Below are 90,407 nucleotides of genomic sequence, written 5' to 3'. Positions count from 1 at the left end.
GGTGGGGGGGCGGGGGGCGCGGGGGGGGGGGCGGGCGGGGGGGGGGCGGGGGGCGGCGCGGGGGGGGGGGGGGGGGGGGGGGGGGGGGGGGGGGGCCCGCCGCCCCCCCCCCCCCCCCCCCCGTCCGGGGGCCTTGCAAAGATAGTGATTGGCCACTAACTTTGGTCCCATGGCGAGGTCGAGCATCCGGATGAGTGCGGAGGAGCGGCGCGAGAGCGTCGTCCGGGCCGCGATGATCGAGTTCGCCCGGGGCGGCTACCGCGGCACCTCCACCGAGGCGATCGCCCGCCGGGTGGGCGTCTCGCAGCCGTACCTGTTCCGGCTGTTCCCGGGCAAGCAGGCCATCTTCGAGGCGGCCGCCGAGCGCTGCGTCGAGGAGACCTGGCGGGTCTTCGACGAGGCGTCGGCCGGGCTGACCGGCGAGGCCGCCGCCGACGCGATGTCCGAGGCGTACCTGGGCCTGGTCGAGGACCGGGACCAGCTGATGATGCAGATGCAGCTCTACGTCTCGGTGTTCGCGGCCAGGGCGGTCGGCGAGGAGGAGATCGGGGAGAGCGCCCGGCGGCTGTGGGAGGACCTGTTCGACCGGGTCAGGATCCGGATCGGCGGTGACATGAAGGACGCCACGAGCTTCTTCGCGCACGGGATGCTGATCAACACGCTGGTGGCGCTGGGCTACCCGTCGGACCACCGGCTCTGGACCGGCTTCGACGGGTGCGAAGGGGCGGAGTAGGCGGGCCGCGCGGTGGTGTCCGTGCGGCCTCTTTTCGGCCCCGCAAAGTTATTGATCAATAACTATCTAGAGGAATCTGGGGGAACGTCATGACGGAGAAATCGGCCTTCGGCCGAGCCGCGGTCTGGACCTTGGTGATCGTCAGCGCGGCGAGCTTCATGGCCGCCCTGGACAACCTGGTGGTCACCACCGCACTGCCGTCGATCCGCGAGGAACTCGGCGGCGGCCTGTCCGACCTCGAATGGACGGTCAGCGCCTACACCCTGAGCTTCGCCGTGCTGCTGATGTTCGGCGCCGCCCTCGGCGACCGCTTCGGCCGCCGCCGGATCTTCCTGGCCGGCCTGACGGTCTTCACCGCCGGCTCCGCCGCGGCCGCGCTCTCGCCGGGCATCGGCGAGCTGATCGCCGCCCGGGCCGTCCAGGGCGTCGGAGCCGCGGTGATGATGCCGCTCACCCTCACTCTGCTCACCGCCGCCGTGCCCGAGGCCAGGCGGGGGCTGGCCTTCGGCATCTGGTCGGGTGTCAGCGGCCTCGCCGTCGCCGCCGGGCCGCTGATCGGCGGCTCGCTCACCGAGCACTTCTCCTGGCAGTGGATCTTCTGGGTGAACGTCCCGGTCGGCCTCGTCCTGCTGCCGCTGGCCTTCCTGCGGCTCGGCGAGAGCCGCGGCGCCGTTCGGGCCCTGGACGGCCCCGGAACCGTGCTGGTCAGCCTGGGGATGTTCGGGATCGTGCTCGGCCTGATCCGCGGCAACCCGGACGGCTGGACCAGTCCGCTGGTCCTCGGCGCCCTGATCGGCGGCGCCGTCCTGCTGGCCGCCTTCGTCCGGTACGAGCAGCGCGTCGCCGCCCACCCGATGCTGCCGATGCGGCTGTTCCGCAGCCGCGCCTTCTCGGCCGTCAACGCCGCCAGCCTGCTGATGTACCTCGGGATGTTCGGCTCGATCTTCCTGATCAGCCAGTACCTCCAGGGCGTCGGCGGCTACAGCCCGCAGGAGGCCGGTATCCGGATGCTGCCGTGGACGGCGATGCCGCTGCTGGTCTCGCCGGTCGCGGGCATCGTCTCCGACCGGATCGGCGGCCGGCCGATCGTGGTCGCCGGACTGGCGCTCCAGGCCGCCGGGCTGGCGATGTTCGCCCTCGTCGTCGACGGGAGCACCGGGTACGACTACCCCGCCCAGATCCCCGCCATCGTGGTCTGCGGGATCGGCATGTCCCTCTACTTCGGCCCGACCGCCCAGCTGGTGATGGCGAGCGTCCGACCGCAGGAACAGGGGATCGCCTCCGGCGCCAACAACTCCCTGCGCGAAGTCGGCGGGGCGCTCGGGGTCGCCGTGCTCTCGGCGGTGTTCTCGGCGCAGGGCGGCTACCAGTCGGCGCGGGCCTTCACGGACGGACTGGTGCCCGCGCTGTACGTCGGCGCGGCCGCCGTCGCGGTCGGGGCGCTCGCCGCGGTGTTCATCCCGCGCCGGGGCCGGGCCGGGGCCGCGACGGCCGCGACGGCCGCGGGGCAGCCGGCGCCGGACCGGGCCGAAGCCGCCCGAGTCTGAGCCCGCGGGGGAAGGGCGGCCGGAGGGGCCGTCCTTCCCCCCGTACGCTGGTGGGCGTGCTGGTAGAAAACGACGCCCCCCTCGCCCCGCTGACCACGCTCCGGCTCGGCGGCCCGGCCCGCCGCCTGGTCACCGCCCACACCGACGACGACGTGATCGCCGCCGTCCGCGAGGCCGACGCGGCCGGGGAGCCGCTGCTGGTCCTCGGCGGCGGCTCCAACCTGGTGATCGGCGACGACGGCTTCCCCGGCACCGTGCTGCGGATCGCCACCGAGGGCTTCGTCCTGGACGGCACGGCGCTGGAGGTCGCGGCCGGCGAGACCTGGTCCGAGGTGGTCCGGCGGACGGTGCTGGACCACGACCTGGCGGGCATCGAGTTCCTGGCCGGCATCCCCGGCTCGGCCGGCGCGACCCCGGTGCAGAACGTGGGCGCGTACGGCCAGGAGGTCGCACAGTCGATCACCGAGGTGGTCGCCTACGACCGCAGCGCCGACGAGGTGGTCACGCTCTCGAACGCCGAGTGCGCGTTCTCCTACCGGCACAGCCGCTTCAAGGCCGAGCCGGAGCGTTACGTGGTGCTGCGGGTGCGCTTCCGCCTGGAGGACGACGGCGGGCTCTCCACCCCCGTCCGCTACGCCGAGACGGCCCGGCACCTGGGCGTCGAGCAGGGCGAGCGGGTGCCGGTCAGCACGGCCTGGAACGCCGTACTGCGGCTGCGCGCCGGCAAGGGCATGGTGCTGGACCCCGTGGACCACGACACCTGGTCGGCGGGCTCCTTCTTCACCAACCCGGTGCTCACGGCCGCGCAGTACGAGTCCTTCCGCACCCGCCCGGGCACCGAGAACGCCCCCGCCTACCCCGCGCCGGAGGGCTGCACCAAGACCTCGGCGGCCTGGCTGATCGACCGGGCCGGCTTCGCCAAGGGCTACGGCAGCGGCCCGGCGACGCTCTCCACCAAGCACACCCTGGCGCTCACCAACCGCGGCTCGGCCACCGCCGAGGACCTGCTGGCGCTGGCCCGGGAGATCCGGGACGGGGTCCGCGAGGCCTTCGGGGTGGAGCTGGTGAACGAGCCGGTGATGGTGGGCGTCGCGCTCTAGGCGCTCGCGCTCGTGCCGGCGCTCGCCGCGGCTGTGGCGGTGGCGTCCGCGGTCGCGTCCGCCGGGGCGTGGCCGTCCACCAGCCAGGCGTCGATGTCCGCCAGCAGCTCCTTGCGGACCGCCTCCGGCGCGACCGAGCCGCGCACCGACTGCCGTGCCAGCTCGGCGAGTTCGGCGTCGTCGAAGCCCAGGACGTCCCGGACCAGCTCGTACTGGTCGGCCAGCCGGCTGCCGAACAGCAGCGGGTCGTCGGCGCCCAGCGCCAGCGGCACCCCGGCGTCGAAGAGCCTGCGCAGCGGGACCTCCTCGGGCTGCTCGTAGACACCGAGCGAGACGTTGGACGACGGGCAGACCTCGCAGGTGACCTGGCGGTCCGCCAGCCGCTGCATCAGCCGCTGGTCCTCGGCGGCCCGCACGCCGTGGCCGATCCGGGTGGCGCCCAGGTCGTCCAGGCAGTCCCGGACGGACTCCGGGCCGGCCAGCTCGCCGCCGTGCGGAGCGGCCAGCAGCCCGCCGTTGCGGGCGATCGCGAAGGCCCGGTCGAAGTCCCGGGCGAGGCCCCGGCGCTCGTCGTTGGAGAGGCCGAAGCCGACCACCCCGTGGTCGGCGTAGCGGACGGCGAGCCGGGCCAGGGTCCGGGCGTCCATCGGGGACTTCATCCGGTTGGCCGCGACCAGCACCCGGATGCCCACCCCGGTGGCCGCGGCGGCGTGCTTCACCGCGTCCAGGATCAGCTCCAGCGCGGGGATCAGGCCGCCCAGCCGGGGCGCGTAGGAGGTCGGGTCGACCTGGATCTCCAGCCAGCGGGAGCCGTCCCGGCGCTCGTCCTCGGCGGTCTCCAGGACCAGCCGGCGGATGTCCTCCTCGTCCCGCAGGACGGAGCGGGCGGTGTCGTACAGGCGCTGGAAGCGGAACCAGCCGCGTTCGTCGGTGGCCCGCAGGCTCGGCGGCTCGCCGGAACTGAGCGCCTCCGGCAGGCGGACGCCGTGCTTGTCGGCCAGCTCCAGCAGGGTGGCGGGGCGCATCGAGCCGGTGAAGTGCAGGTGCAGGTGGGCCTTCGGGAGGCCCCTGACGTCTCGCGGGTTCAACAGGCGTTCCATTCGCCGATACTGCCGTATCCGGACCCCAAACGGGAACCGCCCTCCTGCCATCCCCCCAAGGGGTGAAAAGAGGGCGGTTCCCCGGTGGGACCGGTGCGACGGACCGGCGTCAGTCGCGGGCCTCGCCGAGCAGCTTCTGGACCCGGCTGACGCCCTCGACCAGGTCGGCGTCCCCGAGCGCGTAGGAGAGCCGCAGGTACCCGGGGGTGCCGAAGGCCTCACCCGGGACGACGGCGACCTCGGCCTCGTCCAGGATCAGGGTCGCCAGCTCGCCCGAGGTCTGCGGGCGCCTGCCGCGGATCTCCTTGCCCAGCAGGCCCTTCACCGACGGGTAGACGTAGAAGGCGCCCTCGGGTTCGGGGCAGAGGACGCCCTCGATCTCGTTGAGCATCCGCACGATGGTGCGGCGGCGGCGGTCGAAGGCCTCGCGCATCTCGGCGACGGCGTCCAGGTCGCCGGCGACGGCGGCCAGGGCAGCGCGCTGGGCCACGTTGGAGACGTTCGAGGTGGCGTGCGACTGCAGGTTGGTCGCGGCCTTGACGACGTCCTTCGGGCCGATCACCCAGCCGACCCGCCAGCCGGTCATCGCGTAGGTCTTGGCGACGCCGTTGACCACGATGCACTTGTCGGCCAGCTCGGGCAGCAGGGCCGGCAGCGAGGTGAAGGTGGCGTCGCCGTACACCAGGTGCTCGTAGATCTCGTCGGTGAGCACCCACAGGCCGTGCTCCAGCGCCCAGCGGCCGATCGCCTCCGCCTCGGCCTCGGTGTACACCGCGCCGGTCGGGTTGGACGGCGAGACGAAGAGCACCACCTTGGTGTTCTCGGTGCGGGCGGCCTCCAGCTGCTCGACCGAGACCTTGTACCCGGTGGTCTCGTCCGAGACGACCTCCACCGGGACGCCGCCGGCCAGCTGGACGGACTCCGGGTAGGTGGTCCAGTACGGCGCCGGGATGATGACCTCGTCGCCCGGGTCCAGGATCGCGGCGAAGGCCTCGTAGATCGCCTGCTTGCCGCCGTTGGTGACCAGCACCTGGGAGGCGTCCACCTGGTAGCCGGAGTCGCGCAGCGTCTTGGCGGCGATCGCGGTCTTCAGCTCGGGCAGGCCACCCGCCGGGGTGTAACGGTGGTTCTTCGGGTCGCGGCAGGCTTCGACGGCCGCGTCGACGATGTAGTCCGGCGTCGGGAAGTCGGGCTCGCCGGCGCCGAAGCCGATGACCGGGCGGCCGGCGGCCTTGAGGGCCTTGGCCTTGGCGTCCACGGCGAGGGTCGCGGACTCGGCGATCGCGCCGATCCGGGCGGAGACCCGGCGGTCGGCGGGGCGGAGGGACTGGTCGGGCTGCGGGGTGGAAGCGCTCATGCCTGCATCGTCGCAGAACCGGGACGGACCGGGCATCGAGGTTCCAGGATCCGTACGGTCCCGTCCGCATCCCGGCGCCGGGCGATCCGCCGGTGGCCACCCCGGCGGACCGGACATCCGCCGGAGGAGGGGCGCTTCCGGAAGAAGAGGTTCGACCAAACGCCCCCCGACCACGTACACTCGCTGCTCGACGGCCCGCCGAAAAAGAACCGGAGCTTTCGCCGCTGTACAGACAGCGGGGGGAGATGCGGTAGGTTGGTCGCCACCGGAGCCGCGAGGCGCCGTAGGGCAATAGCTCAATTGGTAGAGCACCGGTCTCCAAAACCGGCGGTTGGGGGTTCGAGTCCCTCTTGCCCTGCTGCTTGAACCGTTTTCAGCCCGTTCGCTCCACAGAGCGAGCGGGCTTGATGCGGAGATGGCACCGATCAGCACCGCTACGCCGGCCGGTCGTGCCCCATCGGGTGCGCGGCGAAGTTCGGCAGGACCCGGATTCAGGTGAGGACGAGTGACGGAGACCACGGGCTCCACCGCAACGCCTGAGAGCGGCAACCCCGAGGGTGCCGACGGCGCTGCCGAGACCACGCCCGTCGAGGGCGGCAAGAAGTCCGGCAAGCGCGGCAACCGCGACAAGAAGTCCGGCAAGCGGGCCAAGAAGGGCCTGTTCGCGCGGATGGGCCTCTTCTACCGCCAGATCATCGCGGAGCTGCGCAAGGTCGTCTGGCCGACCCGGAGCGAGCTCACCAACTACACCGCCGTCGTGGTCACCTTCGTCGTGGTCATGATGGCCCTGGTGGCGGGTCTGGACTACGGCTTCTCCAAGCTGAGCCTCCTGATCTTCGGCTGACGCAGCCGACCACCTTCGGAACAGCCTCCCGACCCGGGCCGATCTTCGGTCCGGGTCGAGCTGTCGGTGGCGCACGTACGCGCCGTTACCGTGGACTCGGTACTGTTGAAGTCTCCGAGACCTCTCCGGGCACCCGCGTCAGCGGCAGCGTGCCGGGGCCGGTTCCGGAGCGCGCCACCTTCACCATCTCCAGGAAAGAAGCAGCCACCGTGTCTGAGTCCCCCCTGTACGACGCCGACGAGGCCGTCCGCGAGGCGGATGTCGCCGCCGAGCTGGACGCGGCCGAGCTGGCTGACGACGCCGACTCCGCCGAGCAGATCGTCGACGCCGCGGACAGCGACGAGGACGAGGCCGAGGCGTACGACGAGGCCGAGGTCGGCGAGCCCGCCGAGGAGGCCGCGCTGCACGTGGAGGGCGACGTCGAGGCCGCCGCCGAGGAGGCTGGGACCGAGGAGGCCGAGGAGTCCGCCGCCGAGGACGAGGCTGACACCGAGGTTGACGCCGAGGTCGAGGCCGAGGAGCCCGCCGCCGAGGTCGACCCGGTCGCCAAGTTCCGCGAGGACCTGCGCTTCATGCCGGGCGAGTGGTACGTGATCCACACCTACGCCGGCTACGAGAACCGGGTGAAGCAGAACCTGGAGCAGCGCGCCGTCTCGCTGAACGTCGAGGAGTACATCTTCCAGGCCGAGGTGCCGCAGGAGGAGGTCGTCCAGATCAAGAACGGCGACCGCAAGACCATCCGCCAGAACAAGCTCCCCGGCTACGTGCTGGTGCGCATGGACCTCACCCCGGAGTCCTGGGGCGTCGTGCGCAACACCCCGGGTGTCACCGGCTTCGTCGGCAACGCCTACGACCCGTACCCGCTGACGCTGGACGAGGTCGTCAAGATGCTCGCCCCGGACGTCGAGCGCCAGGCGGCCAAGGACGCCGGCAAGCCCTCGCCGATCAAGCCCAGCGAGATCCAGGTGCTGGACTTCGAGGTCGGCGACTCGGTCACCGTCACCGACGGCCCGTTCGCGACGCTGCAGGCGACCATCAACGAGATCAACCCGGACTCGAAGAAGGTCAAGGGCCTGGTCGAGATCTTCGGCCGGGAGACCCCGGTCGAGCTCTCCTTCGACCAGATCCAGAAGAACTAGCCACACGGTCTTCGGATCCGGGGCGGGGCCTGGGGGCCCTGCCCCGGATCCGTTTTGGTCCAGGGGCGCGGACACGTTAGCCTGGTTCGATGTGTGTGTCGGCGGCCGGGTGTCGCCCCGGTTCCGCACACACCAGCAATCACCTCTCGGAAGGACCCGGAGAGACATGCCTCCCAAGAAGAAGAAGGTCACGGGGCTTATCAAGCTCCAGATCAACGCCGGTGCGGCCAACCCGGCGCCGCCGGTCGGCCCCGCGCTGGGCCAGCACGGCGTCAACATCATGGAGTTCTGCAAGGCCTACAACGCTGCGACCGAGTCGCAGCGCGGCATGATCGTGCCGGTGGAGATCACGGTCTACGAGGACCGTTCCTTCACCTTCATCACGAAGACGCCGCCGGCCGCGCGCCTCATCCTGAAGGCCGCCGGCGTCGACAAGGGCTCCAGCGAGCCGCACAAGACCAAGGTCGCGAAGCTCACCAGCGCCCAGGTCCGCGACATCGCCACCACGAAGATGCCCGACCTGAACGCCAACGACCTGGACGCCGCGGCGAAGATCATCGCCGGCACCGCCCGGTCGATGGGCATCACCGTCGAGGGCTGATCCCCCCGTCCCGTCAGGGACAAACCGGCTCAGCCGTCCCCTGTGGTAGGGCCTGCGCAGGCCCGTGACACCACAACTCCAATCACCATTCAGGAGCAGCAGTGAAGCGCAGCAAGGCTCTGAAGGCCGCGGACGCTCAGGTCGACCGCGAGCGCCTTTACGCCCCCCTCGAGGCCGTCCGCCTCGCCAAGGCGACCAGCACCACCAAGTTCGACGGCACCGTCGAGGTCGCCATGCGTCTGGGCGTCGACCCGCGCAAGGCCGACCAGATGGTCCGCAGCACCGTGATCCTCCCGCACGGCACCGGTAAGACCGCTCGGGTCCTGGTCTTCGCGACCGGTGACCGTGCCGAGGCCGCGCGTGCTGCGGGCGCCGACATCGTCGGCTCCGACGAGCTGATCGACGAGGTCGCGAAGGGCCGTCTGGACTTCGACGCCGTCGTCGCCACCCCGGACCTCATGGGCAAGGTCGGCCGCCTCGGCCGCGTCCTCGGCCCCCGTGGTCTGATGCCGAACCCGAAGACCGGCACCGTGACCCCCGACGTCGCCAAGGCTGTCAACGACATCAAGGGCGGCAAGATCGAGTTCCGCGTCGACAAGCACTCGAACCTGCACTTCATCATCGGTAAGGCCTCCTTCACCGACGAGCAGCTGGTCGAGAACTACGCCGCCGCGCTGGACGAGGTGCTCCGCGCCAAGCCGTCCGCCGCCAAGGGCCGCTACATCAAGAAGACCGCCCTGTCGACCACCATGGGCCCCGGCATCCTGGTGGACCCGAACCGCATCCGCAACCTCCTCGTCGAGGAGGACCCGGCCGCGGTCTGAGCCCCAGCGCTCTAGAGCAGTCCGTACGACGGGCCCGCCCCCCCTTCACCGGGGGTGCGGGCCCGTCGTCGTCCCCGGGGCCGGGCGGCGGCTCGAACGGTTGCCGGATCGGGACCTGGGCGGATGGGAACGGCTGCACTGGACGTCGTACGCTCTGCCGGTCAGATCATGTGAAGACCGTGACCGCCGGAGTGTGCCGTGCCGCCCGCCCCCCGCGCCGCCGCCCTGGTGGCAGCCCTGCTGCTGACCGGCACCGCCACCGGCTGCAGCCTGCTGGCCGCCCCGGACACCCGCACCCCCGGCAACCCCGCACCCGTACCGCCCAAGCAGGTGGTGCTGAAGGCCGCGCAGGCACTGGACGACGCCGGCGGCGCCCGGATCGAGGTGGTCCAGGAGGGCCCGGCGGGCCGGCGCACCGCGAGCGGCAGGCTGGTCTGGGGGCCCTCCGACGAGGCCGCGCTGACCGTCACCGACGAGACGGGCCCCGCCAGCCTGGCCCTGAAGGACGGCGCGATCGACCTCGCGTACCAGGGCGGCGCGGTCAAGCACGCCGAACGCACCGCCGCCGAGTCGATCGACCCGGCGGCGGGCCCGAGTCCGGACGGCTACGCGGGCGGCTGGATGACCGCCCTGGTGACCGACCCCGGCAGCCGGGCGTACGCGATCGCACAGACCGTCAAACTCGTCTCGCTCGGCGGCGAACAGCTGGCCGGGATGACCGTCGCGCACTACCAGGGCTCCGCGACGGCGGACGAATTCTTCGGCACGGACCAGGAGTTGAGCCCGCAGCGGCGGTCCGCGACGGTCAAGTGGTACCGGCAGCGCGGAGTGGCGGCGATCGGCTTCGACGTCTGGGTCGGGCCCGGCGCGCGGTTGTTGAGGCTGCGGGAGACGGCCCCGGGCAGTGCCGGAACCACCGTGACCACCACGGATGTCCCCTCCTCCGGGACGGACGACGCGACGCCTGCCGCAGGAGGCTGACGGCAGGGGGATATCCGGTGCGTGAGGGCACTGGCGATCCGTTAGAGTCCGGCTGGGAAATGCCTGGAAGAACCGAAAATCGGCTCTTCCCAGGATCGAATCGGATCTCACGGGGGTACCTTCATGCGCGCTGTGCGCCTCGCCTCGGCCGTCGCCACGGCCGCCGTCCTGCTCGGTGCGGTCACCGCATGCGGCAACAGCAAGGGCGGCAACGACGCCAAGAGCAGCGACACCAAGGGCAGCGACGCCAAGGGCGGCGACCCGATCGCGGCGGCGCTGACCGGGGATCCGAAGGCGGCCCTGAGCGCTGCCGCGCTGGTCATGCAGAAGGCCGGGAACGGCAAGGTCGACATGGTCAGCCCGGACGACGCCAAGGGCGGCGGCACCGGCGGAGCCGACTGGAAGGACCCGGCCAAGGTGTCCGTGGACCTGGTCGGCGACATGGAGGGCAAGAAGCTCAAGATCCGGCTGGTCGGACCGGACGTCTACCTCGGCGGCGACGACACGTCGGCCGCGGCCCTCGGCGGCAAGCACTGGGTCAAGCTGCCCGCCTCCAACGACGCCGGCGACGGCTTCCGGGCGGGGGGCCAGATGCTCAACCCGGTCGCCGTGCTGACCGTCGCGGCCCAGAGCGGCAAGCTGTCGAAGGTCGGCCAGGAGAGCCTGGCCGGCGCCCAGACCACCCACTTCCAGGCCGTCGAGGACACCTCCGTCCTGGTGGCCGGGATGTCGGCGCTCCCGGCGGACCAGCGCCAGGCCGTCCAGAAGACGCTGGAGGAGGACGGCAAGACCCTCACCTTCGACTTCTGGCTGAACGGCAAGCAGGAGCTCGTCCAGTACCAGGAGTACGGCGACTCGAACGGCGCGAAGGCCGCCATCACCGTCAAGTACTCCGACCTCGGCAAGGCCGCCGCGATCACGGCGCCCGCCGCCACCGACCTCGGCAGCGAGGCCGACCTCCTCAAGCTGCTCGGCTGACCCGGCCGGCCCCCGGCTCGGCCGACCGGTGGATCCGGCCGGTCCGGCACGGCCCGATGAGGGGGCTGCCACCGGCCGGGCCGGTGACGAGTGGCATGGTGGCCGGACGAAGGGCTGCCGGCGGGCGGGGGCCGTGAGGGAGGGGACGGACGTGGCGGGACGGCAGCGGTTGGCGGCAGTGGCCGTCGTCGTCCTGCTGGCGAGCGGGCTGAGCGGGTGCGGCGGTGCGGACGACCCGTCCGCCACGCCGTCCGGCAGCCCGACCCCGTCCAGCGCCCCGGCCACCAGTGCCTTCCCGACCGGCCCGGCCAAGCCGACCGACCGCTCCCCGCACGGGGTGCTGCTCTCCGCCGAGCTGGCCATGCAGACCGCCCGCCGGGCCAAGGTCAGCTACCGGCTCGGCGGGAACGCCGGATCCGGCCCGCTGTTCTGGCAGCCCAAGACGGCGCTGCAGATCAAGCGCTCCACCCCGGCCGAGGCCGAGCAGCTGATCGTCGTGGACACCGTCGCCTACCAGGGCGGCGACGCCGCCACCGCGGCCCGCCAGGGCGGCAGGCACTGGGAGCGCTTCACCGTCCCGCCGGACCCGGACGGCCACCGGGAGGTCCCGTACGCGGGGCTGATCGACCTGCTGAACCCGGTCGAGGCACTGGCCGCCGCCACCGCGGACGGCGCGGACGCCCAGTTCGTCGCCGAGGAGAAGTACGAGGACTCGACCGTCGAGCACTACCGGGTCACCACCACCGCCGAGAAGTACGCGGCCGCGCAGACCCAGCTGACCCAGGCCCGCCGGGACGGACTGCGGGCCGCGCTCGCGCCCGGCGGCTCGCTCTCGCTCACCCTGGACCTCTGGCTCAACGACAAGGACCAGCTGGTCCGGCTCCAGCGCACCGGCAACGGGGACAGCGGCCGCGCGGACGACTCGGTGCTCTACACCGACCTCGCCGGGGCCCTGCTCTCGGCGCAGGCGCCGCCCGAGACGGACACCGCGGACACCGGCGTCCGGACGGTCTCCCCGCTGGCCCGCTGAGCCGCGCCGCACCGGCCGGGGTTGCTCCGTCCGAGGGCGATTTGCACCTGGCGAACCGCTCCGGCTACTGTGGCGGAAGCCAAAGACCGCTGGTTGTCGCCGCGCCCCCGTCAGGGAGCCGGTGGCCGAAGGATCTGCGATTCGTCGCAGGCAGCCCGCGCAGGTGTGTCTGGAGCTTCGATTTCCGGGTCCGCGTTCGCGCGGAAGCCCGTCGAGGTCGTTCCGAGCCCCGTGCGCCTGCGCACCGGGGCTCATTGCGTTTTCGCAGGAGCTTTCCTTCCCTCCAGCCGGTCCGCGGCGACACTGGTCGACTTTCGTGGTCGGCCTGACTTCGACATCACGGAAGGAGGCGTAAGCCTATGGCCAGGCCCGACAAGGCTGCTGCCGTTGCCGAGATCACGGACAAGTTCCGTGGCTCCTCCGCGGCGCTGCTGACCGAGTACCGCGGTCTCTCGGTGAAGCAGGTCAAGACCCTGCGTCGCTCGCTCGGCGACAACGCCGAGTACGCCGTGGTGAAGAACACGCTGACCAAGATCGCGGCCAATGAGGTCGGGATCACGGAGCTCGACGACCTGTTCAGTGGTCCGACGGCTGTCGCCTTCGTCACCGGTGACCCGGTGGAGTCGGCGAAGGCTCTGCGTGACTTCGCCAAGGAGAACCCCGCTCTCATCATCAAGGGCGGTGTCCTTGACGGTAAGGCGCTGTCCGCCGATGAGATCAAGAAGCTCGCGGACCTCGAGTCCCGCGAGGTGCTGCTCGCCAAGCTGGCGGGTGCCCTGAAGGCCAAGCAGTCCCAGGCTGCCGCGCTCTTCCAGGCCCTGCCGTCGAAGCTCGTCCGCACTGTGGACGCGCTGCGCGACAAGGTCGAGCAGGGCGGTGCCGGTACGCCGGCTCCCGCCGCCGAGGACGCTGCCGCCGAGTAGTTCGGCAGGCTCACGCCTCGCTGCGGGCCCGCGCCCGCCAAACCCGTACATACGGCACCACCTGCCGATTTAGTGGAAGGACGCCATCATGGCGAAGCTGACCCAGGACGAGCTGCTCGCGCAGTTCGAGGAGCTCACCCTCATCGAGCTCGCCGCCTTCGTGAAGGCCTTCGAGGAGAAGTTCGACGTCACCGCCGCCGCGCCGGTCGCCGTCGCCGCCGCCGGTGTCCCCGGTGCTGCCGCTGAGGCCGTCGAGGAGCAGGACGAGTTCGACGTCATCCTCGAGGGTGCCGGCGACAAGAAGATCCAGGTCATCAAGGAGGTGCGCACCCTGACCTCCCTCGGCCTGAAGGAGGCCAAGGACCTCGTTGACACCGCTGGTGCCAAGGTCCTGGAGAAGGTTGCCAAGGACGTTGCCGAGAAGGCCAAGGCCGCCCTCGAGGGTGCCGGCGCCAAGGTCACCGTCAAGTGATCATGCGCCCCCTCTGAGGGGGCGTGCGGCCGGGCCGATCACCCTTGCGGGTGGTCGGCCCGGCCTTTTCGCGTTCCCGGGGCGCCCGGGCGGTGCCCGGCTCCGTTCCGCCGTCCGGGTCGGCGGGGGCCACCGGTGTGGCCGATAGCCCACTCGGCACCGTCGGTGTCGGGGGGTATGGTGATCACCGTCGTCGGCACGGTCCCCACCACGGCTTCTGTAACGCCGGTGGGGTTCGGACCGATAGACGGGTCGAGGTCCGCGCCGTCGGCGGGCCCTTGACGAACCAGGCGCGGCGCGCGATTCTCAAGGCGCGAGTCCGCCCGGTTGGTTCGCCGCTGGATGCATAACCAGTGGCCGGGCGGGAAATGACTCCACGTGGGTCAGAGCAGTACACCGGTGGGCGTCCGCGCTCACCGGCTACCGGGAGGAGTCTCCGATTCGGTCTCCGAATCAGAGCTGGACAGCAGTGTGGCCATTGGCTACACTGTCCCTTTGCGCTGCCTGTTAGCTGCTCCGTGACTCGTCGCCCGGAGTTTGCGTTGCCCTGAAGGGGTCTGGCATCGCCTCCGCAAAGCGGCTCTGACCTGGGGTTCCGACCCCGGCAGAGGCCAGTGGCGAGGGAGGCGGGACCAAGCCCATGCAGGCCCGGCTGGTACGCGCGTAGTGAGCTCCGAGCCCTCGGAAGGACCCCCCTCTTGGCCGCGCCGCGCAACGCCTCGAACAATTCCGCCGCATCCACCGCCCCTCTCCGCGTCTCCTTCGCGAAGATCAAGGAGCCCCTCGAGGTCCCCAACCTCCTGGCCCTGCAGACCGAGAGCTTTGACTGGCTGCTCGGCAATGCGGCCTGGAAGTCCCGGGTCGAGGCGGCGTTGGAGAACGGTCTGGACGTCCCCACCAAGTCCGGTCTGGAGGAGATCTTCGAGGAGATCTCGCCGATCGAGGACTTCAGTGGGTCGATGTCCCTGACCTTCCGCGACCACCGTTTCGAGCCGCCGAAGAACTCGATTGACGAGTGCAAGGACCGTGACTTCACGTACGCGGCCCCGCTCTTCGTCACGGCCGAGTTCACCAACAACGAGACCGGTGAGATCAAGTCTCAGACGGTCTTCATGGGCGATTTCCCGCTCATGACCCACAAGGGCACGTTCGTGATCAACGGCACCGAGCGTGTCGTCGTGTCGCAGCTCGTCCGCTCCCCGGGCGTGTACTTCGACTCCACCCTGGACAAGGTGTCCGACAAGGACATCTACTCCTGCAAGGTCATCCCCTCGCGGGGTGCCTGGCTGGAGATGGAGATCGACAAGCGCGACATGGTCGGCGTCCGCATCGACCGCAAGCGCAAGCAGTCCGTCACCGTGCTGCTCAAGGCGCTCGGCTGGACCAACGAGATGATTCTCGAGGAGTTCGGCGAGTACGAGTCGATGCGCAACACCCTGGAGAAGGACCACACCCAGGGCCAGGACGACGCGCTCCTGGACATCTACCGCAAGCTGCGTCCGGGCGAGCCGCCGACCCGCGAGGCCGCGCAGACGCTTCTGGAGAACCTGTACTTCAACCCGAAGCGCTACGACCTCGCCAAGGTCGGCCGGTACAAGGTCAACCGCAAGCTGGGCAACGCCGAGTCGCTGGACTCCGGCGTGCTCACCGAGCCCGACATCATCGGTGCGATCAAGTACCTGGTGAAGCTGCACGCCGGCGAGACCGACTGGCAGGACGGGACCGGCCGCGACATCGTGGTCGAGGTCGACGACATCGACCACTTCGGCAACCGCCGCCTGCGCAACGTGGGCGAGCTCATCCAGAACCAGGTCCGTACGGGTCTCGCCCGTATGGAGCGGGTCGTGCGTGAGCGCATGACCACCCAGGACGTCGAGGCGATCACGCCGCAGACCCTGATCAACATCCGGCCGGTCGTCGCCTCCATCAAGGAGTTCTTCGGCACCAGCCAGCTGTCGCAGTTCATGGACCAGACGAACCCGCTGTCGGGCCTGACCCACAAGCGTCGTCTGTCCGCGCTCGGCCCCGGCGGTCTCTCCCGTGAGCGCGCCGGCTTCGAGGTCCGTGACGTGCACCCCTCGCACTACGGCCGCATGTGTCCGATCGAGACCCCGGAAGGCCCGAACATCGGTCTGATCGGGTCGCTGGCCTCGTACGGCCGGGTCAACGCCTTCGGCTTCATCGAGACCCCGTACCGCAAGGTCGTCGACGGTGTCGTCACCGAGAAGGTGGACTACCTCACCGCCGACGAGGAGGACCGCTACGTCATCGCCCAGGCGAACGCGCCGCTGACCGCGGACCTGCACTTCGCCGAGCCGCGCGTCCTGGTCCGCCGCCGTGGTGGCGAGATCGACTACATCCCCGGCAGCGAGATCGACTACATGGACGTCTCGCCGCGCCAGATGGTGTCGGTCGCGACCGCCATGATCCCGTTCCTCGAGCACGACGACGCCAACCGCGCGCTCATGGGCTCCAACATGATGCGCCAGGCGGTGCCGCTGCTGAAGAGCGAGGCTCCGCTGGTCGGCACCGGCATGGAGTACCGCTGCGCCGTCGACGCCGCGGACGTCATCACCGCCGAGAAGGCCGGTGTCGTCCAGGAGGTCTCGGCCGACTACGTCACCGTGGCCAACGACGACGGCACGTACACCACGTACCGCGCCGCCAAGTTCACCCGCTCCAACCAGGGCACCGCCTTCAACCAGAAGGTGCTCGTGGACGAGGGCGCCCGGGTCGAGGTCAACCAGGTGCTGGCCGACGGCCCGTGCACCGACGAGGGCGAGATGGCCCTCGGCAAGAACCTGCTCGTGGCGTTCATGTCGTGGGAGGGTCACAACTACGAGGACGCGATCATCCTGTCGCAGCGCCTCGTGCAGGACGACGTCCTCTCCTCGATCCACATCGAGGAGCACGAGGTCGACGCCCGTGACACCAAGCTCGGCCCCGAGGAGATCACCCGGGACATCCCGAACGTCTCCGAGGAGGTCCTCGCCGACCTCGACGAGCGCGGCATCATCCGCATCGGTGCCGACGTCGTCACCGGCGACATCCTGGTCGGCAAGGTCACCCCGAAGGGCGAGACCGAGCTGACCCCGGAGGAGCGCCTGCTCCGCGCGATCTTCGGCGAGAAGGCCCGTGAGGTCCGCGACACCTCGCTGAAGGTGCCGCACGGTGAGTCCGGCAAGGTCATCGGCGTGCGCGTCTTCGACCGCGAGGAGGGGGACGAGCTCCCCCCGGGCGTGAACCAGCTGGTCCGCGTCTACGTCGCCCAGAAGCGCAAGATCACCAACGGTGACAAGCTCGCCGGCCGCCACGGCAACAAGGGCGTCATCTCGAAGATCCTGCCGGTCGAGGACATGCCGTTCCTGGAGGACGGCACCCCGGTCGACATCATCCTCAACCCGCTGGGTGTCCCGTCCCGAATGAACCCGGGGCAGGTCCTGGAGATCCACCTCGGGTGGCTCGCCAAGCAGGGCTGGGACGTCTCCGGCCTCGCCGACGAGTGGGCCCAGCGCCTGCAGGCGATCGGCGCCGACACCGTCCAGGGCGGCACCAACCTCGCCACCCCGGTCTTCGACGGCGCCCGCGAGGACGAGATCACCGGCCTGCTGGACAACACCACCCTCACCCGTGACGGTGAGCGCCTGGTGAACTCCACCGGCAAGGCCCGGCTGTTCGACGGCCGCTCCGGCGAGCCGTTCCCGATGCCGGTCTCGGTCGGCTACATGTACATCCTCAAGCTGCACCACCTGGTCGACGACAAGCTGCACGCCCGTTCGACCGGCCCGTACTCGATGATCACCCAGCAGCCGCTCGGTGGTAAGGCGCAGTTCGGTGGTCAGCGCTTCGGTGAGATGGAGGTGTGGGCCCTTGAGGCGTACGGCGCGGCCTACGCGCTGCAGGAGCTGCTCACCATCAAGTCCGACGACGTCCTCGGCCGGGTGAAGGTCTACGAGGCCATCGTCAAGGGCGAGAACATCCCCGAGCCCGGCATTCCCGAGTCCTTCAAGGTGCTCATCAAGGAAATGCAGTCGCTTTGCCTCAACGTGGAGGTGCTGTCCTCGGACGGCCAGTCCATCGAGATGCGGGACTCCGACGAGGACGTGTTCCGCGCGGCCGAGGAGCTCGGCATCGACCTGTCCCGGCGCGAGCCCAGCAGCGTCGAAGAGGTCTGACGGAGGCCGGGCCGGCTGCCCGCGGCAGCCGGCCCGCCCCCAGGCCCCCCTCAGACCACATGAACGACTCTCGACTTACGAAAGAGGGCTTGACGACCAGTGCTTGACGTCAACTTCTTCGACGAGCTCCGCATCGGCCTGGCCACCGCCGACGACATCCGCCAGTGGTCGCACGGCGAGGTCAAGAAGCCGGAGACCATCAACTACCGCACCCTGAAGCCCGAAAAGGACGGCCTCTTCTGCGAGAAGATCTTCGGCCCGACCCGGGACTGGGAGTGCTACTGCGGTAAGTACAAGCGCGTCCGCTTCAAGGGCATCATCTGTGAGCGCTGCGGCGTCGAGGTGACCCGCGCCAAGGTGCGCCGCGAGCGGATGGGCCACATCGAGCTGGCCGCCCCGGTCACCCACATCTGGTACTTCAAGGGTGTCCCGTCCCGCCTGGGCTACCTGCTGGACCTGGCGCCGAAGGACCTCGAGAAGGTCATCTACTTCGCCGCCTACATGATCACCTGGGTCGACGACGAGCGCCGCCAGCGCGACCTGCCGTCCCTGGAGGCGCACGTCTCGGTCGAGCGCCAGCAGATCGAGAACCGCCGCGACTCCGACCTCGAAGCCCGTGCCAAGAAGGCCGAGACCGACCTGGCCGAGCTGGAGGCCGAGGGCGCCAAGGCCGACGTGCGCCGCAAGGTGCGCGAGGGCGCCGAGCGCGAGATGAAGCAGCTGCGCGACCGCGCGCAGCGCGAGCTCGACCGCCTCGACGAGGTGTGGGCCCGCTTCAAGAACCTCAAGGTCCAGGACCTCGAGGGCGACGAGCTGCTCTACCGCGAGCTGCGCGACCGCTTCGGCACCTACTTCTCCGGCTCGATGGGCGCCGCGGCCCTCAAGGACCGCCTGGAGACCTTCGACCTGGCGGAGGAGTCCGAGCGCCTGCGCGAGATCATCCGCACCGGCAAGGGCCAGAAGAAGACCCGGGCGCTCAAGCGCCTCAAGGTCGTCTCCGCGTTCCTGCAGACCACCAACAAGCCCAACGGCATGGTGCTGGACTGCGTCCCGGTCATCCCGCCGGACCTGCGTCCGATGGTGCAGCTGGACGGTGGCCGCTTCGCGACCTCCGACCTGAACGACCTGTACCGCCGCGTCATCAACCGCAACAACCGCCTGAAGCGCCTGCTCGACCTCGGTGCCCCCGAGATCATCGTGAACAACGAGAAGCGGATGCTCCAGGAGGCCGTCGACGCGCTGTTCGACAACGGCCGCCGCGGCCGTCCGGTCACCGGCCCGGGCAACCGCCCGCTGAAGTCCCTCAGCGACATGCTGAAGGGCAAGCAGGGTCGTTTCCGCCAGAACCTGCTCGGCAAGCGAGTCGACTACTCGGCCCGTTCGGTCATCGTCGTCGGCCCGCAGCTCAAGCTGCACCAGTGCGGTCTGCCGAAGGCCATGGCGCTGGAGCTCTTCAAGCCGTTCGTGATGAAGCGCCTGGTCGACCTGAACCACGCGCAGAACATCAAGTCGGCCAAGCGCATGGTCGAGCGTGCCCGCCCGGTCGTGTGGGACGTCCTCGAAGAGGTCATCGCCGAGCACCCGGTCCTGCTGAACCGTGCGCCCACCCTGCACCGCCTCGGCATCCAGGCCTTCGAGCCGCAGCTGGTCGAGGGCAAGGCCATCCAGATCCACCCGCTCGTCTGCACCGCGTTCAACGCGGACTTCGACGGTGACCAGATGGCCGTCCACCTGCCGCTCTCCGCGGAGGCGCAGGCCGAGGCCCGCATCCTGATGCTGTCCTCGAACAACATCCTGAAGCCGGCCGACGGTCGCCCCGTCACCATGCCGACCCAGGACATGGTGCTCGGTCTGTTCTTCCTCACCTCGGACCGCGACAACGTGAAGGGCGCCGGCCGCACCTTCTCGTCGACCGCCGAGGCGATCATGGCCTTCGACGCCCGCGAGCTGGACGTCCAGGCCCCGATCGAGCTGCGCCTGCAGGCCGGCACCGTCCCGCCGCGCGGCTGGACCGCTCCGGTGGACGAGGACGGCCAGCCGAGCTGGTTCGACGGCGAGCCCTTCCGCCTGACCACCACCCTCGGCCGCGCGCTCTTCAACGAGCTGCTGCCCGAGGACTACCCGTTCGTCGACTACGAGGTGGGCAAGAAGCAGCTCTCCGCGATCGTCAACGACCTGGCGGAGCGCTACCCCAAGGTCGTCGTCGCGGCGACCCTGGACAACCTGAAGGCGGCCGGCTTCCACTGGTCGACCCGTTCGGGTGTCACCGTCTCGATCTCCGACGTCGTCGTCCCGCCGAGCAAGCCCCAGATCCTCGAGGGCTACGAGGCGAAGGCGGAGAAGGTCCAGCGTCAGTACGAGCGCGGCCTGATCACCAACGACGAGCGCAAGCAGGAGCTCATCGGCATCTGGACCCAGGCGACCAACGAGGTCGCCGAGGCCATGAACGCGAACTTCCCGAAGACCAACCCCATCTTCATGATGGTCGACTCGGGTGCTCGTGGAAACATGATGCAGATGCGTCAGATCGCCGGTATGCGTGGTCTGGTGTCCAACGCCAAGAACGAGACGATTCCCCGTCCCATCAAGGCGTCGTTCCGTGAGGGCCTCACCGTTCTCGAGTACTTCATCTCGACCCACGGTGCCCGTAAGGGTCTGGCCGACACCGCGCTGCGCACCGCCGACTCCGGCTACCTCACCCGTCGACTGGTCGACGTCTCCCAGGACGTCATCATCCGCGAGGAGGACTGCGGCACCGAGCGCGGCCTGAAGCTGGCGATCGGCTCCGTGGGCGCCGACGGCGTGCTGCGCAAGACGGACGACGTCGAGACCAGCGTGTACGCCCGCATGCTCGCCGAAGACATCACCATCGACGGCAAGCTGCTGGCCACCGCGAACACCGACCTCGGTGACGTGCTGATCAACGAGCTGATCCGCCACGGCATCAGCGAGGTCAAGACCCGCTCGATCCTGACCTGTGAGTCGGCCGTCGGCACCTGCGCCATGTGCTACGGGCGCTCCCTGGCCACCGGCAAGCTGGTCGACATCGGTGAGGCGGTCGGCATCATCGCCGCCCAGTCCATCGGTGAGCCCGGTACCCAGCTGACCATGCGTACCTTCCACACCGGTGGTGTGGCCGGTGACGACATCACCCAGGGTCTGCCGCGTGTCGTCGAGCTCTTCGAGGCCCGCACCCCCAAGGGTGTGGCCCCGATCTCGGAGGCGCAGGGCCGCGTCCGCATCGAGGACACCGAGAAGACCCGCAAGCTGGTCGTCACGCCGGACGACGGCACCGACGAGATCGCCTACCCGGTCTCGAAGCGTGTGAAGCTGCTCGTCAGCGAGGGCGAGGCGGTCGAGGTCGGCCAGAAGCTGACCATGGGTGCCACCAACCCGCACGACGTGCTGCGGATCATGGGCCAGCGTGCCGTCCAGATCCACCTGGTCGCCGAGGTCCAGAAGGTCTACAACTCGCAGGGCGTGTCGATCCACGACAAGCACATCGAGATCATCATCCGGCAGATGCTCCGCCGCGTGACGATCATCGAGTCGGGCGACGCCGAGCTGCTCCCGGGCGAGCTCGTCGAGCGCGGCCGCTTCGAGACCGAGAACCGTCGGGTGGTCTCCGAGGGCGGTCACCCCGCCTCCGGCCGTCCGCAGCTGATGGGTATCACCAAGGCCTCGCTGGCCACCGAGTCCTGGCTGTCGGCCGCCTCCTTCCAGGAGACGACCCGGGTGCTCACCGACGCGGCGATCCACGCCAAGTCGGACCCGCTGCTGGGCCTCAAGGAGAACGTCATCCTCGGCAAGCTCATCCCGGCCGGTACGGGTCTGCCCCGCTACCGCAACATCCGGGTCGAGCCGACCGAGGAGGCCAAGGCCGCGATGTACTCGGCCGTCGGCTACGACGACTACGACCTGTCGCCCTTCGGCTCCGGCTCCGGCCAGGCGGTTCCGCTGGACGACTACGACTACGGCCCGTACACCGGCTGAGTCCCCCTCCTCGCCCGCCCGCGGGCAGGAGTGGCTTAGGTCACCGATCGCAGGGCGGTCACCCTTCACGGGGTGGCCGCCCTGCGGCGTTTCCGGCGTTTCCGGCATTTCCGGTGTTCTCGGCGTCCGGTCCGGGGCCGCCGGGAACCGGGATCGGAAACCGGTTAGGTCATTCGGCCGGTATCGCGTAAGCTCGTGTTTACCGACGCGGGGTGGAGCAGCTCGGTAGCTCGCTGGGCTCATAACCCAGAGGTCGCAGGTTCAAATCCTGTCCCCGCTACTGAATCGAAGGGCCCGGAGGCATCAAGCCTCCGGGCCCTTCGGCATTCCCCGGTCCCTCCCCCCTGCGGGGGAGTGGCGGGAACCGCTCCGGTGAGGGAGGTGTGGGACGGCGCCACCGCGGGAGGCTTCCGGTGTCGGGACGGCGGGGCTTGCGAAGGGGGCCGGGAATGAAGCGGGTACTGGGCGCGGCGGCGATCACGGCGGGGGTGCTGGCCGGGATGGCGGGCTGTCTGCCGGTCGGGGACGACCAGCAGCACCGGACGGTCGGCTACGGGGTGGCAGAGCCGGTCAGGGAACTGGTCGTCGAGGGGAAGAACGGCGGGGTGGTGGTCACCGGCGTCGGCGACACCGTGCAGGTGGTCGAGAACCAGAACTACCGCGGGGACGCCCCGAAGAGCACGCACGAGGTCAAGGACGGCGTGCTCCGGCTGACGTACGAGTGCGACCGGTGCGGCATCGGGTACACCGTGCAGGTGCCCGCCCGGACCAAGGTGCGGGTGAAGCAGGGCAACGGCGGCATCAAGCTGACCGGTCTGGCCGCCGACGCGGAGGCCGAGGTGCAGAACGGCGGGGTCGAGGCCAACGGGCTGACCTCCCCGCAGGTGAAGCTGACCGCGGTGAACGGCGGGGTGCGGGCCAAGTTCGCCGGCGCGCCGTCGAAGGTCGAAGCCGCGACGACGAACGGCGGCGTGTGGCTGAAGGTGCCGGGCGGCGAGGCGTACGCGGTGGACGCGCAGGCGTCGGTCGGCGGCGTGGACGTGAACGTCCCCTCGCAGCCGGCCGCGGCGCGCAGCATCACCGCGCGGGCCGTGACCGGTGGCGTGACGGTCACCGGTGCCTGACCGGGCCGTTCCGGAGGTGCTGCCGGTAGGGCATGATCTCCTCCACGGGGACGGCGTCCCCGGCTACGGGGGAGGCAGCGGGGTGGAGCGTGCGGCGGGCGGGCCGGGCCGGCCGGGGGGACCGAGTCCGTACCTGCCGGACTCGCTGTTGGCGGCGACGGCGGCCGGGGTCGCCCTGTGGTCGGTGTACCAGGACGGGACGGCCCGGCCGTGGTGGGTGTACCTGCTCGCGGCGGCGACGGCGCTGCCGCTGCCCTGGCGGCGCCTGCGGCCGCTGACGGTGCTGGCGCTGGCGACGGCGCCGTCGCTGGTGATCTCGGTCGTGGCGCATTCGGCGAACCCCCAGGTGCCGCTGTCCGGGGTGGTGGCCCTGTACACGGTGGCCGAGCGGGCCTCGGAGCGGGCGCGGTGGAGCGTCCTGGCGGTCGTGGTGGCCGGCAACGTCCTCGGCACCCACTCGCCGAACGGCGCGCTGTTCAGCCTGGTCACCTCCGTCGGCACCTTCGTGTTCGGCTCGTTGGTGCGCGCCCAGCGGCAACTGGCCCGGGTGCAGGCGGAGCGGGCCCGGGAGGCCGGCGAACGGGCGGCCAGCGACGCGGCGCGGGCGGTCGCCGAGGAGCGCGCCCGGATCGCCCGGGAGATGCACGACATCCTGGCGCACGCCGTCTCGCTGATGGTGATCCAGGCCGAGGCCGGGCCGGTGGTGGTGCGGAGCGATCCGGACCGCGCGATCCGGACGTTCGACACCATCGCCGACGCGGGCCGCGATGCGATGGTCCAACTGCGGCGCGTCCTCGGCGTGTTGAAGGACCCGGACGCGGGCCGGCAGCTGGCGCCGCAGCCCCGGCTGGCCGAACTCGCCGACATGGCCGAGCGGGTGCGCGGCGCGGGCCTGCAGGTGGAGCTCGAACTCCCGCGGGACAAGGACGCGCTGCCCGCCGACGTGGAGGCGGCGGCGTACCGGATCGTGCAGGAGGCGCTGACCAACACGGTCAAGCACTCCGGGGCCGACCGGGCCGCGATCCGGGTGCGGCGCGCGGGCGAGGTGCTGGAGGTCGTGGTCTCCGACAACGGCCGCGGTGTGCCGTCGACGGCCGACCGTACGGCGGTCGGCCGGGCCGTGACCGGGTGGTCGGGTGGCCGCGGGCTGGTGGGCGTCCGGGAGCGGGCGGCGGCCTGCGGCGGGCGGGCCGAAGCCGGCCCGGGCCCGGAGGGCAGGGGATTCGTGGTGAGCGCCCGGCTGCCGCTGGCAGCGGGCGTGACAGTGGAGAGGGAGGGCGGATGACGCCGATCCGGGTGGTCATCGCGGACGACCAGGAACTCGTGCGGGCCGGATTCGGGATGATCCTGGACGCGCAGCCCGACATCGAGGTGGTGGCCGAGGCGGCCGACGGCGCCGAGGCGGTCGAGGCGGTGCGCGAACACGGGCCGGACGTGCTGCTGCTGGACGTCCGGATGCCGGTGATGGACGGGCTGGAGGCCGCCCGCCGGGTGTGCGCCGAGTTCCCGTCCACCAAGGTGATCATGCTGACCACCTTCGACATCGACGACTACGTCTTCGACGCGCTGTACGCGGGCGCCAGCGGCTTCCTGCTCAAGGACGTCCGGCGGGACGACCTGGCGCACGGCGTGCGGATGGTCGCCTCCGGGGAGGCGCTGCTCGCGCCCTCGGTGACCAGGCGGCTGATCGGCGAGTTCGCCGCCCGCCGGCCGGGAACGCCGGAGCGGGCGGTGCGGCCGCCGTCCAGGCTGCTCGAGCAGCTGACCGGGCGCGAGCAGGAGACCCTGCAGCTGATCGCGCGCGGGCTGTCCAACGCGGAGATCGCGGCGGAGCTGGTGGTCAGCGAGCACACGGTGAAGACGCACGTCAGCAACGTGCTGAGCAAGCTCGGGCTGCGCGATCGGGTGCACGCGGTGGTGTTCGCGTACGAGGCCGGGGCGGTGGTGGCGGGGGAGGGCTGACGCCCCGGGGTGGCGGGCTCCTCACCCGGGCTGGTGGGGTTCTCACCCGGGCTCATCCCTGCGGGGGAGGCGGCCGGTTCGCCGGTGCGGGCGATCCGCGACGAGGGCTCCGGCGGGCAGCATCTGTGGTGTCGCAAACGGACCACGCAGACCGCAGGAGACCGCAGATGAACACCGCTCGCAGCACCGCCCGTACCACCGCCCACAGCACCACCCGCCTCACCTCGTACGCCGTCGTCGGCGCCCCCGCGCTGATGGCCCTCTACGGCGGCATCCGGCTGGTTCCGGGCTCCCGGGAGCCCGGCCTCGGCTGGACGGTCGGCCACACCGCGATGTTCGCCGCGCTGCTGCTGTTCGCCCCCGTCTTCCTCGCCCTGCGGCGGCTGCTCGCCCCGCGCGGCACGACGGCCGGGCGGGTGGCGGCGGGCACGGCACTGGGAACGGCCTTCGCGGGGCTCGCGGCCTCCCTGGTGCAGATCGGGATCGACCTGGTCGTCGGCCTGGTGGCGGCCGACAAGGCCGAGCAGTCGCGGCTGTTCGGCCGGGTGCAGGACGTCCCGGGCGTGCTGCCGGCGGTCTACCAGGTCGGCCCGCTGCTCTTCTACGTCGGCCTGCTCGCCCTGCTGGTCGCCGCCTCGGTGGGCGCGGCCCGGGCGCTGCGCTGGTGGAGCCCGGTGCTGATGCTGCTCGGGACGGTCGCCTCGGCCGCCGACCTGGCGCTGATCCCGCTCGCCGCCGCCTGCTTCCTGGTGGCGCTGAGCCCGCTGGTCCGGCGCGACACCGTGGCGTCGCGCCTGGTGCTGGCCTGACCAGGAGGCCGGGCCAGGAGGCCCGGCCCAGCCGACCGGACCAGACGGCCGGACGGGCACCCGCTCCCGCAGGGGAGGAGCGGGCGCCCGTCCGGCTCAGCTCATCCGGAAGACCGGCCCGCGCGGGGTGAACGGCAGCCCCGCCCCGCGCGGGACGAGGAAGGCGTGCTCGCGGCGCACCCGCAGCACGTCGCACTCGCCGTCGGTGATGATCAGGACGGGCGCCCCGGGCGGGAAGTCCTCGGCCCGCTCCAGCAGGTCGACGCCCGGCTGCAGGACCGTGCCGCCGCGCCCGCGCACCCGGACCCGCCCGGCGATCTCCTCGACCGGCAGGTACCCGGCGTCGTGCGGGGCGGCGTCGCAGTGCACCACCCGGGCGGCCGGGACGTCCCGGGCGGCGGCGTACGAGGCGATCGCGCCGAGCGCCTTGCCGAGCAGCACCGGGCCCATCGAGCCGGAGGTGTCCAGGACGACGCCGAAGGTGCAGCGCGGCACCTCCTCCTCGGGGCGGTAGCGGCCGGCGCGGGGGATGTCCGGCGTCGCGGACTGCCGGCGGGCGGGGCGGGCGTAGCTGCGCACCGGCTCCGGGCTCGGCACGAACTCGTCGAACCAGCGGGCCAGCAGGGCGTCCCAGGGCAGCGGCGGATGGGCGAGCGCGCGGATCTCCTCGACCAACCCGGCGGGGAGCAGCCCGCGTTCGCGCCGGTGCAGCTCGAAGCCCTGCTGCAGGCCGCGCCGGTAGAAGTCGTCGAGGTCCACGTAGTCGCGCGGGCCGCGGTCCAGCGGTTCACCGAGGATGTCCGGGCGGTTCTTTCCGGCCAGGGTGGCGAGGCGGCGGATCCGGCGCTGGTCGCGGACGATCCGGTCGTACACCTCCTCGGCCGACAGGCCCTTCAACTGCGGGTCGTGCAGCAGCCCTTCGGGCATCTCGCCGACGCCCATCTCCAGCAGCCAGCCGTTGATGACGTAGTCGGCGGCCACGTTGAACAGGAACGGATCCCGCCCGCCGCGGCGCTCGCCGTGCCGCAGGGCGGCGTGCAGCATCTCGTGGCCGAGGATGAAGTGCCACTCCTCGTCGGTGTGGCGGAGCAGCGGGTTGACGTAGATCTCGCCGGCCTCGGCGTTGACCGCGGCGACCGCGATGTCGTGGGCGCGGGCGAGTTCGGCGTCGGCGACCACGGTGAGGCCGGCCGCGAGGCCGCCGAGCAGCGGGTACGAGGAGACGAACCAGTTGAGCGCCCTGGTCCAGGGCCGTTCGGGCAGACGCTCGCCGGTCCGCTCGTCGTACCGGCCGCCGGCCCGGTCCATCGCGGCGGACATGGTGCGGGTGAGCGCGGCGGCGAAGGCGCTCTCCCAGTCCCTGGGGGCGCGGCCGTGGCTGCGCCACTCGACCAGCAGCTGGTCGCGGTCGGCGGTGCCGGCCGTACCCGCCGTGCCGGCCGGCGGCAGGCCGTCGCGGCGCCAGCGGGCCGCCAGGTCCTCCTCGTCGCCGCCCGGGTACTCCTGCGGGAGGGCGAACGGGGCGCGGCCGACCGGGAAGGTGGCGAGGAAGCGGTTCACCACCGCGCAGCGGGCGGCGGTCGCGTACCCGTCCGGCTGGACCCGGGCGCCGCGCGCGGCCGGGACGTGGCCGAAGCCGAGGTGCAGCAGGGCGTGCGCGAGCACCCAGGCCCACTCCTCGGGCTCGGCCCGGCGGCGCGGATCGACGTGCACGCGGCCGTCGGAATCGACCACCGCCCAGTCGCCGGGCGGCGGAAGGGCGCAGTGCTCGGTGCGGCAGATCTCGGCGGGCAGGGCGGCGAAGGCCGGGTTGCGGCGCAGCAGCAGGACGCCCTCGGTGAAGGCCTCGGCGGCCGGATCCGGCTTCTTCGCCGCCGCGGGCTTCACCGACGGGCCTCGACCAGCCGGGGCATGTCCCGGGCGGCCTCGATCAGGAACCACGACGGCAGCACCGGGATGCCGTCCACGCCGTCGGCGATCACCGTCTGGGCGACCTCCACCGAGATCTCGGCCAGCTGCACCAGCAGCGACTTGGCCCGGAACGCGGTCTGGCGCTGCGCCCCGGAGGCGTGCTCCCTGCTGGTGGGCAGCTCCTTGACCAGACGGCCGCGGAAGGCGTCGGCCAGGTAGTAGAGCAGGTCGCGGTCCTCCAGCCGGTGCGGCCAGCGGGCGTCGCCCTTGAGGATCGCCTCCAGGCCGTAGGAGTTGCGGACGATCTTCGTGTAGCCGCAGAAGGCGATGGCGTGCTGCGGGGTGAGCAGCCCGTACGTGAGCACCTTGAGGGTCGCCTCGTCCAGGCTGGGGCCGAAGGAGTTCAGCGTGTCGGAGAGCATGTGCCAGGCGCGCGGGGTGGAGAACGGCTCCTCGGACTTGGGCGGGGCGGACCACAGGTGGTCGGGCCGGTCGGTGAGGTGGTCGACCATCCAGGGGTGGATCCCGGCACCGGCCGCCCACCGCAGCCAGTCCTCGGCGCTGGCCCGCAGATGGACGTGGACCATGCGGTTGACCAGAGCGGACGCCATCGGACGGGCGAGCGCGCCGTCGGTGGCACGGTTTCCGGCGCCGATCACGATCGAGCCCGGCGGCAGCTCGTACGAGCCGATCCGACGGTCCAGGATCAGCGAGTAGAAGGCCTTCTGGACGTCCGGCGAGGCAGCGTTCAGCTCGTCCAGGAACAGGCAGTACGGCTCCTCGCGGGCGATCTGCTCGGGCGGGCAGAACCGGGAGCGGCCGTCCGGGGTGAGCTGCGGGACGCCGATCAGGTCCTCCGGGGCGAGCTGGGTGCCGACCAGGCTCACGCACTCCAGGCCGAGCGACTCGGCGAACGCCCTGACCAGGGAGGACTTCCCGATCCCCGGGGCTCCCCAGAGGAACACCGGGCGGACGGTGGCCAGTCCGAGCAGCAACTCGGGGATCTGGGCGGGCGAGACGCTGACTGCTCCCTGCACGGGGCTCCTTCGCGGTACGACGGGTGACCGGCCCAGTGTGCGGTGGGAGTTGACGCGCCGCACCCGGATTTTCGGTGGCCGCGGGCGGACCGCCGGCCGTACCGTCCGGTGCATGAACGCGAAGCGCCCCCTGATCGCCGTCCTCACCGGAGCGGGCATCTCGACCGACTCCGGCATCCCCGACTACCGCGGCCCGCAGGGGCTGTGGCAGAAGGACCCGACGGCGCAGGAGCTGGTCACCATCGGGCCGTACCGGGCGGACCCGCAGGTGCGGCGGCGGGCCTGGCGGATGCGGCTGGAGACGGGCGCACTGGCGGCCCGACCGAACGCCGGACACCGGGCGCTGGTCGACCTGGAGCGCTCCGGCCTGCCGCTGCGGGTGCTCACCCAGAACGTGGACGGCCTGCACCAGGAGGCCGGGCTGACCGCCCGCAAGGTGCTCGAACTGCACGGCACCGCACGGGAGGTGCAGTGTCTGCGCTGCCGGGTGGTCGGGCCGATGGCGCAGGTGCTGGCGCGGGTGGAGGCGGGAGAGCCGGACCCGGCCTGCCGGGAGTGCGGGGGGATCCTGCGGCCGCGGACGGTGATGTTCGGGGAGGCGCTGGACCCGGTGGTGCTCCAGCAGGCCGACGCGATCGCCAAGGCCTGCGACCTGTTCATCGCGGTGGGCACGAGCCTGCAGGTCCACCCGGTGGCCTCGCTGCCGCAGATCGCCGTGGAGTCCGGGGCCCGTCTGGTGGTGGTGAACGGTGAGCCGACGCCGTTCGACGAGGCCGCCGACGAGGTGGTCCGGGAGCCGATCTCCACGGCTCTCCCCGCCCTGGTGCGGCGGTTGCTGACAGAGCGGGCCTGAGCGGGGCCGGGGGCCGGAACGGCCTGGGTGACGGGCCTGTTTACGGACGTACCGCGTGCGTACGATGATCCGTCCGGCTCCCCTTCACGGCCTGGAGTGATCGACCGATGACGACGACGGCGAAGTTCGACCCCTGGTCGGCGGCGTTCGTGGCCCACCCGTACGACGCGTACGCCGACCTGCGCGAACACGCGCCGGTGACGTACTTCGAGCCGACGGACCAGTGGCTCGTCTCGCGCCACGAGGACGTCGGCGCGCTGCTGCGCGACCGGCGGCTCGGCCGTACCTACACCCACCGCTTCAGCCACGCGGAGTTCGGCCGCCCCGAGCCCGACCCGGCGCACGAGCCCTTCCACACCCTGAACGACCACGGGCTGCTCGACCTGGAGGCGCCCGACCACACCCGGATCCGCCGGCTCGTCTCCAAGGCCTTCACCCCGCGGATGGTCGAGGGCCTGCGCCCGACCGTCCGGCGCCTCGCCGGCGAACTCGTCGACGACCTGCTCGCGGCCGGCGGCGGCGACCTGATCGCCACCGTCGCCGAGCCGCTGCCGGTCGCGGTGATCGCCGAGATGCTCGGCATCCCGGACGCGGACCGGCACCTGCTGCGGCCGTGGTCCGCGGACATCACCGGGATGTTCGAACTGAACCCGACCGAGGAGGTCGCCCGCCGGGCCGTCACCGCGAGCACCGAGTTCTCCGACTACCTGCGCGCCCTGATCCGCGAGCGCCGTACCGCCCCCGGCGCCGACCTGATCAGCGCGCTCATCCAGGCCCAGGAGGGCTCCGACGCGCTCAGCGAGCAGGAGATGGTCTCCACCTGCGTGCTGCTGCTCAACGCCGGCCACGAGGCGACCGTCAACACCACCGGCAACGGCTGGTGGGCCCTGTTCCGGCACCCGGAGGAACTCGCCCGGCTGCGCGGCTCGGTGGACGGGCTGCTGCCCACCGCCGTCGAGGAGCTGATGCGCTGGGACACCCCGCTGCAGATGTTCGAGCGCTGGGTGCTGGAGGACATCGAGGTCCGCGGCGTCACCATCCCGCGCGGCGCCGAGATCGCCCTGCTCTTCGGCTCCGCCAACCGCGACCCCGAGCGCTTCGCCGACCCCGACCGCCTCGACCTCGGCCGCACCGACAACCCGCACGTCACCTTCGGCGCCGGAATCCACTTCTGCCTCGGCGCCCCGCTTGCCAGACTGGAGCTCACCGAGTCCTACGGCACGCTCCTGCGCCGGGCCCCGGGCCTGCGGCTGGTCCGCGAGCCCGAGTGGAACCCGGGCTACGTGATCCGCGGGCTCAAGGAACTACTGGTCGAGCTGTGACAAGGGAACGAGGGGGGAGCTGCCGTGGGCAAGGCGACGGGGGCGCTGCTGGGGCTGGCGATCGGGGACGCGATCGGCCGGGTGACGGAGTTCAAGACCGTCGAGGCGATCGCCGCCGACCACCCGGACTGGCGGCGGCTCCCGCTGCCGGACCGGGCGCTGGTCACCGACGACACGCAGATGACACTCGCCCTCGGCCGCGGCCTGCGCACCGCCCTGGAGCGCGGGCCGCTGACACCCCTTCGGCTGGAGCGGCCGGTGCGCGAGGAGTTCGTCGACTGGTGGCGCTCCCCGGAGAACAACCGCGCCCCCGGCATGACCTGCCTGCGCGCCTGCGAGCGGCTCAGCCGCCCCGAGTACCGCTGGCAGCAGGCGAGCGACGTCGGCTCCAAGGGCTGCGGCGCCAACATGCGGGTCGCCCCGATCGGGCTGATCCGCGAGCTGGACGCCCGGCAGCTCTCCGGCGCCGCCCAGCTGCAGTCGGCGCTCACCCACGGCCACCCGACCGCACTCGCCGCCAGTGACCTCACCGCGTACGCCGTCCGCAAGCTCGCCGAGGGCGTGCCGCCGGCCGGCCTGCCCGCGGTGCTGCGGGCGTACGCGCTGGCGAGCCGCGAGCGGTACGACGCGCTCTGGCTCGGCGACCTCGCCGACCGCTGGTACGGCAGCTCCCCGCAGGCCGTCATCGCCCGCGGCTGGGACGACTGCCTCAAGGTGCTCGACCAGCTGGAGGCCGCGCTCGCCGCCCCCGACGTCGAGGCCGACCCGTGCCTGGCCACCGGCGAGGGCTGGGTCGCCGAGGAGGCCTTCGGCACCGGCCTGCTCTGCTTCCTGCTGCTGCCCGACGACCCGGTGGCCGCCGTCCGCCGGGCCGCCTACTCCAGCGGCGACTCCGACTCCCTGGCCTGTCTGGCCGGCGCCTTCGCGGGCGCCCACCACGGCGAGGCGCCCTGGCCGGGTGAGTGGGTCGAGCGGATCGAGTACCGGGACGAGCTGCTGGAGCTCGGGGCGCTCTGGGACTGAGCGGAACCGGGCGGCGGGGCGGCGCGTCGAAGGGCCATGACGAACCGCAGCACCGGAACCCGTCGCCGCACGCCCCGCCGTCCCGCGGCGCTGCTCCTCCCCGCCGCGCTCGCCGCGCCGCTGCTCGCCGGCTGCGGCAGCGGCGGCGGTGGGGCCGCCGCTCCCGTGGAACTCCGGGCCTCGGCGCCCGCGAGCCGCCCCGCGGTCGATCCGGCCCAGGTGGCCGCGACCGCGACCGCCACCGACGCCTTCGGGCTCGACCTCCTGCACACCCTCACCGCGCCGCCGGACGCGGCCGGCCGCAACCTCGTGGTCTCGCCGTCCGGTCTCGCCACCGTGCTCGCCATGCTGCTGCCCGGGGCCCGCGGCGCCACCGCCGACGAGCTCGCCAAGGCCCTGCACACCGGGCTCAGCCCGCAGCAGTACGCCCTGGCCACCGGCGAGTTGAACCGCCGGTCCGCAGCGACCGGCGGCGGGCTGACCCTGCGCCAGAGCGACGACCTCTGGACGCAGCAGGGCCTCGCCGTCTCACCGGACTACCTGGCCACCCTGGCCGCGGCCTTCGACACCGGCGTGCACCCCACCGACTTCGCCAAGGACCCGGAGGGCGCCCGCAAGGCCGTCAACGCGGCCGTGGAGAAGGCCACCGAGGGCCGGATCAAGGACCTCTTCGCGCCGAAGTCGATCGGCCCGGACACCCGGCTGGTGCTCACCGACGCGCTCTACCTGAAGGCCAGGTGGGCGTCCGCGTTCAAGCCCGCGCAGACCGCGGACCGTCCGTTCCAGCGGCTCGACGGCTCCGCCCCGGCCGTGCCCTCGATGAGCCAGACCGGCGGGTTCAAGTACGCCGACGGCTCCGGCGGGATCGTCGGAGAGCCCTGGCAGGCCGTCGAACTGCCGTACGCGGACGGCGGGTTGGTGATGGACCTGATCGTCCCCGCACAGGGCGGCTTCGCCGGCTTCGCCAAGGGCCTGGACCAGCCGCAGCTCGACCGGATCCTCGGCGCCCTCGCCGAACGGCGCGTCGACCTGCAGCTGCCGCGCTTCCACTTCGACACGTCCAACGAGCTCACCCCCGCGCTGCGTTCGCTCGGCGTCCACTCGGCCTTCGACGACGCGGACCTCAGCGGCATCGCCAAGGAGCCGTTGGCCGTCGGCACGGTGGTGCAGAAGGCCACCGTCGAGGTGGACGAGGACGGCACGGTCGCGGCGGCCGGCAGCGGGATCGGGATCGCCGGGGCGGCCGCGCCGGCCCCGGACGAGACCGTCCGGCTGCACATCGACCGGCCGTTCCTGTTCCTGATCCGGGACACCCACGGCGGCCGACCGCTGTTCCTCGGCCAGGTCACCGATCCGCAGGCGCGGTGAGGGGCCGCTACCAGGCCGGGTAGCGGCCGCCGAGCCCCGGGTGGAGCGGGTCGCGGGTGCCGAACAGCACCAGCAGGTCGTCCGCGACCTGCCGCAGCTCGGCCCGCCCCTCGACCGCCCCGGCCCACTCGGCGGGCAGCGCCGAGGCGCCGTACGCGGCCCCGACCAGGTTGCCGCAGACCGCGCCGGTCGAGTCGCTGTCGCCGGAGTGGTTCACCGACAGCAGCAGCGCGGTGCGCACCGGGTCGGGGTCGAGGGTGGCCGCGAGCAGCGCGTACACCGCGATGGCCAGGCACTCCTCGGCGATCCAGCCGAGCCCGACCCGCTCCGCGGCCTCCGCCGACGGCTCGGACTCCTGGGCGATCCGCACCGCCCGGGCCAGCGCCTGGACGGTCTCCTTGGACGCCGGCAGCTCGCGGATCTGCTCCACGGTCTCGCCGACCGCCGCCCACGGCTCCGTGCCGTTCGCGAGCCGCTCGACCAGCGCCGCGAAGGCGCCCGCCGCGAGGTAGCCGGTCGGGTGCCCGTGGGTCAGCTGGGCGCACTGCACGGCCAGCCCGAAGGACTGCCCGACGCCCAGCCGGGCCAGCCCGAACGGCGCCGAACGCATCACCGTGCCGCAGCCCTTGGAGCCCGGGTTGATCGGCCCGGGCCGCCCGATCGCGGACGGCGCCTCGAACACCGGGTGCTCGGACACCCCGCTCAGACAGGCGTTGCCGGGCGCCCGCCGCGCGTACAGGAAGGGCTGCCGCAGCAGCCAGCCGTCGTACGGGCGGGGCTGCGGCTCGGGGTCCGGCGCGGGCTGGAACTGCGTCAGCAGCCAGCGCCGGTAGGCGCCGTGCACGGCCTCCGGCACCGAGCCGCCGCCGCCCGTCCAGCCGCGGACGAAGCCGCGGATCAGGCCCTCGGCGGTGAACAGCGTCATCTGGGTGTCGTCGGTGACCTCGACCGGCCCCGGCCCGGCGGGCAGCGCGGTCACGCCCTCCGGCCCGTAGCCGTCCCGGATCTGGTGGAGTTGTCGGAACTCCACCGGCCAGCCCAGCGCATCGCCGATCGCTCCGCCGAGCAGCGCTCCGCGCACCCGGTCCCGGTACTCCGACTCGGCCGCCGGCTCCGTCACGTCGAATCCCCCTTGGTTCGTGGCGGAGTACGTTCTATCAGGTCTTCCGGCGGGCCTACCCGCGGATCTGCCCGGCGCGCCCGTGCAGCGCGGCCCGGTCGGCGGCGGCCCGACCGGCGGCCCAGCCCACGCCGTCGCTGACCCGGACCCGCTGCGAGACCAGCTTCGGGAACAGCCGGCCGACTTCCTCCTGCACCGCCTCGGAGCGGGCGGCGAGCGCGGGCAGCAGCCGCTCGTCCGGCAGCAGCTGCTCCTCGGTGCCGTCCTCGCGCAGGTGCCGGCCGGCCGCGGCGGCGCTGGTGGTCCGCTCGGTGGCGGCGGTCAGCCGCTCGCGGATCCGCGCCGCGTACGCGACCAGGAAGGAGTGCCGGAACGCCTTGCTGCGCGAGTCCTTGCGCGAGCCCGCCTTGTTGAGGGCGTGGGTGGCCTGCACCAGCAGCGAGGTGTAGAGCAGTTCGACGCCGTCCAGGTCGCCGTCGAAGCCGACGACGGTGCAGAAGCCGAACTCCTTTGCCCACACCGCCCGGCACCGGTTGGCCACCGCGACCGCGTCCAGCAGCATCGTCTTCGGTCCCTCGTACGGGTTGTCCACCCCGATCCGCAGCGTCGCCGGGGTGTCGCGGTCGGCACCGGCGGCGGCCACCAGCGCCTCGTCGATGCTGTGCTGCGCCATCAGCTGCTGGGCCTTGGCGGTCAGTGCCTCGGCCTCCTCCGGGTACTCGGTGGACTCGGCCTTGGCCAGCAGCGCCCGGATCCGGGCCAGCATCCGCGGCTCACCGGCCCCGGGCCCGGCGTGCTGCGGCCGCACCGGCCGGCCGGGGGCCGGCCCCGCCGGGGCGATCGGGGGCAGCCGCCCCCAGGTGCGCAGCAGCTCCAGGACGGCGGTGGCGAGGGCGAAGCGGTCCAGCCGGTGCCGTTCGGCGAAGGCGCCGAGGTACTGCTCGTCGCCGGACCACCAGACCTCGGTCTCCAGCTCGCGCAGCTGCTCGTGCCAGCGCCGGTCGAGGGCCGCCGCGGCGTGGCGGCGGTTCTCGGCGGCGATCAGGTCCACCGCCAGGGCCAGGTGGACCGGCTTCAGCCCGCGCCGCACCACCCGCACCAGGTCGGCCGGGCGCCACCCGGCGGACCAGCAGCGGCCGACCGCGGTGTCCGCGTGCCCCAGCAGCGCCCGGCTGACCGCCGGCCACTGCCCGGCCGAGGCGGCCAGCAGCGACGCCCCGGTGTCCAGCGCGAGGTCCAGACCCTCCTCCGGGGCCGTCAGTGTCGACCGCACCGCCTGCTCCAGCAGCTGCCCGGCGTCTCCGCCCTGCTGCGCGTGCTTGCCCACGGTGTGTTCCTGCTCTCCTCGACGGCCCGGTTCCTCCTGCCCATGATGCCGGAGGCCGGCCGGATGACCGGGGTCGGACGGTGGGGAGGGACGCCGGGGAGGGGGGAGGCAGGTCAGCGCTGGATGGCCTTGGCGAGGATCTCCGGGGTGCGCTCCAGCAGCCGGGTGGCCGCCAGCCGCACCCCGGCGACGGCGACCAGGGCGCCGTACAGCGGCCCGAGCAGCAGCACCGGCCAGCTCGGGCCGTCCGAGACCAGAGCCCAGGCGAGGTAGCCGCCCACCGGCAGGGCGAGCACCGCGACGCCGAACATCGAGCCGAATGAGTTGAGCATCACCAGCCCGCTCTGGCCCGGAGCGGCGTTGCGCATCGGATTGCTGTCGGCCGGCATGGTGTACGGCGCCAGCACGCTGAACACCGCACCGAGCGCCACCCCGCAGCCGAGCAGCGCGAGCGCCAGACCGATCGCGGACGGCAGTTGCTCCCAGTCGCCGGTGACGGCCGCCAGCAGCAGCCCGAGCAGCAGCGTCACCGGGACGGCGTACGACAGCACCGCGTACGCCCGACCGCGCAGCTCGTCCCGGGCGTCGGCCGGCGTGCGCAGGGTGGCGGCGACCATCCAGAACGCGGAGCCGTCCATGCCGAACAGGTTGAGCATCTGCAGCCCGAGGAACATCCCGGTCATCGCCAGCAGGTAGACGCTCGCCCAGCCCTGGACCATCGACAGCAGGCAGATCACCACCGTCATGCCGATGCTGGTGAACAGCGCCGCCTTGGCCCGCGGCTCGCGCCAGGCGTACCGCAGGTGGCGCTGCATCACCGCGCCGGCCCGGCCCTCGGGCAGGAAGCGCCAGCCGCGCGAGCGCTGCACCCCGCGGGCCACCTCCTGGGTGGAGGCGTCGGCGGTGACCATCAGGTCCTGCAGGCTGCCGCGCCACCAGCGCAGCAGCAGCACGAGCAGCACGGCGGCCGCGGCGAGCTGCAGCAGCGCGAGCCCGTACCGGCCGTCGGCGGCGGTGCGGGGCGCGTCCGCCGCGCTGATCGGCGGGATCCAGCGCAGCACGGAGGCGATCGGCTCCAGCCGACTGAGGTCGAGGGCCTGGCCGCGGCGGCCGAAGACGCTCTGCGAACCGACGTTGGCCGCCTGGATCAGCAGCGCGAAGGCCAGCCCGCCGAAGATCGCGAAGTCCTTGCCGCGCCGGCTGGAGAGCATCCGGGCGTTGCCGGCCGCGACCGCGCGGGAGAGCGTGACCAGGCAGGTCACCGCGAGCGGCACGCCGACCACCGCGAACCCGACCGAGGCGCCGCCGCCGGCGCCGGCCAGCACCGCGCCGGTCACCAGCAGCAGGTTGATCACCGGCCCGGGCCCGATCAGCGCGGCCAGCAGGGTGCCCCGCAGCAGCGGACCGGGCCGCAGCGGCAGCACGGTGAGCCGGGTCGGGTCGGCGCTCTCGTCGCTGGAGAACAGGAACAGCGGCAGCGCGGCCCAGCCCAGGGTCAGCACGCCGAGCAGCATCACCCCGGCGTTCCCGGAGCCCGCGTAGCGGCCGTTCAGCGCGGCCATGGCGACGGCGATGCCGGCCGCGAAAGCGAGGCCGACGACACCGCCGATCACGTAGACGGCGGTCCGGCCGGGGCTGCGCCGCAGCCCGTTGCGCAGCAGCCGGAGCTTGAGCGCCACCAGGGCGCGGACCACCGTCCGCCCGTCGGGTACGGGGTGGGTCACGGCCGCACTCACTGCCCGCTCCCGAGCTGCTCGCCGACCGGTCCACTTCCGAGCTGCTCGCCGATCGGCCCGGTCCCGAGCTGCTTGCCGACCGATCCGCCGCCGAGCCAGCCGAGCGCCTGCCCGTCGTCCTCACGGACGCCGATCAGGTCCAGGAAGGCCTCGTGCAGGCTGCGCCCGCCCCGCACCGAGTCCAGCGGCCCCTGGGCGATCACCCGGCCCGCGTCGACCACCGCCACCCAGTCGCAGAGCTGCTCGACCAGCTCCATCACGTGGCTGGAGAAGACCACGGTGGAGCCGGCCGCCGCGTAGCGCTTGAGCACGCCGCGGATGGTCTGGGCGGAGACCGGGTCGACGCCCTCGAAGGGCTCGTCCAGGAACAGCACGTCGGGGTTGTGCAGCAGCGCCGCGGCCAGGCCGATCTTCTTGCGCATGCCGGTGGAGTAGTCGGCGACCAGCTTGTCGGCGTCCCGGCCGAGGTCCAGCACGGCCAGCAGTTCCTCGGCCCGGCGGTCCACCTCGGCGCCCGGCAGGCCGCGCAGCCGGCCGGTGTACTGCAGCAGCTCGCGCCCGCTGAGCCGCTCGAACATCCGCAGCCCCTCGGGCAGGATGCCGATCCGAGCCTTGACCGTGACCGGGTCGGCCCACACGTCGGTGCCGTGGACCAGGACGGCGCCCTGGTCGGGCCGGAGCAGCCCGGTGGCCATCGACAGCGTGGTGGTCTTCCCGGCGCCGTTGGGACCGACCAGGCCGATGAAGGCGCCGGCCGGCAGCTCCAGGCTCAGCCCGGCCACGGCGGCCTGGGTGCCGAAGTGCTTCCACAGTCCTTGGATGCTGACGGCGGACGGGGTGCCGGGCCCGGGGAGGTCGGCGGACGGCGGTTCTGACGCCTGCATTGGGGCCTTCTCTGCTCGTGTCGTGGTGGACGGAACGTCCCGGATCTCAGCCTGGCACTGCCCGGACGGGCTGTCGCCCGAGTTGAGGATCCCCTGAGCGTGCGGGCCGCGCGGGTGGGGCAGGCGTGCCGGACCGGCTTCCTGACGGCTACTGGGCCGAATCGGCAACTACGCGGCCCGGCCGTTCGTCCTGCACCATGAGGAGCAGTGAGCGTGCGCGGGGGTACCGCGGTACCGGGAGGTGGCGGATGTCCGTTCAACCGTGGGGCGAACCCGGTCCCGGTGACAGGTACGGCGGGAGCCACGGCCGCCGACCGCCCGTCAGTCGGCACCCCGCTCCCGCCCCGGCCCTGTCCCCGCAGGCCGCGATGCGGGCGGGCCACGCGGACCGGGACCGGACGGTCGACGTGCTGCGGGCCGCGTTCGCCGAGGGCCGCCTCTCCGCCCAGGAGTTCGAGCAGCGCCACGAGGCCGTGGCTGCGGCGCAGACCTACGGCCAACTGGCCGCGCTGGTGGTGGACCTGCCCGCCGGCCCGATGGCGCCGTCGGCCTTCGCCCCGGCCGCCCCGCCGGTGCCGGCCGCCTTCCTGCCCGCCCCGCCCCCGCCGGCCCGCCCCACCAACGTGCTGGCCGTGGTCTCCCTGATGTGCAGCCTGACCGGCCTCTCCCTGCCGGCGGTGGCCGCCGGCCACATCGCCCGCGCGCAGATCCGCCGCGACAACGCGAACGGCGACTCGGCGGCCGTCCTCGGCCTGGTCATCGGCTACCTGGGCAGCGCGTTCTGGACCCTGGTGATCCTCCTCGGCATCCTCTAGCGGGAAGGCGCGGGATCCGGCTGGTGGCCGTACGGGAAAAGGGGCATCGGGGGCGGCGGCCCGGCGCCCGGCACGCTCTTCACAAGGTGAAGGACCTATGATGCCCGGGGCTGCCCCCGCGCGCCTGAATCCCGTACGTTCCGCGACCCGCCGGCGAAGTGGCGCCGGGGGCCGGGTGAGCTACCACGAGTCGAGGACCGTTCCAGTGACAGTCAGTGCCCAGGAGGCATCCGGAGTCCCGTTGTCCGGGGGGCGTTCGTTGACCCGGGGATCGGAGCGCCGCTCCGGCGCCCGGGTCCGGACCTCCTCCCCGGTGCTGCTCGCGGGCGAGGCGCTGGTCGCCTTCCTGGCCGCGCTGGTCCTGCCCCTGCTGGCCCGCGGTTTCAAGCTCGACCCGCTGGACCGGATCGCCCAGGTGAGCGGGCTCGCCGCGCTGCAGTTGCGGTTCGCCCTGATCGGCCTGGTCCTGCTCGCCGCGGTCGTGGTCGCCATGCGCGTCCGGTCCGGACGGCACTTCGGCCTGGTCGCCCGGTTCTCCTCGGCCGGTCTGGCCGGCCTCGCCAGCGGCTTCGTGGCGGCCGGAGCGGTCATCGCCCTGCTGGGGACTCCCTGGCCGATGTTCGGCCTCAACGGCGACAGCGGCCGCATCGTCGAGTGGGCCCACGCGGTGGCGAACGGTCAGCCCTCGGGCTCGCCGGTCTACCCGCCGGCGCCGCTGTACACCCTGGGCTACTACGCCGAGTGGTTCCGCGGCGGCAACACCGCGTACGCCTTCAAGGACCTGCAGATCCTCGGAGCCGCCGCGTTCGGCCCGCTGGTCTACCTCTCCTGGCGCATGCTGCTCAGCCCGGTCCGCGCACTCGCCTTCGGCGTGCTGCCGGCCTTCGCCCTGATCGACGCCTACAAGCCGTACGGCCAGACCGTGCTGGTCGTGCTGGTGCCGGTCCTGGTGGCGCTGGTGGTGCAGTTGCGCCGGAGCGGGACGGCGTCCTGGCGGTCGCTGCTGGCGAAGGCGGCGGGCTTCGGCGCGCTGCTCGGGCTGCTGTTCCTGACCTACTCCGGCTGGTTCCTGTGGAGCGCGGCGGGCGTACTGGTCGCGGCGCTGATGTACTTCCCGTGGCGGGACGGCCGGCGCAAGGGCCTGGCCTTCCTCGCCACCACCGGCGCCGCCTTCCTGCTGGTCTGCGGCAGCTACCTGGTGACCATGCTGACGGAGGGCCAGGAGACCAAGGACATCAACTTCCGGTTCGACAACTACACCGACCCGGCGTACTTCCTGATGTGGCGCACGGACCTGCCGGGCAAGGTCGGGGAGTGGCCGCTGCCGGGCGAGTTCGGCGGCATGGACCTGTTCGCCGTGGTGATGTTCGTCGCACTCGGCGCCGCGCTCTGGCTCGGCATCCGCAAGCCGCTGGTCGTCACCATCTGCTGCATGTTCGCGAGTGCCTGGGTGATGCGGATGTACCTCGCCTCGCACATGTACGAGACCCAGACCGTGCAGCTCTACACCCGGACGAACAACCAGATGCTCTACTGCGGCCTGCTGCTGTGCGCCCTGGTGGCCCATCTGGTGTCGCTGCGGATCGCGGAGCGCCGGCGGGCCGCCGAGGCCGGTGCGGGCCCCGTCGAGGGGGGCGGCCTTCCCGGGCCGCAGGCCGCCGTGATCGGTACGCTGTTCGCGCTGCTCTTCCTGTTCGGTACGGTCTCCTCGTCGATGTCGGACCGCTACATGCCGGCGAAGGAGAACACCTACCGCATCCTGCCGTGGGTGTCGCACACCGTCCGGAACCTCGACGGCAGCTGCCCGGAGTTCGCGCCGGAGGGGCAGTGTTCGAAGGACGGCGACCAGTCGTGGATCAGCATGATCAAGTAGCGCCAGTTCCCGCCCGTGAGCTCGGACTGACCCCGAAGGCCGTTTCCAGATGATGATCACCGCCGTCAAGACCCTCGCCGACCGGCTCGCGTCCTCGCCGAGGCGGCTGTGGGCCGTGGCGTTCGCGATCCTGTTCGCCCTGAGCGCGTCCTGGTCGCTCAGCACCCCGCCCGGCGGCTCGCCGGACGAGCACGCGCACCTCGTCCGGGCGGCCGCGGTCGCCCGCGGCCAGGTCCAGGGCCGGGAGGTCATGGTCCCGCACGTGGTCGGGGGCATCGAGGGCAAGTTCGCCGAGACCGGCGTCGAGCTCCCGCGCATCTACCAGGACCTGAAGGACGTCAACACCTGCTACGTCTTCAAGCCCGAGACGCCCGCCTCCTGTGCCCCGGCGCTCAGGGAGACCCCCGGGACGACCCTGGTGACCACGGCGGCGGGCCGCTACCACCCCGCGTACTACTTCGCGGTGGGCTGGCCCAGCCTCCTGGTGCACGGCGAGGCGGCCTTCTACCTGATGCGCCTGATCTCGGCGCTGATCTGCTCCGCCCTGGTGGCGAGCGCGGTGGTCTCGGCGGCGGAGTGGCGGCGGCGTTCCTTCACCCTGCTCGGCGTGACCACCGCGACCACGCCGATGGCCCTGTTCATGTTCGGCGCGGTCAACCCGAGCGGTCCGGAGATCGCGGCGGGCATCCTGGTCTGGAGCGCCGGACTCCCGATGCTGATGAGCCCGGACCCGCACCTGCTGAACCGCCGGCTGGCCCGCCTGGGCATCGGCGCGCTGGTGCTGATCAGCATCCGCCCGCTGGGGCTGATCTGGTTCGCCGGGGCCCTCTTCTTCGGGCTGCTGCTGGGACGCAAGGGCGCGCTGGGCGACGTGCTCCGCCGCAAGGCGACCTGGCTCTGGGGCGCACTGGCGGTCGCGGCGGCCGTGGCGGCCCTGGCCTGGTCGTCGAGCCACCCGGACAACTCGGTCATCGACACCCCCAGCGACCTCACCCCGCTGACCGCGGCCCGGAAGACCTTCGACAACGGCCTGCTGTACATGAAGCAGATGGTCGGCTACTTCGGCTGGCTGGACGCGGAGCCGCCGGCCGCGACCCTGCTGGTCTGGTGCGGTGTGGTGATCGCCCTGGCGCTGTTCGCGTTCTGCTACGCACGGTTGCGGGACACCCTGGCCATCGTCGGGGTGATGGTCGGCATCGTCGTGATACCGATAGCGGCCCAGGCGATGCAGGCACGCCAGCTGGGCATGATCTGGCAGGGCCGCTACCTGCTGCCGTTCGCCGTCGGCCTGCCGATCGTGTGCGCGGCGATCTGCCACGAGCGACTGCCGTGGGGCGGCTTCGCCTGGCGCCGGCTGCTGGTGCTCGCCGGCTTCTCGCTCAGTGTGGTCAACGCCGCAGCGTTCCTCTGGGCGCTGCGCCGCAACGCGGTCGGCGTCGACGGCCCGCTGCTGATCAGCCCGGCCCACTGGTCGCCGCCCGGCGGTTGGACGGTCTGGCTCGTCCTGTACTCCGTGGCCTCTCTCACAATGGGCCTGTTCGTGGCCGTGTCGGACAACCGGGAGCGTGCCGTGCCGCAGTCGTCCGGGGCGTCCGGGAGCGGGGGCGCACAGAGCCGATCCCCGCTCGCCGGAGCACATTTGGAGGCGTAGCGTTTCGCGGTGCGGGGGGTGCGCGGTTGTGGTACGGGCCCGGTTTCGGGCCGACCCGGGTACCGCTTCCGGTGCGAGCCCCGCGACCTGCGGCGTTGCATTTGTTTTGACCGAGCCCGATGCGCTAGGTACGCTCTGACCTTGTGCCTGGGGTGTCCCCGGGTCCTTGTGCGTGCATGCACACCGGTCGCCGCGCCGAGCCGGAGCGCCTCCCAGCGCCCCGCGCGTAGAGCGCCGTCGCTGTACATCAGCCATGGGATTCCGTGTCGTAACAAGCCCAACACACCCGACCGCGTGGGTCGACCACGGGGTTGTGTGCGAGGGAGACACCGCAGGTTAGTTCCACCAAGCCTTGGCACACAGAAAACGGAGAAACGGTGCCTACGATCCAGCAGCTGGTCCGAAAGGGCCGGCAGGACAAGGTCGAGAAGAACAAGACTCCCGCGCTGAAGGGTTCCCCGCAGCGCCGTGGGGTCTGCACGCGTGTGTACACGACCACCCCGAAGAAGCCGAACTCGGCGCTTCGTAAGGTCGCCCGTGTGCGCCTCACCAGCGGGATCGAGGTCACCGCTTACATTCCGGGCGAGGGCCACAACCTGCAGGAGCACTCCATCGTGCTGGTGCGCGGTGGTCGTGTGAAGGACCTTCCTGGTGTCCGCTACAAGATCATCCGCGGTTCGCTTGACACCCAGGGTGTCAAGAACCGCAAGCAGGCTCGCAGCCGCTACGGCGCCAAGAAGGAGAAGTAAGAATGCCTCGTAAGGGCCCCGCCCCGAAGCGCCCGGTCATCATCGACCCGGTTTACGGCTCCCCGGTCGTCACCCAGCTGGTCAACAAGATCCTGCTGCACGGCAAGCGCTCCACCGCCGAGCGGATCGTCTACGGCGCCCTCGAGGGCGTCCGCGACAAGACCGGCTCGGACCCGGTCGTGACGCTGAAGCGCGCGCTGGAGAACGTCAAGCCGGCCCTCGAGGTCAAGTCCCGCCGTGTCGGTGGCGCGACCTACCAGGTCCCGGTCGAGGTCCGTCCGGGCCGCGCCAGCACCCTGGCGCTGCGCTGGATGGTCGGTTACTCCCGCGCCCGTCGCGAGAAGACCATGACCGAGCGCCTGATGAACGAGATCCTCGACGCCAGCAACGGCCTGGGCGCTTCCGTGAAGCGTCGTGAGGACACCCACAAGATGGCCGAGTCCAACAAGGCCTTCGCGCACTACCGCTGGTAGTCCGTACCCCGTCACTAGACAGAGAGAGAACGAGCCACCATGGCTGCAACCTCCCTTGACCTCGCCAAGGTCCGCAACATCGGGATCATGGCGCACATCGACGCGGGCAAGACGACCACCACCGAGCGGATCCTGTTCTACACCGGTGTCTCGTACAAGATCGGTGAAGTCCACGACGGCGCTGCCACCATGGACTGGATGGAGCAGGAGCAGGAGCGCGGCATCACGATCACGTCGGCCGCGACGACCTGTCACTGGACGGTCGACGAGGCCGACCACACCATCAACATCATCGACACCCCGGGCCACGTCGACTTCACCGTCGAGGTGGAGCGTTCGCTGCGCGTCCTCGACGGTGCCGTGACGGTGTTCGACGGTGTCGCCGGTGTCGAGCCCCAGTCCGAGACCGTGTGGCGGCAGGCTGACCGCTACGGCGTCCCGCGCATCTGCTTCATCAACAAGCTGGACCGCACGGGCGCGAACTTCTTCTTCTGCGTGCAGACCATCGTGGACCGCCTCGGCGCCACCCCGCTGGTCATGCAGCTCCCGATCGGTGCCGAGTCGGACTTCCAGGGCGTCGTCGACCTGGTCCGCATGAAGGCGCTGGTCTGGTCCGCCGAGGCGGCCAAGGGCGAGATGTACGACATCGTCGACATCCCGGCCGAGCTGCAGGAGCAGGCGGACGAGTACCGCGAGCAGCTGATCGACACCGTCTCGAACATCAGCGACGAGATCATGGAGCTCGCCCTCGAGGGCGAGGACATCCCGGTCGAGCTGCTGCAGGACGCGATCCGCAAGGGCACCCTGAACTCGGACTTCACTCCGATCTTCTGCGGCACCGCCTTCAAGAACAAGGGCGTTCAGCCCCTGCTCGACGCGGTCGTCAAGTACCTGCCGTCGCCGCTGGACATCGAGTCGATCGAGGGCACCAAGCCCAACGACCCGGAGACCAAGATCTCCCGCAAGGCCTCGGACGACGAGCCGCTGGCCGCGCTGGCGTTCAAGATCATGTCCGACCCGCACCTGGGCAAGCTCACCTTCGTCCGGATCTACTCCGGCCGCCTGGAGTCCGGCACCTCGGTGCTGAACGCCGTGAAGGGCAAGAAGGAGCGCATCGGCAAGATCTACCGGATGCACGCGAACAAGCGTGAGGAGATCGAGTCGGTGGGCGCCGGCGACATCGTCGCCGTCATGGGCCTGAAGCAGACCACCACCGGTGAGACGCTGGCCGACGAGAAGAACCCGGTCATCCTGGAGTCCATGGACTTCCCGGCCCCGGTCATCCGCGTCGCCATCGAGCCCAAGTCCAAGGGTGACCAGGAGAAGCTGGGTGTCGCCATCCAGCGTCTCGCCGAGGAGGACCCGTCCTTCCAGGTCAACACGGATGACGAGACCGGCCAGACCATCATCGCGGGTATGGGCGAGCTGCACCTCGAGGTGCTGGTCGACCGTATGAAGCGTGAGTTCAAGGTCGAGGCCAACGTCGGCAAGCCGCAGGTCGCGTACCGCGAGACGATCCGTCAGGCCGTCGAGCGCATCGACTACACCCACAAGAAGCAGACCGGTGGTTCCGGTCAGTTCGCCAAGGTGCAGATCGCGATCGAGCCGCTCGAGCAGGCCGAGGGCTACGAGTTCGTCAACAAGGTCACCGGTGGCCGTGTGCCGCGGGAGTACATCCCGTCGGTCGACGCCGGCTGCCAGGAGGCCATGGAGTTCGGCATCCTCGCGGGCTACCCGCTGCAGGGTGTCCGCGTGAGCCTGCTCGACGGTCAGGCGCACGACGTCGACTCCTCCGAGCTCGCGTTCAAGATCGCCGGTTCGATGGCCTTCAAGGAAGGCGCGAGGAAGGCCAAGCCGGTCCTCCTCGAGCCGATGATGGCCGTCGAGGTCACCACGCCCGAGGACTACATGGGCGACGTGATCGGCGACATCAACTCTCGCCGTGGCCAGATCCGGTCCATGGACGAGCGTCACGGTGCCCGCGTCGTCTCGGCGCTGGTGCCCCTCTCCGAGATGTTCGGCTACGTCGGTGACCTGCGCAGCAAGACCTCTGGTCGCGCCAGCTACTCGATGCAGTTCGACTCGTACGCCGAGGTCCCCAAGGCCGTGGCTGAGGAGATCATCGCCAAGTCCAAGGGCGAGTAGGTCCGGCTCTGCCGGCCCCGGGATCAGTCCGACATTCGGGATGATTCCGACCCCTTAGGCTATTAGGAGGCGACCCGGGAGGATCCGCACGGATTCTCCCGGGGCCTCCGGCCCCTACCCCGCGGGACGGTACGAGGTGCTTCCGGCACCACGGACCAAGCCCGATCAAGACCAACTGACGTCAGCACGGCGTACAGGATCTGTCCTCAGGAGGACTCAGTGGCGAAGGCGAAGTTCGAGCGGACGAAGCCCCACGTCAACATCGGCACCATCGGTCACATCGACCACGGCAAGACCACGCTGACCGCGGCCATCACCAAGGTGCTGCACGACGCGTACCCGGACCTGAACCCCTTCACGCCGTTCGACCAGATCGACAAGGCCCCGGAGGAGCGTCAGCGCGGTATCACCATCTCGATCGCGCACGTCGAGTACCAGACCGAGGGCCGTCACTACGCGCACGTCGACTGCCCGGGTCACGCTGACTACATCAAGAACATGATCACCGGTGCCGCCCAGATGGACGGCGCCATCCTGGTGGTCGCCGCCACCGACGGCCCGATGCCGCAGACCAAGGAGCACGTCCTCCTGGCCCGCCAGGTCGGCGTTCCGTACATCGTCGTCGCCCTGAACAAGGCCGACATGGTGGACGACGAGGAGATCCTGGAGCTCGTCGAGCTCGAGGTCCGCGAGCTCCTCAGCGAGTACGAGTTCCCGGGCGACGACCTGCCGGTCGTCCGCGTCTCCGCGCTGAAGGCGCTGGAGGGCGACAAGGAGTGGGGCGAGAAGCTCCTCGGTCTGATGAAGGCCGTCGACGAGAGCATCCCGACCCCGGCCCGCGCCGTGGACCAGCCGTTCCTGATGCCGATCGAGGACGTCTTCACGATCACCGGTCGTGGCACCGTCGTCACCGGTCGCATCGAGCGCGGCATCCTCAAGGTCAACGAGACTGTCGACATCATCGGCATCAAGGAGACCAAGACCACCACCACGGTCACCGGCATCGAGATGTTCCGCAAGCTGCTCGACGAGGGCCAGGCCGGTGAGAACGTCGGTCTGCTCCTCCGTGGCATCAAGCGCGAGGACGTCGAGCGCGGCCAGGTCATCATCAAGCCGGGTTCGGTCACGCCGCACACCGACTTCGAGGCCCAGTCCTACATCCTGTCGAAGGACGAGGGTGGCCGTCACACCCCGTTCTTCAACAACTACCGCCCGCAGTTCTACTTCCGTACCACGGACGTGACCGGCGTCGTGACCCTCCCCGAGGGCACCGAGATGGTCATGCCGGGCGACAACACCGCCATGACGGTCGCGCTGATCCAGCCGATCGCCATGGAGGAGGGCCTCAAGTTCGCCATCCGTGAGGGTGGCCGCACCGTCGGCGCCGGCCAGGTCACCAAGATCATCAAGTAATTGGTGCTCTGACCTGCCTGCCTCGTACAGGCCGAGTCCGAAGGGCCCCGCGCACCGCACGGTGCGCGGGGCCCTTCGGCGTCCACCGGCACCCCGTTCACGGGGCGCTCACCCGGGCACGCCGCCTTTCACCGCCCGCTCATGGCCGACTGTTATGGTCGGGCCACCAGCAAGCCCCGCCGTCGCGGAAAGTGGGACCAACGCATGTCAACGGCACCGCTGTTGTCGATCGTGATGCCGATCTACAACGAGCAGGAGGCGCTCCCGTTGACCGTCGAGCGGCTGCGGCCCCTCCTCGACGGCCTCGACGTCACCTACGAGGTGGTCGGCGTCGACGACGGCAGCACCGATGCGACGCCGGTGCTGATGCGGAAGATCCGGCAGGACTGGCCCGAGTTCCGCATCGTCCGCTTCGCCCGCAACTCAGGGCACCAGGCCGCCCTCAGCGCCGGCCTCCACCGCGCCTTCGGCGACTACGTCGTCTCGATCGACGCCGACCTGCAGGACCCGCCGGAGAAGATCCCCGAGATGCTGGCGCTCGCCCGCGAGCAGAGCCTCGACATCGTCTACGGCGTCCGCGGCGACCGCGGCACCGACACCTTCTTCAAGCGGCACACCGCCGGGGCGTACTACTGGCTGATGCGCAAGCTCGTCGGCAAGCGGATGCCCAGCCAGGCCGGCGACTACCGGCTGCTCAGCCGGGCGGCGGTGGACGCGCTCAAGGCGATGCCCGAGCACCAGCCGGTCTACCGGCTGCTGGTGCCGTGGCTGGGCTTCCCCAGCGGCGAGGTGGTCTACGTCCGGGAGGAGCGGGTCGCGGGCAGCACCCACTACCCGCTGTCCAAGATGGTCCGGCTCGCGCTGGACAGCGTCACCAACTTCTCCGCGTCCCCGCTGCGGCTGGCCACCTGGCTCGGGCTGTTCAGCTTCCTGGTCTGCATCGCGCTGGCGCTCTACACCACGGTCGCGTACGCGCTCGGCTCCACCGTGCCCGGCTGGTCCTCGCTGTTCATAGGGATGCTGTTCATCGGGGCCGTCCAACTGGTCTGCGTCGGACTGCTCGGCGAGTACGTCGGCCGGATCTACTCGGCGGTCCAGGCGAGGCCGGCCTACTTCGTCGGCTACGACTCGGCCGAGGAGCAGGACAGGTACGGGACGGGCGAGTGAACGAGACCCTCTCCGCGGACCGGGGCGAGCCCGACGGGCCGGGCGCCGCGCCGCCCGGGATGCGGCGCCAGCTGCCGTCCTTCCTGGTCATCGGGGTGCTGAGCACCCTCTTCTACCTGGCGCTGTTCGTCGTCCTGCGCCTGGTCGGGTCCTCGCAGACGGCCAACCTGGTCGCCCTGGCCGTCAGCGCGGTGGCCAACACCGCGGCCAACCGCCGCTTCACCTTCGGCATCACCGGCTCGGACGGCGCGGTGCGCCACCAGCTCCAGGGCGCGGTCGCGTTCCTGATCGGGCTCGGCCTCAGCAGCGGCGCCCTGGCCCTGCTCGACGCGGCGGTGCGGCACGCGTCCCGGGTGGTCGAGGTGGCCGGGCTGGTCGTGGCGAACGGCCTCGCCACCGTGGCCCGGTTCGTCCTGCTCAAGCTCTGGGTGTTCAAGCGGCGCTGAGGCCGGCGCGGCCGGTACCGACGACGGAGGGGACGCGTGCACCGGCACGCGTCCCCTCCGTCGTCGCGGCGGCGCCGCTACTGCTTCCGCAGCGACTCCGTGTAGGCCTTGCAGGCCTCGTAGTCCGGCAGCAGGCCACTGGCGACGGCCTCCGCGAGCGACGGCGCGACCGCGTCGCGGGCCGACAGCTGCGGCGCGTCGGCCGGCCACTCGATGCCGAGGTCCGGGTCCAGCGGGTGCACGCCGTGCTCGCCGGTCGGGTTGTACGTCGCCGAGCAGAGGTAGGTCAGCGTGGCGTCGTCGGTGAGCGCGCAGAAGCCGTGGCCCAGGCCCTCGGAGATATAGACGGCCTTGCGCTCGGTGTCGTCCAGCCGCACGCCCTCCCACCTGCCGAAGGTCGGCGAGCCGACCCGCAGGTCGACGATGACGTCCAGCACCGCGCCGCGGGTGCAGGCCACGTACTTGGCCTGGCCGGGCGGGACGTCGGCGAAGTGGATGCCGCGGACGACGTCCTTGGCGGACAGCGACAGGTTGGCCTGCGCCAGGTCCAGCGGGTGGCCGACGGCCTCGGCGAGGAGGTCGAAGCGGTACCACTCGGTGAAGTGGCCCCGCGCGTCGCCGTGCACCTGCGGGGTGATCTCGAAGGCGCCTTCGATGGAGAGCTCGCGGAACTTCACCGGGCGGCCGCCTCGTCGAGCAGGGTCACCAGGTACTGGCCGTAGCCGCTCTTCAGCAGCGGCTCGGCGAGCTCGCGCAGCTGCGCGTCGTCGATCAGGCCGGCCCGCCAGACCGCCTCCTCGATGCAGCCGATCTTGAGGCCCTGGCGCTCCTCGATGACCCGGACGAACTCCGAGGCCTGGACCATCGACACGAAGGTGCCGGTGTCCAGCCAGGCGGTGCCGCGGTCGAGGATCGTGACGTGCAGGTCGCCGGTGCGCAGGTAGGCGTCGTTGACGGCGGTGATCTCCAGCTCGCCGCGGGCGCTGGGCTCCAGGTTGCGGGCGATCCCGACGACCCGGTTGTCGTAGAAGTACAGGCCGGGGACGGCGTACCGGGACTTGGGCTCGGCCGGCTTCTCCTCGATCGAGATGACCTGGCCGCTCTCGTCGAACTCGACCACGCCGTACGCGGTCGGGTCGGCCACCGGGTAGGCGAACACCCGGCCGCCCTTGATGTCGGAGTGCTCGGTCAGGCGGGTGCCGAGGCCGCTGCCGTGGAAGATGTTGTCGCCGAGGATGAGGGCCACCGGCTCGTCGCCGATGAAGTCGGCGCCGAGCACGAAGGCCTGGGCGATGCCCTCGGGCTTCTCCTGGACGGCGTACTGGAGCTTCAGGCCGAGCTGGGAACCGTCACCCAGCAGCCGTTCGAACTGGTCCCGGTCGTTCGGGGTGGTGATGATCAGGATTTCGCTTATCCCGGCCATCACCAGGGTCGAGAGGGGGTAGTAGATCATCGGCTTGTCGAAGACCGGGAGGAGTTGCTTCGACACCGCACGGGTCAGGGGCCACAGCCGCGAGCCGGTGCCGCCGGCCAGGAGGATTCCACGCATGGGTGCACCCTATTCGAGAACCGAGGGGCCGGTGGGGGGCGGGGCGGGAGGCCGCTCGGGCGGCGGTAGACTACGCGCATTATGCGCATCCTCGTGACCGGCGGCGCCGGATTCATTGGTTCGGAGTTCGTCCGTCAGCTCCTCGGAGCGGACGAGAGCGCCCGGATCACCGTCTTTGACAAGCTCACCTACTCGGGCGTCCTGGAGAACCTGGCCCCGGTGGCGGACCACCCGGGCTACACGTTCGTCCAGGGCGACATCTGCGACGCGGACGCCGTCGACCAGGTCATGCCGGGCCACGACGTCGTGGTGCACTTCGCCGCCGAGTCCCACGTGGACCGCTCGATCGCCGGCGCGGGCCCCTTCGTCCTCACCAACGTCGTCGGCACCCAGGTGCTGCTGGACGCGGCCCGCAAGCACGGCGTCGGCCGCTTCGTGCACATCTCCACCGACGAGGTGTACGGCTCGATCAGCGAGGGCTCCTGGACCGAGACCTGGCCGCTGGAGCCGAACTCCCCGTACTCGGCCTCCAAGGCCTCCTCCGACCTGCTGGCGCTGGCCTACCACCGCACCCACGGCATGGACGTCGTGGTGACCCGCTGCTCCAACAACTACGGGCACTACCAGTTCCCGGAGAAGGTCATCCCGCTGTTCACCACCAACCTGATCGACGGCAGGAAGGTGCCGCTGTACGGCGACGGTGGCAACGTCCGCGACTGGCTGCACGTCTCGGACCACTGCCGGGGCATCGAGCTGGTCATGCGCGGCGGCCGCGCGGGCGAGGTCTACAACATCGGCGGCGGCACCGAGGCCACCAACAAGGAGCTGACCGGCCTGCTGCTCGAAGCCGCCGGCGCCGGCTGGGACATGGTCGAGCACGTCGAGGACCGCAAGGGCCACGACCTGCGCTACTCGATCGACATCAGCAAGATCCGCGAGGAGCTCGGCTACGAGCCGCAGGTCCGCTTCGAGGACGGCCTCGCCGCGACCATCGCCTGGTACCGCGAGAACCGCGCCTGGTGGGAGCCGCTGAAGCAGAAGGCGGCCCTGGCCAAGTGACCGCGAACGCCGCCGGCCGGGTGCGCTGGCTGGTCACCGGCGCCGCCGGGATGCTCGGACGGGACCTGCTGTCGGTGCTCGCCGCCGACCCGACCGCCGAGGTCACCGCGCTGCGCCGGGCGGACCTCGACATCACCGACGCCGCGGCCGTGCAGGCCGCGGTCGAGGGCCACGACCTCGTGGTCAACTGCGCCGCGTGGACGAACGTCGACGGTGCGGAGACCGAGGAGGAGGCCGCCACCGCCGTCAACGGCACCGGCGTCCGCCACCTGGCCGCGGCCTGCGCCAAGACCGGCGCCCGGCTGCTGCACGTCTCCACCGACTACGTCCTGCCGGGCGACGCCACCGAGCCCTGCCCGGAGGACGCCGCGACCGTGCCGGTCAACGCGTACGGCCGCAGCAAGCTGGTCGGCGAGCGTGCCGTCGCCGAGCTCCTGCCCGAGCACGGCTACACCGTGCGCACCGCCTGGCTGTACGGCGAGCACGGCCCGAACTTCGTGGCCACCATGCTCAAGCTGGCCGCCCAGCGGGACACCCTGGACGTGGTCGACGACCAGCACGGCCAGCCGACCTGGTCGTACGCGCTGGCCGGCCGCCTGGTCGAGCTCGGCCGCGCCGCGCTCGCCGGCCGGGCCCCGGCCGGGGTCTACCACGGCACCGCGAGCGGCCGGACCACCTGGTTCGGCCTGGCCCGCGAGACCTACGCGCTGAGCGGACTCGACCCGGAGCGGATCCGCCCCACCACCTCGGAGGCGTTCGTCCGCCCGGCCGTCCGCCCGGCCTTCAGCGTGCTGGGCCACGACCGCTGGGCCGCCGCCGGGCTGGCACCGCTGCCCGAGTGGCGGGCCATGCTGGCCGAGGCCCTGACCGAACCCGTCTTCGCCGAACTGGCCGCCACGGCCCGGACCACCGAGAGCGACAGACCTCAGTGAAGAACGCACTGACGAAGGTGACGGCCGCGCTGCCGCCGGGAACCCTGGCGGTGGCCGGCGGCACCGTCGTGCTGGGCGCCGCCTCCTACATCCACCTCGGCGTGGCGGGCCACAGCCTGTCCGTCGACGACATGGCGAACGTCTCGCTGCTGTGGACGATCGTGATGTCCGTCGGCATCGGCGTCTTCTTCCCGATCGAGCAGGAGCTCACCCGGATCGTCGCGGCGCGTGCGGCGCTCGGCCACGGTGCCGCGCCGGTGCTGCGCCGGGCGACCCTGCTCACCGGCGGGATCCTCGGGGCCACCCTGCTCGCCCTCGGCGCCGCGTCCGGCCCGATCGCCCGGACGATGTTCCACGGCGACCGCTCGCTGGTGCTGGCCCTCGGCGGGGCCTTCACCGGCATGGCCGTCTGCTACCTCACCCGCGGCGTCCTGGCCGGCCTCGGCCGCTTCGGCGCGTACGGCACCCAGCTCGGCCTGGACGGCGGGCTGCGGATCGGCCTGGCCTTCGCCTTCGGCGCGGCCGGGGTGCACTCGGCGCTCGCGTTCAGCCTGATCCTGGCCATCGCCCCGATCCTCGCCGCGATCGCCACGCTGCCCCCGCTGCTGCGCGCGGTCCGGCCCGGCGAGCAGGTCGCCTGGTCCGAACTCTGCTCCGGCCTGGGCCTGCTGATCTGCTCCACGCTGCTCTCGCAGGTCGTGGTCAACGCCGCGGTGGTGAGCACCAAGCTGCTCGCGCCGTCCGACTCCGCGTTGATCGCCGCCCTGCTCAACGCGCTGGTGCTGGCCCGGGTGCCGCTGTTCGTCTTCGGCTCGCTGCAGGCCTCGCTGCTGAACGGCCTCTCCGCGGCGATCGCGGTGGGCGACCGGGCCGCGTTCACCGGTATGCTCCGCCGGATCGGCGCCGTGGTGGGCCTGCTCGGGCTGCTCGGCGGCATCCCGGCGGTCGCCCTCGGCCCCCGGCTGATCCAGGTGCTGTTCGGTGCCAAGCCGGTGCTCGGCTGCCTCGACTTCTTCTGGTTGTCCGCCGGCACCGTGGCGTACATGTTCGCGATGGTGCTCGGCCAGGCGCTGATGGTATTCAAACGACACAACCTCCAGCTGCTCTGCTGGGCGGTCGGCACCGCGGTCCTCGCGGGGGTGACCTTCCTGCCGGGGGAGGTGTCCACCCGCGTGATCCTGGCCTACACGGCCGGTTCCGCCGCCACCGTCCTCGGTATGCTGGCGGTCCTGAGGCAGAGCTTCGGCCGTTCGGCGACGAGCTCGGCCGGTCTCGTCCAGCAGTCGGGTGACTCCAACACCGCGGTGTTGAGCAGCCGGACGGCCGGTGAGTGACCGTGTCCGCCCCCCATCTTCAGATCGCCGCGCAGCAGCGCGGGCCAGACCCCATTCATGGAGCCTCCGTGTCCCAGTACGACGATGTTTGGCTGGTGATCCCGGCCTACAACGAGGGCCAGGTGATCGCCGACGTGGTGGAGGGGGCGCGAAAGACGTTCCCGAACATCGTCGTGGTCGATGACGGCAGCGGCGACGACTCGGCCAAGCACATCATGAGCACGGGCGCCCACCTGGTGCGCCACCCGGTCAACCTGGGCCAGGGCGCCGCCCTGCAGACCGGCCTCGCGTACGCGCTGGCCCAGTCCGGGGCCAAGTACTTCGCCACCTTCGACGCGGACGGCCAGCACCAGACCGCCGACGTCGAGAAGATGGTGGCGCTGCTGCGCGAGGGCGAGGCCGACGTGGTCCTCGGCTCGCGCTTCATCGAGCAGAACGGCCAGGTGCCGTGGATCAAGCGGGTCGTCCTGCGGACCGCGGCCACCGTCAGCCCGACGGCGCGCAAGCTCAAGCTGACCGATGCCCACAACGGTCTGCGCGTGCTGAACCGTGAGGCCGCGGCCCGTCTGCGGATCACCATGAACGGCATGGCGCACGCGTCGGAGATCGTCAGCTTCCTGGCCGGCTCCGACCTGCGGGTCGCCGAGCTGCCGGTGGACATCCTGTACACCGACTACTCACGCGCCAAGGGTCAGTCCCTGATCAACGGCGTCAACATCATCTTCGACATCTCGCTGCGGGAGCGTAGCCGCCGATGAAATTCTTCTGGATCCAGCTGGTTCTCATTCTCGGCTCGGTCACTCTCGCCTTCATGTTCATCCGGCGTTGGGACCGTGCCAACACCCGCGCCTGGAAGCGCATCGCGTTCTCGGTCTTCGTGGTCGTGAACATCTACGCGGTGCTGCGTCCCACCGACGTCACCTGGCTCGCCCACCAGCTGGGCGTCGGCCGCGGCACCGACCTGGTGCTGTACGTCATGGTGCTGGCGATGGGCTTCCTGACCCTCAACACCTTCCTGCGGTTCCGCTCGCTGGAGAAGAAGCTCACCGACCTGGCGCGCACCGTGGCGATCAACGAGGGCGCGCGACTGAACGAGGAGCGCTTCGACCTGGACCTGCCGGTCTCGGCGCCGGTCGACCGCAGCAAGGCCTGAGCCCGTGGCGACCTTCGAGTTCATGCTGCCGTACTACGGCGACGTGGCACTGATGCAGGCCGCGGTCCGCAGCATCCTCGCGCAGACCGACGGTGACTTCCGGCTGACCGTCATCGACGACGGCAAGGAGCCGGAGGTCCCGGGCTGGTTCGCCGGACTCGGCGACGACCGGGTGCACTACCAGCGCAACGAGCAGAACCTCGGCATCACCAGGAACTTCCAGAAGTGCGTGGAGCTGTCCCGGGCCGACCACGTGGTCATCATGGGCTGCGACGACCTGCTGCACCCGCACTACCTGGAGACCGTCCGGGCGATCCTGCGCGCCAACCCCGACGTGGGCATGGTGCAGCCGGGCGTCGAGGTGATCGACGGCAACGGCGCGCTCAGCACCGGCCTGGCCGACAACGTGAAGGAGCGGATCTACGCCCCGACCGTCAAGGGCCGGCGCCTGATGGGCGGCGAGGAGCTGGCGGCGAGCGTGCTGCGCGGCAACTGGCTCTACTTCCCGTCGATCTGCTGGCGGGGCGAGGCGCTGCGCGCGGTCAACTTCCGCGACGAGTACTCGGTGATCCAGGACCTCGCCCTGGTCGTCGACCTGCTGGAGCGCGGCGAGCAGATGATCGTGGACAACACCACGGTCGTCTTCCAGTACCGCCGGCACGCGGTGAGCGAGTCCTCGGTGCAGGCCTTCTCCGGCACCCGCTTCGCCGAGGCGGAGCGGTACTTCAACGCCGTGGCGGAGCGGATGGACGCCCGCGGCTGGCCCAAGGCCGCCCGCGCGGCCCGGTTCCGCAGCGCCTCCCGCCTGCACGCGCTGACCATGCTGCCGGGCGCGCTGCGCCGTGGGCAGCGGGACGGCGCCAAGGTCCTGGTCCGCCACGCGCTGACCGCCGGGAAGCGGCACGAGGGCTGAGCCGGACGACCGGCTCCGGGCGCGGCACCCGCAGGGTGAACCGCCGCTCCGGAGCCGGTCGTTGTCGTCTGCGGGGGGCAGCCGTGCTGGCTCCGCCCGAACGGCGCGTGGCAGACTTCCGGTGCGATCCGAAGAGCGGTGGGGCGAGTTGGAGCTCGCGGCACCACCCCGAGTCGCCACGACGAGATCGTCAACTCACACAAGGTAGGGATGTGTCCCGGTGCAGCCGCTGATCGACTCTGCCCAAGCGCCCGACGGGCGGAGGCCGGGGGAGGACGACGGCGAGAACGCGCCCGCCACCCCGCCTCCGGCCGCCGTGATCCGCCTGCGGGCGCTCGCCGCCCACCGGTGGTTCTGGCCGGCGGCGCTGCTGCTCGGCTACCTCGGACAGACGGCTTTCCGGCTGGTGCTGTCGATCCACAACTACTTCCCCTCGGTGCACGCGGACGAGGACTCGTACCTCGTGATAGCGAGGGTGCTGGCCGGCCGGCCGACCACCGAGATGCCCGTCGGCGTGGTGATCCCCGGCGGGTACCCGCTGCTGATCTCGCCGGCGCTGCGGATCGCCGAGAACCCGGCGACCGCGTACCACCTGATCATGGGCATCAACGCGGTGCTCAACGCGCTGGTCTTCCCGCTGGTCTTCGTGGCCGCGCGCCGACTGGGCCTGTCCCGGCCGCACGCGTACCTGTCGGCGACGGCGGTCGCGCTGGTGCCGCCGGTGGTCTTCTACTCCCAGTTCGTCATGTCGGACACCGTTCTCCCGGTGCTCCTGCTGGCCTGGCTGGTCACCATGCACGGCTGGCTCTCGCCCGGCTCGTTCCGCGGCCGCGCGCTCCAGGCGGCGGCGATGGGCCTGGCGGCCGGCTACACGATGGCCACTCACGACCGCGGCGGCGTGGTCGTGGCGCTGACCGCGCTGGTCCTGCTCGTGGTGCTGGCCTTCGGCTGGGCGCCGAGGCTGTCCTCGCTGGCCGGGATCGGCGCGCTCGGGGTGTCGGTCCTGGGCGCCAAGCTGCTGGCGGGCTTCGTCGGGAACCAGTTCAAGGACGTGCCGCCGAGCGCCGTCGGCAACAAGGTCTTCGAGAACCTCGAGGACAGCAAGTACCTCGGCACGATCATCGCCCGCACCTTCGGGCAGCTCTGGTACTTCATGACCTCCACGTACGGCTTCGGGGCGGTCGCCTTCGTGCTGTGCGTGGTGGCCGTGTTCCACCGGGGGTTCGCGGTGGCCGAGCGCGTGGTGGCCTTCTGCATGGTCGCCATGCTGTTCGGCACCGCGCTGGCCTCGGCGGCGGGTCTGGCGGACACCGACCGCGTCGACAACTGGGTGTACGCCCGGTACTGCGCCGTGCTGGTGCCGCTGTTCCTGGTGGTCGGCCTGGCCGCGCTGTTCCGGGCCGGGACGCGCTCGCTGCTGCGGATGGCCCTGGCCGGCGCGGTGGTGATCGGGATCATCCAGGTGTCCGTCACCGCGTACGCGGGCGCTGCGCTCAGGCAGTGGGCCCTGCCGTGGACCGTGCCGGACGCGATGTTCCTCGCCTCGACCTGGGACAACCTGCACATGGGCCGTACGACGCTCGGCGCGCTGGCGGTGCTGGCCGCCTGCCTGCTGCTGCGGGTGGCGGGCGGGCGGCGGGTGGTCGCCGCCGTGGTGGGCTGCGTGACGCTGTTCGCCGCCTACGCGACCGTGGCGATCACCGACAACGTCGCCGAGCCGCACGCCAGGACCCGGACGTACGAGGCCGTCGGCCTGGCCAAGGAGGCCGGCCTGCGCAAGGGCGACAGCGTGGTCCTGGACTGGGACCTCGACTGGGGCGCCCGGATGGCGCTGGCCTACGAGGTCTACTGGGGCCGGGTCTGGACCGACAACGTCAAGGGCGGCAACACCCCGCCGGAGAAGGCCACCGCGCTGCTGCTGGCGGCCGGCAAGGACGCCGCGCCGGAGGCCAGCTGGCCGAAGCCGCAGCCGGGCTGGCACGTCGCGAAGTACAGCAAGGACCACGGCTGGGTGCTCTGGCGCAAGGACTGACCTGCGTGATCACCCCATCGGGGCCGGTGAGGAGCGCCTCACCGGCCCCGATTGGCATCCGGGCTGCTCCATGTGGCAGTATGTCCAAGTTGCTCGGTTGAGTACCGATGCTGCGCGCCTCCCGCCGGGAGGACTGGAAGCGAGTCCCATGTACTCGTCGTTCCCGTGATGGCCGTCAAGCGTGAGTTCTACGCCACGGCAGCTGCGGGGCGAAAGTACGGGAATCTTCCGGGAAGCGTGAGCGGGGTCTCGGCCCGGCACCCCCCACCCCGAAGTTCGAAACCGACGAGTTACTTCGCCGGTTTTTTACAAGCACGAAGGCGACACGCCCGAGCGCGGGGGTCGGCGGGGAAGTCGTGAAGTAACCAAGGACAAAGGACTACTGAGTAGCCATGGCGGGACAGAAGATCCGCATCCGGCTCAAGGCCTACGACCACGAGGTCATCGACTCCTCGGCGAAGAAGATCGTCGAGACGGTGATCCGAACTGGTGCGCAGGTCGCAGGCCCGGTGCCGCTGCCCACTGAGAAGAACGTGTACTGCGTCATCCGCTCGCCGCACAAGTACAAGGACTCGCGCGAGCACTTCGAGATGCGTACTCACAAGCGTCTGATCGACATCCTCGACCCCACGCCGAAGACGGTTGACTCGCTCATGCGTCTCGACCTGCCGGCGGGCGTCGACATCGAGATCAAGCTCTGAGAGGCGCACCGAAGATGGCTAAGCAGATTAAGGGCATCCTGGGCGAGAAGCTCGGCATGACCCAGGTCTGGGACGAGAACAACCGGATCGTTCCGGTGACCGTCGTCAAGGCTGGGCCCAATGTCGTGACCCAGGTCCACACCGCCGACAGCCCGGCCGGCTACAGCGCCGTCCAGCTCGGCTTCGGCGAGATCGACCCCCGCAAGGTGAACAAGCCCCTCGCGGGCCACTTCGCCAAGGCCGGTGTCACCCCCCGCCGCCACCTGGTCGAGCTGCGTACCTCGGACGCGTCCGAGTACACCCTGGGCCAGGAGATCACCGCCGAGCTGTTCGAGGCGGGTGTCAAGGTCGACGTGACCGGCACCTCCAAGGGCAAGGGCTTCGCCGGTGTCATGAAGCGTCACAACTTCAAGGGCCTCGGCGCCGGCCACGGCACCCAGCGCAAGCACCGCTCGCCCGGTTCCATCGGTGGCTGCGCCACCCCGGGCCGCGTGTTCAAGGGCCTGCGCATGGCGGGTCGGATGGGCCACGAGCGTGTGACCACCCAGAACCTGACCGTGCACGCGGTCGACGCGGAGAAGGGCCTGCTCCTCATCAAGGGCGCCGTCCCGGGCCCGAACGGCGGCCTCGTCCTCGTCCGCACCGCGGCGAAGGGGCTGTGAAAATGAGTACCATTGACATCCTGTCGCCGGCTGGCGACAAGACCGGCAGCCTCGAGCTGCCGGCCGAGATCTTCGACGCGAAGGTCAGCGTTCCGCTGATGCACCAGGTCGTCGTGGCGCAGCTCGCTGCGGCCCGTCAGGGCACCCACAAGACCAAGACTCGTGGCGAGGTCCGCGGTGGCGGCAAGAAGCCGTACCGCCAGAAGGGCACCGGCCGCGCCCGTCAGGGCTCGACCCGTGCGCCGCAGTTCGCCGGCGGTGGCGTCGTGCACGGTCCCGTGCCGCGCGACTACTCGCAGCGGACCCCGAAGAAGATGATCGCCGCCGCCCTGCGCGGTGCGCTCACCGACCGGGCCCGCCACAACCGCATTCACGTCATCACCGACGTGACCGCGACCGAGGCGCCGTCGACCAAGGCCGCCAAGAGCCTGTTCGGCAAGATCACCGAGCGCAAGAACGTCCTCCTGGTCGTCGAGCGCGAGGACGAGCTGGGCCTCAAGTCCGCTCGCAACCTGCCGCACGTGCACATCCTGGACGCCGGTCAGCTGAACACCTACGACGTGCTCGTCTCCGACGATGTGGTCTTCACCCAGGCCGCCTTCGAGCGTTTCGTGGCCGGTCCGGCCGCGTCCGCCAAGGCTGTGGCTGCTGAGGGCGAGCTCGAAGGGAGCGCCGCCTGATGGCTGCAGAGATCACGAGCAAGACGTTCACGGACCCCCGTGACGTCCTGGTGAAGCCGGTTATCTCGGAGAAGAGCTACTCGCTCCTCGACGAGAACAAGTACACGTTCATCGTGTCGCCGGGCGCCAACAAGACCCAGATCAAGCAGGCCGTCGAGGCGGTCTTCTCGGTCAAGGTCGAGGCTGTCAACACGATCAACCGTCAGGGCAAGCGCAAGCGCTCCAAGACGGGCATGGGCAAGCGCAAGGACACCAAGCGCGCCATCGTGACGCTGGCCGAAGGCAACCGCATCGACATCTTCGGTGGTCCGGTCTCCTGAACAAGGAGATCGTGATCGTCGATTAGGACGAGGACGAGAGAGCCAAATGGGCATCCGCAAGTACAAGCCGACTACGCCGGGCCGTCGCGGCTCCAGCGTGGCCGACTTCGTAGAAATCACGCGGTCCACGCCGGAGAAGTCGCTGGTTCGCCCCCTGCACAGCAAGGGCGGCCGTAACAACGCCGGTCGTGTCACTGCTCGCCACCAGGGTGGCGGTCACAAGCGCGCCTACCGCGTGATCGACTTCCGTCGTCACGACAAGGACGGCGTGCCGGCCAAGGTCGCGCACATCGAGTACGACCCGAACCGCACCGCGCGCATCGCGCTCCTGCACTACGCGGACGGCGAGAAGCGCTACATCATCGCGCCGCGCGGCATCGCGCAGGGTGACCGGATCGAGAACGGCGCTGGCGCCGACATCAAGCCGGGCAACAACCTGCCGCTGCGCAACATCCCGGTTGGTACCACCATCCACGCGGTGGAGCTGCGTCCCGGCGGCGGGGCCAAGCTGGCCCGCTCGGCCGGCTCCGGCATCCAGCTGCTGGCGCGTGAGGGCAAGATGGCGCACCTGCGCATGCCCTCCGGTGAGATCCGCCTGGTGGACGCGCGCTGCCGCGCGACCGTCGGCGAGGTCGGCAACGCCGAGCAGTCGAACATCAACTGGGGCAAGGCCGGCCGTATGCGCTGGAAGGGCGTCCGCCCGACCGTGCGTGGTGTCGCCATGAACCCGATCGACCACCCGCACGGTGGTGGTGAGGGTAAGACCTCCGGTGGTCGCCACCCGGTCTCGCCGTGGGGTAAGCCCGAGGGCCGCACCCGTCGCCCGAACAAGGCGTCGGACAAGCTCATCGTGCGCCGCCGCAAGACCAACAAGAAGCGCTAGGAGCAGGTCAGATGCCGCGCAGTCTTAAGAAGGGCCCCTTCATCGACGGCCACCTCATCAAGAAGGTGGACGTTCAGAACGAGGCGGGTACCCAGAACGTCATCAAGACCTGGTCCCGTCGTTCCGTGATCAGCCCGAGCATGCTCGGTCACACGATCGCGGTGCACGATGGCCGCAAGCACGTCCCGGTGTTCGTCACCGAGTCGATGGTCGGCCACAAGCTCGGCGAGTTCGCTCCGACCCGCACGTTCCGCGGTCACGTCAAGGACGACCGCAAGTCGAAGCGTCGCTAAGTCGCCTGAGCTCAAGCGCCAGAACGACTCAATGACTTACTCCATTAAGGGGACAACCATGGAAGCCAGGGCCCAGGCGCGGTACATCCGCGTCACGCCCATGAAGGCCCGCCGCGTGGTGGACCTCATCCGTGGCCTGAACGCCACGGAGGCCCAGGCCGTCCTGCGTTTCGCTCCGCAGGCCGCCACCGTGCCGGTCGGCAAGGTGCTCGACAGCGCCATTGCCAACGCCGCGCACAACTACAACCACTCCAACGTGGACGACCTCTACATCTCCGAGGCGTACGTTGACGAGGGCCCGACCCTGAAGCGGTTCCGTCCGCGTGCCCAGGGCCGCGCCTACCGGATCCGCAAGCGGACCAGCCACATCACCGTGGTCGTCAGCAGCAAGGAAGGGACCCGGTAATGGGCCAGAAGGTTAACCCGCACGGGTTCCGCCTCGGCATCAGCACGGACTTCAAGTCCCGCTGGTATGCCGACAAGCTGTACAAGGACTACGTCAAGGAAGACGTTGCCATTCGTCGCATGATGACGAAGGGCATGGAGCGCGCCGGCATCTCCAAGGTCGAGATCGAGCGCACCCGCGACCGCGTCCGCGTCGACATCCACACCGCTCGCCCCGGCATCGTCATCGGTCGCCGTGGCACGGAGGCCGACCGCATCCGCGGCGACCTGGAGAAGCTGACCGGCAAGCAGGTCCAGCTGAACATCCTCGAGGTCAAGAACCCCGAGCTGGACGCCCAGCTCGTGGCTCAGGGCGTCGCGGAGCAGCTGTCCTCCCGCGTCTCCTTCCGCCGTGCCATGCGCAAGTCGATGCAGGGCACCATGAAGTCCGGCGCCAAGGGCATCAAGGTCCAGTGCTCCGGTCGTCTCGGCGGCGCCGAGATGAGCCGTTCGGAGTTCTACCGCGAGGGCCGTGTGCCGCTGCACACCCTGCGCGCGAACGTCGACTACGGCTTCTTCGAGGCCAAGACGACCTTCGGCCGCATCGGCGTGAAGGTCTGGATCTACAAGGGCGACGTCAAGAACATCGCCGAGGTCCGCGCTGAGAACGCCGCTGCCCGCTCGGGCAACCGCCCGGCCCGTCCCGAGGGTGGTCGTCCCGCCCGCGGTGGCGAGCGCCGTGGTGGCGAGCGCGGTGGCCGTGGCCGTCGCCCCGCCGCGTCCGAGGCTCAGGCCCCGGTCGCGTCCGAGGCTCCGGCTGCTGAGAACACCGGAACGGAGGCCTGACCCCAATGCTGATCCCCCGTCGGGTCAAGCACCGCAAGCAGCACCACCCGAAGCGCCGCGGCGCTGCCAAGGGTGGCACCGAGCTGGCGTTCGGCCAGTTCGGCATCCAGGCCGTCACCCCGGCCTACGTGACGAACCGTCAGATCGAGTCCGCTCGTATCGCGATCACCCGTCACATCCGCCGTGGCGGCAAGGTCTGGATCAACATCTACCCGGACCGTCCGCTCACCAAGAAGCCGGCCGAGACCCGCATGGGTTCCGGTAAGGGTTCGCCGGAGTGGTGGATCGCGAACGTGCACCCGGGTCGGGTCATGTTCGAGCTGTCGTACCCGAACGAGAAGGTTGCTCGCGAGGCGCTCACCCGCGCCGCGCACAAGCTGCCGATGAAGTGCCGGATTGTCCGGCGCGAGGACGGTGAGAGCTGATGTCGGCCGCTACCAAGGCTGCTGAGCTTCGCTCGCTGGACAACGAGGGTCTCGTTGCCAAGCTTCGCGAGGCCAAGGAGGAGCTGTTCAACCTCCGCTTCCAGGCGGCGACCGGGCAGCTCGACAACCACGGACGGCTCAAGCTCGTCCGTAAGGACATCGCGCGGATCTACACCCTGATGCGCGAGCGCGAGCTGGGCATCGAGACGGTGGAGAACGCCTGATGACTGAGAACACCAACGAGACGCGCGGTTTCCGCAAGACCCGTGAGGGTCTCGTCGTCAGCGACAAGATGGACAAGACCGTCGTCGTCGCCGTCGAGGACCGTGTCAAGCACGCTCTGTACGGCAAGGTCATCCGCCGTACGAACAAGCTGAAGGCGCACGACGAGGCGAACGCCTGCGGCATCGGCGACCGGGTCCTCCTCGCGGAGACCCGCCCGCTGTCCGCGACGAAGCGCTGGCGCGTCGTCGAGATCCTCGAGAAGGCCAAGTAACGAAGCCGATGTGGTACGGCCGTATGTGCAGCGGGCCCCCCAGGGGCGCCGATGTGAGCAGCGGCCGGCCCGTCGACTCTCGTTGACGATCAGGAGAAAGCTGTGATCCAGCAGGAGTCGCGACTGCGTGTTGCCGACAACACTGGTGCCAAGGAGATCCTTTGCATCCGTGTTCTCGGTGGCTCCGGTCGTCGCTACGCCGGAATCGGGGACGTCATCGTCGCGACCGTCAAGGACGCGATCCCCGGTGGTTCGGTGAAGAAGGGTGACGTCGTCAAGTGCGTCGTCGTCCGCACCGTCAAGGAGCGTCGTCGTCCGGATGGCTCGTACATCCGCTTCGACGAGAACGCCGCTGTCGTGCTGAAGAACACTGAGGGTGACCCCCGTGGCACCCGCATCTTCGGCCCGGTCGGCCGCGAGCTGCGCGACAAGAAGTTCATGAAGATCATCTCGCTGGCGCCGGAGGTGCTCTAACCCATGGCGAACAGCATGAAGATCAAGAAGGGTGACCTGGTTCAGGTCATCACCGGCAAGGACAAGGGCAAGCAGGGCAAGGTCATCCAGGCCATGCCGGCTGAGAACAAGGTCCTGGTCGAGGGTGTGAACCGGGTCAAGAAGCACACCAAGCCGGGTCCGGGCACTCAGGGTGGCATCGTCACCGTCGAGGCCCCGGTTCACGTCTCCAACGTCCAGCTGGTCGTGGAGAAGGACGGCAAGAAGGTCGTCACCCGCGTTGGCTACCGCTTCGACGACGAGGGCAACAAGATCCGCGTTGCCAAGCGAACCGGTGAGGACATCTGATGTCTGAGACGACTGTTGAGAAGGTGACCCCCCGTCTCAAGGAGCGTTACAACTCCGAGATCAAGGGTCAGCTGCACGAGCAGTTCTCGTACGAGAACGTCATGCTGGTCCCCGGCCTGGTCAAGGTCGTGGTCAACATGGGTGTCGGCGAGGCCGCCCGTGACAGCAAGCTGATCGAGGGCGCGATCCGCGACCTGACCGCGATCACCGGTCAGAAGCCGGCCGTGACCAAGGCTCGCAAGTCCATCGCGCAGTTCAAGCTGCGCGAGGGCCAGCCGATCGGCACGCACGTCACCCTCCGTGGTGACCGCATGTGGGAGTTCCTGGACCGTCTGGTGTCGCTGGCCCTGCCGCGTATCCGTGACTTCCGTGGCCTTTCCCCGAAGCAGTTCGACGGCCGTGGCAACTACACCTTCGGTCTGACCGAGCAGGTTATGTTCCACGAGATCGACCAGGACAAGGTCGACCGTCAGCGCGGTATGGACATCACCGTCGTGACCACCGCTCAGACCGACGACGAGGGCCGGGCGCTCCTGCGCGCTCTGGGCTTCCCGTTCAAGGAGGCGTGAGCCAATGGCGAAGAAGTCCCTCATCGCGAAGTCCGAGCGTAAGCCGAAGTTCGGCGTCCGGGCCTACACCCGGTGCCAGCGCTGCGGCCGTCCGCACTCGGTGTACCGCAAGTTCGGCCTCTGCCGTGTCTGCCTCCGTGAGATGGCGCACCGCGGCGAGCTGCCGGGCGTGACCAAGAGCTCCTGGTAGTCCTCTCCCCGTAGAGGGCCAGCGCTCTAGGCACAGCTAACAGAGCAGAGGTGCCCGATCCCACACCGGCTCGTTTTGGGCCTCCTTGCGGAATCCCGTAAGGTTGTGGGGTCGGGCCCCCTGCCACGGCTTCCCCATGGATGTCCGTGGTCCTCTTCTGGGAGGGCTCGCACCCAGTCTTACTACGTCGTAGGTCCCCTGCGCTTGTGCCCCTGACGAACTCGCGAGAGTGCGACAGGGGGACCTGGTGCGGGGAAACCATGGCGAGAGAGGCCTGAGGCCATCATGACCATGACCGACCCCATCGCAGACATGCTCACGCGTCTGCGTAACGCGAACTCGGCGTACCACGACACCGTGGCGATGCCGGCTAGCAAGATCAAGGCGCACGTCGCCCAGATCCTGCAGCAGGAGGGTTACATCTCCTCCTACAAGGTTGAGGAGCCCGTCGAGGGCGAGGTCGGCAAGAAGCTGACCATCGAACTCAAGTTCGGCCCCAACCGTGAGCGCTCCATCGCCGGCATCAAGCGCATCAGCAAGCCGGGTCTGCGCGTTTACGCAAAGTCCACCAACCTGCCGAAGGTGCTCGGCGGCCTGGGCGTGGCGATCATCTCCACGTCCTCGGGTCTCCTCACCGACAAGCAGGCTGCCAAGAAGGGCGTAGGCGGAGAAGTTCTCGCCTACGTCTGGTAATTCGGGAAACGGAGGTACAGCAATGTCGCGCATTGGACGGCTGCCCATCCCGGTTCCCGCCGGCGTGGACGTCACCATCGATGGCCAGGCGGTCTCGGTGAAGGGCCCCAAGGGCTCCCTCACCCACCACGTCGCCGCGCCGATCGAGATCGGCAAGGGCGAGGACGGCACGCTGCTCGTCACCCGCCCCAACGACGAGCGTCAGTCGAAGGCCCTGCACGGCCTTTCCCGCACGCTGGTGGCGAACATGATCACCGGCGTGACCGCGGGCTACCGCAAGTCGCTGGAGATCAGCGGTGTCGGCTATCGAGTCCTGGCGAAGGGCTCCGACATGGAGTTCCAGCTGGGCTACAGCCACCCCATCCTGGTCGAGGCCCCGGAGGGCATCACCTTCGTCGTCGAGTCGGCCACCAAGTTCCACGTGGACGGCATCGACAAGCAGAAGGTCGGCGAGGTCGCCGCGAAGATCCGCAAGCTGCGCAAGCCCGACCCGTACAAGGCCAAGGGCGTCAAGTACGCGGGCGAGGTCATCCGCCGCAAGGTCGGAAAGAGTGGTAAGTAAGCGATGAGCGTCTCTGTCAAGATCGGCAAGGGCAACGCCTACAAGAGCGCCGCTCGCAAGCGCCGCGCGATCCGCGTTCGCAAGCGCGTCGTCGGCACCGAGGTGCGTCCGCGCCTCGTCGTGACGCGCTCGAACCGTCACATGGTCGCCCAGGTCATCGACGACGCCAAGGGTCACACCCTGGCGTCGGCGTCCACCCTCGACGTGTCCATCAAGGGCGCCGAGGGCGACAAGACCGAGCTGGCCAAGAAGGTCGGGAGCCTGGTCGCCGAGCGCGCCAAGGCCGCCGGCATCGAGTCGGTCGTCTTCGACCGCGCGGGCAACCGGTACGCAGGCCGCATCGCCGCTCTGGCCGATGCTGCCCGTGAGGCCGGGCTCGACTTCTAAGCCGCTCGTCGGCTCAGTCGACGGACGTAATCGAGAGAGGTAATTCCAATGGCTGGACCCCAGCGCCGCGGTAGCGGCGCCGGCGGCGGCACCGGCGGTGGCGAGCGGCGCGACCGTAAGCGCGACGACCGGGGCAACGCCCCCGCCGTCGAGAAGACCGCTTACGTCGAGCGTGTCGTTGCGATCAACCGTGTCGCCAAGGTTGTCAAGGGTGGTCGTCGTTTCAGCTTCACCGCGCTGGTCGTGGTGGGCGACGGTGACGGCACCGTAGGTGTCGGCTACGGGAAGGCGAAGGAGGTTCCGGCCGCCATCGCCAAGGGTGTTGAGGAGGCCAAGAAGAACTTCTTCAAGGTCCCCCGTATCCAGGGCACCATCCCGCACCCGATCCAGGGTGAGAAGGCCGCCGGCGTCGTGCTGCTGAAGCCCGCCGCCCCCGGTACCGGTGTTATCGCCGGTGGTCCGGTGCGCGCCGTCCTGGAGTGCGCCGGCATCCACGACATCCTGTCGAAGTCGCTCGGCTCGGACAACGCGATCAACATCGTGCACGCCACCGTGGCTGCTCTGAAGGGCCTCGTGCGCCCCGAGGAGATCGCCGCCCGCCGTGGCCTGCCGCTGGAGGACGTGGCTCCCGCCGCTCTGCTGCGGGCTCGTGCTGCAGGGGTGAGCGCCTGATGGCTCGCCTGAAGATCACGCAGACCAAGTCGTACATCGGCAGCAAGCAGAACCACCGCGACACCCTGCGTTCGCTTGGTCTCAAGCGCATGCACGACGTCGTGGTGAAGGAGGACCGTCCCGAGATCCGCGGGATGGCCCAGACTGTCCGTCACCTGGTGACGGTTGAGGAGGTGGACTGATCATGGGCGACAACCCGATCAAGATCCACAACCTGCGTCCCGCCCCGGGTGCCAAGACCGACAAGATCCGTGTGGGTCGTGGTGAGGGCTCCAAGGGCAAGACTGCCGGTCGTGGTACCAAGGGCACCAAGGCCCGCTACCAGGTTCCGCAGCGCTTCGAGGGTGGCCAGATGCCGCTCCACATGCGCCTGCCGAAGCTGAAGGGCTTCAAGAACCCGTTCAAGATCACGTTCCAGGTTGTCAACCTCGACAAGCTGGCCGAGCTCTACCCGCAGGGTGGCGAGGTCACCGTCGAGGGCCTGGTCGCCAAGGGCGCGGTTCGCAAGAACTCCCTCGTCAAGGTGCTCGGCGCCGGCGAGGTCTCGGTTGCGCTGCAGGTGACGGTCGACGCCGTCTCCGGCTCGGCCGCCGAGAAGATCAAGGCCGCCGGCGGTACGGTCAACGAGCTCATCTGAGCCCGCTGACACCCGGCTTCGAGCCCCGCACTTCCTTCGGGAGGTGCGGGGCTCGCGCCTTTTCCGGAGCGGCCCGGGTGCCGGCGCCCGATTCCGGCCGTCAACCGGGAGGCCGCGGCCGTCGGCGGTCGACGGCCCCGTGGGGCCGTCGTTCTTTTGTGTGGCAAACCCGGGCATCCCGTACCCCGTGAGTGGGGGAGGGGTCGTGCGCGCTTCTTCGGAGTGGCTGCGCACTGTTAGAGTCCGTGGAGTTCCCTTGTAGGCTGCGCGTAGGCTCGCCTGTGCCGTCTGTACGGGAGCCCGTACCGCAAACTCCCATTCAGGACCGACCCTCCCGCCGACGACGTGCGGGAGGCGCAGGAGGCACCGTGCTCAGTGCGTTCGCGCGGGCGTTCCAGACGCCCGACCTGCGCAAGAAGCTGCTGTTCACGCTGGGCATCATGGTGCTGTTCCGGCTGGGCTCGCACATTCCGATGCCGGGCGTGAGCTTCACGGCCGTGAACGAGTGCGTGAAGGAGACCAAGAACAGCGGCCTCTTCGGGCTCGTCAACCTGTTCAGCGGTGGCGCGCTCCTCCAGTTGACGATCTTCGCCCTCGGCATCATGCCGTACATCACGGCGAGCATCATCCTCCAACTCCTCACGGTCGTGATCCCGCGACTGGAGGCGTTGAAGAAGGAGGGCCAGGCCGGCCAGGCCAAGATCACCCAGTACACCCGCTACCTCACCATCGCGCTCGCCGTGCTCCAGGGCACCGGCATCATCGCGACGGCGTCCAGCGGCGCCCTGTTCTCCGGTTGCCCCGTGGCGAACCAGATCGTCCCGGACACCGGGGTGTTCCGGATCGCCGTCATGGTCCTCACGATGACCGCCGGTACGAGCGTGATCATGTGGCTGGGCGAGCTGATCACCGACCGGGGCATCGGCAATGGCATGTCGCTGCTGATCTTCACCTCGATCGCGGCCCAGTTCCCGTCCTCGATGTGGGCGATCAAGCAGTCCGGCACCATCGGCGGCGGCTGGGTCGAGTTCCTCTCCGTCGTCGCGGTCGGCGTCATCGTCGTGATGCTGGTCATCTTCGTCGAGCAGGCCCAGCGCAGGATCCCGGTCCAGTACGCGAAGCGGATGATCGGCCGCCGGGCGTTCGGCGGGACCTCGACCTACATCCCGCTCAAGGTGAACCAGGCCGGTGTCATCCCGGTCATCTTCGCCTCGTCGCTGCTGTACATCCCGGCCCTGGTGGTCCAGCTGACCAACAGCCAAGCGGGTTGGGCCACGTGGATCCGGACGAACTTCGTCAAGGGTGACCACCCGATCTACATGGCGACCTACTTCCTGCTGATCGTCTTCTTCGCCTTCTTCTACGTCGCTATCTCCTTCAACCCCGAAGAAGTTGCCGACAATATGAAGAAGTATGGTGGGTTCATCCCGGGTATCCGGGCCGGCCGCCCGACGGCCGAGTACCTGAACTACGTGCTGACCCGAATCACGTGGCCGGGTTCGCTCTACCTGGGCCTGATCGCGTTGATCCCGATGATCGCCCTGGTCGCCTTCGGACAGCAGACCAACTTCCCGTTCGGCGGCACCAGCGTGCTCATCGTCGTCGGCGTCGGACTCGAAACTGTGAAGCAGATCGAGAGCCAGCTCCAGCAGCGCAATTACGAAGGGTTCCTCCGCTGATGCGAATCGTCCTCGTTGGTCCTCCCGGGGCCGGGAAGGGTACTCAGGCGCACCTGCTCGCCAAGACCCTGTCCATCCCCCATATCTCCACCGGAGACCTGTTCCGCGCCAACATCGGCCAGGGCACCCCGCTGGGGCTCGAGGCCAAGGGCTACATGGACGCGGGCCGGCTGGTGCCGGACGAGGTCACCATCGGGATGGCCAAGGACCGGATGCTCCAGTCCGACGCCGCCAACGGCTTCCTGCTCGACGGCTTCCCGCGCAATCTGGGCCAGGCCAAGGCGCTCGACGAGTTCCTCGCCGAGCAGGGCATCAAGCTGGACGGCGTCCTGGACCTGGAGGTCCCCGAGGACGAGGTCGTGAAGCGGATCGCGGGCCGTCGCCTGTGCCGCAACAACGGCAGCCACGTGTTCCACGTGGCGTACAACCCGCCGAAGGCCGAGGGCGTCTGCGACGAGTGCGGCGGCGAGCTGTACCAGCGCTCGGACGACACCGAGGAGGCCGTGCGGGTCCGGCTGGAGGAGTACCACTCCAAGACCGAGCCGATCATCGGCTACTACCAGGACCAGGGGCTGCTGGTGACCATCCCGGCCCTCGGCACGGTGGACGAGGTCACCGAGCGCGCGATCGAGGCGCTGAAGCAGGACAGCTGAGTCTCTCGGCGAACGTACGACGGCACGGCCGGGTCGCCCGCCCAGCGGGCGGCCCGGCCGTTTCGGCGTCGTACGGTGGTAGGCAGTGGTAATCCGGACTTGGAAGGCGTGACCAGATGGTGGAGATCAAGACCCCCGAGCAGATCGCGAAAATGCGAGCGGCCGGGCTGGTCGTCGCCGAGGCCCTCAAGGCCTGCCGCGAGGCGGTCGCTCCCGGGGTGACCACCCAGGAGCTCAACGACATCGCGGACAAGGTCATCACCGACCACGGCGCCACCTCGAACTTCCGCGCCCACCACGGCGGCCTGTGGTTCCCGGGGGTGATCTGCGCCTCGGTGAACAACGAGGTCGTGCACGGCATCCCGGGCGACCGGGTGCTGCAGGAGGGCGACCTCATCTCGATCGACTGCGGCGCCATCCTGGACGGCTGGCACGGCGACGCGGCCATCTCCGTGGCCGTCGGCGAGGCCCGCCCGGAGGTCGAGATGCTGAGCCGGGTCACCGAGGGCTCCATGTGGGCCGGCATCGCCCAGATGAAGAAGAACAACCGCCTGGTCGACGTCTCCAAGGCGATCGAGGGCTACATCCGCCGCCAGCCGCTGCCGCCGAAGGGCAAGTGGGGCATCACCGAGGGCTACGGCGGCCACGGCATCGGCACCGCGATGCACATGGAGCCGCACGTGCTGAACTACGTCGAGCGCGGCCGCGGCAAGGGCCCGAAGCTGGTCCCCGGCACCGTGCTGGCGATCGAGCCGATGGTCTCGCTGGGCACCCCGCACACCACCGTGCTGGACGACGAGTGGACGGTCGTCACCAACGACGGCACCTGGGCCTCGCACTGGGAGCACTCGGTGGCCGTCACCGAGGAGGGCCCGCTGGTGCTGACCGCCTTCGACGGCGGCAGGGCCGAACTGGCGAAGCTGGGCATCACCGCGGCGCCGGACCCGCTCGCGTAGTCGCGGCGCGGTCCGACCGCGCCGCTGACGAGGAATCAGAGCCCTGGAGGTTTGGACCTCCAGGGCTTTTGTCCTATTTTTATCGGCTGGCAGTGGTCCGCTGCGGTCCGACCGGTTTACGAGCGATGCAGGAGAGAACACGTGCTCAAGGGATTCCGCGACTTCATGATGCGCGGCAACGTCGTCGACATGGCCGTCGGTGTGGTCATCGGTGCCGCGTTCACCGCGGTGGTGACCGGCTTCGTGTCCGCCTTCCTCACCCCGCTGGTGGGCGTGGTGGTCGGCGCGGCTGGCGACTTCAGTTCGTACAAGGCGACGGTGGCCGGGGTCACCTTCCCCTACGGCCAGTTCCTCAACGTGCTGATCGCGTTCGTCATGACCGCCGCGGTGCTCTACTTCTGCGTGGTGCTGCCGATCACCAAGGCGACGGCGCGCTACCTGCCGAAGAAGCCGAAGGCCCCGAAGCGCCCCTGCCCGGAGTGCCTGACCGAGATACCCCAGGCCGCCCGACGCTGCTCGGCCTGCACCGCCCACGTCGAGCCGCTGCCCGCCCCCGTCGGGTTCTGACGTGGCAGGAGTGACGTGCACCGCTCCGCGGGGCCCCCGTTTTGGTCCACCGGACGCGCTGGCGTAGGATGGACCGTCGGCTCACTCGTAGCGTGCTTCAGCGCGCCCTCTTCCCTCCGGGGACGGGGTGAACCCAGGTTCGCACGAGCGTTCCGCATACGGTAGCCGGTCCCGGAAGGTGGATCTCGCAGTTCATGGCTAAGAAGCAAGGCGCCATTGAGATCGAGGGCACCGTGATCGAGTCTCTTCCGAACGCGATGTTCAAGGTCGAGCTGCAGAACGGTCACAAGGTCCTCGCGCACATCAGTGGCAAGATGCGCATGCACTACATCCGCATCCTGCCGGACGACCGGGTCGTCGTGGAGCTCAGCCCCTACGACCTCACGCGCGGCCGGATCGTCTACCGCTACAAGTAAGAACGTCAGATCTAGACCCGGAGAACCTGAACATGAAGGTCAAGCCGAGCGTCAAGAAGATCTGCGACAAGTGCAAGGTGATCCGCCGTCACGGCCGGGTCATGGTGATCTGCGACAACCTGCGTCACAAGCAGCGCCAGGGCTGATCTCTCCCCAGCATTTCTCGTAGTACTTCGCGCGACGCGAAAAACGTCATAAGCGGGCTACCCGATCCGTCCCCCGTGGACGGACTGCCGCCCCCGGTCAGAGGCCGGGGCTCCATCGTCGAGAGGCGAAGGGGTAGGTAGCACGCAAGACCTCTGAAGAAACACAGGAGCCTTGAATGGCACGCCTCGCCGGCGTTGATCTCCCCCGTGAGAAGCGGATCGAGATCGCCCTTACCTACGTGTACGGCATCGGTCGTACCCGCGCTCAGCAGACCCTGGCCGAGACCGGCGTCAACCCGGATGTCCGCGTTCGCGACATCTCCGAGGAAGACCTCGTCAAGCTGGGTCAGTACATCGACGCCAACTACACGGTCGAGGGTGACCTCCGCCGTGAGGTGGCCGCCGACATCCGCCGCAAGGTCGAGATCGGCTGCTACGAGGGTCTGCGTCACCGCCGTGGCCTGCCGGTCCGCGGCCAGCGCACCCACACCAACGCGCGTACCCGCAAGGGCCCGCGTCGCGCGATCGCCGGCAAGAAGAAGCCGGGCAAGAAGTAGTCCGTCCCGTCACCGGACATCCCTCCGGCCCGCGGGTCAGCGGACCGACCACCTCAGTAGGAGAACAGACTTATGCCCCCCAAGGGTCGTCAGGCTGCCGGCGCGAAGAAGATCCGCCGCAAGGAAAAGAAGAACGTCGCTCACGGCCACGCGCACATCAAGAGCACGTTCAACAACACCATCGTTTCGATCACCGACCCCGCGGGCAACGTGATCTCCTGGGCCTCCGCCGGCCACGTCGGCTTCAAGGGCTCGCGCAAGTCCACCCCGTTCGCCGCGCAGATGGCCGCCGAGGCCGCTGCCCGTCGCGCGCAGGAGCACGGCATGCGCAAGGTTGACGTCTTCGTGAAGGGTCCGGGCTCCGGCCGCGAGACCGCGATCCGTTCGCTCCAGGCCACCGGCCTGGAGGTCGGCTCGATCCAGGACGTCACCCCCACCCCGCACAACGGCTGCCGTCCGCCGAAGCGCCGCCGCGTCTGACGCAGCGCCTTCGGGCACGCCGGGTTTGCTTCAAACCTTCGTACGGGCTCCCACGCAGTGATTCGTCGCTGCTCGCGGGAGCCCGTACGCTTGGTCCTGTCGGCATCAAATAGTGGGTGCCGGATACAATCGGAGGAACATCCCCCATGCTTATCGCTCAGCGCCCCTCGCTGACCGAAGAGGTCGTCGACGAGTTCCGCTCGCGGTTCGTGATCGAGCCGCTGGAGCCGGGCTTCGGCTACACCCTCGGCAACTCCCTGCGCCGCACGCTCCTGTCGTCGATCCCGGGTGCCGCTGTCACCAGCATCCGCGTCGACGGCGTCCTGCACGAGTTCACCACCGTGCCGGGCGTCAAGGAGGACGTGACCGACCTCATCCTCAACATCAAGCAGCTGGTCGTCTCCTCGGAGCACGACGAGCCGGTCGTGATGTACCTGCGCAAGCAGGGCCCGGGTGTCGTCACCGCCGCCGACATCGCCCCGCCGGCGGGTGTCGAGGTGCACAACCCGGAGCTGGTCCTCGCCACGCTCAACGGCAAGGGCAAGCTGGAGATGGAGCTGACCGTCGAGCGCGGTCGCGGCTACGTCTCCGCCGTCCAGAACAAGGCCTCCGGCCAGGAGATCGGCCGCATCCCGGTCGACTCGATCTACAGCCCCGTGCTGAAGGTCACCTACAAGGTCGAGGCCACCCGTGTCGAGCAGCGGACCGACTTCGACAAGCTGATCGTCGACGTCGAGACCAAGCCCGCCATGCGCCCGCGTGACGCCATGGCCTCGGCCGGCAAGACCCTGGTGGAGCTGTTCGGTCTCGCCCGCGAGCTGAACATCGACGCCGAGGGCATCGACATGGGCCCGTCCCCCACGGACGCCGCCCTGGCCGCCGACCTGGCGCTGCCGATCGAGGAGCTCGAGCTCACCGTTCGGTCGTACAACTGCCTCAAGCGCGAGGGCATCCACACCGTGGGTGAGCTCGTCGCCCGCTCCGAGGCCGACCTGCTCGACATCCGCAACTTTGGTGCGAAGTCGATCGACGAGGTCAAGGCGAAGCTGGCCGGCATGGGCCTGGCCCTCAAGGACAGCCCGCCCGGGTTCGACCCGACCGCCGCCGCCGACGCCTTCGGCGCCGACGACCTGGACGACGCGGGTTACGCGGAGACCGAGCAGTACTAAGAGATTTGGCCGCGGGGGCGGTTCCCCGGAACCGCCCCCGTCGTCGTGAAAGTCGTGCGGGCACAGTGCCCGTACGCCCGCTGCGGTACCTGATACGGCCGTAGTCGGAGATTCGAGGAGTAATCCATGCCGCGTCCCACCAAGGGTGCCCGCCTCGGCGGCGGCCCGCACCACGAGCCGCTGCTGCTCGCCGGTCTGTGCCGGGAGCTGTTCCAGTACGGCCGCATCACCACGACCGAGGCCAAGGCCCGTCGGATGCGCCCGCTGGCGGAGAAGCTGATCACCAAGGCGAAGAAGGGCGACATCCACAACCGTCGCCTGGTGCGCAAGACGATCACCGACATCGCCGTGCTGCACACCCTCTTCACCGAGATCGCGCCGCGCTACGAGAACCGCCCGGGTGGCTACACCCGTATCACCAAGATCGGTCCCCGTCGTGGCGACAACGCCCCGATGGCCGTGATCGAGCTGGTCGAGTCGCTGACCGTCGCGCAGAACGCCGTCGGCGAGGCCGAGGCCGCCACCAAGCGCGCCGTCAAGGAGGCCGACCAGGCCGCCGCTGCCAACGCTGACGAGGCCGGCAAGGCCGACGAGGCCGAGGCCGCCGGGCAGGCCTGACACCTCCAGGTGTTGCGGGCCCGTTCTCCCATTCGTGGGGGAGCGGGCCCGTTCCTCGTTCCCAGGGAGAAGAGAAGCAGTGGTCAACGATTGCGCCGAGCAGCCGCCGGTGAAGGACGGCCCGGCCGACGGGCACGTCCGGGTCCGCCTCGACCTCGCCTACCACGGCGCCGAGTTCTCCGGCTGGGCCCGGCAGAAGGGCGGCCGCCGCACGGTCCAGGAGGAGATCGAGAGTGCACTGCAGATCGTCACCCGCAGCCCGGAACCGTTCCCGCTGACCGTGGCCGGCCGCACCGACGCCGGGGTGCACGCCCGCGGCCAGGTCGCGCACGTCGACCTGCCGGCCGAACTGTGGGAGGCGCACCGGGAGAAGCTGCTGCGCCGGCTGGCCGGCCGGCTGCCCGGGGACGTCCGGATCTACCGGGTCGGCGAGGCGCCGGCCGGCTTCGACGCCCGCTTCTCGGCGATCTGGCGCCGGTACGCCTACCGGGTCGCCGACCACCAGGGCGGGGTGGACCCGCTGTTGCGCGGCCACGTGCTCTGGCACGACCGCCCGCTGGACCTGGAGAAGATGAACGCGGCGGCGCGACTGCTGCTCGGTGAGCACGACTTCGCCGCGTACTGCAAGAAGCGCGAGGGCGCCACCACCATCCGCACCCTGCTCGAACTGCGCTGGGACCGCGTCCCGGTGGACCCCTACGCTGCCCAGGAGGGCTCGCTCGCGGTCGCCACCGTCCGGGCCGACGCCTTCTGCCACAACATGGTGCGGGCGCTGGTCGGCGCGATGCTGCTGGTCGGTGACGGACACCGGCCGGTGGAGTTCCCCGGCGAGGTGCTGGCCGGCGGGGTGCGCAACTCCGCCGTCAACGTGATCCGGCCGTACGGCCTCACGCTGGAGGAGGTCGGCTACCCGCCGGACGACCAGCTGGCCGAGCGCAACCGGCAGGCCCGGCGGATGCGCACCCTGCCGGGGCAGCCGCCCGCCGTCGGGCGGGAGCCCGAGAGCGGAGCCTAAATCCGTTTTGGCCCGGCGCGTCCGCTTGGGACAATCGTCCGCATGGGACACGTCGAGATTTCGCACCTGGAGTACTACCTGCCGGACGGGCGGGTGCTGTTCGACGACGCGTCCTTCCGGGTCGGCGAGGGCGCCGCGGTCGCCCTGGTCGGCGCGAACGGCGCCGGCAAGACCACGCTGCTGCGGATGATCGCCGGGGACCTCCAGCCGCACGGCGGCTCGGTGACGATCAGCGGCGGGCTCGGCGTGATGCGCCAGTTCGTCGGCACCACCGGCCGCGAGGACCAGCAGTCCACCCCGGGCGCGCTGCCCGCGGACGCCTCGGTGCGCGACCTGCTGGTGTCCGTCGCCCCCGAGCGGATCGCCGTGGCTGCCCGCGCGGTGGACGCCGCCGAGCTGGCGATGATCGCCCAGGACGACGAGAAGACGCAGATGGCCTACGCCCAGGCGCTCTCCGACTGGGCCGACGTCGGCGGCTACGACTACGAGACCGACTGGGACGTCTGCACCATGGCGGCCCTCGGCATGCCCTTCGACAAGGCCCAGTGGCGCGGCCTCAACACCCTCTCCGGCGGCGAGCAGAAGCGGCTCGTGCTGGAGGCGCTGCTGCGCGGCCCCGACGAGGTGCTGCTGCTCGACGAGCCCGACAACTACCTGGACGTGCCCGCCAAGCGCTGGCTGGAGGAGGCGATCAAGGCCACCTCGAAGACCGTGCTGTTCATCTCGCACGACCGCGAGCTGCTGTCCGAGACCGCCGACAAGATCATCGCCGTCGAGACGGGCGCCACCGGCAGCAGCGTCTGGGTGCACGGCGGCGGCTTCGACACCTTCCACGAGGCCCGCAAGGCCCGCTTCGAGCGCTTCGAGGAGCTGCGCCGCCGCTGGGACGAGGAGCACGCCAAGCTCAAAAAGCTGGTCGTCACCCTGCGCCAGGCCGCCTCGGTCAGCCACGAGATGGCCTCCCGCTACTCGGCCGCGCAGACCAGGCTGAAGAAGTTCGAGGACGCCGGCCCGCCGGAGACGCCGCCGCGCGAGCAGAGCATCACCATGCGGCTCAAGGGCGGCCGCACCGGGGTCCGGGCCTTCACCGTGGAGCAGCTGGAGCTCACCGGCCTGATGAAGCCCTTCGACCTGGAGGTCTTCTACGGCGAGCGGGTCGCGGTGCTCGGCTCCAACGGCTCCGGCAAGTCGCACTTCCTGCGGCTGCTGGCCGGCGACGCGACGGTCGCGCACACCGGCGACTGGAAGCTGGGCGCCCGGGTCGTCCCCGGCCACTTCCGGCAGACCCACGCGCACCCGGAGCTGTTCGGCCGTACCGTGCGCTCGATCATCGAGGAGGAGCACGCGCTCGGTCGCGGCGCCGCGATGGGCGCGCTGCGCCGGTACGAACTGGACCGCCAGGAGGAGCAGAAGTTCGAGTCGCTGTCCGGCGGGCAGCAGGCCCGGCTGATGATCCTCAAGCTCGAACTCTCCGGTGTGACGGCCCTGTTGCTCGACGAACCGACCGACAACCTGGACCTGGAGAGCGCCGAGGCGCTGCAGGCCGGGCTGGAGGCCTTCGACGGCACCGTGCTGTGCGTCACCCACGACCGCTGGTTCGCCAGGAGCTTCGACCGCTTCCTGGTGTTCGGCGCCGACGGCCGGGTCTACGAGTCGTCGGATCCGGTGTGGGACGTCGCCCGGGTGGAGCGCGAACGCTGAGTGACGACGCGGGGGGCGCCAGGCGTTTTTTGACCCCTTCGGGCCGGGCCGGTAACCTGGACGCTTGATGTGCGTATTGGCTCGCTCTATCTCACGTGAGAGGTCGGTACGCCGGAGACATCAGGTCCTCGACCAGCGGTCCCCCTTGAATTGCGTCCAAGGTTGGCCAGGCTGCTCTACCGACCGGGTGCTCCTGTCAGGACTCACTCACTGAAAAGCGAAGGCTACGACCGTGCGTACGTACAGCCCCAAGCCCGGCGACGTCCAGCGTCAGTGGCACGTCATCGACGCGACCGACGTCGTGCTCGGCCGCCTGGCGTCCCAGGCCGCCAACCTCCTCCGGGGCAAGCACAAGGCGATCTACGCGCCGCACGTTGACACTGGTGACTTCGTCATCATCATCAACGCCGACAAGGTGCACCTGTCCGGTAACAAGAAGACCCAGAAGCTGGCCTACCGCCACTCGGGCTTCCCGGGCGGTCTGCGCTCGGTGCGCTACGACGACCTGCTGGCGAACAACCCGGAGAAGGCCGTCGAGAAGGCCATCAAGGGCATGATCCCCAAGAACAGCCTGGGCCGTCAGATGCTCTCGAAGCTCAAGGTCTACTCGGGCGACCAGCACCCGCACGCTGCCCAGCAGCCGGTGCCGTTCGAGATCACCCAGGTCGCGCAGTAATTCGGCCACCAAGCCCCCCAACACTGAAAAGAGCTGAGGAACATCGTGGCCGAGACCACTGAAACCCTTGAGGTCGACTTCGACGAGGCCGCTGAGGCCGTCGAGGGCGAGTACACCTCCGAGGAGAGCTACACCTCCGAGTCCCTGGCCGGCCGCTTCGGCGAGGCGACCCCCGGCGCCGGCCTCGGCCGTCGCAAGGAGGCGATCGCCCGCGTGCGCATCGTCCCCGGCACCGGCCAGTGGAAGATCAACGGCCGCACCCTCGAGGGCTACTTCCCGAACAAGGTGCACCAGCAGACCGTCAACGAGCCCTTCAAGCTCCTCGAGCTGGACGGCCGTTACGACGTCGTCGCCCGCATCAGCGGTGGCGGCACCTCCGGCCAGGCCTACGCGCTGCGCCTCGGCGTCGCCCGCGCCCTGAACGAGGCCGACGTGGACAACAACCGCGCCGCCCTCAAGAAGGCCGGCTTCCTGATGCGTGACGCCCGCGCCGTCGAGCGCAAGAAGGCCGGTCTCAAGAAGGCCCGCAAGGCGCCGCAGTACAGCAAGCGCTAGTCGCGCCCCCGGGGGTGCGCTCCGCCCTGGCGGTGCACCCCCTGGATGTGCGAAACCGTCGCCCCGGAGTACCACGTGTACTCCGGGGCGACGTGTTCCCCGGCTCCTGTGCGGCGGCCGGGATCGTCGGTTGGGTTCCGAGCAGTGGTGATGGAGGACGGACAGTGGGACGACTCTTCGGTACGGACGGCGTACGCGGGGTGGCCAACGAGGGACTGACGGCGGAGCTCGCGCTCGGGCTGTCGGTCGCGGCCGCGCACGTGCTCGGCGAGGCCGGCGCCTTCGAGGGCCACCGGCCGGTCGCGGTGGTCGGCCGTGACCCGCGTGCCTCGGGCGAGTTCCTGGAAGCCGCCGTCATCGCCGGCCTGGCGAGCGCCGGCGTCGACGTCCTGCGGGTCGGGGTCCTGCCCACCCCGGCCGTGGCGTACCTCACCGGCGCGCTCGGCGCCGACTTCGGCGTGATGCTGTCCGCCAGCCACAACGCCATGCCGGACAACGGCATCAAGTTCCTCGCCCGCGGCGGCCACAAGCTGGACGACCGGATCGAGGACGCGATCGAGACCCACTACCGCAAGCACACGCTGGGCGAGGAGGACTGGAACCGTCCGACCGGCGCCGCCGTCGGCCGGGTCCGCGAGTACACCGAGGGCTTCGACAAGTACGTCGCCCACCTGATCGGCGTGCTGCCCAACCGCCTGGACGGCGTCAAGGTCGTCATCGACGGCGCCCACGGCGCGGCCGCCTACGTCGCCCCCGAGGCCTTCGCCCGGGCCGGCGCCGAGGTCGTCCACACCCTGGGGGCCGAGCCCACCGGCCTCAACATCAACGACGGCGTCGGCTCCACCCACCTGGACCGGCTGCGCGTCGCGATGAAGGAGTACCGGGCCGACTTCGGCATCGCCCTCGACGGCGACGCCGACCGCTGCCTGGCCGCCGACGCCGACGGCAACGAGGTCGACGGCGACCAGATCATCGCCATCCTCGCGGTCGCCATGAAGGAGGCCGGCACCCTGCGCCGCAACACCGCGGTGGCCACCGTGATGTCCAACCTCGGCTTCAAGCTGGCGATGGAGCGCGAGGGCATCGACCTGGTGGAGACCGCCGTCGGCGACCGCTACGTGCTGGAGGCCATGAAGGAGCACGGCTTCGCACTGGGCGGCGAGCAGTCCGGCCACGTCATCCTGCTGGACCACGCCACCACCGGCGACGGCACCCTCACCGGCCTGATGCTGGGCGCCCGGCTGGCCGCCACCAAGCAGCCGCTGGCCGACCTGGCCACCGTGATGACCCGGCTGCCGCAGGTGCTGATCAACGTCAAGGGCGTCGACAAGAGCCGGGTCGCCACCAGCACCGGGCTGGCGGCCGCCGTCGCCGCAGCCGAGGCCGAACTGGGCGCCACCGGCCGGGTGCTGCTGCGCTCGTCGGGCACCGAGCCGCTGGTCCGGGTGATGGTCGAAGCCGCCGACGCGGTGCAGGCCGAGGCGGTCGCGCAGCGGCTGGCCGAAGCGGTGCGCACCCACCTGGGCTGAGCCGGTACGCGACGAAGGCCCCCGCCGGGCTCCTTGGGTTCTTGAGTTCAAGGGCTCGGCGGGGGCCTTCGCGGTGCCTCAGAGCTTGCGCAGCAGCGCCCGGCGGACCTTGTGGTCCGCGCCCTTCTGCAGGACCAGGGTGGCCCGGCCGCGGGTCGGCAGCACGTTCTCCAGCAGGTTGGGCTTGTTGATGGTGCGCCAGACCTGTCGGCCGTACTCCATCGCCTCCTCCTCCGGCACCTCGGTGAAGCGGCGGAAGTAGGAGTTCGGGTCCTGGAAGGCGGTCTGCCGCAGCTTGCGGAAGCGGTCCAGGTACCAGTGCTCGATGTCGTCCGTCCGGGCGTCGACGTAGATCGAGAAGTCGAAGTAGTCGGCGACCGCGAGGCGGGTGCGGCCGTCGGTGCCGGGCAGGGCCGGCTGGAGCACGTTCAGGCCCTCGACGATCAGGATGTCCGGGCGCTCCACGGTCAGCCGCTCGTCCGGCACGATGTCGTACACCAGGTGCGAGTAGACCGGGGCGCTGAGCCGCTCCTTGCCCGCCTTCACGTCCGCGACGAAGCGGGTCAGCGCCCGGCGGTCGTACGACTCGGGGAAGCCCTTGCGGGCCATCAGGCCGCGGCGGCGCAGCTCGGCGTTGGGCAGCAGGAAGCCGTCGGTGGTGACCAGCTCGACCCGGGGGTGTTCGGGCCAGCGGGCGAGCAGGGCCTGCAGGAGGCGGGCGGTCGTCGACTTGCCGACGGCGACGGACCCGGCCACCCCGATGATGAACGGGGTGCGGGTGCGCTCGGTGTCCGGGGTGTCGAGGAACTTGCCCAGGGTGCCGCGCAGTTCGTGCGTGGCGTGGATGTACAGGTTCAGCAGCCTCGACAGCGGCAGGTAGACGTCACGTACCTCGTCCAGGTCGAGGGCGGTGCCGAGGCCGCGCAGCTGCTCCACCTCCTCGGCGGTCAGCGGCAGCGGCGTACGCTCGCGCAGCGCGCTCCACTCGGCCCGGCTGAGGTCCACGTAGGGGGACGGCGACGGGCCGGGCGTGGTGGCGCCCCGCGTACAGAGTTCGGTCAGCACATGCTCCATTGTGAGCCGTCGCGGCGTTCACCGTGGTTGTGGTGTCGGTCACGCAGCGTTCGCCCGAGACGGGAATACGGCCACAGAACCGCCCTTATGCTGGCACGCATGTGCGGAATTGTTGGATACGTGGGCGCGCAGTCCGCCCTCGACGTAGTAATCGCAGGCCTGCAGCGCCTGGAATACCGGGGTTACGACTCGGCCGGTGTCGCGGTGCAGGTCCAGGACTCCGACGGGCAGTGGAGCCTGTCCACCGACAAGCGGGCCGGGAAGCTCGCCAACCTGGAGAAGTCGCTCGCCGAGTCCCCTCTGCCCGGCGGCACCACCGGCATCGGCCACACCCGCTGGGCCACCCACGGCGGTCCGACGGACGCCAACGCCCACCCCCACCTGGACGACGACCAGCGGGTCGCGGTGGTGCACAACGGCATCATCGAGAACTTCGCCCAGCTGCGCGCCGGGATCGCCGAGCGCGGCCACACCCTCCGGTCCGAGACCGACACCGAGGTCGTCGCCCACCTGCTGGGCGAGTCCTACCAGGGCGACCTCGCCGAGGCCATGCGCGTGGTCTGCCGTCAGCTGGAGGGCGCATTCACCCTGGTGGCCGTGCACGCCGACGCGCCGGACGTCGTCGTGGGCGCCCGCCGCAACTCGCCGCTGGTCGTCGGCCGCGGCGAGGGCGAGAACTTCCTCGCCTCGGACGTCGCCGCCTTCATCGCGCACACCCGCGAGGCGATCGAGCTGGGCCAGGACCAGGTCGTCGAGCTGCGTCGGGAGGGCGTGACCGTCACCGACTTCGACGGCACCCCGGCCGAGGTGCGCGAGTACCACGTCGACTGGGACGCCTCCGCCGCCGAGAAGGGCGGCTACGACTACTTCATGCTCAAGGAGATCGCCGAGCAGCCGAAGGCCGTGGCCGACACCCTGCTCGGCCGGATCGGCACCGACGGCCGGCTCACCCTGGACGAGCTGCGGATCTCCGACGCCGACCTGCGGTCCGTCGACAAGGTCGTCATCGTCGCCTGCGGCACCGCCTTCCACGCCGGCATGATCGCCAAGTACGCGATCGAGCACTGGACCCGCATCCCCTGCGAGGTCGAGGTCGCCTCCGAGTTCCGCTACCGCGACCCGATCATGGGCCCGGGGACGCTGGTCATCGCCATCTCGCAGTCCGGCGAGACCATGGACACCCTGATGGCCCTGCGGCACGCCCGTGAGCAGGGTGCCAAGGTGCTGGCGATCTGCAACACGAACGGCTCCACCATCCCGCGCGAGTCGGACGCCGTGCTGTACACGCACGCCGGTCCGGAGGTCGCGGTCGCGTCCACCAAGGCGTTCCTGACCCAGCTGGTCGCCTGCTACCTGGTCGCCCTGTACCTGGGCCAGGTGCGCGGCACCAAGTGGGGCGACGAGATCTTCGCCGTCATCAAGGAGCTCGGCGACGCGCCGAAGCAGCTCGAGCAGGTCCTGGAGACCATGGAGCCGGTGCGTGAGCTGGCCCGCTCGCTGGCCGACGCCCGCTCGGTGCTGTTCCTCGGCCGCCACGTCGGCTTCCCGGTGGCCCTGGAGGGCGCGCTCAAGCTCAAGGAGCTGGCGTACATGCACGCCGAGGGCTTCGCGGCGGGCGAGCTCAAGCACGGCCCGATCGCGCTGATCGAGGAGGGGCTGCCGGTCGTGGTGGTCGTGCCCTCGCCGCGCGGGCGGTCGATCCTGCACGACAAGATCGTCTCCAACATCCAGGAGATCCGGGCCCGCGGCGCCCGCACGATCGTGATCGCCGAGGAGGGCGACGAGGCGGTCGTCCCGTACGCGGACCACCTGATCCGCATCCCGGTCACCCCGACCCTGCTGCAGCCGCTGGTCTCCACCGTCCCGCTGCAGGTCTTCGCCTGCGAGCTGGCCACGGCCAAGGGGCACGAGGTCGACCAGCCGCGCAACCTGGCGAAGTCGGTCACCGTCGAGTAGTCACTCGGCCTCACGGCGCCCCTGCGGTGGCTGCGTCCTACCGCAGGGGCGCCGTGTCGAGCGTGAAGGAGAACGGGGCGCGCAGGTCGATCGACTTGCCGAACTCGACCTTGGTCCGGGTGTGGTAGTCCTCGCCCTCGGGTTGGGTGAAGAGGGTGACCATGCCCTCGCTGCGGTCGATCAGCAGGTAGCTGGGGATTCCCGCAGCGGCGTAACCCTTGCGCTTGGGTTCGCGGTCCTTGTGCGGGTTGGTCGAATTGATCTCGAAGACGAGTAGGACACCTTCGGCGGGGGCCCAGGAGTCGGTGTTCTCGAAGTGGTTGACCGGGACCACGGTGCCGTCCGGGATGAAGCGGCTCTTGGGGGCGATGACCAGGCCCTTGTTTCCCGAGAGGTCCAGATCGATCGCGGCCTTGCGGAAGAACTGCTTGGCGAGCAGCGAGAACGCGGTCTCGTGGGCCCCGTCCGGTGGCGGCGTCACGACGATCTCCTCTTCGATGAGCTCCGCCTTGAAGCCGGGCGGGGTGTCCAGCTCCAGAAACGCCTGGAGGAGGCTGTCCTCGCCCGACGGGTGCTCGACTGCCGGCATGGCGACCATGGCCCTTCTCCCTCCTGCTGGTTCGTGTCGAGCCTCAAGGTAGGTGCACGGACTCAAGCCGGTGGGGATCGAAGTGGTTGTCACGCGAAAGTGTGCCGCAGGCCCGGCTCCCGTCAGGTGGTGACGCGGGCTAGCGTCGGCGGTAGCCGACTGCTGGAGGAGTTCCGTCATGCGTCATGCACACCGTGTGGAAGCCGTCCGGGCCGCCGAGGGCGCGCTGATGGCGCGGCTGCCCGAGGGCACGCTGATGCAGCGGGCGGCCGCGGGGCTGGCCGCGACCTGTGCGCGGCTGCTGACGCGCCGTCGAGGGCGGGTGTACGGCAGCCGGGTGACGGTGCTGGCGGGCAGCGGCGACAACGGGGGCGACGCGCTGTACGCCGGGGCCGCGCTGGCCCGGCGCGGGGCGCGGGTGACGGCGGTGCTGCTGGCGCCGGAGCGGGCGCACTCGGGCGGGCTGGCCGCGCTGCGGGCGGCCGGCGGGCGGGTGACGGTGGAGCAGGAAGTCGGCCTGGCCGACTTCTCGCGCGCGGACCTGGTGCTGGACGGCATCGTCGGCATCGGCGGCCGGGGCGGGCTGCGCGCCGAGGCGGCGCCGTACGCGCGGGCCCCGCGGCGCGGCGTCGTGGTGGCGGTGGACGTCCCCAGCGGGGTCGACGCCGACACCGGCGAGGTGCCGGGCGCGGCGCTGCGCGCCGACGTCACGGTCTGCTTCGGCACGTACAAGCCCGGGCTGCTGGTCGACCCGGGGGCCTCGTACACGGGCGCCGTGCAGCTGGTCGGCATCGGCCTGGAGCTGCCGGAGGCGGACGTGACGGCCCTGCAGCACGCCGACGTGGCGGCGCTGCTGCCGCTGCCGGGCGCGGAGAGCGACAAGTACCGGCGCGGCGTGGTCGGGGTGGCCGCCGGCTCGGTGGCATACCCGGGGGCGGCGCTGCTGGCGGTCGCCGGGGCGCTGCGGGGCGGTGCGGGCGCCGTCCGGTACGTCGGCACGGCGGCCGAGGAGGTGGTGCGGCGCCACCCGGAGACCCTGGTCACCGAGGGCGGGCCGGCCGGGGCCGGGCGGGTGCAGGCCTGGGTGGTCGGGCCGGGCGGCGGCGAGGGGGCGCGACAGGCGCTGACCGAGGCGCTGGCGAGCGACGTTCCGGTGCTGGTGGACGCGGACGGGCTCACCGAGCTGGGCCGGCTCGGCCCGGACGCACTGGCCGGCCGCACCGCGCCCACCCTGCTCACCCCGCACACCGGCGAGGCCGCCCGGCTGCTCGCGGGCGCCGACGGCACCCCGCCGCCGGCCGCCGACGACCTGGCCGCCGCCCGGCTGGCCACCGCCCGCCGACTGGCGGCCGCCTACCGCGCGACCGTGCTGCTGAAGGGCTCCACCACGGTGGTCGCCGACCCGGGCGGCGCCGTCCGGGTCAACCCCACCGGCACCTCCTGGCTGGCCACCGCCGGCAGCGGGGACGTCCTGGCCGGCCTGGCGGGCTCGCTCCTGGCGGCGGGCCTCGCGCCGCTGGACGCCGCGTCGGTGGCCGCCTACCTGCACGGCCTGGCGGGCCGCCGGGCGGCGGGCGAGCCGGGCGCGCCGGTGACGGCCCTGGCGGTGGCCGAGGCGCTGCCCGCGGTGTGGCGGGCGGTACGCCGGGCCTGACGGCGGGCCCAGCGGGGCCTGTCCGGGCGCGGCGGCGGCGGTGCGGGAGCGGAACCGGGCGGTCCGTCTCCGGCGTCCGAACGAGGAGGTGACGAGCGGTTCGCCGCCGGTCGGCGCGGCGGGCGGCGGCCCGGTCGCCGGCCGCCGCGCCGACGGGCCGTTCGGCGAGGACTCCGGGACGTCTGGGAGACTGACCCTGATGACAACTGCGAACACGACCGGCACCGCCACCCTGACCGACGGCGTCCGTGCCGAGGCGACCATCGATCTCGCCGCCCTGCGCGGCAACCTCGCGGCGCTGCGCGAGCGCGCCGCCGGCGCGGCGGTGATGCTCGCGGTCAAGGCGGACGCCTACGGCCACGGCGCGGTCGAGTGCGCCCGGGAGGCGGTCGCCGACGGGATCGGCTGGCTCGGCTGCGCGACGCCCGACGAGGCGCTGGCGCTGCGGGCCGCGGGCATCCGCCCGGAGCGGGCCCGCATCCTGTGCTGGCTGTGGACGCCCGGCGGGCCGTGGGCCGAGGCGCTGCGCGCGGACCTGGACATCTCGGTCAGCGGCCGGTGGGCGCTGGACGAACTGCTGCCGGCCGTCCGCGAGACCGGCATCCCCGCCCGCGTGCACCTGAAGGCCGACACCGGTCTCGGCCGCAACGGCTGCCAGCCGCACGACTGGCCGCAGCTGGTGGCCGCCGCCCGGCGCGCCGAGGCCGAGGGGCTGCTCAGGGTCGTCGGCGTCTGGTCGCACTTCGCCGCCGCCGACGAGCCCGGCCACCCGTCGATCCAGGCCCAGCTCGACTCCTACCGCGCCGCGCTGGCCGCGGCCGAGGCGGCCGGGCTGCGCCCCGAGGTCCGGCACCTGGCGAACTCGCCGGCCACCCTGCTGCTGCCGGAGTCGCACTTCGACCTGGTGCGCACCGGCCTGGCCGCGTACGGGCTGTCGCCGGTGCCCGAGGTGGGCTCGCCGGCCGACTTCGGGCTGCGCCCGGTGATGGCGCTGTCCGCGCGGCTGGCGCTGGTCAAGCAGGTCCCCGGCGGGCACGGGGTCAGCTACGGCCACCACTACACGACGCCCGGCCCGACCACCCTGGGCCTGGTCCCGGTCGGCTACGGCGACGGCGTCCCCCGGCACGCCAGCGGCACCGGACCGGTGCAGATCGACGGCAAGTGGCGCACGGTGGCCGGCCGGGTGGCGATGGACCAGTTCGTGGTGGACCTGGGCGGGGACACCCCCGCGATCGGCGACGAGGCGATCCTCTTCGGCAACGGCGAGCGCGGCGAGCCGACCGCCGAGGACTGGGCCCGCGCCTGCGGCACCATCTCGTACGAGATCGTCACCCGGATCGGCGCCCGGGTGCCCCGCCGCTACCTGGGCGGCAGCCACGCCGAGGGCCTCCCGGCATGACCGACGCGCCGACCGGGGACGGAGCGGTCGCGGCGGTGGCCAAGGCGGCCGGCGCGGCCTCCGGGGTGAGCCGCGCGGGCGTGATCGGGATCTCCGTCGGCGTGCTGGCGGCCGGGGCGGCCGCCGGGGTGGCGATAGAGCGGCTGACCGTCGGCCGGGCGACCCGCCGCCGGGCCCGGGCCGAGCTGGACGCGAGCGCCCCGTACGGCTCGCTGCGCGGACGCCCGAGGACGGTGGCCGCACCGGACGGCACCGAGCTGTACGTCGAGCTGGACGGCACCGGCTGGGCGGAGCCGGACGGCCCGCGCCCCGAGACCTCTGAGACCCCCGAGAGCCGCTGTGGCGGGCGGGCGGCCGGCGGCGCCGAGCCGCTGACCGTGGTGTTCTGCCACGGCTACTGCCTCAACCAGGACAGCTGGCACTTCCAGCGGGCCGCGCTGCGCGAGGGCATGCGGCTGGTCTTCTGGGACCAGCGCAGCCACGGCCGCTCCGAGCGCTCCCGCTCGTTCCTGGCGGGCGAGCCGGCCGGGATCGACCAGCTGGGCGGCGACCTCCGGGCGGTGATCGACGCCGTCGCGCCGACCGGGCCGCTGGTGCTGGTGGGCCACTCGATGGGCGGCATGACGGTGATGGCCCTGGCCGACCAGTACCCGGAGCTGTTCCGGGAGCGGGTCGCCGGGGTCGCCCTGGTCGGCACGCTCGCGGGCGACTGGAACTCGGTGAGCCTCGGACTGCCGGCGGTCGGCGCCAAGCTGTTCAAGCGGGTCGCGCCCGGGGTGGTGCGGCTGCTGGGCCGCCAGGTCGACCTGGTGGAGGCGACCAGGCGGCTGGGCTCGGACGTGACGTCCGTGTTCTACCGGAAGTTCTCCTTCGGCAGCCGGGACGTCGACCCCGGGGTGGTGCGCTTCGCCGAGCAGTTGCTGGACGCCACCCCGATCGACGTGGTCGCCGAGTTCTACCCGGTGTTCGGCGCGCACGAGAAGTTCGAGGCGCTGGCCGCCCTGCTCGGCCTGCCGACCCTGGTGCTGGCCGGGACGAAGGACCTGCTGACACCCTCGGCGCACAGCGAGGTGATGGCCGAGCGGCTGCCGGGCGCCGAACTCGTCCTCGCCGACGGCGCCGGACACCTGGTCATGCTGGAGCGGCCGGAGCTGGTCGACCGCGAGCTGGCGGTGCTGCTGCGCCGGGCCGCCGACTACGCCGGGGCCGCGCCGCTGCCCGCGGCCGTCCTCGACCTGGCCCGGGAACGGCCCGCCGAGCCGGCCGCCGATCCCGCCTGACGCTCCGTCCGCCGCTTCGCCCCCCACCCGCCCGCCGCACCGGGGTGCGGTGATGTGGCACCGTAGCGGTGGCGGCCGGTGGTCGGCACGCCGTACGGACCGAAGGGCACGACACGCGCATGGGCTCGCACGCCACTCTCACCGTCCCCACCCCGGAGCGGATGGGCCGGCTCGGCCGGGAGCTGGCCGCGCTGCTGCGGCCGGGGGACCTGGTGCTGCTCTCCGGCGAGCTGGGAGCGGGGAAGACCACGCTGACCCGGGGCCTGGGGGAGGGGCTGCAGGTCCGCGGGGCGGTGACCTCGCCGACCTTCGTGATCGCCCGGGTGCACCCCTCCCTGGTCGGCGGCCCGGCCCTGGTCCACGTGGACGCGTACCGGCTGGGCGGGGACCTGGACGAGATGGAGGACCTCGACCTGGACGTCTCGCTGCCGGAGTCGGTGGTCGTGGTCGAGTGGGGCGAGGGCAAGGTCGAGCGGCTGTCCGAGGACCGGCTGGAGGTCCGGATCGAGCGGGCCCTGGGCGGCGCGGACGACGACGGGGACGACCAGGACCCGCGCCGGGTGCTGCTGACCGGCATCGGCCCGCGCTGGGCGGGCGCCGAGCTGGCCGCACTGGCCGAGTAGGAGCGCCGGGGGCCGGCGGCGGCTCGCGCCGACGACTAGCCGACGACTTGCCGACAAGCTGTCGGCAAGATGTTGCGGGCGGGGTGCCAGGCGTGGTGGGATGGGTGCTGCGGTTAGGTCTGCCTAACTAGGGAGGCGCCATGTCGAGCACCACCCCCGCCCCGGAGCGCACCGTTCGCGCCGCCGGAGCCGGAGAGCCCGGAGCCGGAGAGCCCGCCCGCAGTGCCGCGGGGGAGCCGATGCGGGCCCTGCTGGCCGCCTGCGCGGCCGCCGAGGCGGTGTCCACCCCGCCCGAGCCGAAGCCGAGGCAGGCCGAGGAGCCCGAGGCGCAGTCACCCCGGGCCGCGTGAAGCCGCCTCAGGCGACCACGACCACCTTGGTGTCCTTCGGCGCGAAGTCCCAGAGCAGCTGGCCCTCGGCGCGGCCGCTGCGGATGCCGCCGGTCTTGGCCTTCGGGTCGGCGGTCGGGGTCGCGCCGTCCACCGCCGCGCTGAAACCGAACACCACGCCGTTCTGCTGCGCGAAGCGCACCACGTGCTCGATCTGCCGGCCGTCCGTCCCCGTGGTGGTCGCGGTGCGGCTGTACACCGCGTAGCTGCCGGGGGTCGGCTCGACCGTGCCCGGGGCGACCGCGAAGGCGGCGGCGACCTGCGGGTTCTTCTTCGGGTCGACCAGCCAGACGTAGTGGCTGCCGACCGAGTACACGACCCGGATGCCGGTGCCCGAGGTGGCCGGCAGCGGCGGGACGGTCGGGGTGGCCGAGGCGCTCGGCGCCGCGGTGGGCGCCGCGCCGGTCGCCACGGTGGTGGTCGTGGGCTTGGGGGCGACGCCCGCCCGGCTCTGGGCGCCGCTGGCCTGGAAGGCCAGCAGGCTCACCACCGCCAGGGCCCCCAGGGTCAGCCCCGTGACCACCACTCCAGGACCCATCTTCGCCACG

The 90,407-nt window shown here is 70.9% G+C and carries 93 protein-coding genes and 2 tRNA genes; 82 read left to right on the top strand and 13 right to left on the bottom strand.

Features of this window, described 5'->3' with window-relative positions; genetic code table 11:
- Positions 1-169: 169 nt before the first annotated feature.
- The 3 genes from AC0B61_RS06855 to AC0B61_RS06845 all read left to right on the top strand — a co-directional run bounded on the left by AC0B61_RS06855 (position 170) and on the right by AC0B61_RS06845 (position 3,380).
- Entirely contained in the window at positions 170-733 is a 564-nt protein-coding gene (locus tag AC0B61_RS06855; RefSeq protein ID WP_471739542.1) for a TetR/AcrR family transcriptional regulator, read from the top strand.
- 89 nt (positions 734-822) lie between these two features.
- Positions 823-2,280 (top strand): MFS transporter, encoded by a 1,458-nt coding sequence (locus AC0B61_RS06850; protein WP_471739541.1) that lies wholly within the window; start codon positions 823-825, stop codon positions 2,278-2,280.
- 56 nt (positions 2,281-2,336) lie between these two features.
- Positions 2,337-3,380, top strand: a complete 1,044-nt coding sequence (locus tag AC0B61_RS06845) for a UDP-N-acetylmuramate dehydrogenase (protein WP_471739540.1) — start codon at positions 2,337-2,339, stop codon at positions 3,378-3,380.
- On the opposite strand, the gene AC0B61_RS06840 is transcribed toward AC0B61_RS06845, so the two are convergent.
- Both AC0B61_RS06840 and AC0B61_RS06835 read right to left on the bottom strand, forming a co-directional pair.
- Positions 3,377-4,480, bottom strand: a complete 1,104-nt coding sequence (locus tag AC0B61_RS06840) for an adenosine deaminase (protein ID WP_471739539.1) — start codon at positions 4,478-4,480, stop codon at positions 3,377-3,379. The two genes, AC0B61_RS06845 and AC0B61_RS06840, sit on opposite strands and share 4 nt — an antisense overlap.
- A gap of 109 nt (positions 4,481-4,589) precedes the next feature.
- Positions 4,590-5,837 carry a pyridoxal phosphate-dependent aminotransferase gene (locus AC0B61_RS06835; protein WP_471739538.1) on the bottom strand — a complete coding sequence of 416 codons (1,248 nt, stop codon included), beginning with the start codon at positions 5,835-5,837 and terminating at the stop codon, positions 4,590-4,592.
- Between the two features lie 285 nt (positions 5,838-6,122).
- On the opposite strand from AC0B61_RS06835, the gene AC0B61_RS06830 reads away from it, so the two are divergent.
- From AC0B61_RS06830 to AC0B61_RS06750, 17 genes are all read left to right on the top strand, one after another.
- A tRNA-Trp gene (locus AC0B61_RS06830) sits at positions 6,123-6,195 on the top strand.
- Between the two features lie 147 nt (positions 6,196-6,342).
- Positions 6,343-6,681: a preprotein translocase subunit SecE gene (secE, locus tag AC0B61_RS06825; RefSeq protein ID WP_471739537.1), complete on the top strand. Its 339-nt coding sequence runs from the start codon at positions 6,343-6,345 to the stop codon at positions 6,679-6,681.
- A 209-nt stretch (positions 6,682-6,890) separates the two neighbouring features.
- Positions 6,891-7,820, top strand: coding sequence for a transcription termination/antitermination protein NusG (nusG, locus tag AC0B61_RS06820; protein WP_471739536.1), 930 nt, complete (start codon positions 6,891-6,893; stop codon positions 7,818-7,820).
- Between the two features lie 166 nt (positions 7,821-7,986).
- On the top strand, positions 7,987-8,421 hold the full coding sequence (gene rplK, locus AC0B61_RS06815) for a 50S ribosomal protein L11 (RefSeq protein WP_471739535.1): 435 nt from the start codon (positions 7,987-7,989) through the stop codon (positions 8,419-8,421).
- 101 nt (positions 8,422-8,522) lie between these two features.
- Positions 8,523-9,245, top strand: a complete 723-nt coding sequence (gene rplA, locus AC0B61_RS06810; RefSeq protein WP_471739534.1) for a 50S ribosomal protein L1 — start codon at positions 8,523-8,525, stop codon at positions 9,243-9,245.
- A gap of 198 nt (positions 9,246-9,443) precedes the next feature.
- Positions 9,444-10,226, top strand: coding sequence for a hypothetical protein (locus AC0B61_RS06805; RefSeq protein ID WP_471739533.1), 783 nt, complete (start codon positions 9,444-9,446; stop codon positions 10,224-10,226).
- A gap of 123 nt (positions 10,227-10,349) precedes the next feature.
- Entirely contained in the window at positions 10,350-11,204 is an 855-nt protein-coding gene (locus AC0B61_RS06800; protein WP_471739532.1) for an SCO4651 family lipoprotein, read from the top strand.
- 151 nt (positions 11,205-11,355) lie between these two features.
- Positions 11,356-12,234, top strand: coding sequence for an SCO4651 family lipoprotein (locus AC0B61_RS06795; protein ID WP_471739531.1), 879 nt, complete (start codon positions 11,356-11,358; stop codon positions 12,232-12,234).
- 359 nt (positions 12,235-12,593) lie between these two features.
- A complete protein-coding gene (rplJ, locus tag AC0B61_RS06790) occupies positions 12,594-13,157 on the top strand; it encodes a 50S ribosomal protein L10 (protein ID WP_030232356.1) in 564 nt (187 codons plus the stop codon).
- 88 nt (positions 13,158-13,245) lie between these two features.
- Complete coding sequence (gene rplL / locus AC0B61_RS06785) at positions 13,246-13,629, top strand: 50S ribosomal protein L7/L12 (RefSeq protein ID WP_471739530.1); 384 nt, start codon at positions 13,246-13,248, stop codon at positions 13,627-13,629.
- Between the two features lie 698 nt (positions 13,630-14,327).
- A complete protein-coding gene (gene rpoB, locus AC0B61_RS06780) occupies positions 14,328-17,804 on the top strand; it encodes a DNA-directed RNA polymerase subunit beta (protein ID WP_471739529.1) in 3,477 nt (1,158 codons plus the stop codon).
- Positions 17,805-17,903: 99 nt separating this feature from the next.
- Positions 17,904-21,797, top strand: coding sequence for a DNA-directed RNA polymerase subunit beta' (locus AC0B61_RS06775; RefSeq protein ID WP_471739528.1), 3,894 nt, complete (start codon positions 17,904-17,906; stop codon positions 21,795-21,797).
- 206 nt (positions 21,798-22,003) lie between these two features.
- Positions 22,004-22,077: transfer RNA gene (locus tag AC0B61_RS06770), tRNA-Met, on the top strand.
- 169 nt (positions 22,078-22,246) lie between these two features.
- A complete protein-coding gene (locus AC0B61_RS06765) occupies positions 22,247-22,921 on the top strand; it encodes a DUF4097 family beta strand repeat-containing protein (RefSeq protein WP_471739527.1) in 675 nt (224 codons plus the stop codon).
- A gap of 82 nt (positions 22,922-23,003) precedes the next feature.
- Complete coding sequence (locus AC0B61_RS06760; RefSeq protein ID WP_471739526.1) at positions 23,004-24,206, top strand: sensor histidine kinase; 1,203 nt, start codon at positions 23,004-23,006, stop codon at positions 24,204-24,206.
- Positions 24,203-24,883 (top strand): response regulator, encoded by a 681-nt coding sequence (locus AC0B61_RS06755; protein WP_471739525.1) that lies wholly within the window; start codon positions 24,203-24,205, stop codon positions 24,881-24,883. Before AC0B61_RS06760 ends, AC0B61_RS06755 begins: the two co-directional genes overlap by 4 nt.
- A 167-nt stretch (positions 24,884-25,050) precedes the next feature.
- On the top strand, positions 25,051-25,692 hold the full coding sequence (locus AC0B61_RS06750) for a hypothetical protein (protein WP_471739524.1): 642 nt from the start codon (positions 25,051-25,053) through the stop codon (positions 25,690-25,692).
- A gap of 96 nt (positions 25,693-25,788) precedes the next feature.
- On the opposite strand, the gene AC0B61_RS06745 is transcribed toward AC0B61_RS06750, so the two are convergent.
- Both AC0B61_RS06745 and AC0B61_RS06740 read right to left on the bottom strand, forming a co-directional pair.
- The gene (locus tag AC0B61_RS06745; RefSeq protein WP_471739523.1) at positions 25,789-27,579 is read right to left on the bottom strand and encodes a vWA domain-containing protein; all 1,791 of its coding nucleotides are present in this window, start codon (positions 27,577-27,579) and stop codon (positions 25,789-25,791) included.
- A complete protein-coding gene (locus AC0B61_RS06740; protein WP_471739522.1) occupies positions 27,576-28,640 on the bottom strand; it encodes an ATP-binding protein in 1,065 nt (354 codons plus the stop codon). The genes AC0B61_RS06745 and AC0B61_RS06740 overlap by 4 nt, the downstream gene beginning before the upstream one ends.
- 112 nt (positions 28,641-28,752) lie before the next feature.
- Here AC0B61_RS06740 and AC0B61_RS06735 point away from each other — a divergent pair, with 112 nt between their 5' ends.
- The 4 genes from AC0B61_RS06735 (at position 28,753) to AC0B61_RS06720 (ending at position 33,206) form a co-directional block, all read left to right on the top strand.
- Positions 28,753-29,493: an SIR2 family NAD-dependent protein deacylase gene (locus AC0B61_RS06735; RefSeq protein ID WP_471739521.1), complete on the top strand. Its 741-nt coding sequence runs from the start codon at positions 28,753-28,755 to the stop codon at positions 29,491-29,493.
- 107 nt (positions 29,494-29,600) lie between these two features.
- Entirely contained in the window at positions 29,601-30,815 is a 1,215-nt protein-coding gene (locus AC0B61_RS06730) for a cytochrome P450 (RefSeq protein WP_471739520.1), read from the top strand.
- A gap of 24 nt (positions 30,816-30,839) precedes the next feature.
- Complete coding sequence (locus AC0B61_RS06725) at positions 30,840-31,838, top strand: ADP-ribosylglycohydrolase family protein (RefSeq protein WP_471739519.1); 999 nt, start codon at positions 30,840-30,842, stop codon at positions 31,836-31,838.
- 36 nt (positions 31,839-31,874) lie between these two features.
- Positions 31,875-33,206: a serpin family protein gene (locus tag AC0B61_RS06720; protein WP_471739518.1), complete on the top strand. Its 1,332-nt coding sequence runs from the start codon at positions 31,875-31,877 to the stop codon at positions 33,204-33,206.
- 7 nt (positions 33,207-33,213) lie between these two features.
- On the opposite strand, the gene AC0B61_RS06715 is transcribed toward AC0B61_RS06720, so the two are convergent.
- The 4 genes from AC0B61_RS06715 to AC0B61_RS06700 form a co-directional block, all read right to left on the bottom strand.
- A complete protein-coding gene (locus AC0B61_RS06715; protein WP_471739517.1) occupies positions 33,214-34,326 on the bottom strand; it encodes an ADP-ribosylglycohydrolase family protein in 1,113 nt (370 codons plus the stop codon).
- 55 nt (positions 34,327-34,381) lie between these two features.
- Positions 34,382-35,653: a DUF2786 domain-containing protein gene (locus AC0B61_RS06710; protein ID WP_471739516.1), complete on the bottom strand. Its 1,272-nt coding sequence runs from the start codon at positions 35,651-35,653 to the stop codon at positions 34,382-34,384.
- Between the two features lie 113 nt (positions 35,654-35,766).
- Positions 35,767-37,389: a transporter gene (locus AC0B61_RS06705; protein ID WP_471739515.1), complete on the bottom strand. Its 1,623-nt coding sequence runs from the start codon at positions 37,387-37,389 to the stop codon at positions 35,767-35,769.
- Positions 37,386-38,273 carry an ABC transporter ATP-binding protein gene (locus AC0B61_RS06700; protein WP_471739514.1) on the bottom strand — a complete coding sequence of 296 codons (888 nt, stop codon included), beginning with the start codon at positions 38,271-38,273 and terminating at the stop codon, positions 37,386-37,388. The genes AC0B61_RS06705 and AC0B61_RS06700 overlap by 4 nt, the downstream gene beginning before the upstream one ends.
- Before the next feature lie 248 nt (positions 38,274-38,521).
- Between AC0B61_RS06700 and AC0B61_RS06695 the strand changes: the two genes are divergently transcribed.
- The 9 genes from AC0B61_RS06695 (at position 38,522) to AC0B61_RS06655 (ending at position 49,005) form a co-directional block, all read left to right on the top strand.
- The gene (locus AC0B61_RS06695) at positions 38,522-39,088 is read left to right on the top strand and encodes a DUF1707 and DUF4190 domain-containing protein (protein ID WP_471739513.1); all 567 of its coding nucleotides are present in this window, start codon (positions 38,522-38,524) and stop codon (positions 39,086-39,088) included.
- Between the two features lie 259 nt (positions 39,089-39,347).
- Positions 39,348-40,961 (top strand): hypothetical protein, encoded by a 1,614-nt coding sequence (locus AC0B61_RS06690; RefSeq protein WP_471739512.1) that lies wholly within the window; start codon positions 39,348-39,350, stop codon positions 40,959-40,961.
- Positions 40,962-41,010: 49 nt separating this feature from the next.
- Positions 41,011-42,612, top strand: a complete 1,602-nt coding sequence (locus AC0B61_RS06685; RefSeq protein ID WP_471739511.1) for a DUF2142 domain-containing protein — start codon at positions 41,011-41,013, stop codon at positions 42,610-42,612.
- Between the two features lie 377 nt (positions 42,613-42,989).
- Positions 42,990-43,361 carry a 30S ribosomal protein S12 gene (rpsL, locus tag AC0B61_RS06680; protein ID WP_014144289.1) on the top strand — a complete coding sequence of 124 codons (372 nt, stop codon included), beginning with the start codon at positions 42,990-42,992 and terminating at the stop codon, positions 43,359-43,361.
- A 2-nt stretch (positions 43,362-43,363) separates the two neighbouring features.
- Positions 43,364-43,834, top strand: coding sequence for a 30S ribosomal protein S7 (rpsG, locus tag AC0B61_RS06675; protein ID WP_030232420.1), 471 nt, complete (start codon positions 43,364-43,366; stop codon positions 43,832-43,834).
- Positions 43,835-43,873: 39 nt separating this feature from the next.
- Entirely contained in the window at positions 43,874-45,979 is a 2,106-nt protein-coding gene (fusA, locus tag AC0B61_RS06670) for an elongation factor G (protein WP_471739510.1), read from the top strand.
- A 219-nt stretch (positions 45,980-46,198) separates the two neighbouring features.
- Entirely contained in the window at positions 46,199-47,392 is a 1,194-nt protein-coding gene (tuf, locus tag AC0B61_RS06665) for an elongation factor Tu (RefSeq protein WP_471739509.1), read from the top strand.
- Positions 47,393-47,596: 204 nt separating this feature from the next.
- Positions 47,597-48,559 carry a glycosyltransferase family 2 protein gene (locus tag AC0B61_RS06660; RefSeq protein ID WP_471739508.1) on the top strand — a complete coding sequence of 321 codons (963 nt, stop codon included), beginning with the start codon at positions 47,597-47,599 and terminating at the stop codon, positions 48,557-48,559.
- On the top strand, positions 48,556-49,005 hold the full coding sequence (locus AC0B61_RS06655; RefSeq protein WP_471739507.1) for a GtrA family protein: 450 nt from the start codon (positions 48,556-48,558) through the stop codon (positions 49,003-49,005). The genes AC0B61_RS06660 and AC0B61_RS06655 overlap by 4 nt, the downstream gene beginning before the upstream one ends.
- Positions 49,006-49,082: 77 nt before the next feature.
- Here AC0B61_RS06655 and rfbC read toward each other — a convergent pair whose 3' ends face one another.
- On the bottom strand, positions 49,083-49,682 hold the full coding sequence (gene rfbC, locus AC0B61_RS06650; RefSeq protein ID WP_471739506.1) for a dTDP-4-dehydrorhamnose 3,5-epimerase: 600 nt from the start codon (positions 49,680-49,682) through the stop codon (positions 49,083-49,085).
- Entirely contained in the window at positions 49,679-50,554 is an 876-nt protein-coding gene (rfbA, locus tag AC0B61_RS06645) for a glucose-1-phosphate thymidylyltransferase RfbA (RefSeq protein ID WP_471739505.1), read from the bottom strand. Before rfbA ends, rfbC begins: the two co-directional genes overlap by 4 nt.
- A gap of 81 nt (positions 50,555-50,635) precedes the next feature.
- Here rfbA and rfbB point away from each other — a divergent pair, with 81 nt between their 5' ends.
- The 43 genes from rfbB to glmM all read left to right on the top strand — a co-directional run bounded on the left by rfbB (position 50,636) and on the right by glmM (position 80,895).
- On the top strand, positions 50,636-51,613 hold the full coding sequence (gene rfbB, locus AC0B61_RS06640; RefSeq protein ID WP_471739504.1) for a dTDP-glucose 4,6-dehydratase: 978 nt from the start codon (positions 50,636-50,638) through the stop codon (positions 51,611-51,613).
- Positions 51,610-52,545, top strand: a complete 936-nt coding sequence (gene rfbD / locus AC0B61_RS06635) for a dTDP-4-dehydrorhamnose reductase (protein ID WP_471739503.1) — start codon at positions 51,610-51,612, stop codon at positions 52,543-52,545. The genes rfbB and rfbD overlap by 4 nt, the downstream gene beginning before the upstream one ends.
- A complete protein-coding gene (locus tag AC0B61_RS06630) occupies positions 52,542-53,879 on the top strand; it encodes a polysaccharide biosynthesis protein (RefSeq protein WP_471739502.1) in 1,338 nt (445 codons plus the stop codon). Before rfbD ends, AC0B61_RS06630 begins: the two co-directional genes overlap by 4 nt.
- 68 nt (positions 53,880-53,947) lie before the next feature.
- Positions 53,948-54,637 carry a glycosyltransferase family 2 protein gene (locus AC0B61_RS06625; RefSeq protein WP_471739501.1) on the top strand — a complete coding sequence of 230 codons (690 nt, stop codon included), beginning with the start codon at positions 53,948-53,950 and terminating at the stop codon, positions 54,635-54,637.
- A complete protein-coding gene (locus AC0B61_RS06620; protein ID WP_030232447.1) occupies positions 54,634-55,032 on the top strand; it encodes a DUF2304 domain-containing protein in 399 nt (132 codons plus the stop codon). Before AC0B61_RS06625 ends, AC0B61_RS06620 begins: the two co-directional genes overlap by 4 nt.
- A gap of 4 nt (positions 55,033-55,036) precedes the next feature.
- Positions 55,037-55,945 carry a glycosyltransferase family 2 protein gene (locus AC0B61_RS06615; protein ID WP_471739500.1) on the top strand — a complete coding sequence of 303 codons (909 nt, stop codon included), beginning with the start codon at positions 55,037-55,039 and terminating at the stop codon, positions 55,943-55,945.
- Positions 55,946-56,165: 220 nt separating this feature from the next.
- Entirely contained in the window at positions 56,166-57,977 is a 1,812-nt protein-coding gene (locus tag AC0B61_RS06610) for a hypothetical protein (protein WP_471739499.1), read from the top strand.
- Between the two features lie 392 nt (positions 57,978-58,369).
- Positions 58,370-58,678, top strand: a complete 309-nt coding sequence (gene rpsJ / locus AC0B61_RS06605; protein WP_012785157.1) for a 30S ribosomal protein S10 — start codon at positions 58,370-58,372, stop codon at positions 58,676-58,678.
- Between the two features lie 14 nt (positions 58,679-58,692).
- Positions 58,693-59,340, top strand: a complete 648-nt coding sequence (rplC, locus tag AC0B61_RS06600) for a 50S ribosomal protein L3 (protein WP_030232459.1) — start codon at positions 58,693-58,695, stop codon at positions 59,338-59,340.
- Between the two features lie 2 nt (positions 59,341-59,342).
- Positions 59,343-60,020: a 50S ribosomal protein L4 gene (gene rplD, locus AC0B61_RS06595; protein WP_471739498.1), complete on the top strand. Its 678-nt coding sequence runs from the start codon at positions 59,343-59,345 to the stop codon at positions 60,018-60,020.
- Positions 60,020-60,340, top strand: coding sequence for a 50S ribosomal protein L23 (gene rplW / locus AC0B61_RS06590; RefSeq protein ID WP_030232464.1), 321 nt, complete (start codon positions 60,020-60,022; stop codon positions 60,338-60,340). Before rplD ends, rplW begins: the two co-directional genes overlap by 1 nt.
- A gap of 46 nt (positions 60,341-60,386) precedes the next feature.
- The gene (rplB, locus tag AC0B61_RS06585; protein ID WP_030232466.1) at positions 60,387-61,223 is read left to right on the top strand and encodes a 50S ribosomal protein L2; all 837 of its coding nucleotides are present in this window, start codon (positions 60,387-60,389) and stop codon (positions 61,221-61,223) included.
- 11 nt (positions 61,224-61,234) lie between these two features.
- A complete protein-coding gene (gene rpsS / locus AC0B61_RS06580) occupies positions 61,235-61,516 on the top strand; it encodes a 30S ribosomal protein S19 (RefSeq protein WP_030232469.1) in 282 nt (93 codons plus the stop codon).
- 58 nt (positions 61,517-61,574) lie between these two features.
- A complete protein-coding gene (rplV, locus tag AC0B61_RS06575) occupies positions 61,575-61,922 on the top strand; it encodes a 50S ribosomal protein L22 (RefSeq protein ID WP_030232471.1) in 348 nt (115 codons plus the stop codon).
- A complete protein-coding gene (rpsC, locus tag AC0B61_RS06570) occupies positions 61,922-62,746 on the top strand; it encodes a 30S ribosomal protein S3 (protein WP_471739497.1) in 825 nt (274 codons plus the stop codon). Before rplV ends, rpsC begins: the two co-directional genes overlap by 1 nt.
- Before the next feature lie 5 nt (positions 62,747-62,751).
- A complete protein-coding gene (rplP, locus tag AC0B61_RS06565) occupies positions 62,752-63,171 on the top strand; it encodes a 50S ribosomal protein L16 (RefSeq protein ID WP_030232476.1) in 420 nt (139 codons plus the stop codon).
- On the top strand, positions 63,171-63,395 hold the full coding sequence (gene rpmC / locus AC0B61_RS06560; RefSeq protein ID WP_030232478.1) for a 50S ribosomal protein L29: 225 nt from the start codon (positions 63,171-63,173) through the stop codon (positions 63,393-63,395). The genes rplP and rpmC overlap by 1 nt, the downstream gene beginning before the upstream one ends.
- Positions 63,395-63,667, top strand: a complete 273-nt coding sequence (gene rpsQ, locus AC0B61_RS06555) for a 30S ribosomal protein S17 (RefSeq protein WP_030055826.1) — start codon at positions 63,395-63,397, stop codon at positions 63,665-63,667. Before rpmC ends, rpsQ begins: the two co-directional genes overlap by 1 nt.
- Before the next feature lie 102 nt (positions 63,668-63,769).
- Positions 63,770-64,141, top strand: a complete 372-nt coding sequence (gene rplN, locus AC0B61_RS06550; protein ID WP_030232481.1) for a 50S ribosomal protein L14 — start codon at positions 63,770-63,772, stop codon at positions 64,139-64,141.
- 15 nt (positions 64,142-64,156) lie between these two features.
- The gene (gene rplX, locus AC0B61_RS06545) at positions 64,157-64,468 is read left to right on the top strand and encodes a 50S ribosomal protein L24 (RefSeq protein ID WP_030232484.1); all 312 of its coding nucleotides are present in this window, start codon (positions 64,157-64,159) and stop codon (positions 64,466-64,468) included.
- The gene (gene rplE, locus AC0B61_RS06540; protein WP_471739496.1) at positions 64,468-65,037 is read left to right on the top strand and encodes a 50S ribosomal protein L5; all 570 of its coding nucleotides are present in this window, start codon (positions 64,468-64,470) and stop codon (positions 65,035-65,037) included. Before rplX ends, rplE begins: the two co-directional genes overlap by 1 nt.
- 4 nt (positions 65,038-65,041) lie before the next feature.
- Positions 65,042-65,227 carry a type Z 30S ribosomal protein S14 gene (locus AC0B61_RS06535; RefSeq protein WP_030055830.1) on the top strand — a complete coding sequence of 62 codons (186 nt, stop codon included), beginning with the start codon at positions 65,042-65,044 and terminating at the stop codon, positions 65,225-65,227.
- Positions 65,228-65,512: 285 nt separating this feature from the next.
- On the top strand, positions 65,513-65,920 hold the full coding sequence (gene rpsH, locus AC0B61_RS06530) for a 30S ribosomal protein S8 (protein WP_030232489.1): 408 nt from the start codon (positions 65,513-65,515) through the stop codon (positions 65,918-65,920).
- Positions 65,921-65,942: 22 nt separating this feature from the next.
- Complete coding sequence (rplF, locus tag AC0B61_RS06525) at positions 65,943-66,482, top strand: 50S ribosomal protein L6 (RefSeq protein WP_471739495.1); 540 nt, start codon at positions 65,943-65,945, stop codon at positions 66,480-66,482.
- A gap of 3 nt (positions 66,483-66,485) precedes the next feature.
- Positions 66,486-66,869 (top strand): 50S ribosomal protein L18, encoded by a 384-nt coding sequence (rplR, locus tag AC0B61_RS06520; protein ID WP_030280785.1) that lies wholly within the window; start codon positions 66,486-66,488, stop codon positions 66,867-66,869.
- A 48-nt stretch (positions 66,870-66,917) separates the two neighbouring features.
- Complete coding sequence (gene rpsE / locus AC0B61_RS06515; protein ID WP_030055834.1) at positions 66,918-67,541, top strand: 30S ribosomal protein S5; 624 nt, start codon at positions 66,918-66,920, stop codon at positions 67,539-67,541.
- Complete coding sequence (rpmD, locus tag AC0B61_RS06510) at positions 67,541-67,723, top strand: 50S ribosomal protein L30 (RefSeq protein WP_030251557.1); 183 nt, start codon at positions 67,541-67,543, stop codon at positions 67,721-67,723. Before rpsE ends, rpmD begins: the two co-directional genes overlap by 1 nt.
- Before the next feature lie 2 nt (positions 67,724-67,725).
- Complete coding sequence (gene rplO / locus AC0B61_RS06505) at positions 67,726-68,178, top strand: 50S ribosomal protein L15 (protein ID WP_471739494.1); 453 nt, start codon at positions 67,726-67,728, stop codon at positions 68,176-68,178.
- A gap of 368 nt (positions 68,179-68,546) precedes the next feature.
- Positions 68,547-69,857 (top strand): preprotein translocase subunit SecY, encoded by a 1,311-nt coding sequence (gene secY / locus AC0B61_RS06500; protein ID WP_471739493.1) that lies wholly within the window; start codon positions 68,547-68,549, stop codon positions 69,855-69,857.
- Entirely contained in the window at positions 69,857-70,510 is a 654-nt protein-coding gene (locus tag AC0B61_RS06495) for an adenylate kinase (protein ID WP_471739492.1), read from the top strand. Before secY ends, AC0B61_RS06495 begins: the two co-directional genes overlap by 1 nt.
- Before the next feature lie 116 nt (positions 70,511-70,626).
- Complete coding sequence (gene map / locus AC0B61_RS06490) at positions 70,627-71,466, top strand: type I methionyl aminopeptidase (protein ID WP_471739491.1); 840 nt, start codon at positions 70,627-70,629, stop codon at positions 71,464-71,466.
- Between the two features lie 141 nt (positions 71,467-71,607).
- Positions 71,608-72,033 (top strand): large conductance mechanosensitive channel protein MscL, encoded by a 426-nt coding sequence (mscL, locus tag AC0B61_RS06485; RefSeq protein WP_471739490.1) that lies wholly within the window; start codon positions 71,608-71,610, stop codon positions 72,031-72,033.
- Positions 72,034-72,227: 194 nt separating this feature from the next.
- The gene (gene infA, locus AC0B61_RS06480; RefSeq protein WP_003956442.1) at positions 72,228-72,449 is read left to right on the top strand and encodes a translation initiation factor IF-1; all 222 of its coding nucleotides are present in this window, start codon (positions 72,228-72,230) and stop codon (positions 72,447-72,449) included.
- 32 nt (positions 72,450-72,481) lie between these two features.
- Positions 72,482-72,595 carry a 50S ribosomal protein L36 gene (rpmJ, locus tag AC0B61_RS06475; protein WP_003956441.1) on the top strand — a complete coding sequence of 38 codons (114 nt, stop codon included), beginning with the start codon at positions 72,482-72,484 and terminating at the stop codon, positions 72,593-72,595.
- A 176-nt stretch (positions 72,596-72,771) separates the two neighbouring features.
- Entirely contained in the window at positions 72,772-73,152 is a 381-nt protein-coding gene (gene rpsM, locus AC0B61_RS06470; protein ID WP_030232510.1) for a 30S ribosomal protein S13, read from the top strand.
- Between the two features lie 72 nt (positions 73,153-73,224).
- On the top strand, positions 73,225-73,632 hold the full coding sequence (gene rpsK, locus AC0B61_RS06465; RefSeq protein ID WP_030232513.1) for a 30S ribosomal protein S11: 408 nt from the start codon (positions 73,225-73,227) through the stop codon (positions 73,630-73,632).
- 146 nt (positions 73,633-73,778) lie between these two features.
- Positions 73,779-74,801, top strand: a complete 1,023-nt coding sequence (locus AC0B61_RS06460; RefSeq protein WP_030232516.1) for a DNA-directed RNA polymerase subunit alpha — start codon at positions 73,779-73,781, stop codon at positions 74,799-74,801.
- A gap of 126 nt (positions 74,802-74,927) precedes the next feature.
- Positions 74,928-75,419 (top strand): 50S ribosomal protein L17, encoded by a 492-nt coding sequence (rplQ, locus tag AC0B61_RS06455; RefSeq protein WP_471739489.1) that lies wholly within the window; start codon positions 74,928-74,930, stop codon positions 75,417-75,419.
- A gap of 79 nt (positions 75,420-75,498) precedes the next feature.
- A complete protein-coding gene (truA, locus tag AC0B61_RS06450) occupies positions 75,499-76,434 on the top strand; it encodes a tRNA pseudouridine(38-40) synthase TruA (protein WP_471739488.1) in 936 nt (311 codons plus the stop codon).
- A gap of 42 nt (positions 76,435-76,476) precedes the next feature.
- A complete protein-coding gene (locus tag AC0B61_RS06445; RefSeq protein WP_471739487.1) occupies positions 76,477-78,135 on the top strand; it encodes an ABC-F family ATP-binding cassette domain-containing protein in 1,659 nt (552 codons plus the stop codon).
- 232 nt (positions 78,136-78,367) lie between these two features.
- A complete protein-coding gene (gene rplM / locus AC0B61_RS06440) occupies positions 78,368-78,811 on the top strand; it encodes a 50S ribosomal protein L13 (protein WP_030055846.1) in 444 nt (147 codons plus the stop codon).
- Positions 78,812-78,856: 45 nt separating this feature from the next.
- Positions 78,857-79,366 (top strand): 30S ribosomal protein S9, encoded by a 510-nt coding sequence (rpsI, locus tag AC0B61_RS06435; protein ID WP_471739486.1) that lies wholly within the window; start codon positions 78,857-78,859, stop codon positions 79,364-79,366.
- Between the two features lie 164 nt (positions 79,367-79,530).
- Entirely contained in the window at positions 79,531-80,895 is a 1,365-nt protein-coding gene (gene glmM, locus AC0B61_RS06430; protein WP_471739485.1) for a phosphoglucosamine mutase, read from the top strand.
- A 78-nt stretch (positions 80,896-80,973) separates the two neighbouring features.
- Here glmM and coaA read toward each other — a convergent pair whose 3' ends face one another.
- On the bottom strand, positions 80,974-81,969 hold the full coding sequence (gene coaA, locus AC0B61_RS06425) for a type I pantothenate kinase (RefSeq protein ID WP_471739484.1): 996 nt from the start codon (positions 81,967-81,969) through the stop codon (positions 80,974-80,976).
- 99 nt (positions 81,970-82,068) lie between these two features.
- Here coaA and glmS point away from each other — a divergent pair, with 99 nt between their 5' ends.
- Positions 82,069-83,925: a glutamine--fructose-6-phosphate transaminase (isomerizing) gene (gene glmS / locus AC0B61_RS06420; protein ID WP_471739483.1), complete on the top strand. Its 1,857-nt coding sequence runs from the start codon at positions 82,069-82,071 to the stop codon at positions 83,923-83,925.
- A gap of 37 nt (positions 83,926-83,962) precedes the next feature.
- Here glmS and AC0B61_RS06415 read toward each other — a convergent pair whose 3' ends face one another.
- Positions 83,963-84,523 (bottom strand): Uma2 family endonuclease, encoded by a 561-nt coding sequence (locus AC0B61_RS06415; protein ID WP_471739482.1) that lies wholly within the window; start codon positions 84,521-84,523, stop codon positions 83,963-83,965.
- Between the two features lie 169 nt (positions 84,524-84,692).
- On the opposite strand from AC0B61_RS06415, the gene AC0B61_RS06410 reads away from it, so the two are divergent.
- The 5 genes from AC0B61_RS06410 to AC0B61_RS06390 all read left to right on the top strand — a co-directional run bounded on the left by AC0B61_RS06410 (position 84,693) and on the right by AC0B61_RS06390 (position 89,820).
- The gene (locus tag AC0B61_RS06410) at positions 84,693-86,168 is read left to right on the top strand and encodes an NAD(P)H-hydrate dehydratase (protein ID WP_471739481.1); all 1,476 of its coding nucleotides are present in this window, start codon (positions 84,693-84,695) and stop codon (positions 86,166-86,168) included.
- A gap of 199 nt (positions 86,169-86,367) precedes the next feature.
- A complete protein-coding gene (gene alr / locus AC0B61_RS06405) occupies positions 86,368-87,567 on the top strand; it encodes an alanine racemase (protein WP_471739480.1) in 1,200 nt (399 codons plus the stop codon).
- Entirely contained in the window at positions 87,564-88,847 is a 1,284-nt protein-coding gene (locus AC0B61_RS06400) for an alpha/beta fold hydrolase (protein WP_471739479.1), read from the top strand. Before alr ends, AC0B61_RS06400 begins: the two co-directional genes overlap by 4 nt.
- A 119-nt stretch (positions 88,848-88,966) precedes the next feature.
- On the top strand, positions 88,967-89,470 hold the full coding sequence (gene tsaE, locus AC0B61_RS06395; RefSeq protein WP_471739478.1) for a tRNA (adenosine(37)-N6)-threonylcarbamoyltransferase complex ATPase subunit type 1 TsaE: 504 nt from the start codon (positions 88,967-88,969) through the stop codon (positions 89,468-89,470).
- Positions 89,471-89,610: 140 nt separating this feature from the next.
- Entirely contained in the window at positions 89,611-89,820 is a 210-nt protein-coding gene (locus AC0B61_RS06390) for a hypothetical protein (protein ID WP_471739477.1), read from the top strand.
- Between the two features lie 7 nt (positions 89,821-89,827).
- Here AC0B61_RS06390 and AC0B61_RS06385 read toward each other — a convergent pair whose 3' ends face one another.
- Entirely contained in the window at positions 89,828-90,397 is a 570-nt protein-coding gene (locus AC0B61_RS06385) for a hypothetical protein (RefSeq protein WP_471739786.1), read from the bottom strand.
- Between the last annotated feature and the right edge of the window lie 10 nt (positions 90,398-90,407).

This window comes from Kitasatospora sp. NPDC023385 (genome assembly GCF_055664045.1).
The sequence above is the reverse complement of the archived record's forward strand: the minus strand, read 5'-3'. Positions and strand labels throughout refer to the sequence as shown.

Excerpts from the sequence above, each read along its gene's own strand:
- rplW (WP_030232464.1), top strand. The coding sequence starts at position 60,020 with ATGGCTGCAGAGATCACGAGCAAGACGTTCACGGACCCCCGTGACGTC.
- rplD (WP_471739498.1), top strand. The coding sequence starts at position 59,343 with ATGAGTACCATTGACATCCTGTCGCCGGCTGGCGACAAGACCGGCAGC.
- rpsE (WP_030055834.1), top strand. The coding sequence starts at position 66,918 with ATGGCTGGACCCCAGCGCCGCGGTAGCGGCGCCGGCGGCGGCACCGGC.
- glmS (WP_471739483.1), top strand. The coding sequence starts at position 82,069 with ATGTGCGGAATTGTTGGATACGTGGGCGCGCAGTCCGCCCTCGACGTA.
- tsaE (WP_471739478.1), top strand. The coding sequence starts at position 88,967 with ATGGGCTCGCACGCCACTCTCACCGTCCCCACCCCGGAGCGGATGGGC.
- rpmC (WP_030232478.1), top strand. The coding sequence starts at position 63,171 with ATGTCGGCCGCTACCAAGGCTGCTGAGCTTCGCTCGCTGGACAACGAG.
- rfbB (WP_471739504.1), top strand. The coding sequence starts at position 50,636 with ATGCGCATCCTCGTGACCGGCGGCGCCGGATTCATTGGTTCGGAGTTC.
- rpsK (WP_030232513.1), top strand. The coding sequence starts at position 73,225 with ATGCCCCCCAAGGGTCGTCAGGCTGCCGGCGCGAAGAAGATCCGCCGC.
- AC0B61_RS06385 (WP_471739786.1), bottom strand. The coding sequence starts at position 90,397 with ATGGGTCCTGGAGTGGTGGTCACGGGGCTGACCCTGGGGGCCCTGGCG.
- rplP (WP_030232476.1), top strand. The coding sequence starts at position 62,752 with ATGCTGATCCCCCGTCGGGTCAAGCACCGCAAGCAGCACCACCCGAAG.
- AC0B61_RS06835 (WP_471739538.1), bottom strand. The coding sequence starts at position 5,837 with ATGAGCGCTTCCACCCCGCAGCCCGACCAGTCCCTCCGCCCCGCCGAC.
- AC0B61_RS06410 (WP_471739481.1), top strand. The coding sequence starts at position 84,693 with ATGCGTCATGCACACCGTGTGGAAGCCGTCCGGGCCGCCGAGGGCGCG.
- AC0B61_RS06755 (WP_471739525.1), top strand. The coding sequence starts at position 24,203 with ATGACGCCGATCCGGGTGGTCATCGCGGACGACCAGGAACTCGTGCGG.
- rpsG (WP_030232420.1), top strand. The coding sequence starts at position 43,364 with ATGCCTCGTAAGGGCCCCGCCCCGAAGCGCCCGGTCATCATCGACCCG.
- AC0B61_RS06735 (WP_471739521.1), top strand. The coding sequence starts at position 28,753 with ATGAACGCGAAGCGCCCCCTGATCGCCGTCCTCACCGGAGCGGGCATC.
- AC0B61_RS06720 (WP_471739518.1), top strand. The coding sequence starts at position 31,875 with ATGACGAACCGCAGCACCGGAACCCGTCGCCGCACGCCCCGCCGTCCC.
- AC0B61_RS06445 (WP_471739487.1), top strand. The coding sequence starts at position 76,477 with ATGGGACACGTCGAGATTTCGCACCTGGAGTACTACCTGCCGGACGGG.
- rplL (WP_471739530.1), top strand. The coding sequence starts at position 13,246 with ATGGCGAAGCTGACCCAGGACGAGCTGCTCGCGCAGTTCGAGGAGCTC.
- AC0B61_RS06850 (WP_471739541.1), top strand. The coding sequence starts at position 823 with ATGACGGAGAAATCGGCCTTCGGCCGAGCCGCGGTCTGGACCTTGGTG.
- rplR (WP_030280785.1), top strand. The coding sequence starts at position 66,486 with ATGAGCGTCTCTGTCAAGATCGGCAAGGGCAACGCCTACAAGAGCGCC.
- AC0B61_RS06750 (WP_471739524.1), top strand. The coding sequence starts at position 25,051 with ATGAACACCGCTCGCAGCACCGCCCGTACCACCGCCCACAGCACCACC.
- rplO (WP_471739494.1), top strand. The coding sequence starts at position 67,726 with ATGGGCGACAACCCGATCAAGATCCACAACCTGCGTCCCGCCCCGGGT.
- AC0B61_RS06620 (WP_030232447.1), top strand. The coding sequence starts at position 54,634 with ATGAAATTCTTCTGGATCCAGCTGGTTCTCATTCTCGGCTCGGTCACT.
- rplJ (WP_030232356.1), top strand. The coding sequence starts at position 12,594 with ATGGCCAGGCCCGACAAGGCTGCTGCCGTTGCCGAGATCACGGACAAG.
- AC0B61_RS06730 (WP_471739520.1), top strand. The coding sequence starts at position 29,601 with ATGACGACGACGGCGAAGTTCGACCCCTGGTCGGCGGCGTTCGTGGCC.
- rplB (WP_030232466.1), top strand. The coding sequence starts at position 60,387 with ATGGGCATCCGCAAGTACAAGCCGACTACGCCGGGCCGTCGCGGCTCC.
- rplV (WP_030232471.1), top strand. The coding sequence starts at position 61,575 with ATGGAAGCCAGGGCCCAGGCGCGGTACATCCGCGTCACGCCCATGAAG.
- rplX (WP_030232484.1), top strand. The coding sequence starts at position 64,157 with ATGAAGATCAAGAAGGGTGACCTGGTTCAGGTCATCACCGGCAAGGAC.
- rpsH (WP_030232489.1), top strand. The coding sequence starts at position 65,513 with ATGACCATGACCGACCCCATCGCAGACATGCTCACGCGTCTGCGTAAC.
- rpsQ (WP_030055826.1), top strand. The coding sequence starts at position 63,395 with ATGACTGAGAACACCAACGAGACGCGCGGTTTCCGCAAGACCCGTGAG.
- coaA (WP_471739484.1), bottom strand. The coding sequence starts at position 81,969 with ATGGAGCATGTGCTGACCGAACTCTGTACGCGGGGCGCCACCACGCCC.
- AC0B61_RS06800 (WP_471739532.1), top strand. The coding sequence starts at position 10,350 with ATGCGCGCTGTGCGCCTCGCCTCGGCCGTCGCCACGGCCGCCGTCCTG.
- rplK (WP_471739535.1), top strand. The coding sequence starts at position 7,987 with ATGCCTCCCAAGAAGAAGAAGGTCACGGGGCTTATCAAGCTCCAGATC.
- rfbA (WP_471739505.1), bottom strand. The coding sequence starts at position 50,554 with ATGCGTGGAATCCTCCTGGCCGGCGGCACCGGCTCGCGGCTGTGGCCC.
- rpmD (WP_030251557.1), top strand. The coding sequence starts at position 67,541 with ATGGCTCGCCTGAAGATCACGCAGACCAAGTCGTACATCGGCAGCAAG.
- rpsS (WP_030232469.1), top strand. The coding sequence starts at position 61,235 with ATGCCGCGCAGTCTTAAGAAGGGCCCCTTCATCGACGGCCACCTCATC.
- rplQ (WP_471739489.1), top strand. The coding sequence starts at position 74,928 with ATGCCGCGTCCCACCAAGGGTGCCCGCCTCGGCGGCGGCCCGCACCAC.
- AC0B61_RS06700 (WP_471739514.1), bottom strand. The coding sequence starts at position 38,273 with ATGCAGGCGTCAGAACCGCCGTCCGCCGACCTCCCCGGGCCCGGCACC.
- rplF (WP_471739495.1), top strand. The coding sequence starts at position 65,943 with ATGTCGCGCATTGGACGGCTGCCCATCCCGGTTCCCGCCGGCGTGGAC.
- rpsJ (WP_012785157.1), top strand. The coding sequence starts at position 58,370 with ATGGCGGGACAGAAGATCCGCATCCGGCTCAAGGCCTACGACCACGAG.
- AC0B61_RS06460 (WP_030232516.1), top strand. The coding sequence starts at position 73,779 with ATGCTTATCGCTCAGCGCCCCTCGCTGACCGAAGAGGTCGTCGACGAG.
- AC0B61_RS06400 (WP_471739479.1), top strand. The coding sequence starts at position 87,564 with ATGACCGACGCGCCGACCGGGGACGGAGCGGTCGCGGCGGTGGCCAAG.
- AC0B61_RS06390 (WP_471739477.1), top strand. The coding sequence starts at position 89,611 with ATGTCGAGCACCACCCCCGCCCCGGAGCGCACCGTTCGCGCCGCCGGA.
- rplC (WP_030232459.1), top strand. The coding sequence starts at position 58,693 with ATGGCTAAGCAGATTAAGGGCATCCTGGGCGAGAAGCTCGGCATGACC.
- rpsC (WP_471739497.1), top strand. The coding sequence starts at position 61,922 with ATGGGCCAGAAGGTTAACCCGCACGGGTTCCGCCTCGGCATCAGCACG.
- fusA (WP_471739510.1), top strand. The coding sequence starts at position 43,874 with ATGGCTGCAACCTCCCTTGACCTCGCCAAGGTCCGCAACATCGGGATC.
- AC0B61_RS06495 (WP_471739492.1), top strand. The coding sequence starts at position 69,857 with ATGCGAATCGTCCTCGTTGGTCCTCCCGGGGCCGGGAAGGGTACTCAG.
- AC0B61_RS06660 (WP_471739508.1), top strand. The coding sequence starts at position 47,597 with ATGTCAACGGCACCGCTGTTGTCGATCGTGATGCCGATCTACAACGAG.
- map (WP_471739491.1), top strand. The coding sequence starts at position 70,627 with ATGGTGGAGATCAAGACCCCCGAGCAGATCGCGAAAATGCGAGCGGCC.
- rpmJ (WP_003956441.1), top strand. The coding sequence starts at position 72,482 with ATGAAGGTCAAGCCGAGCGTCAAGAAGATCTGCGACAAGTGCAAGGTG.
- rplE (WP_471739496.1), top strand. The coding sequence starts at position 64,468 with ATGTCTGAGACGACTGTTGAGAAGGTGACCCCCCGTCTCAAGGAGCGT.
- AC0B61_RS06415 (WP_471739482.1), bottom strand. The coding sequence starts at position 84,523 with ATGGTCGCCATGCCGGCAGTCGAGCACCCGTCGGGCGAGGACAGCCTC.
- AC0B61_RS06685 (WP_471739511.1), top strand. The coding sequence starts at position 41,011 with ATGATGATCACCGCCGTCAAGACCCTCGCCGACCGGCTCGCGTCCTCG.
- AC0B61_RS06535 (WP_030055830.1), top strand. The coding sequence starts at position 65,042 with ATGGCGAAGAAGTCCCTCATCGCGAAGTCCGAGCGTAAGCCGAAGTTC.
- infA (WP_003956442.1), top strand. The coding sequence starts at position 72,228 with ATGGCTAAGAAGCAAGGCGCCATTGAGATCGAGGGCACCGTGATCGAG.
- AC0B61_RS06695 (WP_471739513.1), top strand. The coding sequence starts at position 38,522 with ATGTCCGTTCAACCGTGGGGCGAACCCGGTCCCGGTGACAGGTACGGC.
- alr (WP_471739480.1), top strand. The coding sequence starts at position 86,368 with ATGACAACTGCGAACACGACCGGCACCGCCACCCTGACCGACGGCGTC.
- AC0B61_RS06840 (WP_471739539.1), bottom strand. The coding sequence starts at position 4,480 with ATGGAACGCCTGTTGAACCCGCGAGACGTCAGGGGCCTCCCGAAGGCC.
- rpsM (WP_030232510.1), top strand. The coding sequence starts at position 72,772 with ATGGCACGCCTCGCCGGCGTTGATCTCCCCCGTGAGAAGCGGATCGAG.
- AC0B61_RS06765 (WP_471739527.1), top strand. The coding sequence starts at position 22,247 with ATGAAGCGGGTACTGGGCGCGGCGGCGATCACGGCGGGGGTGCTGGCC.
- AC0B61_RS06855 (WP_471739542.1), top strand. The coding sequence starts at position 170 with ATGGCGAGGTCGAGCATCCGGATGAGTGCGGAGGAGCGGCGCGAGAGC.